This is a genomic window from Streptomyces griseofuscus (assembly GCF_014673495.1).
GTDB classification, from domain to species: Bacteria; Actinomycetota; Actinomycetes; order Streptomycetales; family Streptomycetaceae; genus Streptomyces; species Streptomyces murinus.
Window position 1 is genome coordinate 8,199,043 of record NZ_CP051006.1, and the last position, 115,343, is coordinate 8,314,385.

The following is a 115,343-nucleotide window of genomic DNA, read 5'->3' on the forward strand; positions in this document are numbered from 1 at the left end:
TGGGGGTTCGGTGACCGTGTACGGGCCCGCCCGCAGCTGCACGGGCCGCGGCAGGCATACTGTCGGCTGATCGCCTGACCGATGGATCGTTGCGCGGTCACCGACCCGGGACCGGCCGGGGAGCGAGAGATTCCGGAAACGCGAGGAATGGGGGGTTGTCGTGGGGCTGATGGACCGTATCCGCGGTGAGTTCATCGACATCATCGAGTGGACCGACGACGGCCGGGACACCATCGTGTGGCGCTTTCCGCGCTACGGCAACGAGATCAAGATGGGCGCGCGGCTCGTGGTGCGCGAGTCGCAGGTGGCCGTCTTCGTCAACGAGGGCCGGCTGGCCGATGTCTACCAGCCCGGCACGTACACCCTCTCGACCCAGAACATGCCGGTCCTGTCCACGCTGAAGGGCTGGAAGCACGGCTTCGAGTCGCCGTTCAAGGCCGAGGTCTACTTCGTCACCACCCGGCAGTTCACCGACTTCAAGTGGGGCACCCAGAACCCGGTGATCCTGCGCGACGCCGAGTTCGGCATGGTCCGGGTCCGCGCCTTCGGCACCTTCGCCGCGAAGGTGGTGGACGCCGCCGCGCTGCTGCGCGAACTGGCCGGCACCGACCCGCAGTTCCGTACCGAGGAGGTCGGCGAGCACCTGCGGCAGCTGATCGTCTCCAAGCTGGGCTCCGCGCTGGGCTCGGCCGGTGTACCGCTGCTGGACCTCGCCGCCCGGCAGGACGGCATCGGACGGCAACTCGCCGACGCGCTGACCCAGGAACTGACCTCCACCGGCATCGCCGTCCCCCGGTTCTACATCGAGAACATCAGCGTTCCGCCGGAGGTCGAGGCGGCGATCGACACCCGCTCCCGGATGGGCATCACCGGCAATCTGGACGACTACGCCAAGCTTCAGGCGGCCGACGCGATCCCGCTCGCCGCGGCCAACCCCGGCACCGGCGGCGACGCCCTCGGCCTGGGCGTGGGCATGGCGCTGGGCCAGCGCGTCGTACAGAGCATGTCCGGTACGACGACCCCCTCGGCCCCGGCGGCACAGGCACCGGCGCAGCCCGCCCCCGCCCCCGCAGCCGACGTCCCGCCGCCGCTGCCCACCGCGCCGCGCTGGTTCCTCGCGGTCGCAGGCCGGCAGCAGGGCCCGTACGACGAGAGCGCGCTGGCCGGGCAGGTCGCCGCGGGCAATCTGACCCGTGCCACGCTGGTCTGGCGCAGCGGGCAGGCCGCCTGGCAACCCGCGGACCAGGTTCCGGAGTTGGCGTCGCTGCTCGCCGACGTCCCGCCGCCGCTGCCCCCGCAGGGCTGACATCCGCCGTCCAGGACCTCCGGTAACAGGTCACAAGGAGAAGTGAGTTGACGGATCAGGACGTCGCCCCGGCGCCCGACCGGGCGTTCCAGTGCGAGGCGTGCGGCGGGGTGAGCGAGTACGCGCCCGGGACCTACGCGCTGCGCTGCCCGTACTGCAAGCACGAGCAGGACATCACGCCGATACCGCGGCAGGTCACCGAGCACCCCATCGAGGAACTGGCCGAGCTGCGGCGGGCGTCCGCGCCGAGCCGGGTGAAGGTGTACACCTGCCCCGGCTGCCACGCGGTGACCGAGAGCGACACCCTCAGCGACAAGTGCCAGTTCTGCGCCACCCCGCTGGTCGCGGACGCCGCCGGCACCGAACGCGTCGTACCCGAGGCGGTACTGCCCTTCGGAGTGAGCCGCGAGGAGGCCCGGGACGCGCTGGCGAAGTGGACGAAGTCCCGCTGGTTCGCTCCCAATGAGCTGAAGAAGGTCACCGAGGCGGAGACCTTCCGGGGCAGTTACCTGCCGCACTGGACGTACGACGCGCAGACCTTCACCGAGTACTCAGGTCAGCGCGGCGAGCACTACTGGGTGGAGGAGGAGGACTCCGACGGTAACACCCGGCAGGTGCGGCACACCCGCTGGCACCATGTGTCCGGAACCGTCGACCGGTTCTTCGACGATGTGCTGGTGCCCGGCAGCAGCCAGGTGCCGGAGAAGGAACTGGACAAGCTCACGCCCTGGCCACTGGAGGAGACGGTCCCCTACCAGGAGGAGTACCTTGCGGGCTTCCGTACCGTCCGCTTCGACGTCGAGCCGGAGACCGGCCTGGAGTCGGCGAAGGCCCGGATGGCGCCGGTGATCCGCGCCGACTGCAAGCGCGACATCGGCGGCGACGAGCAGCGGGTGCACTCGATGTCCACCGCCTACAGCGGCCTCACCTACAAGCTGGTGCTGCTGCCCGTCTGGTTCCTGACCTACCTCCACGCCGGCAAGGCATGGCCGGTCATGGTCAACGCCCGCACCGGCGAGGTCATCGGCGAACGGCCGTACAGCGCGGCGAAGATCACCCTGGCGTCGGTGGGCGGCGCGCTGCTGATCGCGTTGGTGGTGCTGCTCGTGGTGATGCTGCGCACATGAGGACGCGCGCGGGGACCTCCTCGCGGCCGGCCTGGTGTGATCTTGGATACCTGGGGGCCCGTCCGGTTGTGCGGGAGTGGGTGGCCGGTCATACGGTGGGCGGGCCGTGGTGTTCGGGAAGACCGGTGACAGCCCTTCGCGGGGCTCAGACCGGAGCGGCCCTCGCCACTGTGATCGGGGAGTATCCGTCCCAGTTGGGCACGGTCACTGTCCGCCGTCAGGCGGACGGGAAGGCCGGGACGGACACGCGCGCACCCGTAAGCCAGGAGACCGGCCACGGCACTTCACGAGCTGATCCACGAGGTGCTGGAGCGTGACCCCATGGCCCTGCCCGCAGAGTCGACCCGTTTTCGTTGGCGGCGCGAGGACACCGTCCGAACCGCAGGGCTGCTGGTGGTGATCGCCGCCCTGCATGTCGTGGCGTTCGGCATCCTGTTCCTGCTGGTCGTGCCCGGACACTACGAGGTCGGCTCCAAGGCGTTCGGCATGGGCCTCGGGGTCACCGCGTACACCCTGGGCATGCGGCACGCGTTCGACGCCGATCACATCGCCGCGATCGACAACACCACCCGCAAGCTGATGGCCGACGGCAAGCGGCCGGTGTCGGTCGGCTTCTGGTTCGCCCTCGGCCACTCCAGCGTGGTGGTCACCATGGCGGCCCTGGTCGCGGGCGGCACGCAGCTCGCCGGCACCCTGCTCGACGACGACTCCCGTACCCACCAGACCCTCGGCGTCGTCGGCACCACCGTCTCCGGGACCTTCCTCTACCTCATCGCGGCACTGAACCTCGTGGCCCTCGCGGGCATTCTGCGGGTCTTCCGGGCGATGCGAGCGGGTACGTACGACGAGGCGGCCCTGGAACAGCACCTGGACTCACGGGGGTTCATGAACCGCTTCCTCGGTCGCTTCACCAGGTCGATCACCCGGCCCGGGCAGATGTTCCCGCTGGGCTTCCTGTTCGGGCTCGGCTTCGACACCGCGACCGAGGTCACCCTGATGGTGATGGCGGGCAGCGGCGCAGCGGCCGGACTCCCGTGGTACGCGATCCTGTGCCTGCCGCTGCTGTTCGCGGCGGGGATGAGCCTGTTCGACACGCTCGACGGCACCTTCATGAACTTCGCCTACCAGTGGGCGTTCTCCAATCCGGTGCGCAAGGTGTTCTACAACCTCACCATCACCGGTCTGTCCATCGCGGTCGCCTTCCTGATCGGCACCATCGAACTGGTCGGGGTGCTGCACGAGAAGCTCGACCTCAGTGACGTGGTGACCGATTGGATCGCCGGGCTGGACCTGGACAACGTGGGGTACGTCATCGTCGGCCTGTTCGTGGTCGTGTGGGCGGCGGCGCTGGCGTACTGGCGGTTGGCCAGGGTCGAGCAGCGGTGGGCGGGCCGGCTCGGCGGGGACGGCTGACAACCCGGCCGCTTCGAGGGACCTGCGTGCCCGGCAGCCGGCGGCGGAACTCGTCGGCACCGACATCACCGTCGGCGGAATGACCTGCGCGGCCTGTGTCCGTCGGGTGGAGAAGAAGCTCGGCAAGCTGGCGGGCGTCACGGCCTCGGTCAACCTGGCCACGGGGCTCGCCCGGGTCAGCCACCCGGCCGGCGTCGCGCCCGAGAGCCTCGTCGCCGCGGTCGAACAGGCCGGGTACCAGGCCGCGTTGCCGGTGCGCGAGGACGACGAGAGATCCGCGGCGGACGGGGAAGCGGCCGAGTCCCGGCGCGAGCGGGAACGGCTCACGGTCACCGCGCTGCTGGCTGTACCCGTGCTGGTGCTCTCGATGGTGCCTGCCCTTCAGTTCCGCCACTGGCAGTGGCTGTGCTTCGTGCTGGCCGCGCCGGTGGCCGTGTGGAGCGCCTGGCCCTTCCATGTCAGGGCGCTGCGGGGCATGCGTCACTCCGCGGCCACGATGGACACCCTGGTCTCGCTGGGGACCGTCGCGTCGTTCACCTGGTCGGCGTACGCGCTGTTCCTCGGTGGGGCGGGCGGCCCCGGGATGCGGATGCCGTTCAGCCTGCTGCCCTCCGCGTCGGACGGCGGAGCGCACCTGTATCTGGAAGCGGCCGTGAGCGTCCCGCCGTTCGTGCTGACCGGGCGGTTCCTGGAGGGGCACTCAACACCCTTCGGCCAGCTGGCTAGTTGCGCCGTGCCGTGTCCGGCGGCTCGGGCTCGCTCGCATCCGCCGCCGCGCTCGGGCCCGAAGACGCCGCCGGTGCCCGGAGAGCCCGGCGGACGGCGTCGCGGAGCCAGCGGTGGGCTCCGTCGGTCGTGTGCCGGGGGTGCCAGGCCATGCCGATGGTCAGCGGCGGCAGCGTGAGGGGGATGTCGAGGAGGTGCAGTCCGAGGGCGTGGGCGTCGTCGGTGAGGGGCGAGGGGGCGGCGCCGGGGAGCGCGGCGGGCACGAGGCAGACGATGTCGCTGCGGGCGGCGAGGGTCATCGCGGCCAGGTGACCGGGAAGGACGACGCTGACCCGCCGGTGCAGGCCCTGCTCGGCCAGAGCGGTGTCGAGCGGTCCGGTGAACCGGCCCCGGCGGCTGACCACGACATGCTGGGCGGCCGCGAACCGGTCCGGGGTCAGCGGCCCCTCGGTGAGCGGATGGCCCGACCGGACGGCGGCCACCATACGGAGGCTGACCAGCTCCTCGACCTGGGTCTCGGGGTCCACATGGTCGATGGCCCCGATCTCCAGGTCGATCCGGCCGTCGCGCAGGGCGGGCCCCGCCTCCAGCTCCTCGGCCCGGATCCGGAACGAGACCCCCGGCGCCTCCCGTTGGGACAGCCGCAGCAGCCCCGGGGCCAGCGCCGCGCCGACCAGATCGGCGGCCTGAAGGGTGAAGGTGCAGTTGAGGCCGGCGGGGTCGACACTCGCGCCGGGACTGAGCAGCGCGCCGAGAGCGCGCACCACCGCGGCGGCCTCCTCGCGCAGGGCCTGGGCGCGCGGGGTGGGAACCATGGCCTGTCCGGCCCGCACCAGGAGGGGGTCCTGGAGGACGCGGCGCAGCCGGGCCAGGGTGCGGCTCATGGCGGCGGGCGAGGTGTGCAGACGTGCGGCGGCGCGCGTCACGCTGTGCTCGGCCAGCAGGGCGTCCAGCGCAATGGCGAGATTGGCGTCGATGACCGGATCAGGGCTGCTCACCAGCGTTATTCCATTTCAGTCAATGATTCCGTGCCGAAGTTCCCATTGTGGCAGCACCGGGCCGCTCAGCAGGATGAGGGACGTACCCAATCAGCACGACCCACGAGGTTTTTCATGATCGTCATTACGGCTCCCACCGGGAACATCGGCCGTCAGCTGCTCTCCCTGCTCCTGGAGTCCGCACCCGCCGCGGGCGAGGAACTGCGCGTGATCGTGCGTGATCCCGCCCGGCTTCCGGACGCGGCGCGCGGACGCGTCGACGTCGTCACCGGCTCGCATGCCGAAGCCGGGGTCCTCGACCGGGCCTTCGAGGGCGCGGACGCCGTCTTCTGGCTCGTCCCCCCGGACGCCTCGCTGGCCCCGCAGGACGCCTACACCGGTTTCACCCGCCCCGCCGCCGAGGCACTCACCGCCCATGGCGTCGGCCATGTCGTCGGTGTCTCCGCGCTCGGCCGTGGTACCCCGCTCGCCGACCGGGCAGGACTTGTCACCGCCTCGCTCGCCATGGACGACCTGATCGCCGGCACCGGCGTCGCCTACCGGGCCCTGGCCAACCCGTCCTTCTTCGAGAACCTCCTGGAGGAATGCGACTCGATCCGCGAGAAGGGCGTCTTCACCGACTCCGTCGACCCCGACCGCAAGGCCCCCCTCGTCGCCGTCGCCGACATCGCGGCGGCCGCCGCCGGCCTGCTCCTCGACCGCTCCTGGACCGGCACCGGCAGCGTCCCGGTCCTCGGGCCCGAGGACCTGTCGCCCAACGACCTGGCCCGCATCATGACCGAACAGCTCGGCCGCCCCGTCCGCTACGAACGTCAGCCGCTCGACGAGCTGTACACCACGCTCGTCGGCTACGGCCTCCACGAAGCGTTCGCGCAGGGCATCGTCGACATGAAGCGGGCCAAGGACGAGGGCCTCGACGCCGGTGTCGCCCGCACCCCGGACACCGCTTCCGCCACCGGCTTCGAGCAGTGGTGCGCCCAAACCCTCAAGCCCGCCGTCCTCTCCTGAAGCCCGACACCCACCCCCTCGCGGAGGCATCCCCATGCCCGTTGACACGACCGGCGATCCCGTTGACACGACCGGCGACACCGAACCGCCCGTCACGGCGTTCATGCTCGTCAAGACCACGCCCGAATGGCTCGCCCTGACCGTCCAGGAACGCGTGGACGCCTTCACCACCCAGGTCCTGCCGGCCATCGAGGCCCGAACCACCGGTGTCCGATCACGCTTCTACGACACCGAGTTCTACTCCGCCCGCGTCACCGACGTATGGGTGTGGGAGGCCAAGGACCACCACGCCTACCAGCTCCTTGTCGACGCCCTACGCGAAACCCCTTTCTGGGACCGCTACTTCGAGATCGTCGACCTCCTCGTCGGCACCGAGAACGGCTACGCGCGGACGTACGGCCTCGAACCCGTCGCCACCATCACCACCTGACCCCCTGTCGCAGTCCATCACGAGCATGCCGGGCCCCGGTCGGCAACTCGCGGGAACCCGAGCCCGCTTCGCCCCGACTACTGCATCGGAGCCCGCCCCACGGGCACACGCCTGACGCAAGGAGCCCGCATGTCGATGAACCGGCCGGCCGCCGCCGCCCTGGCCGCAGCACTCTGTCTGCTGACGGCCGGGTGCGGCTCGCCGTCCGCCGACAAGGCGACCGACACGAAGGCCGCGGCCTCGGCGACCGGATACCCGGTGACCCTCGACAACTGCGGTGTGAAGGAGACCTTCGCGAAGGCACCCAGCCGGGTCGTCGTGATGAACGGCGCCTCCGTCGCCGAGGTCTCCACCCTGCTCGCCCTCGGTCTCGGCGACAGGATCGTCGCCAACGAGCAGGGCTACGGCATGTCCGAGGTGCCGGGCCGGGCCGCGGCGATCAAGAAGCTGCCCACGGGGGCGTGAAGCTCAACGACGCCTACGACATCCCCCGGGAGGCCATGCTCGGACTGCGTCCGGACCTGGTGCTGTCCACGACGTCGTACGGCTTCGACCAGAAGAACGGCTTCGCCACCCGCGGGCAGTTGAAGGACGTCGGCGCCAACACCTATGTCTCGCCGCGTGGTTGCCACCAGGACACGTCCGGGATGACCATCGCCGACAGCTACCGGCTGTTGCGCGACATGGGCAAGGTCTTCGGCGTGAGCGACAGGGCCGAGAAGCTGATCGCCGCCTCCGAGAAGAACATCGCGGCCGTCACCGCCAAGGTGAAGGGGGAGAAGAAGCCGAAGGTCATGGTGCTCTTCTCCAACATGTCCATGGGCGGCAACGACTTCAGCTCGGTCGTCGCCAAGGGCATCAACAACGACATCCTGGCCAGAGCGGGCGGCTCCAACGCCTTCGAGAACGCCTCCAGGACCTCCTCCGCCGACCTGAGCAAGGAGAAGGTGGCCGCCACCGACGTCCGCCGGTCTTGGGGTGTCGGCGGCCTTCCTCGGTGCGGTGGCCGCCGGAGCCCTGGTCTTCGCGCTCGGCCGACGCCACGGACGGATGGCGCCGACCCGGTTGGTCCTGGCCGGTGTCGCCGTCGGCTACGTCTTCCTCTCCGCGACCAGCTTCGTGCAACTCCAGGCGACCCCGACCGAGTTGCGGACGGTGATGTTCTGGATGCTGGGCAGCGTCGCGGGCGCACAGTGGAACCAACTCCCCACGGTGGCGGCCGTCGTGCTCGCCACGACCACGCTGCTGTCCCTGTTCGGCCGCCGCCTCAATACGCTGCTGGCCGGCGACGAGTCGGCGACCGCGCTCGGCGTCGACGTCAACAGGCTGCGCGCCGTCCTCCTGGTCCTCAGCGCGCTGCTGACCGGCACGGTCATCGCGGTCGCCGGCAGCATCGGCTTCGTCGGGCTGATGATCCCGCACCTGGTACGGCTGACCACCGGCGCCGACCACCGTCGGCTGCTGCCCCTGACGGCCCTGCTGGGTGCCCTCTACCTGGTCCTCGTCGACTTGCTCTCCCGCACCCTGGACCGCCCCGACGAACTGCCCCTGGGCATCCTGACCGCACTCCTCGGCGCCCCCTTCTTCCTGTGGCTGCTGCGCCGCGACAAGGGCCTGGACTGAACCATGAAACTCATCGTCGACCGGCTCCACGTCACCCTCGACCGCAACCCGATCCTGCGCGGCGTGAGCCTCGAAGTCGGCCAGGGCGACGTCGTCGGACTCGTCGGCCCCAACGGCAGCGGCAAGTTCACCCTGTTGCGCACCGTCTACCGCGCACTGCGCCCGGCGGCCGGCGTCGTCCGGGTGGGCGACGACGACGTGTGGGAGCTGTCTCCGCGTGCGGCGGCCCGCCGTACCGCGGCCGTCCTCCAGGACACCGGCGGCAACACCACCGGCCTGACGGTCACCGAGATCGTAGCCCTCGGCCGCGCCCCCCACCACGGGCTGCTCGGCCGCGACGGCACCGAGGACCACGAGGCCGTGTCCGCCGCCATCGACCGCTGCGGCGTACGACCCTTCGCGGACCGGGACCTCGCCCCTCCTTGTCCGGCGGCGAGCGGCAACGCGTCCTGCTGGCCCGGGCGTTGGCCCAGAACCCCAAACTCCTCGTCCTGGACGAACTCACCAACCACCTGGACATCCGCGCCCGGTTCGAGCTGCTGGACCTGATCCGGGCCACCGGCGTCACCACGCTCGCCGTCCTGCACGACCTCGATCTCGCCGCCCGTCTCTGCGACCACCTCGTCGTCCTGCACGCCGGAACCGTGGCCGCGGCGGGACCGGTCCTCAAGGTGCTCACCACGGAGCTCCTCGCCGATGTCTTCGGCGTCCACGCGCACACCGAACGGCACGCCGACGGCGTCATCCGGATCACGTACGCGGCCCGGCCGCTCGCGCGCGACGGGGATCCCCAGGGGTACCCACGTCGGCGTGACGGCACCCCTGCCGCCCTGCCGCCGCCGGGCGCGCCCGCCCCGGACCAGGCGCGGTCCCCGAAGTGATCCGAGGACGAGGCGTGGGCGCGGCCGCCCCCGTGCTCCGGCTGCGACGGCCGGACAACCGGAGGAGGATGGATCCGCGCGGACTGTCAGGGCCCGGACCACCGGGAACCTGCCTTCAGCGCTGCCGAGCGAGGTGTGCCGACGGAAGGCCCCGGCGATGAGCGGCGAAGCGTGGGCCGGTGCGGCGGTGGCGGGCGTCACGGCCGCGTACGCGCTCTGCTCACGGCGGCTGGCATCGTCCCCCGTGTCGTCGGCGATGGTGTTCGTCGGCTGCGGGATCCTGCTCGGTCCGGTGGCGCTCGACATCGTCGACCTGAAGCACGGCTCCGAGCCGATCATCGCACTGCTCGAAGCGGCGCTCACCCTGGTGCTGTTCACCGACGCCATGACGGTCCGAAGACGGGACCTGCGGACCGACGGCTTTCTCCCGGCCCGGCTTCTCTGCGTCGGTCTGCCGCTGAGCATCGGAGCAGGGTGGCTGCTCGCGTGGCCCCTGCTGCCCGGGCTTACCCTGTGGGAACTCGCCCTGGTCGGCGCCGTCCTCGCGCCCACGGACGCGGCCCTCGGCAAGACCGCCATGTCCAGTCCACGAGTTCCCGCGCTGGTCCGGCACGGCCTCAATGTGGAGAGCGGTCTGAACGACGGCATGGTGCTGCCGTTCTTCGTGCTCTTCCTCGCCGTCATACCCGGCACGTCCGCCGCGCGAGAGGGCGCGTCGGGTGTCTTCTGGCGTGCGCTGGTACTCAGTTCGGTGCTGGGGTTCCTGGTCGGCGCCGTCGGCGGCCTGCTGTTGCGAGCGGCGCGGTCACGGGGATGGGTCTCGGGGGAGTGGGCGCAACTGTTCGTCCCGGCTGTCGCCACGGCCGCGTACGCACTGGCGCTCGTGGTGAACGGCAGCGGCTTCATCGGCGCCTGGATCGGCGGCTTCGCCTTCGGTTCCGCACTGCGCCGGATTCCGGCCACCCAAAGCCGGTTCCCGACCCTAGGACGCCGGTTCCCGACCGTCGAAGGCAGGCTCCCGGACACCGACCCCCAGGAGGGCCCCGACCCCTCGCCGGACGCCCCCGACCCCGCCGCCGGTTTCACCGAGCACCTCGGCGAACTCCTCGCCTCACTCAGCCTGCTGGTCTTCGGCGCCGTACTGCTCGGCCCGACACTGGAGCACCTGAGCTGGCGCGTCGTCGGCTACGCGGTTCTCAGCCTCACCGTGGTCCGTATGGTGCCCGTGGCCCTCGCGCTCGCCGGCAGCGGGCTGCGAGGTCCCACGGTCGCCTACATCGGATGGTTCGGGCCCCGTGGTCTGGCATCCGTCGTGCTCGGTCTGCTGCTCCTTGAGGAAGAGCACGTCCAGGGAGTCGAGTTGATGGCGAGGGTCGTGGCGGTCACCGTCGGCCTCAGCGTGCTGCTGCACGGTGTCACCGCCGTCGCCCTCGCCGACCGGTACGGCGCCTGGCACGACAAGGTCAGGACGACGGGGGCTGGAGCACCGCGTCGATGACGTAGATGGTGGCGTTCGCGGCCTTGATGTTGCCGCAGACGATGCTCGCCTTCCCGTTGACCTTGAAGTCGGTGCCCGAGCCCGACGTGGTCAGTTTGCCGCCTTCCACCGTGGTGAAGGAGCCGTGGGAGAGTTCGTCCGGCGTGATCTGCTTGTCCACTACGTGGTAGGTCAGCACCTTCTTCAGCTGCCCCTGGTTCTTGAGCAGCGAGGTGAGCTGCGACGCGGACACTTTCTGGAACGCCTGGTCACTGGGGGCGAAGACGGTGATGTGGGACTTACTGTCGAGAGTGCCGTTCAGCCGCGCCCTGACCGCGGCCGAGACCAGCTGGCTGAGCTGCGGATACGCGGCGGCGGCCTCGGTGACCTTGTCCTTGACCGTGTCGATCTTCTGGGAGACCGCGGGACACCCGGGACCGAACGTCCCCGACGGGCTGGGCGACGCCGCCCGTGCCTGGGCCTGCTGCGCCATACCTGCGAGCGCGAGCGGTACGGCGACCAGAGCCGCCGCGGTGGCCTTCGCTGTACGCATGCCGGTGAACCTCATGGCAACCCTCTTCCCGTGGAGGCGTGAACACTGCTGAGGCTGGGACCGCGGAAATCCTCGTTTCCGCGCGAATCCTCGATTCCGCGCACGGGGTGGGCGGCTGCCGCGCCCCGGCCCTCGGCCATTCCCCGGCTGCCCAGCGAGCGTATCCAGCGGATGCGGGTGAGCGCATCTCGAAGCCCGAGGCGACGAACACCCCGCCCTGGTCAACGCGTCGGCCTGCCTCGTTCCCGCCCGGCTGCGGCGCCCGGCGACGCGGAGCACAATGGTCGTCGGGGGAGGAGCGGCAAGGCGCTCGCGACCGGGTGCTTAACGCGAGCGGGTACTTCCATACGCGTGACCGGGCACTCATACGGTTGAGCGAAGTGGTGTCGACATGTCCGAACCATCGCAGAGCCAGAGCCCCGCCTGGCGGCGCATCCCCGAGGACGTCGCGGGCGCGGCCGTCACGGTGGCACGGGCCGCCGGACACGCGGCCCTCCACCCGAGGGCCACGATCGACCGCGCACGCCACCTGCCCGAGATCGTGCCCGCGCTCGGTCACGCGGTGAAACCGATCCTGACGGGCCGCATGGACGACTGGCGCGGCGAGTACGCGTACACCCTCGGCGAGCAGGCGTTCGTCTACGGGTTCCCGTACATCTACAACGCCCGGCTGAGGCACGACTGGGTGACGCGGCCACGGAACCCGGCCACGATCCCGTACGCGCCCGTCAACCACTTCTGGCATGCCGAGCGCCTGCTGGACGCGACGTACCGCGACGGCGGATGCCCCAACAACGACACCCTGTACTCGACGGCCTGGGTGTATCTGGGCGACGAGCCGGTCATCCTGTCCCATCCGGACATGGGCGAGCGGTACTTCACCTTCGAACTGGTGGGGATCACCTCCGACAACTTCGACTACGTCGGTCAGCGCACCACCGGTTCCGACGCGGGCGGCTTCGCCCTCGTCGGCCCGGGCTGGAAGGGCAAACTCCCCGCCGGAGTAAGGCACGTGAAGAAGGCGCCGAGCCCCTGGGTGCTCATCCTCGGCCGCACCCTGGTCGACGGCCCGGACGACGTGCCCCGCGTCCGGGCGCTCCAGGAGCAGTACCGGCTCACCCCGCTCAGCCTGTTCGGCAAGAAGGACGCGGAGGTCCCCGAGAGCCGCGACGTCCTGGTGCCCGTCCCTGTGGAGGAGGATCCGCTGGGGCCCTGGAAGACCCTCAATCTGATGCTGGCCGAGAATCCTCCGCCCTCCCGTCACCGGGTCCTGCTCCAGCAGTTCGCCCAGATCGGCATCGGCCCCGGCCTCGACGTCGAGGCCCAGCCGGAGGCCGTCAGACGCAGCCTGGCGCGGGCCGCCGCCGTCGGTGTGCCGCTGCTCAAGCAGCAGATCCTCAGCGGCGATTGGGCCGAACTCGTCCACGGCTGGCGCTATCCGCCGCCGGAGATGGGACGCTTCGGCGACGACTTCCTCAAACGTGCCGCCGATCAGTCGCTGATCGGCGTCGCCGCCAACGACCCCGCCGAAGCGGTCTACCTGCTCAATTTCGAGGACGCGAACGGCGACAAGCTGGAGTCCGGCGGCCGGTACGAACTGCGTTTCCCCGGCGACGCGTTGCCCCCGGTGGACGCCTTCTGGTCACTGACCGCCTACGGGGAGGACATGAACCTCGTCCCCAACCCGGCCGACCGCTACTCGGTGGGCGACCGCAGCGCCGGACTGCGGCGGGACGCGGACGGCGGACTGACCCTTCACCTCCAGCGCGAGCGGCCCGAGGAGGACAAGGAGGCCAACTGGCTGCCCACCGCGGCGGACGGCACCTGGTTCGTGGCCCTGCGCATGTACCGGCCCAGCCCGGCGGTGATCGACGCGACCTGGGAATGCCCTCCCCTGGCCCGCGTCGCCTGACATCCTCGCACCCGGGCCGCGACGATCACAGGAAGCGCCGGAGCGGGGTGACCGCGACCTCCTTGGCACGTTGCAGCGCCGCCCTGCGTCTCCAGCGGCCGAGGTCGATCTCCGTGCTGCGTTTCAGATCCGCGTCGTAGTCACGGTCGAGTGCCGCGGTGAACTCCTCGTCCAGGACGGCGAGCATGACCTCTTCGTCGTGGTCCATCGAGCGGCGGTTGAAATTGGTGGACCCGATGAGGGCGGCGACCGAGTCCACGGTGATGATCTTGGCGTGCATCATGGTCGGCTGGAACTGACGGATGCGCACACCGGCCCGCAGCAGACGCGCGTAATGATGCTGACCGGCGAGCTGGCAGGCGCGCTGATCGGTGTGCGGGCCGGGCAGCAGGATCTCGACCCGCACACCGCGACGGGCGGTCGCGCACAGCAGGTCGATGAAGTAGGTGTCAGGGGCGAAGTAGGCGGTGGCCAGTCGGAAGCGCTCCTGAGCGGAGGCGAGCATGACGCGGATGAGGGTCTGCATGTCCTGCCAGCCGATGCTCGCGGAGCCACGGACGACCTGCACCACCGCCGAGCCGGGCTGTGGCTGCTCCGTGAATCGGTCGCGGTCGTCGAAGAGTTCGTCATGGCACTCCGCCCAGTTCTGCGCGAACGCCGCAGCGATACCGTCCACGGCCGGGCCGCGCACCCGCACATGGGTGTCGCGCCACTCGGCTGCGTCACGGGCGTCGCCGCACCACTCCTCCGCGATCCCGACACCGCCGGTGAAGGCGGTCTCCTCGTCGACGACGAGGGCCTTGCGGTGACAGCGGTGGTTCTGCTTGAACGGCGACAGCCGCACGGGCCTGCGGAACCACGCCACCTGCACGCCCGCGGCGCTCATGAGGTCCAGCAGCCTCCGCTCTATCTTCTTGGCGCCGAACCCGTCGAGCAGCAGCCGTACCCGCACCCCCGCGCGGGCGCGCTCGGCCAGGGCGTAGGCGAAGTCGTGGGCGATCTGCCCCCGCCAGTACACGAACGTCATCATGTCGATGGTGTGCCGGGCCGCGCGGATCGCCCCGAGCATCGCGGGGAAGATCGCGTCACCGTTGCGCAGCGGCACGAGCTCGTTTCCTTCGGTGGCCGCCACGCCGATCAGCCGCTCCAGCCGGCGGCGCAGGCGCTGCTTGCGTGCCGCCGCGTCGAATGTGGTGCCGTGGGCAGGGGGTGCCGGTACACCGTCGAGTATCACGCCGAATCCCCCCAACGGGACAGAAAGCCGAAGTGCCGGGCTGCCTGACGAGCCCGACCGATCGGATTCCCGGCGAGTCCGGCCTTATGCCACCCCTGCGGACGGAGACCGGCCCTCACCCGGCCGGCCGGATCGCCGACGCGGCCGCGGGGTCCGGGGAGGGCGTCCCGTCCGCCCGCTCGGCCGCGCGGGCGATGTTGCGGGCCATGCCGCCGAAGATGACAGCGTGGAAGGGGGAGATGCCCCACCAGTAGATCTGACCGAGCAGACCGTGCGGGTGGAACAGAGCGCGCTGGCGGTAACGGGTGCGGCCGTTCCCGTCCCGGTCGACGCCCATCTCCAGCCACGCCAGTCCGGGCAGTCGCATCTCCGCGCGCAGCCGCAGCAGCCGGCCCGGCTCGATCTCCTCCACCCGCCAGAAGTCCACCGAGTCGCCCACGCGCAGCATGCGCGCGTCCCGGCGTCCGCGGCGCAGCCCCACACCGCCCACGAGCCGGTCTGCGACGCCTCGAACCGACCAGGCCAGGGGCGAGGAGTACCAGCCGTTCTCCCCGCCGACGCCCTCGATCACCCGCCACAGGTCCTCGGGCCGCGCGTCGGCCGGACATTCCCGCAGATCGGTGCAGAGGCTGCCGCCCGCCCAGTCGGGATCGGTGGGCAGTGGGTCGCTGGGGGCACCGGCCACCGAGGCGGAGGACCAGCGGGTGGTGACATCGGCGTCCCGTACGCGCTTGAGCGCCAGCCGTACCGCCTCGTCGAAGCCGACGGGGTGACCGGGAGGGTCGGGAACATGACGGGTGATGTCGTTCTCCCGGCACACCACCTCGTGGCGCAACGACTCCGTGAGCGGCCGGGCGATGGACGCGGGAACCGGGGTGACCAGGCCGACCCAGTGGCTGGACAGCCGAGGGGTGAGCACCGGCACCGGCAGGATCACGCGCCGGGGCAGCCCGGCCACCGCGGCGTAGCGCATCATCATGTCCCGGTACGTCAGCACGTCCGGGCCGCCGATGTCGAAGGCGCGGTTCACCGAGGCGGGCATCAGGGCGCTCTTCACCAGCAGGCGCAGCACGTCCCGGACCGCTATGGGCTGGATGCGGGTGCGCACCCAGCTCGGGGTGACCATCACCGGAAGCCGCTCGGTCAGATAGCGCAGCATCTCGAAGGACGCCGAGCCCGACCCGAGGATCACCGCCGCGCGCAGCACCGTCGTCGGCACCCCGCTCGCCATCAGGATGCGCCCGACCTCGGACCGGGAGCGCAGATGCGGGGACAGCTCGTGCTCGGGCACTCCGGCGGGAGTCAGGCCGCCGAGGTACACGATGCGGCGCACACCGGCGTCCGCGGCCTGCGCGCCGAAGACCCGGGCGCCCTCGCGATCGGTGTCCTCAAAACCCCTTCCGGTGCCCAGTGCGTGCACGAGGTAGTAGGCGACGGCGACCCCTCGCATCGCCACCCGGACCGACTCGGCGTCGGTGACGTCCCCGCCGGCCACTTCCACCTCCCCGGCCCAGGGGTGATCCCGCAGCTTTCCCGGCGAGCGGGCCAGGCAGCGCACCCGGTACCCGGCTGCCAGCAGTTCGGGCACGAGCCGGCCGCCGATGTAGCCGGTGGCTCCGGTCACCAGGCACAGGGGCTTCCGCTCCGTCGTCTCCATGACTTCTCCTCCCGACAAGAGGTCCGGCCGTCCGCATTGTTCGGCCGTGGCACCGGATGCGGATGCGGCCCAGCGGAGATCCGTGCCCGCCCCGGTACGATGCGCCGATGGACACGGAGACGAGCGGAGGGCACCGGGCGCGACCGCAGGGTGGGGCCGCCGACGGCGTGCCCCCTGCCGTCGGCGGCCCGCGCGCCGCGGCCGCGGGTGGCGCCGCCGAGGGCGCGTCCGCCGATGGCCTCCCGCCGTTCTCGGGCGACCTGGCGGCCTTCGCGGTACAGCTGCGTCGCATGCACGGTGAGGTCGGCCGGGTCATCCAGCAGTACGCCGCCCGGCAGAACCTGCATGTCACCGACGTCCAGGCGCTGGCCGCCATCCTCGACGCGCCCGAGCCGATGACACCCACCGGGCTGCGCGCCGTGCTGGGCCTGACCTCCGGTGCGGTCACCGCCTGCGTCGACCGGCTCGAACGCGCCGGTCAGGTCCGCCGGGTGCGCGAGGACACCGATCGCCGGGTGGTGCACCTCCATTACGCCGCCGCCGCCCGCGCCGCAGCCCGCACCCACTTCCGTCCCCTCGCCGACGCCTTGATCCGGTCCGGTGCGGACTTCGACGAGCACGAGCTGACGGTGGTCCTGCGGTTCCTTGCCGCCCTGAACGACGCCCTCGCCGAGGTCCCCGGGCTGGCCGCCGACCGCTGAGGCGGTTCGACGCGATCTCGGCGGCAGGTGCATCCGATCCATGGGCATCCGGGGAAGAGCCCTGTGACATTTCAATGAGATATTGCTTGACCATTGAGATTGTTCATTGTCGAGGTTCTTAGCCGTCCGTTCCGACTCCGAGGAGTCACATGACACCCGCGCACCGCCCGCCCCGCGGCCTCGTCCCCATCACACTGATCGCCGTATGGCTGGTGGTCGGGGCGTTGCTCGGGCCCTTCGCCGGTCGGCTCGGCGAGGTCGCCACCAACGACCAGGCCGCCTTCCTGCCGCGCAGCGCCGAGTCCACCCGAGTCCTGCGCGAGCAGTCCGCCTTCCAGCAGCGCGAGACCCTGCCGGTCATCGTGCTGTGGACCGCCGACGACGGGAAGGCCGTCAGCGGGCGGCAGCGGACGGCCACGGCGGTGATGGCCGGGCTCACCGGTGAACCCGGCATGGCCGGATCCCCTTCGCCCGCCCTGCCCTCGCGCGACCACGCCGCCCTCCAGGCCGTCGTGCCGCTGCGTCCCGAACTGGGCGACCGGCTCGCGCCCACGCTGGAACGGGTGCGGGCAGCGGCGGAGAAGGTGCCCGGCACCCAGGTACGGCTGGCAGGGCCGGCCGCGACCCAGACCGATCTGGCGGACGCCTTCTCCGGCATCGACGGGGTCTTGCTCGCGGTCGCCCTGGCCGCGGTGCTCCTCATCCTGCTGCTGGTCTACCGCTCCCTGCTGCTGCCGCTCGTGGTCATCGCCGGTGCGGTGTTCGCGCTGGGACTGGCCTGCGCCGTCGTCTACGCCCTGGCCGACCACGGCCTGGTCCGCGTCGACGGCCAGGTGCAGGGCATCCTCTCGATCCTCGTCATCGGTGCCGCGACGGACTACGCGCTCCTGGTCACCGCCCGCTGCCGGGAGGAACTCACCGTGGGCCGGGACCGGTACGAAGCCGCACGAGCCGCCGTACGCCGCTCGGCACCGGCCGTCCTTGCCAGCGCGGGCACCGTCGCCCTCGGGCTGATCGCCCTGCTGCTGAGCGACCTCACCAACAACCGGGCCCTCGGACCGGTCGGCGCCGTCGGCATCGCCTGCGCCGCCCTGAGCGCGCTCACCTTCCTGCCCGCCGCCTTGGCCCTCCTGGGTCGCCGCGCCTACTGGCCGGCCAGGCCCGGGAGCGCGGCCGGGACCAACGGTCTGTGGCAGCGCGTCGCCGGCCTGGTCGACCGGAGGCCGCGCCGGGTGTGGGCGCTCGCCCTGACCGGACTGCTCGTCTGCTCGGCGGGCGCCCTCACCCTGGACTCGCGGGGCGTGCCGCTGGACGAGACGTTCGTACGGCACGTACCGTCAGTCGCCGCGCAGCAGACCCTGGCCCGCCATTTCCCGGCCGGTGCGGGCACCCCTGTGGTGGTCATCGCCGACGCCGCCTCCGCCGACCGTGTGGAGCGCACCGTACGCGACACCGCGGGCGTCGCGGCGGTGACCGCGACCGGCGCCCAGGGCCGCCCGGCCGCCGATCCCCAGGCGGTGAACGGCAGGGTCAGGTTCGAAGCGACCGCGAAGGCGGCACCCGACACCCAGACCGCCCGTGACACCGTGGCCCGGATGCGCACGGCGCTGCACGCGCTGCCCGGCGCGCACGCACGGGTCGGCGGCTACACGGCGCAGCAGTACGACACCCTGCGCGCGGCCGAACGCGACCGCATGGTCATCGTCCCGGTGGTGCTCGCCGTCATCCTGATCATCCTCGTGCTGCTGCTGCGCTCCCTCGCCGTGCCGGTCCTGCTGGTGCTGACCGTCGCCCTCAACTTCACGGCGACCCTCGGGGTGGCGGCGCTGGTCTTCCGCGACCTGTTCGGCCTCAGTGGCACCGATCCGTCGGTGCCGCTGTACGGGTTCGTCTTCCTGGTCGCCCTGGGCGTCGACTACAACATCTTCCTGATGTCCCGGGTCCGCGAGGAGATGCTGCGGCACGGGACCCGCGAGGGCATCCGCCGCGGGCTCGTCACCACCGGCGGAGTCATCACCTCCGCAGGAGTGGTCCTCGCGGCCACCTTCGCCGCGCTCGGTGTGATCCCTCTGGCGTTCCTGGTTCAGATCGCCTTCATCGTCGCCTTCGGGGTGCTGCTGGACACCCTGGTGGTGCGCTCCCTGCTGGTGCCGGCGCTCGTGCGGGACGCGGGGGACCGGGTGTGGTGGCCCACCGGGCCCGGCCCCGCGGAGGCGGACGGCCGCACCGCGGCGGCGGGGCGGTCGGTCGCCCTGCCGGACCAGGACCGCGCCTGACGGACGCGGGGCGCCCGCGTCCGCACCGATCCGATGCAGATCCGATGCGAGTTGCCGTGACGCGGGCGCCGGACGGAGCGTGGCCCTGAGGCAGGATCCACCCGCACAAGGAGCTGGCCCCATGACCGCACCCGCTGTCACCGAAATCCCGCTCGCGCCCACGGCGGACCCGGAGCAGGACCTGGTCTCGCGCTTCCTGGCCGGGGACGAGGACGGCATGGAGGCGGTCTACCGCCGCTGGGCCCCCCTCGTCCTGTCGCTTGCGCGGCAGTCGCTGGGGGACGGCGCGGAGGCCGAGGACGTCACCCAGACGGTGTTCCTCGCCGCCTGGCGCGGCCGCCACGGATACCGTCCGGCCCGTGGGCCGCTGGCCGCCTGGCTCGTGGGCATCGCCCGGCGCAAGATCGCCGACGCGCTGACGGCCCGTACCCGGCGCTCGGACACCGCCGTCGCGGCGGCGCGCGAGTCGGCCCGCCCGCAGGACCGGTCGTCCGCACAGGACGCCGTCCTGATCCGCGTGGACGTCACCCGGGAGCTGCGCCGGCTGCCCGAGGTCCAGCGGCGGGTCCTGTGCCTGGCCTTCTACGGCGACCTGACACAGACGCAGATCGCCCATGTGACGGGATGGCCGCTGGGTACGGTCAAGAGTCACGCCCGGCGTGGGCTGCTGCGCCTGGCGGGGAACCTGGACGTCGAGGCCGGGGAGCGAGCCCGCTGACCGGCCGGTTCGTCGCGCCGCCTCCAGGAAGAAGGGAACCCCTGACCGCCGTGAACTCCTCCGTACCACCACCCGCGGCCGCGCCCGCCGTACCGGGCGACGCCGGCCTGACCACGGGCGTGCTGGCCCGCCGCCTCGGCGTGTCGCCCATGACCCTGCGTTCGTGGGACCGCCGCTACGGCATCGGACCGACCGCACGCACCGGGGGCGGCCACCGCCGCTGGACGGCGGCCGACGTGGCGACGGTCGAGGAGATGTGCCGTCTGACGGCGACCGGCGTCCCGCCCGCCGACGCGGCCCGCACCGTCCTCGGGACCGCCGCCCGCCCGCTCCTCGCGGCAGCGGACGCCGCTGCTCCGGCGCCCGCACCGCCCACCGGGCGATCCCGGGCCGCCGGCGCTCTGCCCCTCGGCGATGTGCGCCAGGAGTGCCGCGGCCTGGCGCGTGCCGCCGTACGGCTGGACGCTCCCGCGCTCGAGAAGCAGCTCACCGCCGCCGTCGAGCGCCACGGCGTGGTCGCGGCCTGGCATGAGGTGATGGTCCCCACCCTGCATGCCGTGGGACGCCGCTGGGCCTCTTCGGGCGACCGGTACGTGGAGGTGGAGCACCTGCTCTCCTGGCATGTCTCCACGGTGCTGCGCCGCTGCGCGCCGTCCGCCGCCGACCCGGTCTCCCCGGCGACCGGCTGCGTCCTGCTGGCCTGTGTACCCGGCGAGCAGCACACCCTGCCCCTGGAGGCGCTGCACGCGGCCCTCGGCCGTGCGGGGCTGCCGGCACGCATGCTGGGGGCGGCGGTGCCTGCCGAGGCGCTGGACGCGGCCGTGCGCCGACTGGGCCCCGTGGCGGTCGTGCTGTGGGCCCAGGAGAGCGCACGGGCGGCCCCCGCGCTGGCCCGGGACATCGCCGCGACGCGGTGGGGCATGAAGGGCACCCGGCGCGGCCCCGCGGTGCTGCTGGGCGGCCCCGGCTGGAGCCCGTCCCAGCCGGCCGGCGTCCTCAGACCGGCCGGACTGGCACAGGCGGTGGAGGCGCTGCGCACGCTGTGCACCGCAGGGTGAGCAGACGCTCACGTCCCCGGCGCTCACGTCTCCGCCGCCCTCAGGGCACCTCACCGGCCCGCCGCCGCTCCTGCCGCAGCACCTCGTCCAGGTCACCGAGCCGGTCCAGGCCCTGCACCGCACGCCGCACACGGGCGTTACCGGACAGCAGCCGCCGGTGCCGGTGCAGGAAGGCCCAGTACCCGGCGGCGTAGGGACAGGCGCGCGGGCCGGTGCGTTCGGTGGGCCGGTAGGCGCACCCGTCACACAGGTCGCTCATCCGGTGGATGTAGGCGCCGCCCGACGTGTACGGCTTGGTGGTCATCCTGCCGCCGTCCGCGTACTGGGACATGCCCACCACGTTCGGCACCATCACCCAGTCGTAGCCGTCGACGAAGCAGCGGTGGAACCAGTCGGTCACCGCGCCCGGGTCCCAGCCGCGCTGGAGCGCGTGACTGCCCAGCACCATCAGTCGGGGGATGTGGTGTGTCCACCCGGTGTCGCGCACCTGGGAGAGCACGGTGGCCAGACAGTGCGCGGTGACCGCGTCCGCGTCCAACTCGGCGAAATAGTCGGGCAGTTCCGCCGTATGTCCGAGCGCGTTCCGGCGCCGGTAGTCCTCGCCGAAGTGCCAGTACAGCTGCCAGACGTACTCCCGCCAGCCCGCGACCTGCCGCACGAAGCCCTCCGCGCTGTTCACCGGTACGGCGCCCTCCCGCCAGGCTCGCTCGGCCCGCTCCACGCACTCCGCCGGGTGCAGCAGCCCCAGGTTCAGCGAGGACGACAACAGGCTGTGGCTCATCACAGGATCAGCAGTCAGCATCGCGTCCTCGTACGGCCCGAAGGACGTCAACCGGTGTGCCACGAAACGCCGCAGGGCCGACAGCGCCTCCCGCCGGGTGGCGGGGAAGCGGCGGGGGCCGTCCCGGCCGACGAAGCGCACGTCGCTGTCGCGCTCCCACCGGTCGAGGTCCTCGCGCACCTCCGCGTCGATGCCGTCCTCACGCGGACGGTACGGAGCCGGTACCTCGAGTTCCCGGGCGCCGCCCGGCGGGGGCTCGCGGTTGTCGTGGTCGTGGTTGAAGCGGCCGCCCGCCGGGTGGTCGCCGTCCATCAGCAGGTCGTGCCCCTGGCGCACCCAGCGGTAGAAGTCCTCCTGGCGCAGCCGCCGTTCCCCGCGCTCCTCGGCCCAGCCGGCGAACTCCGCGTGTGCCACCAGGAAGCCCCGTGCGGGCAGCACCCGCACCCGCGGCAGCGACCGCACCAGCCGGAGCGCAGCGTACGAGGTCGGATGGCACACCGTGACCGGGGCGTCCCCCACCGCTAGGCGCAGGCCCTCGCGGTAGGTCTCGGCCCGTACGTACGTCACCCGCTCGCCCAGTTCCGCCGCGCGGTGCCGCATCGCGGAGAGCACCAGGTGCGCCTTGGCCCGGTGGAAGCGGCGCCGCCGGAAGACCGACCTGGCCTCGATGATCACCACGGGGGCCCCGCGACCAGGTCCGTCCGCGCCGTCCGGAGTGAGGAAGTGCGGGCCGAGCTGGTCGCCGAAGAGCCAGTGCGGGGCGGTCATCGAGCTGCCTTTCGCTTGGTGCGGTTGCGGTGCCGGCCGGGACCGGCGGGCGGCCTTGCGGCGGCCTCAGGAACGCCCTCGGGCCCGCTTGAAGCGCTCCAGGCCCTCAGCCAGGGAGACGACCGGTTCCGGATAGCCGGTCCGTGAGCGTTCCGGCTCCGGAAGCTTCCACGGCTCGTGCACGGCGGCTCCCTCGACATTCGCGAGTTCCGGCACCCACCGCCGCACATAGGCTCCGTCCGGGTCGTGGCGCTTGCCCTGGGCGAGGGGGTTGAGCACCCGGTTCGGCCGGGTGTCGGTGCCCGTGCCGGCCATCCACTGCCAGTTCAGCTGGTTGTTCGCCACGTCGCCGTCGACCAGCAGGTCCAGGAAGTGCCGGGCGCCCAGCCGCCAGTCGAGGTACAGCGTCTTGGTGAGGAAGCTCGCCGTCAGCAGGCGCCCCCGGTTGTGCATCCAGCCCTCCTGGCGCAGCTGCCGCATCGCCGCGTCCACCAGCGGATAGCCGGTGCGGCCCTGCCGCCACGCCGCGGCCTCCGCCGCCGCGTCCTTCCCGTCCCGCCACCGGTCGCGGTGCGTGCGGTAGTCGTGCGCGGCGGCGTCGGGGCGCGCGGCGAGCACCTGTCGATGGAAGTCGCGCCAGGCGATCTGCCGCACGTACGCCTCCGCGTCCGCGCCGCCGGTCGCGCGGGCCCGGCAGACCACCTCCACCGGTGACAGCGTGCCGAAATGCAGATGGGGGGAGAGCCGGGAGGTGGCGTCGCCCGCCAGGTCGTCGTGCCGTGACGCGTACGTGTGCACACCGGAGCGCAGCCACGCGGTGAACCGGCGCCGGCCCTCCGTCTCACCACCCGCGCACAGCTGCGGCGACACGCCGCTGACCTCGCCACGTTCCGGCAGCGGGGCGGACCCCACCTCCGCCGGCACGGTGATCGCGCGCGGTGCGTCCAGCACGCCCCGCAGGGACTGTTCGGACCAGCGCCGGAAGTACGGCGTGAACACCGCGAAGTGGTCGGAGGAGGCCGGCGTCACCGCGCCCGGGGCCACGGCGGTGCCCACCGTGTCGTGCACGTACAGGCGCCGCCCGTCGGCCTCCAGGGCCCGTCGCAACCGCCGCTCGCGCACGCACGCGAAGGCACTCGTGTCGCCCGCCATGTGGATCTCGTCGGCATCCGCCTCGGCGGCCACCCGGCACACCTCCGTGACCGTGTCGCCCTCGCGCAGCACCAGCCGGCCGCCCCGCTCGCGCAGTCCGGCGTCCAGGTCCCGCAGGCAGTCGGCGAGAAACGCGAGCCGGTTCGGCACGGCGAACCCCGCTCGGTCCACGGCCGGATCCCGGACGAAGAGCGGGACCACTTGGCCTCCGCCGTGCACGGCCGCGCGCAGCGGCGGGTGGTCCGACAGGCGCAGGTCGCAGGTGAACAGGACGATCGAGGTCTGCATGGGCTCGCTTCCACTTCCGCTGAGGTGAGTCTCGAACGGATTCGCCCCGGCGGCCGGTCACGGATGCGGCGAGCCGCCGGTGTTCGCCCGTTCTGGTGCAGACGCATCCGCGGCGGGCGCCGACGGGGAAGTGTGGAGGGGCAGTGGGCGCTGGTGGACGTGGCCGCTGTCAGGAGCGAGGGCGGTGCCGGTGCCCGGACGCGTGCCGGCGGTCGGCTCTTGAGGAGCGAGGAGAGGTGATGGCCGTGGTGGACGCAGCCGTGGCAGCGGACGTCGTCGTGGTGGGCGCCGGGGTCGCCGGGCTGGCCTGTGCCCGCGACCTGGCCGCCGCCGGGCTCGGCGTCAGCGTGCTGGAGGCGGACGACGCGGTGGGCGGCCGGATGCGGACGGACCGTGTGGACGGCTTCACGGTGGACCGCGGTTTCCAGGTCGTCAACCCCGCCTATCCGCAGCTGCGCCGCCGTCTGCCCGCGCGGTTCGTCGACCCGCGCCCCTTCCTGCCGGGCGTCCTGGTGCACACCGGTGACCGGCGGGTGCTGCTGGCCGACCCGCGCCGCTGCCCCGACGCGGTGGCCTCGCTGCTTTCCGGGCGGTTCGCCCGGCCGCGCGACCTGGCGGCACTGGCCGCGCTCGGCGCCCGCGACGCGCTCGCCCCGGCCCGGACGATCAAGCACGCACCCGAGTACACCACCCGCACCGCGCTGGCCGACGCGGGCTTCTCCGAACCGTTCGTGGAGGACTTCTTCCGGCCCTTCCTCGCCGGGGTCTTCCTGGAGGACACACTGGAGACGTCCAGCCGGGTGTTCCACCTCGTGTGGCGCAGCATGCTGCGCGGCGCCCTGTGCCTGCCGGCCTTCGGCGTGCAGTCCGTGCCCCGCGCCCTGGCCGCGGCCCTGCCGGAGGGCACCGTACGGCTCGGCGCACCCGTGTCCGGGCTCGCGGACGGTGCCGTACTCATGTCGGACGGCACGGAACTGCCGGCGCGCGCCGTCGTGGTGGCGACCGGCGCCGGTGCCGCCGCCCGCATGCTGCCCGGCCTCGACGTGCCCGCCCGGCGCACGGTCACCACGTACTACCACGTCGCCCCGCTCTCCCCCCTGCGGCAGCCCGTCCTGCTGGTCGACACCCGCCGCCGCGTGCTGAACACCTGCGTCCTCAGCGAGGTCGCGCCCGAATACGCGCCGCGCGGCAGTGCCCTCGTCGCCACCTCCGTGCTGGGCGACGACACCGAGCCCGGACGCTCGGCCGTGGCCGCGGCCCTGTCCGAGATGTACGGCACCGACACCACCGGCTGGGACCTGCTGGTCGCGCGCACCATCGAGGACGCGCTGCCCGCCATGCCGCCGCCCTGGCCGCTGACCCGAACGTGCCGTACCGGCAACGGGCGTTACGTCTGCGGGGATCACCGGGGAACGGGTTCCGTCCAGGGCGCCCTCGCCTCCGGCGCGCGGGCGGCCCGGGAGGTGCTGGAGGACCTCGGCGGAAAGTGAGCGCGACGCGGCTCCGCCGGACATGACCGTGCCGATCACCTTGTGCGGACGGGGAATTGGCGATACCCCTGACGCTGCGCCGCGCTTCCCACGCCCTTGCGCGCACGGAAACGGCCCTCGCGCCCGAGACAGACAGGAACTGACCGTGCCCCGTGAGTCCGCCGCCGAGCCCACCGAGCCGACCGTCTCCGCTGTACGCCCCGCCTCCGCGCTGCCCCCGGGCAGGCCGGCCGAGCAACTGCTGGCCGAACTGCGGGACTTGCGCGCGGCGGACGCGCCGACCCGGGGCGGCCGGACGTTCGCGTACGTCTACGACGCGGGGCTGCCCGACCTGGACGAGCTGACCGAGGCCGCGTACGGCGTGTTCGCCACGGTCAACGGCCTGGACCCGACGGTCTTCCCGAGCGTGGCCCGGCTGGAGAACGACGTGGTGGGCGCGGTCTCCGCGATCCTGGGAGTGCCCGGCGCACAGGGCAGCTTCACCAGCGGCGGCACCGAGTCGATCCTGCTCGCCGTCAAGGCCGCCCGGGGCCATGCCCGTTCCGCGCGCGGAGTGACCCGGCCGCAGCTGGTGCTGCCGTCGACGGCCCACGCGGCCTTCCACAAGGCGGCCCACTACCTGGGTCTTGAGCCGGTGGTGGTCCCGGTCGACCCGCTGACCTTCCGCGCCGACGCCCCGGCCGTCGCGAACGCGATCACCGAACGGACCGCCCTGGTGGTCGCGTCGGCACCGTCGTACGCGCACGGGGTGCTCGACCCCGTGGCCGAGATCGCCGCGGCCGCCGAGGCACGGGGCGTGCTGTGCCATGTCGACGCGTGCATAGGCGGGTGGTTCCTGCCGTTCCTCGCCCGCGTGGGCCTCCCGATCGAACCGTTCGGGCTCTCGGTCCCCGGCGTCACCTCGATCTCGGTGGACCTCCACAAGTACGGCTACGCCCACAAGGGCGCCTCGGTCGTCCTGTACCGGGACGCCGAACTGCGCCGCCACCAGTACTTCGCGTACGCGGGCTGGCCCGGCTATCCGGTGGTCAACCCCACCGTGCAGGGCACCAAGTCCGGTGGGCTGCTGGCACAGGCATGGGCGGTGCTGCACCACCTCGGCCACGACGGATACACCGCCCTGGCCCGCCGCGTGGCGCTGGCCGCCGACCAACTGCTCCCCGGTCTGCGGTCATTGGACGGCATCCGGGTGCTCGGCGACCCCGCGGGCAGCCTGATCGCGTTCACCGTGCACAGCTCGGCCGGCACACCCGATCTGGGGCTGGTGCTGCACCTGGCGGACGAGATGCGGGAGCGCGGCTGGTACCTCCAGCCGCAGCTCTCCTGCGACGGCCTCCCGCCGAACCTGCACCTGACACTGACCCCGGCGACCAGCGACCGGGTCGAACCACTGCTCGCGGACCTGGCCGAGGCACTGACGGCGGCGCGCGCGTGCGAGCCGGTCATCGTGGACCCGGCGCTTGTCGAACTGGGCGCCACGCTCGACCCCGACACCCTCACCCCCGAGGACGTGGCGGGTTTCCTGGCCTTCGCCGGGCTGGACGGCGCAGGGGGCCTGCCGACCCGGACGGCACCGGTACTGGCCCTGCTGGACGCGCTGCCGCCCCGGCTGAAGGAGCGGATGCTGACGGAGTTCGTGGGTTCGCTCTTCCGCATCTGATCCGCGGTACGGCGCCCCCACGCGTCATCCGCGCCGGGACCGGCCCTCGCCCCGCGCCTGGTGGAAGGCGTCCGACATCGCCTCCGCGGCACCGGACAGGACACCCTTGGCCATACCGCGCCCGCCGGATCCCTTGAGCTGCCCGGGGAGTTCGGTGAGACCGGCCGGCTTTCGCGGCCCCGATTCCAGGTCCAGGCGGTTGCACGCCTCGGCGAAGCGCAGATATGTGTCGACGCTGGCGACCACGACCCGAATGTCGATCTTGAGGATCTCGATACCGACGAGGGAGACCCGCACGAAAGCGTCGATCACCAGCCCACGGTCGAGAATCAGCTCCAGCACGTCGTAGAGGCCACTGGAACCGCCACCGCCACCGCCCTGCGTCGCCACGGTCATCACGACCAACCCCTTGTCCCTCAGTCCCGATCGATCCCGTCGACACCGCGCCCGGCAGCGACGGGGGCTGCCCGATCCGTGTGACCCGACCCCGGGCGGTCAAACGCGTGTACGAGTCGATCGGTACGGCGATGACGTCTGAAGCGGCGGAATCCAGCCGTTGTCCCGGACGGTGTCCTGCGTGGGCGCGAGCGGGCGGATGACGGCCGCGCGGGTCACCCCCGGTGGACCTCGGTGTCGCCGTTGACGGTGCGCAGAGCAAGCCGACGCGGGTGGCCGGCGGAGCCGGCGGCGGGAACGTCCACGGTGGAGCGGCCGTTGACGGTGCTCGCGTCGGTCGCGTACGGCGGCGCGCCCGCCGGAAGGGTCACGCGCACGGAGCCGTTCCTGGTCACACCGTCGAGCGCGTCGGGCGAGGTCGTGCACAGCAGGTCGACGTCACCGTTGACCGTCTCGGCTCCCACCTCGCGCGCCGCCAGGCCGGTGGCCCGGACGGAACCGTTACGGGTCACCAGGTGCTGGTGGGCCCCCTTGGTGCCCGAATCCTGCACGGTGACATCGCCGTTGACCGTGCTGAGGCGCAACTCGCCCCGCACATCGCTCACATCGATCCCGGCGTCGTGGGCCCGCACGGTGAGCGTGACACCGATGGGCACCTGGATCAGCGGCATCCCGCCGCAGTTGTCCCTGGCCCGGTCGTCGCCCTGGTCGCAGGGCAGGTCAAGGGTGTGCGTGCTGCCGTCCCCGTCCCAGCGGGCGAGCGTCGCGCCGTCCACCGACACGCTGCCGTCGTCCGTGCCGACGACCCGCACGCCGCCCTGCGTGGTGATGACGAGTCGGCTGCCGTCCGCGAGAGCGGCCTTGTGGAAGGTCCCTCCGCGTTCGCCCGGCACGGCACCCGGCACCGTCCGATCACCGCCGTGGCCGCAGGCCGCCAACGCGAGGAGCGACACCAGCGCACACCCGGCCCGGGCCGGGCGACCACGAGGACGGGACGTGCGCCCGGAGTTCGAACGGCTCGGCCTGCTCCACGAAGACGTCATGGGATGCGGGTGCCCGGGAGGAGCCGTTTTCGTGCACACCGATCACGGGGTCCGGCACGTGGTCCGGGAACCCTTCCCGCGCACCAGGAGTTCGACGGCGACCTTCATCCGGTCGCGGTAGAACTCCCGCGACGCGGCCTGATGCTTGAGGCCGATCGACGCGCTGATCATCGTCTGCGCGACCGAGGGGGCCGCGTCCCGCCCCGACTCCACGGCGATGGCGGCCGTGATCAGTTCCTCGAACCGTCGCGGCGCGGATTCCACGATCTCGCCGAGGAGTTCGGGGTTGTCCTCGATCACCGCCGTGACGTCCTGCGCCAGCGGTCCGACATAGCGGCCCGCCCAGTGGTCGAACGCTTCGAGCAGACGCTCTCGAAGCGGCCGGGCGGAGTCGGCCAGCACCTGTTCGACCGCTGCGATGTCCCGCTCCAGGGCCTGGGTCACCGCGGCACGGAACAGGGTCTCCTTCGAGGAGAAGAGAAAGTAGAGCCCGGGCCGGGAGATGCGCGCCGCCCGCGCCACTTCCTCCATCGAGGTCTTCCGGTAGCCGAATCGCGCGAACGTGGCCATCGCGGAATCCAGAACCAGGGCCCGGCGGTCGGTATCGGCGGCTGTCGACGGCGGGTGGCCGGCATCGGGACTGCTCATGGGACGAGCATATGAGCGAGAGGCGGACTATACAAGTCACGTCTAGTTTGTATAGTCACCGCCATGGCCGCTCACCCACTCATCTCCACGCCCTTCACCGCATCCACCACCGCGGAGGAGGTGCTGCGCGACGTCGACCTCGCCGGTGTCCGTGCGATCGTGACGGGAGCTTCTTCCGGGCTGGGGGTCGAGACGGCTCGGGCGTTGACCGCCGCCGGGGCGGAAGTGACACTCGCCGTCCGGAACACGACCGCGGGGGCGGCCGTCGCCGAGACGATCGCGAGGTCGACCGGGGGGATCCCGCCCCGGGTCGTCCGGCTCGACCTTGCCGACCGGAGCTCCGTCCCCCGATTCGTGGACGCGTGGCGCGGCCCGCTGCACCTCCTGATCAACAACGCCGGCCTGGTCACCGGCGGCCTCGAACGCACGCAGGAGGGCTGGGAGTTGCAGTTCGCGACCAACCACCTCGGTCATTTCGCCCTGGCCGCCGGCCTCCATGACGCCCTGGCCCTTGGGGCGGCCGACCGGGACGGAGCGCGGATCGTCTCGGTCAGCTCTACGGCGCACATGCGCTCCGGCATCGACTTCGACGACCTCCACTTCGAGCGCCGCGACTACGATCCGCAGATCGCCTACGCTCAGTCCAAGACGGCGAACTCGCTCTTCGCCGTCGAGGCGACCCGCCGCTGGGCGCCCGACGGCATCGTCGCCAACACGGTGAACCCCGGCGGCGTCGCGACAGGACTCCAGCGGAACTTCACACCGGAACAGCGTGAGTCGCTCGACGCGGCCGAGGCCGCCGGGGTCTTCACCTACAAGACGGTCGAGCAGGGGGCCGCCACCACCGTCGTCGCGGCCGTCGCCCCCGAGTTCGCCCACACCGGAGGCCACTACCTCGACGACGCGCAAGAGGCCTACACCGTGCCGGACGACGCCGACCTCGCCCAGCACCCGCACGGAGTCAAGCAATGGGCACTCGACCCCGCCACCGCCGAACGCCTCTGGGCCGTCTCGACCGACCTGCTCCGCGCCTGACACCGCGCTGCCGAAGCCGACCTTCACGGCAGGCGACCGCCACAGAGCCAGGAGGGGCCAGTGCCGTGGGGCCCCGAGCCGAGGTTCCGACGCGCCCCCACCGCTCGGCCGGCTGGGCGACTGGCCGTACTCCTCGATTCAGGTGCGATCGACCGCGAGATCGAGGCGTTGACGCGTCTCGTCCATGCGACCGAGGCGGAGTGCCCCGCCTACGCCTGGGAGAAATCCTTCCACCGCCACCGGTGTCGGCCGGGCTCACTCACCTGCTCGGACACGGAGGGGGGAAGTGTGCCCTCATGCAGGGATGCACCCTCTCGTCATGAGAGTTCACTTGCACGAGTGATGCGACCAACCTATATTCGTGAGAGTTGGTTCTCACGAAGGGCGCATCAATGACCTCCCCTGTTCCCACCAGCAACACCCGCACCGTCGACCTCCCCGGAGGTCTCTCTGTGACCATCGAAGAGCGCGGAAGCAGTGCCGAGGGCAGGGGTTTCCTGTTGCTGCACGGTGGTGCGGGCCCCCGGACGATGACCGGGCTGGCCGAGGCGCTGACCGAGCACGCGTACACCGTCGTTCCGACGCACCCGGGTTTCCAGGGGACGCCTCGTCCGGAGTGGGTCGACTCGCCGGCCGATCTGGCCGTCGCCTATCTGGACCTGCTCGACATCCTCGGGCTGAACGAGGTCATGGTGATCGGCAGTTCGATCGGCGGCTGGGTCGCCTCCGAGATGGCCCTGCGTGACACCAAGGGCCGCATAGGCAGTCTCACCCTGCTCAACGCGGTGGGCATCCACGCGGTGCAGAAGAAGAACGCGGTCATCGACGCCCGCACCCTGGCGCCGGCCGAGCTCGCTCAACTGTCGTTCGCCAACCCGGCCTTCCGCCCCGACTTCTCCTCCTTCACCGACGAGCAGCGGGCGCAGGGGGCCGCCAACCAGCGGACCCTGGCGGTCTACGGGGGCGAGGAGTTCTCGTACGACCCGAAGCTGCGCGGGCGCCTGCACCGCGTCGAGGTGCCGGTGCTGGTCGTCTGGGGCGAGCAGGACGGCATCGCCTCCACGGCCTATGGTCGCGGCTACGCCAAGTCCTTCCCCAACGGCCACTTCACGCCCATCTCCGACGCCGGGCACTTCCCGCACATCGAGCAGCTGGGGCGCACGCTCGGTGCCATCGGCGACTTCGCCAACAGTGTGGTGAACGCGCCGTCCGCGGCCTGAGGCCGACCTCGTTCGTGCGGGGATGCCCGGTCGGCGTCCCCGCGCGAACGACGGCTCAGTCGTACTCCGTGGCCGGTGTGGTCGCGTAACGGGCCATGACCCGTACCGTGGCCGGACCCGTCAGCTCCCCGTCCCGCGTCGTCGCGTCGCGCAGGTCCCGGAAGTACTGCACATACAGGTCGGGCGTGAAGGTGTTGACCATCACCAGTGGTTCGTCGCCCGGGTTGGCGAAGGTGTGCGGTACGCCCGGCGGGACCATCACCAGCGTTCCGGGGGGCGCCTCGTGCTCCTCGTGGCCCACGGTGAAGCGGGCCGTGCCGGAGACCACGTAGAAGCCCTCGTCGTGTTCGGCGTGGCGGTGCTGGGGCGGGCCGGCGCTGTGCGGGGCGAGGGTGATCTCCCCGATTCCGAGACGGTGCGCGGTCGTGCCGCCGTCCTCCAGGATGCGTACTCTCGCCGGTCCCAACTCGATCACCTCGCCGCCGTCAGGGGGGATGATCGCGACGCTGTTCATGGCCAGTCTCCTTCGTGAGAGTTACCTCGCATGAAAGTAGGCTGGTCGCATCGTATGATGCAAGCCTTGATCGCAGGAAAAGACGCCTCCCCGCCGCGGACCGAAAGGTGGATCCATGTCCCCGCAGACCTCGCCGGCTTCCGGTATGACCGGCCGCGCGAACCAGAAGCTGCGTACCCGGCGGGCGATCGTGCAGGCCGCGGCCGAACTGAGCCGCACCGGGCGCGAAGTGACGATGGCCGAGATCGCCGCGGCGGCCCTCGTGTCCGAGGCCACGGCCTACCGTTACTTCCCCGATCTGGTCAGCCTCCTCCAGGAGGCCATCGCCGGCCAGCTCCCCGGTCCGGGCGAGGCGCTCGCCGGTGTCGAGCACTCCACCGATCCGGTGGAACGCGTCGCCGCCGCGACCGAGTTCCTGCTGCGGCACGTACTGGCCCGGCAGGGCGTGGTCCGCGCCATGATCGCCGGGACCATCGCCCGCCCCGAACGGTCCGCCCGTCCCGGTCTGCGCTTCGGGCTGATCGACCACGCGCTGGCCCCGCAGGCCGAGGCGATCGATCCCGCCGCGCTGGAGCAACTGAAACGCGGCCTCACCGTGGTGGTCAGCGCCGAGGCGCTCTTCAACCTCACCGACCTGTACGGCCTGGACCCGGAGGACGCCGTCGCCAGTGTCGTGGCGACCGCGTCGTCTCTTACTCGCGCCGCCCTGGATCCGGTGACGAAGCCGTCTCGCTGACACCCTGTCGGGACGCCGCCCCGATGGCGCCGAGACGCGTCTCCCGCTCAAGGAGGGCCCGGAAGGTGCGCGGAGGCCGGCCCGTGAGGCGCTGGACCGTGTCGGTGGTGCGGTCCTCCGCGCCTTCGGCGATGGCGCGGTCCATGCCGGCCAGTATCGCGGCGAACTCCATCGGCAGGTGCGCCGCGAGCCGGTCGCGCATCTGCTCGTAGGGCAGGCGGCGGTGGGTCACCGGCCGCCCGGTGACCTCGGTGAGGGTGGTGGCGATGTCGTCATAGCTCAGTGCCTCGGGTCCGGTGAGGACGAGATCGGTGTCGGGGGCGTGCTCGTCGGTCAGGGCGCGGACCGCTACGGCCGCGATGTCCTCGGCGTCGATGAAGCCGACCCGGCCGGCTCCCGTGGCGGTCCAGATGGTGCCTTCGTCGCGGATGCTCTGGCTGTGCGCGTGCGCGCCGGTGAAGTTCTGCATGAACCATGAGGGCCGTAGAACCGCCCATTGGTCGAACAGGCCGGGCAGCGCCCGGTGCACCGATCCCACCGCCGGGCCGCCTTCGGGGATCGCCGAGGAGCTCAGCAGGACCGCGCGGCGCACACCCGCGGCGCGGGCCTGCCGGAGGAACGGCAGCATGATCGCCGCGGGGTCGGACTCTCCCAGCGGCGGGATGAGGTAGACGCGGTCGACTCCGTCGAGGGCGGCCGCGTGGGTGCCGGGGCCGTACCAGTCGAAGGCGACCGGCTCGGCGCCCGCGACCGGGGTGGCCCCACGGGTGGCGGCCTTGACGCGATGGCCCGCGGCCGTCAGCTGGGCGGCGGTCCGGCTGCCGGTGGTGCCGGTGGCGCCGATGACCAAGGTGGTGCCGGCGGTGGTCATCGGTTGCTCCCGGTGAAGTCGGTGCCGGACTGCTGGACGGCAAGGGGGTTCCAATAGTCGCGGTAGGAGGTGAACCGCCCGTCCCGAACGGTCACGACGGCGATGTACGTCATGTCGAACGGGGCGTCGGTCTCCACCATGCGGCCGACGCCACGCATCTCGACCACGATCGTCTCCGGCTCGATGGTCTGATGGATCCGCAGGTCGGGGAAGTCGTGCAGATCGATGTGGTCGGGATAGGGGCGCATATAGGCGGCGATGCCCTCCCTGCCGTCCAGGCGCCGGGGCCAGCCGTCGGGGGCGAAGGGGAACTCCATGAGGCCGTCCTCGGCCCACAACGCCACCCAGGCGGGAATGTCCTTGTCGAGCAGTAGTCGCAGGCTGTGGCGGTACAGCTCCGCCGGGGAAGTCGGTGCGGGCATGGGTGTCCTCCAGCTCGTAGAATCCGGACTGTGGGTCCGTTTTGACGATACGGACCACCGGTCCGCTTTGCAAACGAGGGAGCGGCGTGGATGCGGAGGAGTGGCATGGACGAAGGAGTGGCATGACGGGGAGTGGCACGACGGAGCGCAGGTCCCGCAAGGACGCCGCCCGTAACCGGGAGGCGGTGCTGGCGGCCGCTGACGACCTCTTCACTCGCTGCGGCAGTCCCGAGGACGTCACGATGGCCGATGTCGCGGCGGCGGCCGGCGTCGGCAAGGGCACGATCTTCCGGGCGTTCGGCGATCGCGCCGGGCTGCTTCGCGCGCTGTACGAGGTACGGCTCGAACCGATCAGGGAGGCGATCGAGGCAGGCCCGCCGCCGCTGGGGCCCACGGCCGCACCGCGGGATCGCGTACCCGCGCTGCTTGACGCCGTCCTGTGTTTCAAACTCGACAACCGGCGGCTCGCGCTGGCTCTGGAGGAGGGCGGGAGCGGCAGCCCGTACCGGGCGGAGCACTACGGGCGGTGGCACGGCCTGCTCCAAGCCGTACTGGAGCAGATCCCCGGCCTGCCCGACAGTGACTTCACCGCGCACGCCCTGCTCGCCGCGACGCGAGCCGACCTTGTGGAGCACCTGGCCGGAGAGGAGCGCGTACCGCGGGAGAAGATGCGGGCGCAACTGGCGGACTTCACCGCCCGATTGCTGGCCTGCGGCCCGCCACGTGGAGTGGCCGCAGAGGAGTGATGGAGGGGCGGGCGGGTCGGTGCGAGTCGAAGCGCGGTGGAAAGCTGCCCGCTCGTTTCAAGACCTTCTCGATCGGGCCGCGGAACACCGCGAGTCGATGACTTGGGGTCCGTTATGTCACTCGGCGGCGTCGGCGTGGTCCGGGGCTGATCGCCGGACGCGTTCCGAGGACTGGTCCGCGTTCGCGCCGCCGTCGCGCCGCCGGGTGCGGACCGCCCAGGCCGCTCCGCCGAGGGCGAAGCCGTAGACGGAGACCAGGCCGTGGCCGTTGTCCTGGATGAGCCACATCGCAAGGCCCAGTGCCGGGACGCCGATGGCCAGGGCGAGTTCCTTGGGGAGGCGGGTGCGGGTGAGGAAGGCCAGGGCGAGGGTGGCGCCCAGGAAATAGGTGGCGCCGGAGCTGCCAGCGAAGTTCCGGGGGTCGGTGCTGGGGCCGTCGCCGAAGCCGAGCAGGGTGTCGATCCGGCCGGGCAGCAGGATACCGGCGAGGAAGAAGCCGAGGGTCAGCGCACCGCCCCAGTACCACTGGGCGAGCGCGGCGACGACGGCCAGGGTGACGAGGTTCCACGCGGCGCCGAGAAGGCCGCCGTTCTGCATGAAAACCGACGTGAACTCGCGCCACCAGCCGGACTTGGCGGGGTCCGCGTCCAGCGCGTCCATGGCGCCGGACCAGACCAGCTGGAGCAGGACGCCGCCGACGGCGATCGCGGTCAGGGCGGCCGCCGCCCAGGGGATCGGCCGCCCGCGCAGGGTGTCCCGGCCGACCACCCCGAGACCGCAGTTGACCATCATGACCATCAGCGCGGCCGTGGTCACGTTGAAGACGATCGCCCCCATGTCTGCCACTTCCCCCCGTACTTCGACGTTTCAAACGCCGTTCGAAATCCTGACGACGCAAAACTAACACGGTTTTCGAACGGTGTTGGAAAGCGCTGTACGGTGCACCCATGAAGCTCACCAAGGAGCGCATCGTCGACGCGGGCATGGCCGTCTTCGCCGAGGTCGGGTACCAGAACCTGTCCATGCGCCAGGTCGCCGACCGCCTGGACGCCCACGCCGGCAGCCTCTACTACCACGTACGCGGCAAAGAGGAACTGCTCGCTCTGATGGCCGACCGGGTCTGCCGCCGCGCCTATGACGCGGGCACCGCAGCCCTGGCCGCCCTTCCGTCCGCCGCCGTCTGGCAGGACCGCGTCGAAGCCCAGGCCACCGCCCTGCGCGCGCAGATCAAGGAGCACCCCGGGGGCGCCCAACTCCTCGCCGAGAGCCCCGGCATGCTCAGCACCGGCGCGTTCTCCCTGATGGAACGCCTGCTGCGCACCCTGCTCGACGGCGGACTGCCCGCCGCCCACTGCGGGATCGCCGCCGACACCCTGCTCAGCCATGTCACCGGTTTCGTACTCCAGGAACAGAACCAGCCGACCGCCCCAGCGGCCGTCACCGCCGAGCGCTACGCCGACCTGTGCGAGCGATTCCCCCTGCTCATGGGCGACTTGATTCCTCGGCTGAGTGACGACGAGAAGTTCAGCCGAAGCATCCGCCTGCTCTGCACGGGCTTCGCCGCGCTCGGCTAGGACGCCTGTCCGGTTTCCGGGGCGGCAGGCGGGGTGCCGGCCGTGGCCGGGGGCAGTGCCTGTGCGGCCCAGATGGCCTTGCCGCGTCGGGGGTACGGCCCGGGGTGCCGCACGTACGAGGCCGCGCTGTTGCAGTCGGTGACCTCGCAGATCGGCGAGCGGTCCCGGACCAGCCGTACCTGAATGGTGCCCGGCGCGTACCGGATGGCGTTGGTGACCAGCTCACTGACGATCATCTCCGTCGTGAACACGAGGTCGCACAGCCCCCAGCCGGCGAGCTGCCGCTCAGTCAGGGTGCGGGCGGTGGCCACCGATCGCCGGATCGCTGGGGAAGGCCCAGGAGGCGACCTGGTCGTCGTGCAGGACACGGGTCCGGTCGGACGAGCAGCGACGACAGCGGCCGGCCCACCATCTCCTGGGACCGGTGGCCGAGGAGCCGCTCCGCCTCCGGGCTCCACTCCGTTCCGGAGGAGGCCGGCGTCGCCCGTTCGGCAGCTACGTTCAGCGTGGCAGACGAACGGGCCGCTCGCTCGGTCGAGGATCGCGCACGGGGCCGCCCCTGTGACCACATCAGGCCGACTATGCGTGACAGCTCCCGCGCGCACCGCAACCACCCATAGAGTCGCTCCAGTTGACGGGAAGGAAACGAGATGTCCCTTGACCTGACCGAGCTGACGCGTTTCGGCCGTGCGCTGGAGGAGGCGCATTCGCTGCTGGAGGCGGACCGGAAACGCCTGGAGCAGCGGTGCGATCGGGCATCGCGCGCGGATGGCACGGCCGGCGGTCCCACGCAGACGCTCTACGGCGTCACGCTCATGTCCGGGGCCATGTCCCAGGCGCTCACCCGGGTCGCCCTGGCCGCCGGGTACTCCGCCCTCGGCATGGACGAGCGGGCCGAGCACGAGCTCGTGACGGCGCGGATGTACCCGGTGGGCTTCCCGTCCGGTGCGGATCGCATGGCCCGTCCGCTCGGCGAGGCGACCGTGCAGGCCATGGAGTTGATCCGCGACCTCGGCTTCTTCGACGCGGAGATCTCCATCGCGGTCGATGTGGCCCTCGCCGCCCCGCAGGCGACGTATCCACCGGCCGACTGGGACGAGTACGAGCGGCAGCGGCGCTCCCAGGCCGAATGACCGGCCGCGGGCAGGCCGCCGGTCGGCTGCGGCTTGCGGTGCCGGTCAGGTGGCCGGCACGGGCGTGAACCGCACCGGCAGGCGCCGTGGTCCGCGGGCGAAGACGCCCTCCTCGACCGGTTCGAAGCCGCCCGCGAGGCGTATGTCGGGCATGACGTCCGGCAGTTGGCCGACAGGAGTCGGCCGACCCCGGTCTCGATCTCCGCCTCGGCCGACAGCGCACCCACGCGGAAGTGCCGGCCGAGCGCGAAGGCGACGTGATCGGCGGCGGAGAAGGCGGTCGCGATGACCGGCAGCATGTACGCGGCGAGCTCGGCCCGGGTCCGCTCGCCCGCAGCGGCCACCTCGGGGCCGCCCGGGAGGTCGGTCAAGGTGGTCGCGCGCCGAGTGGTGGCTCCGAGTGGCCGGAGGAGCGGTCGGGGCCCTCTTCCGTTTGCGGCGGCATGCCCGGCGGGGTTCAGTGATTACGGACCCTCGGAACAGCGCCCTCGTGGATCGCTGGCTCGCGCCGCCCAGGAGCGGCCATGTGATCACGTCCGGGCGTGGCACGACCCCGGGGTACTCATCCGAGGAGGATCCCATGTCGCACCATCACCACAAGTCCAATGAGCAGGTCGAAGGAAACCCGGACACCGGTCACGGCCGCGGTATGCCGCGCCGGCCCGACGAGGCGGAACTCGCCGAGCGCACCCGTGAGGACCGGCGGGACGTGAAGGAGGAGCAGGCGGAGATGGAGCGCGAGGAGGACTGACGGTCACCTCATACACGCTCGCCCCGATACTCACCCTCCAGGAGGTTCGTATGTCCTCGAAGCGACGCCGGAAGAAGAAGGCGCGCCGCAACCACGCCGCCAATCACGGCAAGCGGCCCCAGTCCTGAGCGACGGAGGCGCGTGCGCACCGGCCCTAGACCGCGCGCGGACCGCCCTCCGCCAGCAGGTACAGGTCCTGTGAGGTGCTGATCAGTTCCTGTTCCTCCTGCCGGGAGCCGACCATCGGCCGTGATCCGTTCAGTGGCATCTGGGCGGTCTCAGGGAGGAACCGCACCGTGATCAGCCCGATGGCGCCGGCGAGCATCAGGTAGTACGCGGGAGCCAGATTGTCGCCGGTGAGATTGACCAGCGCCTCGGTGACCAGCGGTGTCGTACCGCCGAACGCGGCCACCGCGACATTGAACCCGATGCCCATGGCGGCATAGCGCACCGCCGTCGGGAACAGGGCGGGCAGGGTGGCCGCGCTGGGCGCCGCGAAGCATGCCAGCAAGGTGGCGAGGATCAGCATCCCGAGCAGCGGCAGCCAGGTCCCCCCGCTCATGAGCAGCAGGAACGACGGGACCGCGAGGACGATCATGGCGGCCGCGCTCACCGCGTAGACCGGGCGCCGGCCGACGTGGTCGCTGAGCCGGCCGATGAACGTGATCAGCAGCACGATCCACAGCATGCCGATGAGGACCAGCAGGTCGGCGAAGGTGGACGAGTGGTGCAGGTCCTCGGTCAGATAGGTCGGCATGAACCCGGTCACCATGTAGTTGGTGACGTTGTACAGCAGCACGATGCCCATGCACAGCAGCAGCTCACGCCAGTGCCTGCCGATGATGTCCTTGAACTCGCCGCCCACCGAGGCCTGGGCGAGGCTCTTCTCGTGCTCGTCCAGCTGCTGCTGGAACGCCGGGGACTCCTCCAGCCTGAGCCGGATGTAGAGGCCGATCGCACCGAGCGGACCGGCGATCAGGAACGGCACACGCCATCCCCAGGAGAGCATCGCGGCGTCGCTCAGGGTCAGGTTCAGCACGGTGACCAGGGCGGAACCGAGCGCGTAGCCGACGAAGGTGCCGAAGTCGAGCCAGCTGGACAGGAAGCCCCGGCGGCGGTCCGGCGCGTACTCGGAGACGAAGGTGGAGGCCCCGCCGTACTCGCCCCCGGTCGAGAAGCCCTGCACCATCCGGGCGATCAGCAGCAGCACCGGAGCCGCGACGCCGATGGTCGTGAAGCCGGGGATCAGACCGATGGAGAAGGTCCCGGCCGCCATCATGATCATGGTGGTGGCCAGCACCTTCTGCCGTCCGACCCGGTCCCCGAGCGGCCCGAACACGAGCCCGCCGAGCGGTCGTACCACGAAGGCGGCGGCGAACGTCGCGAACGAGGAGATCAGCTGGGCGGTCGGTGACGCCGACGGGAAGAACACCTTGCCGATGATCGCGGCCAGATAGCTGTAGATGCCGAAGTCGAACCACTCCATGCAGTTGCCCAGCGCGGAGGCGCCGACCGCGCGCCGGAGCAGAGGGCCCTCGACGATCTGGATGTCGTCCTCGCGGAAGGCCCGTTTGTTACGGCGCAGCCGCCGGGTCAGCTCTTCCCGTACCTGTCGGGGCAGCTCCACGACGGACTTCGGCAGCCTGGTGTCTCCGGGCCGGCCGGTGGACCCGTCGGACCTCGCATCACTCACGCGGCAGTCAGCCCTTCGCCGTCGGCAGGATCACCCACCGTATCCTGTGCCCGCCGCACGCGGTGCGCGCGCTGGGGCGTCCGTCCGGGCGTACGGTCCCCTCGGGCGTACGAACGGACGGACCTTGTACGACTCGGACGGGTCAGACGGGTCAGACGGGTCAGACGGGTCAGACGGGTCAGACGGGTCAGACGGGTCGGACGGGTCGGACAGGTCATGCGGGGTCCGCGACGGGGGGTGCGGTGGGCTTCGGGATGCCGGGTGTGGGTGCGGGTGCGTACTGGGCGGCCTGGGCGTCGAACATGGCGGCGTACCGGCCCTGTGCGGCGATGAGTTCGTCGTGCGTGCCCTGTTCGACGAGGCGCCCCGCGTTGAGGACGTAGATCCGGTCGGCGTGCCGGACCCCGGACATGCGATGGGTGACCAGGACGACGGCCCGGTTCGGGGCGGCGAGTCGGCGGATGCGGTCGAAGGCTTCGATCTCGGCTTCGGGGTCGAGCGCGGAGGTGGGCTCGTCGACGATGAGGACACCGTCCGCCCGCGAGGTCGAGCTGCGCCAGCGCGTACGGGCCAGGCCCACCTTCTGCCACTCGCCGCCGGACAGTTCGATGGCGCCGCGGAACATCCGGGCCAGCAGGCTGCGCAGGCCGTGGGGGAGCTTGGCGATGACGGGGCCCGCGCCGGCGTAGTCGACCGACGGTCCAAGGCCCTCCGGTGTGACGGGGTGGGCCGGCCTGCCGAGCCGGATGTTCATCGCCGCGGTCACCGGCCAGCGCTGGAAGTCCTGGGTGAGCAGCGAGACGCGTTCGAAGACCTGTGAGCGGTCGAGCCCGGTGATGTCCGCCGGGCCCCAGCGCAGGGTGCCGCTCTGGGGCAGCAGCAGCCCTGAGAGGATCTTCATCAGCGTGCTCTTGCCGGAGCCGTTCTCGCCCACCACGGCGGTGACCGAGCCCATCGGCAGGGTCAGCGACACCTGGTCCAGGGCGGCCGTGCCACGGTCGGGGTAGCGGTAGCTGACCCGGTCCAGGACGACCTCCTCGACCTGCTCGGGCACCGGCTCGCCGCCCGAGGGGATGACGCGCCGCGCGGCCTGGGTCAGGAACCGGCCGTGGTCGCGGACGTAGAGCGATTCCTCGTGCAGCTGGTTGACGTTCATGACCAGCGCGCCCAGACTCGCCGATCCGGTGCGCACCGCGATCACGGCGGTGCCGGCGATGGCGAGGCTCATATGACCGGCCGTGATCAGCCAGAACATGGTCCCGTAGGTGGCGGCCACGGCCAGGCCCGACAGCGCGGAGGCGACCCATTCGGTCAGGGCCTTGCTGGAGGCGAGGCGTTCCTGCTCCGCCTCGGCGCTCTCGGCCATGCGCTGGTAGCGGCTGAGGAGGAAGGCGCCGACGGCGTGGAGGCGCACTTCCTGGGCGGCGGTGCGGTCGGTGAGCAGATTGCCGATGAGGCGGCCGGCTCGTACGTGCTCGATCCAGCTCATCACCGATACGTATCGCTCCTGGGCCACGCGCATGGCGCCCCACCCGCGCGGGGCGGCGATGAGGATCAGCATGGGCAGCAGAACCGGGTGCAGCACGGTGAGGACGCCGGCGGTGGTGACCAGGGAGATGAGTCCGTTCAGCGCGGCGACGCAGGCACCGATCATGCGGCGGGCGGCGCTGGGGCCGTGCTCGGCGACATCGACGAGCCGCCGGAAGTCGGGGTCGTCGATGGCCTCCAGCTCGACGCCGACGGCGGCGGCCAGGTACTGGGTGATGGCGATCCGCTCGACCTTCGGCTCCAGGCGGCCCGCGCGGGAGGTGGACCAGGCGGAGAGGGCGGAGTTGACGACGGCGACGGCGGCCGCGGCGAGCAGGCCGGGTAACAGCGCGTGCAGGCGCTGGGCGGCGGTGCCGCTTCCGGCGAGCAGGGCGTGCATGACGGCGTTGACGGCGAGCAGACTCACGGCGGCGGCGACGCCCTGGCCGATCTCGCTGACCGCCACGGCGAGCAGCGCGCGCCGGTCGGCCTGCCACGCCATGCGCAGCGTGGCGCCGACGAGCGCGGGCATCGAGCGCAGCGCGGACATCATGGTCAGGTCCAGCCCCGCGTGCTCGTGCTGGGACCAGCCCAGGTCATAGCGCAACGGCCCGCCGAACAGCTCCGACTCGGCGTCGGAGACCAGTGGCTCCGCCATCTTCACCGGTCCGAAGAACCTCTTCACAGGGCGCCTCCCGAGATGACCCAGTTCCGTGCCCGGTATGACGGGCGTGGGTGAGCATGCGGAAGATAGCGCCGTTGGGTGGTGGTGCGTCGGGATTTTTCCCGGGGTGTACTCGGAGCGGTGCTTCGAGGGTTCAGCCCTGCTTGGGCGCTGTGATGGGCACCAGGCGCAGGGTGAAGGAGTGACCGGCCGGGTCGGTGTAGCCGCGTTCCTCGTACGGCCCGGCCGGGTCCCTCGTCTCGATCGGGCGACCGCCGAGTCCTACCAGTCGGCGCTCGGCCGCGTCCAAGTCCTCGACCAGGAAGACCAGATGGGACTGGAGGGAGTTCTCCGGGCGGGGCCAGCTGGGGGATACGGCGTTCATATCACGGCGGAAGGCCAGCCGTATGCCGTCGGCGCCGCGGACCTCCACGAGGTTGGCCGAGGCGCCCGTCTGCTCGCCTTCCAGGAACTCCTTGTAGAACACGGCCAGTTTCTCGGGCTCGGCGCAGTCGAGGACCACGACGCCCGCCTTCACCAATGTCATGCTTCCTCCCAAGGGATGACCTCTTCTGCGGATATCCCCTGGCGCCGGTTTCAGTCGGCGGACGGTGCTGTGAGCCCCGGCACCGGCCGTGAGGGGAGGTCGCCGGTCCGGGCTCCGTCAGCTCGCTTCAGCCGAGTTGTGCCTCAGCTCGTACCTCGGCGCGTACCTCGGCTCCTGGCTCGGCTTATGGCTCAGCGAAATGCGGTGATGTTACGGGCGACCCAGTCGCCGAAGGGTCTCGGGGCGCGGCCCAGGACTCGTTCCACATCCGAACTGATCCGCAGTTCGGCGGAGTTCGGGGCGCCGATGATGTCCAGGGTGTCGTCGGCGAGCTCCGGCGGCACGAACCGGGTCATCGCGGCCTTGGCCTCCGCGCGGGTGAGTTCATGGAAGCGCACCGGCGAGCCGAGCGCGCTGGCGATGGCTTCGGTCTGCTGACGTGGCGTGATCACTTCGGGCCCGGTCAGCTCGAAGATCCCGCCGGTGTGTTGGTCCTCCAGCAGGCAGGCGGCCGCGACCTCGGCGATGTCCGCGGGGTCGATGACCGGCACCCCGATGTCGCCGAAGGGCGCGGCGACCACCCCTTGCGTACGAACGGACTCGGCCCAGGCGAAGGCGTTGGAGGCGAAGCCGCCCGGTCGCAGGACGGCCCAGTCGGGGCCGGACTTCCGCAACGCGTCCTCCAGCGCCCGCATCGCGATCCGCGTCGGGCCGAGCGGCCGGGTCGCCACGCCCTGCGAGGACAGCAGGACGACCCGGCGGACCCCGCTCGCCGCGGCCAGGTCGATGATGTCGGCCGGCCTGGCATCGGGGGAGTGCAGGTCGCCGGACAGCAGCAGGAACAGCGCCTTCGCCCCGTCCAGCACGGCGGCGAGGCCCTGCGGCCGGGCCAGGTCGGCCTGCACGTGCCGGACCCCGCTCGGCACCGCCGCCGCGTGCCGCGACACCGCCGTCACCTGCTCGCCCGCCTCGGCCAGGGCCTGCGTCAAAGTCCGGCCCACGTTTCCGGTGGCCCCGGTCACCACGATCATGCTCAGCTCCTCGTTCGTTGTGCGCTACGGGAGCTGACGCTAAGAGCCGGGCTTACTTTCCGTAAGGACATACCCAGAGGTAAGCTCCGGACATGGTGGAAGGCGCGCAGCTCAAGCAGGCCGAGGCGAGCAAGCGGTATGAGGTGTTTCACACCGACTGCCCTGCGCGCGACATGGTCGACCACGTCACCAGCAGGTGGGGTATCTGGGTGCTGATCTCCTTGCGGAGCAACGACCTTCGGTTCTTCGAACTGCGTGACAGCATCCAGGGCATCAGCGAGAAGATGCTCGCCCAGACCTTGCGGGCGCTCGTTGAGGACGGGCTGGTCCGGCGGGAGGTCGCGCCCACGACGCCGCCCCAAGTCACCTACGGACTCACCGAGTTCGGCCAGGACATCGGCGAGCCCCTGACAGACCTGTTCGACCGGATCACGAAGCGGCTGCCGGCGGATCAGCGCCCGCCGCGCAATGGCTGATCGCGGCGCAGTCGCCGGGTGAGCGTCACTCCGGCCACGGGTTGTTCCGGACGATCTCCACGAAGTCCTTGCGGCGGAACGAGGCGTCGAAGTGGGCCAGGACGTCGTCGTTCATGGTCCCGAAGGTGGTGTCCGGGCGGTCGGCCATGCCGTCGTAGAAGGCCTTCAGGATGCGTTTCTTGAAGTCGGGGCGCGGGTGCGCGGCCAGGACCTCGGCCCGCTGCCCCTCGGTGATCTCCGTGAGGCCGAGGCCGAGGACATCGGTCTCCACACCGAGGGTCACCACGGCGATCTCCGGCGACAGCTGGAGCGGCACCTCCGGGGTGGTGTGCAGCGCGATGGCGAGCCAGACCTCGCGGGCCTCCCGCTCGGAGCGGCCGTGGTCGAGCAGGAAGGCGCGGGCGGCCTCGGCGCCGTCGAGTTCGAAGCGCCGGTCCTTGGTGGCGTAGGACGCGGTCAGACCGAGGTCGTGGAAGAGGCCGCCCACATAGGCGAGTTCGGGGTCGACGTCGAGCCCGCGCGCGGCGGCCTTCAGCGATCCCCACAGGTAGACGCGCCGCGAGTGGTGGAAGATCGTCTCGTCGGCGGCGTCCCGGACGAGATCGGTGGCTTCGCGGACCAACTGGGTGTCGGGAACGGTGATCCCCGCGATCTTCTCCGACATGAGCGCTCCTCGGTCGAGTGTCGGGTGTCAGGTGCCAGGAGTGGAGTGGAACGCTTCCCAGTCTTCCTGCCGATCGAGGTACGGCCCACCGCGCAGGCTGCCGGGTACCCCACAGATCCGGACCTCGGCGGTCCGGGGCCGTCAGCGGGCCTCGGCCGCTGTGCCGCCCCGGGTGGTGGCGAACCGCGCCCGGTAGCCGCTCGGCGAGACCCCCAGCCGGGCCACGAAGGTACGGCGCATCGTCTCCGAGCTCCCGAACCCGGCGGCCCGCGCCGCCTCGGCCCCCCCGCGGCCCGAGCCGAGCAGCGCTTTCGCGTGCTCCAGGCGGATCTGCTCGACGAACTTCGCCGGGGTGGTCTCCAGCTCGGCGGTGAACATCCGCGCCAGGTGGCGTGGGCTGACGCCGATGTGGGCCGCCAGCGAGCCCGCGGTGTGCGGGAGCCCGGGCTGTGCCGCGACCAGGTCGACCACGGAGCGCAGGGCCGGTGTGCGGGGCGGCCGTACCTCAAGGGGCGCCGAGAACTGGGACTGGCCGCCGGGGCGCTGCATGAACACCACGAGGTTGCGGGCGACGTTCCGTGCCAGGTCGGCGCCGTGGTCCCGCTCCACCAGCGCGAGGGCCAGGTCGATGCCGGCCGATACTCCCGCCGAGGTGACGATGTCGCCGTCCTCCACGAACAGGGCATCGGGCCGTACCTGGACATCGGGGTGGGCGCGGGCGAGCAGCCGGGCGTGCTGCCAGTGGGTGGTGGCCCGGCGCCCGTCCAGCAGACCGGCGCCGGCCAGGGCGAACGATCCGGTGCAGATCGAGACCAGCCGCCGGGCGCGGGGGTGCAGCAGGCGGATCGCCTCGGTCAGCTCGGCGGGCACGGCCCGGATGACGAGCGCGTCGCCGCCCGGGACGACGACCGTGTCCACCTCCGCCATGTCGGCCGCCGCCCCGTCGACGGGCAGGCGCAGGCCCACGGAGGTGGCGGCCGCTGCGCCGGAGGGCGAGGCGTAGCTCAGCGCGTAGTCGGCGCCGAACAGGTTGGCCTCGGCGAACACCTCCGCCGGGCCCGCGACATCGAGCATCTTGATGCCGTCGTACACGAGGAAGAGGATGTGCCGCCCAGGTTCCCGTTCCATGACTGCTCGCCTTTCCGCGCACCGTGTCACCGCCCGCGGGCCGGCGCGGCCCGGCCGTGGCACTCGTAGCCTCCCATCGTCGTCGGCGGCCGCCGGGCCGCGCCATGCCCGAAGGGGCAGCTCCTCGGCGGCCGTCCGGTCAGTCGAGCAGCACGCCCGGATTGAGGATCCGGTGGGGGTCCAGGGCGTCCTTGGCTGCACGCATCGCCAGCGCGAACGCGTCCGGGCGCTGGCGGTCGTAGCCGGGGCGGTGGTCGCGGCCGACGGCGTGGTGGTGGGTGATGGTGGCGCGGTGGCGGTGCAGGACCTCGGTCGCGACGGCTTTGATGTCGTCCCAGATCTCGACCTCGTCGCCGGGGCGGCCCGCGACGGCCACGGTGAAGTAGGGGGCGGCGCCGTCCGGGTAGACGTGGGTGAGGCGGCAGTTGATGGTGGCCGGGTGCCCGGTGGCCTTCGCGGCGGCGGCCCCGACCTCGGTGCGGACGGCGTCGATCAGCGCGGGGATCGTGCCCCAGGTGGCGGCGGTCTCGAAGGTCTCGACGACGGCCCCCATGCGGGCCAGTCCGTCGCGCAGATAGGGCATCCGCAGGAACGCCGAGCGCCAGGCGCCCACCGCGGCGTCCGGCGGGGTGTCGCGGTCCGCCGGGGCGGCCTCGCCGCGACCGCCGTGGGCGCGGGCCAGGTCCACGGCGGCCGTGAGGCGGGCGTCGACGGGGGAGGTGGCGGACTCGAAGCCCAGGACCAGGACGGTGGAGCCGTCGTGGGAGGCACCGGACAGCAGGGCCTCGCCCGGGTCGAGCAGACGGCAGTTGGCCGGGGCGAGATCGGACTGGGCGATGGCCCGCACCGCGTCCAGCGCGCGGTGGAAGTCAGTGAAGGCCACGGACGCGGAGGCCTTGTGCCGGGGGCGTTCCCGCAGGCGCATCCATGCCTCCGTGATGACACCGAGCGTGCCCTCGGATCCGAGGAAGAACCGGTCCGGTGATGGTCCGGCGCCGGATGCGGGCAGTCGCCAGGAGGTGCCGGCCCCGGCGGGCGTGATCACCCGCAGGGACTGCACGAAGTCGTCGATGTGGGTGTGGACGGTGGCGTAGTGGCCGCCCGCCCGGGTGGCCAGCCAGCCGCCGAGGGTGGAGAACTCGAAGCTCTGCGGGAAGTGCCGCAGGGTCAGTCCGTTGGGCCGCAACTGGGCCTCGAGCGCGGGCCCGAGGGCCCCGGCCTGGATACGGGCCGAGCGGGCCGCGGTGTCGATCTCCAGGACGCGGCCCATCGAGGTCAGGTCGAGGGAGAGCACGGCGTGATGGGCCTCGCCGCGGTACTCCACCCCGCCGACCACCGAGGAGCCGCCGCCGAAGGGGATGACGGCCACGCCGTGCTCGCCGGCCCAGTCCAGCAGGTCGGCCACGTCCTGGTCGCGGGCCGGCCGGGCGACGAGATCCGGGATCCGGCCGGGCCGGCCGCGCAGGGCCCGGATGACATCGCGGTACGCCTTGCCCATGGCGTGCGCGGCGCGCGCCTGCGGATCGGCCGTGACCAGGTGGGCCAGGGACGCCGGGGGCGTCAAGGCGGGGCGGCCGATGGACAGGTCGGCGACCCGGGGGATGGGCAGCGGACGGGCGAGGGTGCCGGGCAACAGGGCCCCGGTCGCGATGCATTCGGCGTCGTCGGGGTGGGCGTCGGTATAGCCCCAGCCCCACCAGGAGCGGGTGCGGGAGGTGTGCGGGTCGGTCGCGGTGGCAGGCATGGGCGCGCTCCAACGGGCTCCGGGGGACGGGAATTTACCCAGCAGTAAATTACCCTAGGGTAAGATCTGGTCCCATGACAACGCTCTCCTCCAGGGCCGGTACCAAGGGCGTGCCGAGGGCCGCGCGCGAACGACAGGTCCTGGCCGCGGCCACCGAGGAGTTCGGCCGGCACGGGTACGAGGCCACCACCGTGGCCGCCGTCGCCACCCGGGTCGGCGTCACCAAGCCGCTCGTGCACCAGTACTTCGGCAGCAAGCAGGACCTCTACCTCGCCTGCCTCGACCCGGTCGGCGACCGGCTGCTGGGCGCGATCCGCGCCGCGATGGCCGACCATGACAGCGGCGCGCCGTCCACGCCGCTGCGTGTGCTGCGCGCCCTGTTCACGGCCCTCGACGGGCGGCGCGAGGCATGGTTCGTCCTCTATGATCCGTCGCTGCCGCCCGACAGCGAGGCCGCCCGCCGCGCGGCCCACTACCGCGACGCCATCGACGATCTCGCCGCGACCGGCACCGCCGAGCTTCTGCGCGCCGCCGGGACCGGCGACCCGCTCGACGCCGACGCCCTCAAGTACGCGTGGCGTGGCCTGTGCACCGCGCTGGTGCGCTGGTGGATCAACCACCCCGACCAGTCGGCCGAGGCCATGACCCGGCGCTGTGCCCGGCTCTTGGACGCGGCCCGCACCGCGTTCGCCGACGGGGGCGAACGCGCCTGAAGAACGAGCTGCTGAAGCGCCAGGGCATCGGGGCGGCCCTCGCGTCGGTCTCCGGCGCCGTCACCCTGGCCCCGGCCGGGCGACCGGACCATCGTGGACGAACTCCAGGACAGTGCGACCTCCGCGCACGGCACCGGGGTCACCTTCCTCCCCAGTGTCTTCGGCCGCCCGCATCCGGTGGCGGTCCACGCGCGCGGGTGGCAGCCGGTGGTGCGGTACCCCGTCGCCGAGCCGAGCCCGTCGGAGCCGGTCTCGCCGGAGACGGTCACGCTACGGCTGAAGGCGCTCGCGCATCCGGTACGGCTGCGGCTGCTGCGCACCCTGGCCCGCGGCGCGCACACCGCCGGTGAACTGGCCCATGCCCGGGGCCTCTCGGCAGCTGAGCGGTGGCCGAGGGGCTCGGTCCGTGACGGCTGTGGATAGGGTGGCCGGATGTATGCACAGGGGCGGGGGCTCAAGGTCACAGCGGTGTCGGCGATGGTCGTGCTGGCACTGACAGGGTTCTCCTCGGGCCATGCCCAGGGGAGCCGGGGCCGGCACGGTGATGACGGGGGCGGTTGCAGCAGTTCGCGCCAGGACCACGACAGTTCGTCGGGGTCGCCGGGAAATGGCGCGCCCCGGCCACGGCCCACCCATACGACCACCCATACATCCACCCCCACGGCATCCCCCTCCGCCACTCCCCGGCCCCTCAAGAACGGCACCGCGGCGCTCGTGCGATGCGCGAGCGCCGCGGAACCGTACGCGGTCGTCGAGGTCAGGAACCCGAACGGACGCGCCGCTGTCTTCTTCGTGAAGATGACCTTCAAGAACGGGCGCGGCCTCGTCGTCATAAGCGCGGGCGATCAGGTATCGGTACCCGCGAAGGGCAGGACGACCTACCGGGTCTCCACCATCAGCAGTGGGCGCGTCGAGGAGATCGCTCACTGCGAGGTCGACCCCATAGCCGTCGCCAACTGGTGACCGCCCGTCAGGGCCCTGCTCCGCAGCCTGTTCGGTCGGCCGCGCGCCCGGTCGGCTTCTTACAACTTTACGCAAGCCGCTTACGTATACCGCGCTATTCTTGCGCGCATGACGCGACGACTTGCGGAAGTGGCGAAGAAGGTCGGGGTCAGCGAGGCCACGGTCAGCCGGGTGCTCAACGGGAGGCCCGGGGTCTCCGATGCCACCCGGCAGGCGGTCCTGACGGCCCTCGACGTCCTGGGCTACGAGCGCCCCACCCAGCTGCGCGGTGAACGGGCCCGGCTCGTCGGCCTGGTGCTGCCGGAGTTGCAGAATCCCATCTTCCCCGCGTTCGCCGAGGTCATCGGCGGTGCGCTCGCCCAGCTCGGGCTCACCCCGGTGCTGTGCACCCAGACGAAGGGCGGCGTCTCGGAGGCGGACTACGTCGAACTGCTGCTCCAGCAGCAGGTGTCCGGCGTCGTCTTCGCCGGCGGCCTCTACGCCCAGGCCGACGCCCCGCACGACCACTACCGGCGGCTCGCCGAGCGCAACATCCCCGTCGTCCTGGTCAACGCGGCCATCGAACACCTCGGCTTTCCGGGCGTGTCCTGTGACGACGCGGTCGCCGTCGAACAGGCCTGGCGGCACCTCGCCTCACTCGGCCACGAGCGCATCGGGCTGGTCCTCGGCCCCGGCGACCACATGCCCTCCGCCCGCAAACTGGCCGCCGCGCACACCCTCACCGGCGGTCTGCCGGAGGAGCGGGTCGCGCGGGCCATCTTCTCCATCGAGGGCGGCCACGCCGCCGCCGCACGGCTGATCGACCGGGGCGTCACCGGCATCATCTGCGCCAGCGACCCCCTCGCCCTCGGCGCGATCAGGGCCGCCCGGCGCAAGGGCTACGACGTCCCGGGCCGGATCTCCGTCGTCGGCTACGACGACTCGGCGTTCATGAACTGCACCGAGCCCCCGCTGACCACCGTCCGCCAGCCCATCGAGGCCATGGGGCGCGCGGCCGTGGAACTGCTGAACGCGCAGATCGGGGGCACCGCCGTACCCGCCGAGGAGCTTCTGTTCGAACCCGAACTGGTGGTGCGCGGATCGACCGGACAGGCGCCGCACGACTGAGGCGCCGGTGCACATCCGGTACATCCGCGCGACTGTCAAATAATTACAGAAGTCGCGCGACATCTTGCGGACCCTTGTCGGCGGTGCTTGAGTGTGCCGCGCCCGCAGCTCCCGTTTGAGTGCCACCGAGGGGTCCATCGAATGACAAGTACCGGGTTCCGCCGCACCTTCGTCGCGATCGGCGTCTGTTCCTCCCTCGCCCTCGCCGCCACCGCCTGTGGTTCGGGCGGCGGCGGTTCGGCGAGCGGCAAGACGCGCATCACCGTCAACTGCGAGCCACCGAAGAGCTCCAGAACCGACCGGAAGTTCTTCGACGCGGACGTCGCCTCCTTCGAGCGGCAGAACCCGGACATCGACGTCGTCACCCACGACGCCTTCCCCTGCGAGGACCCCAAGACCTTCGACGCCAAGCTCGCGGGCGGCCAGATGGAGGACGTGTTCTACACGTACTTCACCGACGCCGGGCATGTCGTGGACATCAACCAGGCCGCCGACCTCACGCCGTACCTCAAGGAGTTGAAGAGCTACGGCACCCTCCAGAAGCAGCTGCGGGACATCTACACGGTGAACGGGAAGGTCTACGGCATACCCCGCACCGGATACAGCATGGGGCTGATCTACAACCGCGCCCTGTTCCAGCGGGCCGGTCTCGATCCCGACCAGCCGCCCACGACCTGGGACGAGGTCCGCGCCGACGCCAAGAAGATCGCCGCCCTCGGCGACGGCACCGTCGGGTACGCCGACTACAGCGCCCAGAACCAGGGCGGTTGGCACTTCACCGCCGAGATGTACTCGCAGGGCGGCGACGTCGTCAGCGCCGACGGCAAGAAGGCGGCCGTCGACACCCCCGCGGGCCACGCCGTCCTGGAGAACCTGCACGACATGCGGTGGAACGACAACTCCATGGGCAGCAAGCAACTCCTCGTCATCAACGACGCGCAGCAGATGATGGGCGCGGGCAAGCTCGGCATGTACCTCGCCGCCCCCGACAACATCCCGATCCTCGTCAAGGAGAAGGGCGCCAGCTACGACGACATCGCCATCGGTCCCATGCCCGGCGGACAGGGCACCCTGATCGGCGGCGACGGCTACATGTTCAACAAGCACGACTCGCCCGCCCAGATCCGCGCCGGACTCAAGTGGCTCGAACACATGTATCTGACCCCCGGCAAGGGCTTCCTCGGTGACTACGCCCGCGCGAAGCGGAACAACGCCCCCGTCGGGCTGCCCGAGCCGCGCCTGTTCACCGGCGCCGCCGACGCCGAGGACCAGAAGATCAAGAAGGCCAACGCCAATGTCCCGGTGCAGAACTACCGGAGCTTCCTCGACGGCAACGCCAAGCTCAAGATGAAGATCGAGCCGCCGGACGCGCAGCAGATCTACTCCGTCCTCGACGGCACCGTCTCCGCCGTCCTCACCAAGAAGGACGCCGACATCGACGGGCTCCTGAGGGACGCGTCCGGGAAGATCGACAGCATTCTGGCCCGGAGCTGACCGCCATGACGAAGACGGCCGAGCGGCAGCGGACGGCGACCGCCGTCCCCCCGGTTCCGGCGCCGGCCCCGGCAGGGGACCGGTTCCGGCGCCGCCTGATCGACCAGGTGCGCGCCTACGGCTTCCTCCTCGGCGGCCTGCTCTGCTTCGTCCTGTTCTCCTGGTACCCGGCGATCCGCGCCGTCGTGATCGCCTTCCAGAAGTACACCCCCGGCTCCCCGCCCCAGTGGGTCGGCACCGCCAACTTCACCCGCGTCTGGCACGACCCGGACTTCACCGCCGCCTGGCGCAACACCCTCTACTTCACGCTGCTCGCCCTGCTCATCGGCTTCGCCGTACCCTTTGTGCTGGCCCTCGTCCTCAATGAACTCCGGCACGCCAAGGCCTTCTTCAGAGTCGTGGTCTACCTGCCGGTGATGATCCCGCCGGTGGTCAGCGCGCTGCTGTGGAAGTGGTTCTACGACCCCGGGGCCGGACTCGCCAACGAGGCGCTGCGCTTCGTCCACCTGCCGACCTCGAACTGGTCCAACGGCACCGACACCGCGCTCGTCTCCCTGGTGATCGTGGCGACCTGGGCCAACATGGGCGGCACCGTCCTCGTCTATCTGGCCGCCCTCCAGTCCATCCCCGGCGAGCTGTACGAGGCCGCCGAACTCGACGGCGCGAACCTCCTCCAGCGCATCCGGCATGTCACGGTCCCGCAGACCCGCTTCGTGATCATGATGCTGATGCTCCTTCAGATCATCGCCACCATGCAGGTGTTCACCGAACCGTTCGTCATCACCGGCGGCGGCCCCGAGAGCGCCACCGTCACCGTGCTCTACCTCATCTACAAATACGCCTTCCTCTACAACGACTTCGGCGGCGCCTGCGCCCTCAGCGTCATGCTCCTGCTGCTGCTCGGCGCCTTCTCCGCCGGCTATCTGCGGCTCACCCGGAGCGAGGGGGACACCGCATGACCGCCACCCGCACCCTGATCTCCCCGGCCACCCTCGCCCGCCCGCGCGGCAGAGCGATCTACTGGACGGTGTTCACCGCCGTCGTCGTCCTCTTCGCGCTGGCCTTCCTCTTCCCGGTGTACTGGATGGTCACCGGCGCGATGAAGTCCCCCGACGAGGTGGCCCGGACCCCACCGACGCTCGTGCCCCAGCACTGGCACACCGGCGCCTACACCGACGCCTGGGACCTGATGCAACTCCCGCAGCACCTGTGGAACACCGTCGTCCAGGCGGCCGGTGCCTGGGCCCTCCAGCTGGTGTTCTGCACGGCCGCCGCCTACGCCCTGTCCAAGCTGCGGCCCGCCTTCGGCAAGGTCATCCTCGGCGGCATCCTCGCCACCCTCATGGTGCCGGCCCAGGCACTCGTCGTACCCAAGTACCTCACCGTCGCCGACCTGCCGCTGCTGCACACCAGCCTGCTCAACGACCCCCTTGCCATCTGGCTCCCGGCGGTCGCCAACGCCTTCAACCTCTATCTGCTCAAGCGGTTCTTCGACCAGTTGCCCCGCGATGTGCTGGAGGCCGCCGAGATCGACGGCGCCGGCAAACTGCGCACCCTGTGGTCCGTCGTGCTGCCCATGTCCCGGCCGGTCCTCGGCGTCGTGTCCATCTTCGCGCTGGTCGCCGTCTGGCAGGACTTCCTGTGGCCGCTGATGGTCTTCTCCGACACCGACAAGCAGCCGATCAGCGTGGCCCTGGTGCAGCTCTCGCAGAACATCCAGCTCACCGTGCTCCTCGCCGCGATGGTGATCGCCGGCATTCCCATGGTGGCGCTGTTCCTCGTCTTCCAGCGGCACATCATCGCCGGGATCAGCGCGGGCAGCACCAAGGGCTGACGCCGAGCGCACGGCCGCCGACCGCCCGTCTACAGAAAGGCAAAGCCCAGTGGGACAGCCCACCCATGCCTTCAGCGACCACGAGTGGTGGCGCTCCGCCGTCATCTACCAGGTCTACGTCCGCAGCTTCGCCGACGGCGACGGCGACGGCACCGGGGACCTCGCGGGCGTCCGCTCCCGGCTGCCCTACCTGGCCGAACTCGGCGTGGACGCACTGTGGTTCAACCCCTGGTACCGGTCACCGATGAAGGACGGCGGCTACGACGTGGCCGACTACCGTGCCATCGACCCGGCGTTCGGCACCCTCGCCGAGGCGGAGAAACTCATCGACGAGGCCCGCTCGTCGGGCATCCGCACCATCATCGACATCGTCCCCAACCACGTCTCCGACCAGCACCCCTGGTTCCGTGCCGCCCTCGCCGCCGGCCCCGGCAGCCCCGAGCGGGACCTGTTCCACTTCCGGCCGGGGCGCGGCGCCCACGGTGAACTCCCGCCGAACGACTGGCCGTCGCAGTTCGCCGGCAGCACCGAACCGGTGTGGACCCGGCTGCCCGACGGCGACTGGTACCTGCATCTGTTCACCCCCGAGCAGCCCGACCTCAACTGGGCCCACCCGGCGGTCCGCCAGGAGCACGAGGACATCCTGCGCTTCTGGTTCGACCGAGGGGTCGCCGGTGTCCGCATCGACTCCGCGGCCCTGCTCGCCAAGGACCCGGACCTCCCGGACCTCGCCACGCACCCACAGCCGCACCCGTTCGTGGACCGCGACGAACTGCACGACATCTACCGCTCCTGGCGGGCCGTCGCCGACTCCTACGGCGGTGTCTTCGTCGGCGAGGTCTGGCTCCCCGACGCCGAACGCTTCGCCCGCTATCTGCGCCCCGACGAACTCCACACCGCCTTCAACTTCTCCTTCCTGTCCTGCCCTTGGCACCCCGGACGGCTGCGCGCCGCCATCGACACCACCCTCGCCGAACACGCCCCGGTCGGCGCCCCCGCCACCTGGGTGCTGTGCAACCACGACGTCACCCGCACGGTCACCCGCTACGGCCGTGAGGACACCGCCTTCGACTTCGCCACGAAGGCCTTCGGCACCCCGAGCGATCCGGCGCTCGGCACCCGCAGGGCGCGGGCCGCGGCCCTGTTGTCCCTCGCGCTGCCCGGGGCGGTGTACCTGTACCAGGGGGAGGAACTGGGGCTGCCGGAGGCGGAGATCCCGGTCGAGCGCATCCAGGATCCGATGTACCACCGCTCGGGCGGCACCGACCCCGGCCGTGACGGCTGCCGGGTGCCGCTGCCGTGGGCCGCCGGACTGCCGTACGCGGGTTTCGGCTCCCGGGGCGAGCCGTGGCTGCCGCAGCCGGAGGACTGGCCGTCGTACGCGGCCGACCGCCAGGAGCGTGACCCCGGCTCCATGCTCACCCTCTACCGCAGGGCCATCGCCCTGCGGCCCCGCCTCGGCACCGGCCCCCTCACCTGGCTCCCCGCCCCCGACGGCGTCCTCGCCTTCTCCCGCGCGGGCGGCGCGATCTGCGCGGTGAACTTCTCCGCCACCTCCGCCGACCTGCCCGCGCACTCCGAACTCCTGCTCGGCAGCGGCCCCTTGGACGAATCTGGCCGACTGCCGCAGGACACCGCGGTCTGGCTGCACGCCTGAGCCGCGGCGCACCGCTGTCCCGCGCACCCCCACCACGAAGGGAACAGCTCATGCACACCAGCACCGTCAGTCAGGTCCGGCGCATGCCGGCCATAGGGGCGGTCGTGGCCCTCGCCGCCGGCATGCTCGTCGCCGTCGCGGCGCCCGCCGCGCACGCGGCCGCCGGGGCCACCCTGCCCTTCACCTCGGTCGAGGCCGAGTCGGCCGGCACCACCGGCACGAAGATCGGGCCGGACTACACCCAGGGCACGCTCGCCTCGGAGGCGTCAGGGCGGCAGGCCGTCCAGCTGACCTCCGGCCAGCGGGTGGAGTTCACCGTGCCGCGCGCGGCCAACGCCGTGAACGTCTCCTACAGCGTCCCGGACGGCCAGTCCGGCTCGCTCGACGTGTACGTCAACGGCACCAAGCTGGCCAGGACCCTCCCGGTGACGTCCAAGTACTCCTACGTCGACACCGGCTGGATCGCCGGCAGCAGGACGCATCACTTCTTCGACGACGCCCGGCTGCTGCTGGGGCAGAACCTCCAGGCCGGGGACAAGGTCGCGTTCGTGGCGACCGGCACTCAAGTCACCGTGGACGTGGCCGACTTCGAGCAGGTCGCCGCGGCCGCCGCGCAGCCGTCCGGTTCGGTGTCCGTCGTCTCCAAGGGCGCCGACCCCAGCGGCAACGGCGACTCCACACAGGCCTTCCGGGACGCCATCGCCGCCGCCCAGGGCGGCACCGTGTGGATCCCGCCGGGCGACTACAAGCTCACTTCCTCCCTCAACGGCGTACAGAACGTGACCCTTCAGGGGGCGGGCGGCTGGTACTCGGTCGTGCACACCTCCCGGTTCATCGACCAGTCCAGCTCCGCGGGGAACGTCCATATCAAGGACTTCGCGGTGATCGGCGAGGTCACCGAACGCGTCGACTCCAGCCCCGACAACTTCGTCAACGGCTCCCTCGGCCCGGGCTCGTCCGTCTCCGGCATGTGGATCCAGCACCTGAAGTGCGGACTGTGGCTGACCGGCACCAACGACAACCTGGTCGTGGAGAACAACCGCATCCTCGACACCACCGCCGACGGCATCAACCTCAACGGCACCGCCAAGGGGGTCCGGGTCAGCAACAACTTCCTGCGCAACCAGGGCGACGACTCCCTGGCGATGTGGTCGCTGTACGGCCCGGACACCGACTCCAGCTTCGAGAACAACACCATTTCCCAGCCCAACCTCGCCAACGGCATCGCCATCTACGGCGGTACCGACATCACGGTGCGCGGCAACCTGGTCTCCGACACCAACTCCCTGGGCAGTGGCATCGCCATCTCCAACCAGAAGTTCCTCGACCCGTTCTCGCCGCTGTCCGGCACCATCACGGTCGACGGCAACACGCTGGTGCGCGCCGGTGCGATGAACCCCAACTGGAGCCACCCGATGGGCGCGTTGCGCGTCGACTCGTACGACAGCGCCATCAACGCCACCGTGAACATCACCAATACGACGATCACCGACAGCCCGTACAGCGCCTTCGAGTTCGTCTCCGGCGGCGGGCAGGGCTATCCGGTGCGGAACGTCAATGTGACCGGCGCGACGGTGCGGAACACCGGCACGGTGGTCGTGCAGGGGGAGGCGCAGGGAGCGGCCACGTTCAAGAACGTCACCGCCACCGGCGTCGGCTCGGCCGGGGTGTACAACTGCCCGTACCCGGCGAACTCCGGTTCCTTCACGCTCACCGACGGCGGCGGCAACTCCGGCTGGTCCAGCACCTGGTCGGACTGCTCCACCTGGCCCCAGCCCGGCCAGGGCAACCCGGCGCCCGACCCCGGCCGCAACCTCGCCAAGGGCAGGCCGGCCACCGCGACCGGCTCCCAGGACGTCTACACGCCCGGCAAGGCGGTCGACGGTGACGCCAACTCGTACTGGGAGTCGGCCAACAACGCCTTCCCGCAGTCCCTGACGGTCGATCTCGGTTCCTCGTACGCGGTACGCCGGCTGGTGCTGAAGCTGCCGCCGTCCTCGGCGTGGGGCGCCCGCACCCAGACCGTCACCGTGCTCGGCAGCACCGACGGCTCCAGCTACTCCACCGTGGTCGGTGCCCAGGACTACCGCTTCGACCCGGCCACCGGCAACACCACCACGGTGTCCCTGCCGAGCGGCACGAACCTGCGCTACCTGCGGCTGTCGGTCAGCGCCAACACGGGTTGGCCGGCCGGGCAGTTCAGCGAGGTGGAGGCGTACCTGGCGTCCTGACGTCCCCGCTCCGGACGAGGCGGCTCCGCGAGAGCCGTCTGGGGGTGCCGGTGCCCGCGCGGAAAGGCGCGGGCACCGGCACCCCTCGCGTCCCCGACCCGACGGGCGCGTCGCGTCGGATGCCGTACGGCGCGCGCTCGATCTCGTTGGGGGAGCGCGAGTGGTAAGTGGGTTCGCCAAGTGCGCCCCCGACGCGCCAGGTTGGCTGAAATCGGGCGCTCCGGCCGGAACCTTTGCTTCCCCCGTCCGGAGACTGTCAAGTGGTGCGGCAAGGGTGAGCGGGATGCGGTGGCGGGTCGGATGGTTGTGGGGAGTGCCCCTGGCATATCGCGCTTGTCTCCCGAAGTGGCGTGCGAAGGACCCCTACTGTCGGATAATCACCCCAGATCAGGGCCGGGTTCGGCCATCGAGTCCGCGTGTGTCGCCCGGCGCCGCGCCGAGACCGCGCAGCGGCGCGCGCCGTTCGGGTCCGGGATCGGGCGGATATTTTTTGGCGCGGCCGGTTTGCGGATGAGGCGCCGGGGCACTCGCGGGGGCGACGATCCGGCCGCGCTGTCGTACGTGTGCACGGCCCGTCTGAGATTGCTCGGCGGTGACGCAAAAACACCGGCAGAGTACTCTCCGTTCAACTTCAGGGGGTTGCTTCCGTGTGACTCACCGTGAAGACTGTGGCCGGGATCCATCGAAACGAAGGTGTGACGGGGTACGCATCATGCCATTCATGGGGCGGCATGCTCCACGATTGCGTATCGTCACATCGCGTTCCGAGGAATCGGGGCCGACGGCCCCGTTGCCCGTATACGAACCGGGAGGGTCCCGCGCCATCATCGCGCGGGAGGTTTCGCCAAGGGGGATGGGCTATGTCGAGTTGGTGCGCCGTACGACCGGGCTCGCCGCGGGGCCGTGGCCGGCCGCGCGGCCGCCGCGTCCTGCGCCGTATGTGTTGACGGATTCCGGTCCGTCCCGGCAGCGGACCGACGGCATCTGACGATCCCCCCGCTCCATGGCACGTCATCAGCACGCCATACGGGCCACGCGCTGCTCCCGTCCGGACGGTCGCGCGGCGATGCCCGAGATCTTTCGCCGGCCGGCCCGCGCCGGTTCGCGCCATTCCCCGTGTGTGTGGCTCCTTTGTGCCCGCACGCGCAAGCAAGGAGACAAGGTGATCAGCAGGCAACCGACGGGCGGACGGCTCCTCCTGGAGGAGTTACCCGACCGCTGGCGAGGTCTACGCGAGGCCGGTCCGGTACGGCACGACGAGGCGCAGGGCGTCTGGCAGGTGCTCGACCACGAGCACGTCGCCGCCGTGCTCGCCGACCCGGCGACGTACTCCTCGGACCTCTCCGCCCTCAGCCCCACCCAGGCCGACTTCGAGACCTTCACCCAGGGCAACTTCGTCGGCATGGACCCCCCGGAGCACCGCAAGCTCCGCACCCTGGTCAGCCAGGCGTTCACCCCCCGGGTCGTACAGGGACTCGAACCCCGTATCGAGGCCGTCTGCGCCCGGCTGCTGGACGAGGTCGCCGACCAGGACCGGTTCGACCTGGTCGACACGCTGGCCTATCCGCTGCCGATCATCGTGATCGCCGAACTGCTCGGCATCCCCGCCGAGGAGCACCGGCTCTTCCAGGAGTGGGCGAGCGTCCTGTTCGGCGGCGACCAGCTCGGCGAGGCGCCGGACATGGCCGATCTGGAACGGGCGCTGGAAGCCATCGCCCCCACCGTGCGCGAGATGAACAGCTACATGCTGGACTACATACGCGCCCGCCGCGCCGCCCCCGGTGACGACCTGACCAGCAGACTCATCGCCGCCGAGGTGGACGGCGTGCGCCTGCGGGACCAGGAGATGGTCGGCTTCGTGGCGCTGCTGCTGGTCGCCGGGCACATCACCACCACCGCGCTGCTGGGCAACGCCGTCGTCACCTTCGACCGCTACCCCGAGACGGCCGCGGCGCTGCGCGCCGATCCGCTGCGCATCCCCACCGCCGTCGAGGAGGTGCTGCGCTGGCTGCCCCCCTTCCCCGAACTGGGCCGCCGGGTGACCAGGCCCGTCGTCCTCGGTGGTCACGAGATCCCCGCCGACACGCTGCTGATGGCACATCTGGGCGCCGCCAACCGGGACCCCGCCCGCTTCGACGCCCCCGATGTCTTCGACGTGACCCGCTCACCCAATCCCCATCTGACCTTCGGGCACGGCATCCACTTCTGCTTCGGCGCCCCGCTGGCCCGACTGGAAGCGCGGATCGCCCTGAACATGCTGCATGAACGATTCCGCACCCTGGTGATCCCGTCCCACGAGGACATCACCTATCAGAACCCCGCCGTACTCATCGGCGTCCGGCAGCTGCCCGTCGAGGTCGGCAGAGCATAGGCCCCGGCGCACGAAGCGCACCGGTCGGCCCCCGTACCGCTCACACCCGGGCCGGTCCGCAACACCCGCACATGAGACCCATACAACGGGAGTCCCCTTCTCATGCCGTACACCATCCCCGCCGCTCCGCCCGTTTCCCGGACACCCTCGCTGTTACGCCGGGAACTGCGGGACCGTCTCGACGCGCTCGCCCGCACCCACCGGGTGCCCGGCGCGCAACTGGTCCTCGACACCGGCACGGACGTCATATCCATACACACCGGCACGGCCGACGTCTCCGCCGGCACCCTCCTCACGGGGGAGACGGCCGTCCCCCTGGGCTCGCTCACCAAACCCTTCACCGCCGCCCTGGTCATGCTGCTGGCCGACGACGGTGACGTGGACCTGGACGAGCCCGCCGCCGAACATCTCCAGGAGCTGCGTTCCGTCCCCGAAGTGACGATCCGCCAGCTGCTCAGCCACACCGGCGGGCTGCCCACCGGGCCGGACTCCGACACCGCCGCGGCGACCACCGCCGCCCGCTACCTCGCGTCGGTGTGCACCGCCCATGACCTGCTCTTCCCGCCGGGCACCGACTTCTCCTACTCCAACGCCGGCTATGTCGCCGCCGGACGGCTGGTGGAGACCGTCACCGGTATGCCGTGGGCCGAGGCGGTCCGCTCGCTGCTGCTCGAACCGCTCGGTGTCGTACCGGCGTTCATCGGCGAGACCGCGCCCGCCCGGCCCGTGGCCGCGGGACACGCGGTCAACACCGCCACCGGACAGGCGCTCGCGGCCCGGCAGAACCTGGCACCGCTGGAGGCGCCGGCCGGTGCGCTGCTCGCGAGCGCCGCGGACCTGGCCGCTTTCGGCAACGCGCTGATCGGCCGCTCCGACCTGCTGCCGCCCGCCGTCGCCAAGGACATGCGCCGCGCCGAACCGGCTGCCCGGCCCGGCACCCTTGCCGACGGCTGGAGCCCCGGGCTCGCCCTGTACCAGCGGGGTGACCGCTCCTGGTACGGCCACGACGGCAACGCCCAGGGCACGTCCTGCCATCTGCGCATCGACCCGGAGAGCGGGGTGGTGGTCGCCTTCGCGGGCAATGCCGGGGGTGCGACCGCGCTGTGGCGCGACCTCACCGGGGAACTCGCCCGGCTGACCGGCATCCGGGTGCCCGCCGGCGGACACCCCGTGGACGGACGGCGCCGCGCCGCCCTGCCCGACTGCGTGGGCACGTACCGCAACGGCACCACGACCTACCGCGTCACGACCGGGCCGGACGGCGAGCCCGCGCTGTCCGTGGACGGTGACCTGGCGCTCCCGCTGGTCTGCTACGCCGACCTGTCGTGCGACCTGCGCGATCCGGCCACCGGGAGCCTGGAGCCCGGCGGCCGCTTCCACCGCGACCCGGACACCGGGAGCATCGACCGAATACAGATATCCGGCCGTACGGCGCGCCGCACCGACGACGGCTGAACAAGGGGGCAGGTCGGGCCGCGTGTCGGTCTCGGCGCCGGATCCCGGCCATGACACGGAGGGGTGCCGGCCCCGGGGCCGGCCCAGGTGCCGACGTCCGGTCCCGGTCCCGGTTCCGGTAGGAGTACGACGGATGTCCGGCAGAGGGCCCGTCGCACCCGTCCCATCCCCGCCCCGGAATCCGGTCCCGTCTCCGGTGCGGCGCCCGTAACCGGTACGCCCGTCGGCGCGTACCCGGCCCGGATCCCGCCGTACCGCCCGCCGCACCACCCGGCATGGCGGCGCGGCCGTCACCCGGTCGCCCGGAGGACGCCTGCCAGCGCGTGGAATCGGCACCGCGCCCTGTCACCCCACCGCCCGTCTCACCCCGGTACCGGTCACCCCGTCCGGTACCGGCAGCCCCGCTCGTCCCGCACCGCCGCACACACCCGGTGTGCCCCCCGTCCCAGCGCGCCGCCCCCGCGGCGGGCCCGGCTCGCCCTCCTGGCCCGTGCCGCATCGTCCCGCTCTCCAAAGGACTACACCCATGACGGACCCGCACGACAAGCCCGTATCGGCGCCCGCCCTGCCCCGCTCCGGCCCCACCGGCGTGGCGGAGAGCAGCACGACCGGGGCGCACCCGATGCTCGGCGCGCTGTTCGCCACCTGGGTGGCCCGCACCCCGGACGCACCGGCCCTCACGGACGGCCGGCGGACCTGGACCTACCGTCAACTGGCCGAGCGTGCCGACCGGTTGGCCGCACATCTGATACGCCGGGGCGCCGGGCCCGACCGGGTGGTCGCGCTGGTCCTGCCGCGCTCCATGGAACTCATCGCCGCCGAACTGGCCGTCTCCCGGGCCGGTGCCGCCTTCCTGCCCGTGGACCCCGGCTACCCCGCCGAGCGCCGGGCCCTGATGCTCGCCGACGCGGCACCCGCCGTCACCCTCGACGACGTGGGCCGGGTGGGCGAGGTGCTCGACGGCCGCGATGCTGCGGAGCCTGTGGGGGAGCGGGGTGAGGGGCCGGTCGCCGGGGTGCGCGCCGATGATTCCGCGTCCGGTGTCACCTTCGGCGTCCCTGGTCGGGTCGGCGTGTCGGCCGGCGTTCGCGATGGTGCGGGGCCTGTGGGGGAGCGGGGCGGGGAGGCGGTCGCCGGGGTGCGTGTCGATGATTCCGCGTCCGGTGTCGCCCTCGATGCCTCCGGTCGGGGCGGCGCGTCGCCCGACGTCCGCGATGGCGCGGGGTCCGCGGGGGAGCGCGACGGCGGGCCGGTCGACGGGGCGCGGGCCGGGGCCGACAGTGCGGCGTACGTCATCTACACCTCCGGTTCCACCGGCACCCCCAAGGGCGTGACGGTCACCCACCGCGGCATCGGCGGCTTCGTCACCGCGGCGGCCGAGCGGTACGCCGTGGGCCCCGGTGACCGGGTGCTCCAGTTCTCCTCGCCGAGCTTCGACGCCTCTGTCCTGGAGCTGTTCATCTCGGTGCTGTGCGGTGCCACCCTCGTCGTACCGCCGCACGGCCCCTGGCTGGGCGACGAACTCGCCGCCGTCCTGGACGAGCACCGCATCACCCACGCCCTCATCCCACCGGCCGCGCTCGCCACCCTGCCGGGGCCCGAGACCGGCACGGGACGCCATCTGCGCACGCTGATCGTGGGCGCCGAAGCCTGCCCGGCCGGGCTCGTCGACACCTGGGCACCCGGCCGCCGCATGATCAACTCCTATGGTCCGACCGAGACCACCATCGTCGCCACCTGGACCGGGCCCCTCACCGCCGGCCGGGGCACCCCGACGATCGGCGACGCCCTGCCGCACACCCGGACCTACGTGCTCGACCCGGCGATGCGGCCCGTGCCGCCCGGCACGGACGGCGAGTTGTTCGTGGGCGGTGACGCGGTGGCCCGCGGCTACCTCGGCCGTCCGGGCCTGACCGCCACCCGCTTCGTCCCCGATCCCTTCGGCCCGGCCGGTGCCCGTCTGTACCGCACCGGGGACCGGGCGCGCCGGATCTCCGACGGGGAACTGGAGTTCCTGGGCCGCCTCGACCGGCAGGTGAAGATCCGCGGCTTCCGGATCGAGCCCGGCGAGATCGAGGCCGCCCTGCGCCGGGCCGGTGCCGTCGGCGAGGCCGTGGTCGTCGTACGCGAGGACGAGCCGGGGCACCAGCGCCTGGTCGGGTATGTCACCCCGGCCGGACAGCGGCCCGCCGGCGCCCCCGACCCGGCCGCCTCCTTACCTCGCCCTTCCCACCTGGGCCCGGATGCCCCCCTGGACCCGGCCGCACTGCGGGCCGCGGTGGCCGCGCGGTTGCCCGCCCATATGGTGCCGGCCGCGGTCGTGGTGCTCGACCGGATGCCGCTCACCCCGCAGAACAAGATCGACCGACGGGCCCTGCCCGCGCCGGAGCGCACGGTCGCGGCCGGCCGCCTGGCGCCGCGCACCGGCGAGGAACGAGCGCTCGCGGCGATCTGGTCGGACGTCCTGGGCGTGGCCGAGATCGGTGTGACGGACGACTTCTTCGACCTCGGCGGCGAATCCATCCTCGCCGCCCGCACCCTGTCCCGGATCCGGGACGAACTGGGTGTCCGGCTGACCGTGCGCGATGTCTTCTCGGCGCGGACGATCGCCGCCCTCGCCCCGCTCCTCGCCGACCCGTCGGCCGCCGCGCCCACCGAGCCGATACCCCCGGCCCCGCACGAGGACGGGCTGCCGCTGTCCAGCGCGCAACGGCGGCTGTGGTACCTGGACGAACTCAGCGCGGGCGGCACCGAGTACAACACCGGTGTCTCCCTGCGGCTGCGCGGCGCCCTGGACCCGGACGCGCTGCGACGGTCCCTGCACCGCCTCGCCGCCCGGCACGCCGCCCTGCGCACCACCTTCGCCACGGCGGACGGACAGGCCCTCCAGCGGATCGCGGCGGAACCGGACCTGCCGCTGCGCACGGCCGACGTCCGCGACCTGCCCCCGGCGCGCCGCGCCGAAGCCGCCGAGGCCCTGCTCACGGAGGAACTGGGCCGCCCCCACGACCTGGCCGCCGGGCCGCTCACCCGGGCCCTGCTGGTACGGCTCGCCGACGAGGACCACCTGCTCCTGCTCGCCCAGCACCACATCGTCACCGACGGCTGGTCGGTGGGCATCCTGACCCGTGAACTCGCCGCCCTCTACCACGCCGAGACCACCGGCGAGCCGGACGGCCTGCCGCGACCGGGCGTGCAGTACCCGGACTTCGCGGTGTGGGAACGGCGGCAGCGGACCTCCGGCGCGGACACGGCCGATCTCGCCTACTGGAAGCGGCACCTGGCCGGACTCCAGCACCTGGAGCTGCCCGCCGACCGGCCCCGCCCGGCCGTGCGCACCACCGCCGGTGCCGCCCACCGGCACGCGCTGCCCGCCGAGTTGGTGACCCGGCTGCGGCAACTGGCCACGGGACGCGGCACCACGGTCTTCACCCTGTTCGCGGGCGCCGCCGCGCTGCTGTTCGCCCGCTACTCGGGCCAGCGGGACATCGCGTTCGGCACCGTGACCACCGGACGCGCCCGGCGCGACCTGGAGGACGTGGCGGGCTTCTTCGCCAACACGGTGGTGCTGCGCGGCGAGGTGGACGAAGGGGCGACCGTCGACCGGTTCGTGGAGAGCATGCGGACGACGGTGCTGGACGCCTTCGCCCACGACGGGGTGCCGTTCGACCGGGTCGTGGAGGAACTGGCCCCGCCCCGCGACCCCAGCCGCACCCCGCTGGTGCAGGTGCTCGTCGTGCAGCAGACCGCCCTGCCCGTCCCGCCGCGCGCCGGTGAACTGAGCCTCGCGGAGCACCCGTTGCCCCGCCCGGCCGCGCGCTTCGACCTGGTTCTGGAGTTCACGCCGCACGCGGACGGCGGCTGCGTGCTGACCGCCGAGTTCAACACGGACCTGTTCGAGGCGGCGACCGCGGCCCGCCTGACCGCCCATCTGCACCGCCTGCTGGAAGGCATGGCCGACGGCCCGGGCCGCCCGCTGGCCGAGCTGCCCATGCTCTCGGCCGAGGAGCAGCGCACGCTGGTGGACACCTGGAACCCGCCCGCCCGCCGCGCCGCGAGCACCGGACACGGCACGCTGCCCGAGCTGTTCCACGCACAGGCGGCCCGCACCCCGGACCGTACCGCCGTCGTCCACGGCACCGCCCGGCTCGACTACGGCGAGGTCGCCCGGCGCGCCAACCGGCTGGCCCGGCTGCTCATCGAGCGGGGCGCGGGACCCGAGACCCTGGTCGCGCTCTGCCTGCCGCGTTCCGCCGATCTCGTGCCCGTGCTGTGGGCCGTGCTCACCTCGGGTGCCGCCTATCTCCCCGTCGACCCCGGCTATCCGGTCGAGCGGATCCGGCTGATGCTCGGCGACGCCCGGCCCACCCTGGTCCTCTCCACCCGCGAGACCGCCGCCGCCCTCCCCGACGACTGCGCGCCGCTGCTGCTGGACGAGTGCGACGAAGCGGTGTGGGCCGACGCTGCGGCGCGGGCCGACGACGCGGCGCGGGCCGGTACGGAACTCGACGACGCGGCACGCCCGGACAGAGATCTCACCGACGCCGACCGGATCCGGCCGCTGCTGCCGGACCATCCCGCGTACGTCATCTACACCTCGGGTTCCACCGGCCGCCCCAAGGGCGTGGTGGTGACCCACCGCAGCGTCGCCGCCCTGGCCGCGTGGGCGGGCGAGCGGTTCGGATCCGCCGGGCTCGGCCATGTGATCGCCTCCACCTCCCTCAACTTCGACGTCTCGGTCTTCGAGCTGCTGTGCCCCCTGACGGCCGGCGGCACCGTCGAGATGGTCGCCGATCTGCCGGCCCTCGCCGACGGCTCGGGGCCCCGGCACGCCGGGCTGCTCAGCGGGGTGCCCTCGGTCGTCTCCCGTCTGGTCGCGGGCGGTACGGCGCCGCTGACCGCGGACACCGTCGTCCTGGCCGGCGAGGCCCTGCCCGCGCAGACCGCGCACGATCTGCGGGCCGCCATGCCCGCGGCCCGTATCGCCAACATCTACGGCCCCACCGAGGCCACCGTGTACGCCACCGCCTGGTTCGCCGGTGACCGGCTGCCCGACCAGTCCCCGCCCATCGGCGAACCGGTCGCGCTCACCCGGGCCTACGTCCTGGACGGCCGGCTGCGGCCCCAGCCGGTCGGCGTCACCGGTGAGCTGTACCTCGGCGGCGCCGGTCTGGCCCGCGGCTACCTGCGCCGTCCCGCGCTGACCGCGGCCCGGTTCGTCGCCGACCCGTTCGGCGCGCCCGGCGAGCGCATGTACCGCACCGGCGACCTGGTGCGCCGCGCCGCCGACGGCCGCCTGGAGTACGTGGGCCGGATCGACCAGCAGGTCAAGGTGCGCGGCTTCCGTATCGAACTGGGCGAGGTGGAGGAGGCGTTGCGCGGCTGCGCAGGCGTGGCCCACGCCGCCGCCACCGCCGTCACCGGCGAGGGCGAGGACCACCGGCGCCTGGTCGGCTATGTCGTCCCGGCCGCCGGTCAGGCGGTGGAACCGGAGGCCGTACGGCGGGAACTCGGCCGCAGCCTGCCCGACTACATGGTCCCGGCGACCGTCGTCGTCCTGGCGAGCCTGCCGCTCAGCCCGAACGGCAAGGTCGACCGCGGCCGGCTCCCCGACCCGGGCCCCGCCGTGCGCGCCGTACGGCATGTCGCGCCCCGCACCCCCACCGAGCGCACGCTGGCCGCGATCTGGGCGGAGGTGCTGCGTACGGAACGCATCGGCGTCGACGACAACTTCTTCGAACTCGGCGGCGACTCGATCCTCAGCATCCAGGTCGTGGCCCGCGCCCGGCAGGACGGCCTCGCGCTGACCTCGCGGGACGTCTACCAGCACCAGACGGTCGCCGCCCTGGCCCGCTGCGCCGACGCCGCGGGACGGCTCCACGAGACCGCCCCGGCACCGGAGGAGGCCACCGGCACGGCCCCGCTGACGCCCATCCAGCACTGGCTGTTCGGCGCCGATGTGCGGAACGCCGGACACTTCTCCCAGGCGCTCTCCGTCCAGGTGCCCGACGACCTGGACGCGGCCGCGCTGGAGGACGCGCTGAACGACCTCGCCGGGCACCACGACGCCCTGCGCTCCCGGTTCGCCGACACCGGCGGGCACGGGCGCGAGGCCGTCTGGTTCATCGACGAGCGGATGCCCCGGATCCGGCTGGCCCGGCACACCGGACCGGGCACGGACACCCCGCACTTCGGGCCCTTCGACCTCGCCCGGGGGCCACTGCTGCGCGCCGTGCTGCACGAGCGCGGACCCGGCCGGCCCGCCGTACTGCACCTCGCGGTCCACCACCTGGTGGTCGACGGCGTGTCCTGGCGGGTGCTGCTGGAGGACCTCGACCGCGCCTACCGGGCCCGCCGCACCGGCGCCGACGGCGCGACGGCCCTGCCCGCCAAGTCCTCGCCGCTGCGCCAATGGGCCCGACGGCTGGCCGCCCACGCGGCGGACGGCGGCTTCGAGGACGAGCGGGAGTACTGGGCCCGGGCGGTCCCGGACACCGAACCGGTGGTGGCGGCCGGCCCGGAGCACGGCGCCAACACCTACGCCTCGCAGCGCGCGTTCACCCTGCGGCTGGCCCCCGAGGACACCTCGGTCCTGCTGCACACCCTGCCCGACACCTACCGCACCCAGATCAACGACGTCCTGCTCAGCGCCCTCGGCCGCGCCCTGTGCGCCTGGAGCGGCCGGGACCGGGTGGTGGTCGACGTCGAAGGGCACGGCCGCGAGGAACTCTTCCCCGAGCTGGACATCAGCCGCACGGTCGGCTGGTTCACCACCCGCTACCCCGTCGCCCTCGCCGTCCCCGGTGAGGACGACTGGGACGCCGTACTGAAGCGCGTCAAGGAGCAGTTGCGCGCGATACCCCGGCACGGCCTGGGCCATGACGCGCTGCGCCACCTGACCGGACCCGGCGGCGATCCCGGCACCCCGGACGCCCAGATCAGCTTCAACTACCTGGGCCGGATGGGGGCTTCGGCCGCGCCCGACGGACTCTACCGGGGCACCGTCCGGCCGCTGGAACTGGACGCCGACCCGGCCGCCGAGCGCCCGCACGCCCTGGAGGTCGTCGGCCAACTGGTCGACGAGCAGCTTGAGTTCACCTGGTTCTACTCGGACCGGCTGCACGCCGAGGACACGGTCGGGGAGCTGGCCGGACGCTTCGCCGACGCGCTCGCGGACCTGGCCCGGTTCGCCGCCCGGCCGGGCGCCGCCGGGCGCACCCCGTCCGACTTCCCGCTGGCCAGGCTCGACCAGCACGCCGTGGACCGCCTCACCGGCACGGACCCGGCGGCCGTCGCGGACATCCTGCCGCTCACCCCGACCCAGGCGGGCATGCTCTTCCACGGCCTGTCCCAGGACGACCGCGGCGTCTATTTCCAGCAGCTCACCTTCGTCCTGGACGGCGTGCCCGAGCCGGGGGCCCTCGCCGCCGCCTGGCAACGGGTGACCGACCAGGCCGAGGTGCTGCGCGGCCGGGTCGTCTGGCAGGACGTGCCCGAGCCGCTGCTCGTGGTCCGGCGGCACGCGGCCGTACCGGTCACCCACCTGGACTGGCGGGACCTGACGGAGGGGGAGCGGCGCACCCGGCTGGACGACGTCCTGGACCGCGACCGCGCCGAGGGCATCGACCTCGGGCGCGCCCCGCTCCAGCGCCTCCTCCTCGCCCGGGTGTCCGACACCGCGGTGCGCGTGGTGTGGTCCTTCCACCATCTGCTCCTCGACGGCTGGAGCCTCTTCCAGGTCCTCTCGGACGTCTTCACCCTGCACGGCGGCACCGGCCCTGACGCCCTCCCGGACCGCCCGCCGTACCGGGACTACGTCGGCTGGCTGCGCGCCCGTGACACCGCGGAGGCCGAACGGCACTGGCGGCACCGGCTGGCCGGGCTGACCGAGGCCACCCCGCTGCCGTACGACCGCGAACCGCGCGAGAGCCACCGCGCCGAGTCCACCCACGCCGTACGGGCCACCTTGCCCGCGGCGGCGAGCCGGGCGCTGGAGGAGCTGGCGCGGACCTCCGGGCTGACCCTCAACACCCTGGTGCAGGGCGCCTGGGCGCTGCTGCTGGCCCGCCAGTCGGGGCGGGACGAGGTGGTGTTCGGCACCACCGTCTCCGGCCGCCCGCCCGAGCTGCCCGGCGCCGACGCCATGACCGGCCTGTTCATCACCACCCTGCCGACCCGGGCCGCCGTCCCCGAGCACGGGACCCTCCTCGACTGGCTGCGCGCCCTCCAGCACGAGCAGAGCGAGGACCGGCGGTTCGACCACCTGCCGCTCACCCGGCTGCGCGCCCTCACCGAACTGCCTGAACGCGTCGCCCTGTTCGACAGCATCGTCGTCTTCGAGAACTACCCGGTGGACGACGACCTCGCCGCCGCCCACGGACTGCGCCTGAGCGGCCTGGAGGGCATCGAGACCACCAACTACCCGCTGAGCCTGACCGCTTACCCCGGGCAGGAGCTGACCCTGCGCCTCGGGTACGACCCCGACCTGTTCGACGCGGGGACCGCCGAGCGGCTGGCCGAATACCTCACCGTGCTGCTCACGGGGATGCCCGACGGCACCCGGCGCCCACCCGCCCGGCTCCCGCTGCTCGCCCCGGACCGCCGCGAGCAGGTGCTGCGCGCCTGGAACGACACCGCCACCGGCCGGCCTCCCGCCACCGTCGCCGGCCTCTTCGTCGCGCAGGTGCGCCGCACCCCCGACGCCATGGCCCTGGAAGCCGGCGACGAACACCTCACCTACGCCGAACTCGACGCCCGTGCCGCCCGGTTGGCGGCCCGGCTCACCGGCCTCGGGGTACGGCCGGAACGCCCGGTCGGCGTGCTGATGGACCGCTCCACGGCCCTGGTCGTCGCCCAGCTTGCCCTCGTGCGCACCGGCGGGGTGTACGTGCCGCTGGACGGCAGGGCGCCCGCCGAACGGCTGCGCCGGATGCTGGCCGAGGCCGGCGCCGATCTGCTGCTCACCGACGCCGCCTGGGCACAGACGGCCCAGGAGGTGCTGCCGGGCGACGGCGTGCTGCGCGCCGACGACACGCCCGGCGTGGACACCCCCGTACCCACCCGCTCCCTGCCGCCCGTCCACCCCGACAACGCGCAGTACCTGATGTTCACCTCGGGCTCCACCGGCACCCCCAAGGGCGTCGCGGTGCGCCAGCGGGATGTCGCCGCGCTCGCCCTGGACCGCGCTTTCGCCGGGCACGACCGGGTCCTCGTGCACTCGCCGCACGCCTTCGACGCCGCCACCTACGAGGTGTGGGTGCCGCTGCTGCGCGGCGGCACCGCCGTGCTCGCCCCGCCCGTCGACCTGGACGCCGCCCAGGTCCGCAGGGCCGTCACGGAACAGCGGGTCAGCTGCCTGTGGCTGACCGCGGGACTGTTCCGGCTCCTCGCCCAGGAGGACCCCGGCTGCCTGCGCGGCGCGCGCGAGGTGTGGACGGGCGGCGAGGCGGTGCCGGGCGCGGTGGTGCGCCGGGTGCTGGACGCCTGCCCCGGCCTGACCGTCATGGACGGCTACGGCCCCACCGAGACGACCACTTTCGCCACCCGCCGCGCTTTCCGCGCCGGTGACCCGCTGCCCGCCGTGCTCCCCATCGGCCGCCCGCTGGACGACACCCGTGTGTACGTCCTGGACGCCGCCCTCCAGCCGCAGCCGCCCGGCATCCCCGGTGAGCTGTACCTCGCGGGCGCCGGACTGGCCCGGGGCTACGCGGGCCGGCCCGGCGCGACCGCCGCCCGCTACCTCGCCGACCCGTTCGGGCCGCCCGGGGAACGGATGTACCGCACCGGGGACATCGTGCGCTGGAGCGCCGAAGGCGAGCTGCACTTCGTCGGCCGCGCGGACGACCAGATCAAGATCCGCGGCTTCCGCGTCGAACCCGCCGAGATCGAGGCCCGGCTCACCGCCCACCCCGCCGTCGCCGAGGCCGTCGTCTCCCTCTACCAGGACGCCGGACGCAAACGCCTGGCCGCCCACCTCGTCCCGGCCCCGGGCGCCGAGGTCCCGGCCGCAGCCGAGCTGCGCGCGCACCTCGCGGACGGTCTGCCCGACTACATGCTGCCCGCCGCGTTCGTCACCGTGTCCGAGCTGCCGCTGACGGTCAACGGCAAGGTCGACCGGCGCAGGCTGCCCGCACCCGACTGGGGGGCCGGAGCCGAGTCGGCCCACCGCGCCCCGAGCACCGAAACCGAACGGCTGCTCGCCGGGATCTGGGCGGAGCTGCTGGGGGTCGAACGGGTCGGCGTCGACGACAACTTCTTCATGCTGGGCGGCGACTCGATCCTCAGCATCCAGGTCGTCTCCCGCGCCCGGGCCGCCGGGCTCACGCTCACCCCGCGCGACCTCTTCCGGCACCCCACGGTGGCCGAACTGGCCGCCGCGGACGGCTCCACCGCGCCCGCCGTCACCGGCACCGCACCGGTCAGCGGGGCCGCGGACCTCACCCCGATCCAGCACTGGTTCCTCGACCCGCGGCCGGAGCACGCCGACTTCTTCGACCAGTCCGTCCTCATCGAGGCGGCCGGACCGGTGGACGAGGACGCGCTGCGCCACGCCCTCACCGCCCTGTGGACCCGGCACGACGCCCTGCGCGCCCGGTTCACCGCCGACGCCGACGGCACCTGGCGGCAGGACGTCCCCGCCGCCGACGCCCCGGCGCCCGACCTGCTCCAGGTCCACGACCCGCGGGCCGAGGAGTTCGTCACGGCGGCGGCCCACGCGGGACTCCGGCTGGCGACGGGACCGCTGTTCACCGCCCGCCTGTTCACCGCGGACGGCATCCGGCCCGCCCGGCTGCTGCTGGTCGCCCACCATCTGGTGGTCGACGGCGTCTCCTGGCGCATCCTGCTGGAGGACCTGGAGACCGCCTACCGGCAGGCCCTGACCGCGGAGCCCGTACGACTGCCCGCCCGCACCACCTCCGCGCACGCATGGGTCCGCAGGCTGCGCGAGCACGCCGGCACCTTCGCCGCCCGGCTCGACCACTGGGAGCGGGCCGCCCGGCACTGCGCCGACCCGCTGCCCGTGGACGGCACCGGCGGCAACACCATGGCCGACGTCCGCGAGGTCACCGTCCGGCTGGACCGCGACCGCACCGACGCCCTGCTGCGCCGCGTCCCCGGTGCCTACCGCACCCGCGTCGACGACGTCCTGCTCACCGCGCTGGGCCGGGTCCTCACCGACTGGACCGGGCACGACACCGTCGCCGTCGGCCTGGAGGGCCACGGCCGCGAGGACCAGCTGTTCGAGGACATCGACCTGTCCCGCACCGTCGGCTGGTTCACCTCGCTCTATCCGGTCGCCCTCACCGTCCCGGGCGGCGACTGGGGCACCGCCCTGAAGACCGTCAAGGAGCAGCTGCGGGCCGTACCCGACCGGGGTCTCGGCTACGGCGTGCTGCGCCACCTCGTCCGCGACGCCCGGCTCACCGGCGCGCCCGAACCCGCCATCAGCTTCAACTACCTGGGCCGCTTCGACTGGTCCGGGGCCGGCGGCACCCTCGTCGGGGCGGTGCCCGGCGGCCTGGGCGGCGCCGAGGCCCCCGGCACCGAACGCCCGCACCTGCTGGACGTGGTGGCCAGGGTCGAGGACGACCGGCTGGAGATCACCTGGTACTACAGCGCCGGACGGCACCACGAGGACACCGTCACCGCGCTCGCCGAGGGCGTGCTGCGGGCACTGGGCGACATCGTCGCGCACTGCGCCCGCCCCGAGGCGGGCGGCCGCACCCCCTCGGACTTCCCGCTGGCCCGCCTGGACCAGAGCGCCGTCGACCGCGTCGCCGGCACCGGCCGGGACGTCGCGGACATCTACCCGCTCACCCCGATGCAGGCCGGGATGCTCTTCCACAGCCTGCTCGACCCGGCCGGCCGCACCTATGTCAACCAGGTGCAGCTGGTGCTGAACGGGGTCACCGACCCGCACGCGCTCGCCGGGGCGTGGCAGCACACCGCGGACGCCAACCCGGTGCTGCGCACCCACCTGGTGTGGCAGGAGACCCCGCAGCCGCTCCAGGTCGTCCGGCACCGCGCCGTCGTACCCGTCACCCACCACGACTGGTCCGGCCGGGCCGCCGACGACTGCGCGGACGACCTGGAACGACTGCTCGCCGCGGACCGGGAACAGGGCATCGACCTGGGCAGCGCGCCGCTGATGCGGCTGACCCTGATCCGGCTCGCGCCCGACCGGGTCCGCCTGGTGTGGACGTTCCACCACGTCCTGCTCGACGGCTGGAGCGCCGCCCAGGTCTTCGACGAGGTCTGCGAGCGATACGCCGCGCTCACCTCCGGGCGCCGCCCGCGACCGACCGAACGCAGGCCGTTCGCCGAGTACTTGCGCTGGCTCGCCGGACAGGACACCGACCGCGTCGAACGGCACTGGCGGGCCGCCCTATCCGGCTTCCAGGCCCCCACCGAACTGCCCCGGGACCGGCGTCCCGCCGAGGCCCACCGCGCCTCCTCCTGCGGCACCGTGCGGACGACCCTCGCCCCGGACGTCTCGGCACGGCTGCGCGAGACCGCCCAGCGCTCCGGACTCACCCTGAACACCATCATCCAGGGCGCCTGGGCACTGCTGCTGTCCCGCTACGGCGGCGGCACCGACGTGGTGTTCGGCACCACCGTCTCCGGGCGGCCCGCCGAACTGCCCGGCGTCACCTCGATGGTGGGCCTGTTCATCAACACCCTGCCCACCCGGGCCCGCGTCGACGGGGAGCGCCCGCTGCTGGACTGGCTGCGCGAACTCCAGGCCGCCCAGTCCGAGGCCCGCCGCCATGACTTCGTCTCGCTCGCCCAGTTGCAGTCCTGGAGCGAAGTGCCCGGCGGCACCAGCCTGTTCGACTCCATCGTGGTCTTCGAGAACTACCCGTTCGACGAGCACGCGCTGGCCCGGTACGGCCTGTCCATGGAGCAGGAACGGGACCTGGAACCGACCAACTACGCGCTCAGCGTCGTCGTCGCGCCCGGCGACACCCTGGCCGTGAACCTGGACTACGACCCGGACGCCTTCGACGCCACGACGGTACGAGCGCTCGGCGAGAGCCTGCGCACCCTGCTGACCGGCATGGCCGACGACCCCGGCCGCACCCTCGCCGAACTGCCCCTGCTCGGCGCGGCCGACGCGCGGGCGCTGGTGGACCGCCTGAGCGGACCCGTGGCCGAACCGCCGCACGGCACCCTGCCGGAGGCGTTCCGACGGCAGGCCGAGCGCACCCCGGACGCCGTCGCCGTCCGTCACGCCGACCAGTGCCTCACCTACGCCGAACTCGACGCCCGCGCCAACCGGTTGGCCCGGCGGCTGATCGCCGCGGGCGCCGGACCCGAGCGTTTCGTCGCCCTGTGCCTGCCTCGCACCGCCGACCTGATCGTGGCGCTCCTCGCGGTGCTCAAGAGCGGCGCAGGATACCTGCCGGTCGACCCCCAGTACCCGGCCGAGCGCGTCGCGTTCCTCTTCGAGGACGTACGGCCCGATGCCGTGATCACGGCCGCCGCGACCGCCGGACGGCTGCCCGAGGGGCCGTGCACCCGCATCCTGCTCGACGAGGAACCGGACCCCCGGCTGCCGGCCACCCCGATCGGCGACGCCGAACGCCGTACCGCACTGCTGCCCGGCCACCCCGCCTATGTGATCCACACCTCCGGCTCGACCGGCCGCCCCAAGGGCGTCGTCGTCAGCCATGCCTCCGTCCTCGCCCTGACCGACTGGGCGGCGGCCGAGTTCACCGGCCGGGGCCTGGCCCATGTGATCGCTTCCACCTCGCTCAACTTCGACGTGTCGGTCTTCGAGATCTTCTCCCCGCTGCTCTCCGGCGGCTGCGTCGAGATCGTCCGCGACCTGCTGGCCCTCGCCGAACGCCCCGGGCCCTGGCGGGCCGGACTGCTCAGCGCGGTGCCCTCCGCCCTGGACCGGCTGCTCGCCGAGGACGCCGTACGGGTCACCGCCGACACCGTGGTCCTCGCGGGGGAGGGGCTGCCCGCACGGACCGTGCGCCGGGTCCGCGACGCCGTCCCCGGCAGCGAGGTGCGCAACATCTACGGGCCCACCGAGGCCACCGTCTACGCCACCGCCTTCACCTGTGACCCGGCCGACCCCGACCGCGACCCGCCGATCGGCCGGCCGCTCGGCGGCGCCCGCGCCTATGTGCTGGACGAGCGGATGCGCCCGGTGCCCGTCGGCGCGCCCGGCGAGCTCTTCCTCGCCGGAACCGGCGTGGCCCGCGGCTATCTGCGCCGCCCCGGCCTGACCGCGGCCCGCTTCCTGCCCGACCCGTTCGGGCCCGTCGGCAGCCGCATGTACCGCACCGGCGACCGGGTCCGCTGGACGGCCGACGGTCAGCTGGTCTACCTCGGGCGCGGCGACGACCAGGTGAAGGTGCGCGGCTTCCGCATCGAACTCGGCGAGGTGGAGGCCGCGTTGGCCCGCCACCCGGCCGTGGCGGGAGCGGCGGCCCGGGTGGTGGAGCAGGACGGGCACCGCCGGCTCATCGGCTACGCGGTGCCCCGCGCGGCCGCTCTGCCGGACCCCGCCGAACTGCGCGCCTTCCTCGCGGGCAGCCTCCCCGACCACCTGGTCCCCGCCCTCGTCCTGCCGCTGGAGCGGCTGCCGCTCGGCGCCACCGGCAAGCTCGACCGGCGCGCCCTGCCCGCCCCCGAGCAGGCCGCACCGGCCGCCGGCACGGGAGCGGGCCGGCCGCCGCACACCGAGGCGGAGCACACCCTCGCGGCCATCTGGTCCGAGGTGCTGGGCGTGCCCGAAGTGGGCGCGGACGACAACTACTTCATGCTCGGCGGCGACTCCATCCTGGGCATCCAGATCGTCTCGGCGGCCCGCCGGGCCGGTCTCGCCCTGAACCCCCGGCACCTGTTCACCCACCAGACCCTCGCCGAACTCGCCGCCGCGGCCGAGAAGTTGCCCGACCGCGCCGCGTCCGCCGGAGCCGAACAGGGCCCGGTGACCGGCGAGAGCCCGCTCACCCCTGTACAGCACTGGCTGCTCGACACGCTCACCGGCGATCCCGCGCACTTCAGCCAGACGGTCTCCTTCGAACTGGCCGAGGACCCCGACGAGTCGGCGCTGCGGGCCGCCCTGGCCGCCGTACTGGAGCACCACGACGCGCTGCGGCACCGCTTCGAGACGGCCGGGGACGGCCGGTGGCGGCAGTACGGCACCGCGCCCGGCGACACCGCACCGCACCTGGAGGTGCACCGGGACGCGGAGCCGCGCGAGGTGGCCGCCGCCCTCGGTGCCGGGTTCGACCTGGCCCACGGGCCGCTGCTGCGCGCGGCGCTGTGCCGCGCGGGCGGCGCCGGACGGCCGGTGCTGCTGCTCGCCGCCCACCACCTCGTCGTGGACGCCGTGTCCTGGCGGCTGATCCTGGAGGACCTGGAGAGCGCCTACCGCGCCCTGCGGGACGGGGCACGGCCCGAACTCGGCGCCAAGAGCACCTCGTTCCAGACCTGGGCCAGGCGGCTCGCCGAGCACACCGAGGCGGGCGGCTTCGACGCCGAACTCGCCCACTGGCGGGGCGTCGACACCGGGACCGCCCTGCCGGCCGACCACACCGGCGGCGCCAACACCGTCGCCGACGAGGAGAGCCTGACCGCCGGACTCGACGCCGAGGAGACCCGCCGCCTGCTCCAGGACGTGCCGGACGTGTACCGCACCCGCGTCAACGACGTCCTGCTCACCGCACTGGGCCGGGTCCTGGCCCGCTGGACGGGCCGGGACCGGGTGGCGGTCACCCTGGAGGGCCACGGCCGCGAGGAACTCCTCGCCGACACGGACCTCGCCCGCACCACCGGCTGGTTCACCACCGTGTACCCGGTCGCCCTGGACGTCCCACGGGACGCGGACACCGGCACCGTGCTGAAGTCCGTCAAGGAGAACCTGCGGGCCGTCCCGAACGGCGGCCTCGGCTACGGCGCGCTGCGCCATCTGCACCCCACGGCGGGCGCCGCACTGCCCGGACTGCCGCAGGTCTGCTTCAACTACCTCGGCCGGCAGGACCGGACCCCCGCACCCGGCGGCCTGCTGGGCGCACCCCACGGCGACGGGCTCACCGGCGGCATGGACCGCGCCGCGGACCGCCCCTATCTGCTGGACGTCCTCGGCCGGGTCACCGGCGACCGGCTGGAGTTCACCTGGTCGTACTCCCGCGAGGCGCACCGGCCGGAGACCGTCGCCCGGCTGGCGGCCGAACTGGCCGACGAACTCCGCGCGATCGTCCGGCACTGTGCCGAACCCGGCGCCGGCGGCCGCACCCCGTCCGACTTCCCGCTCGCGCCACTGGACCAGACCGCTCTCGACCGGCTCGTCGGCACCGGGACGGACGTCGGGGACGTGTACCCGCTCACACCCACCCAGACCGGCATGGTGATGCACGGCCTGGACGAGGCCGAACACGGCCTGTACGTCGAGCAGATCACCTTCGTGGCGGACGGCGCCCGCGACCCGGGCACGCTGGCGGCCGCCTGGCGGCACGTCGTCGACCGCACCCCCGTGCTGCGCACCTCCGTCGCCCTGCACGGCGTGCCCGTACCGCTCCAGATCGTCCACCGGGACGTGGTGCTGCCCGTCACCGAACACGACTGGAGCACGCTGCCCGCGGACCGGCGGGAGGCGGAGCTGGAGCGGCTGCTCGCCGAGGAACGGGCCCGGGGCCTCGACCTGGAGCGTGCCCCGCTGCTGCGGCTCGCCCTGGTCCGGCTCGGACCGGACGCGGTACGGGTCGTCTGGACCTTCCACCACGTCCTGCTGGACGGCTGGAGCGTCTTCCACGTCCTGGCCGACGTCCTCGCCGCCCATGAGGCCCTGACCCGGGGCGAGCGGCCCCGGCTGCCCGAGCGCCGCCCGTTCGCGGACTACGCCGCCTGGCTGGCCGCCCGGGGCACCGGCCCCGCCGAGGACCACTGGCGCGGCGTCCTTGCCGGACTGCGCACACCGACCCCGCTGCCGTACGACCGCAGGCCCGCCCCCGGCACCACGGCACGCTCGGGAACCTGGCTGTCGCAGCGGCTCGGCACCGAGGAGACCCGCACGCTCCAGGAGTTCGCCCGCAGGCACCGGCTCACCCTGAACACCCTGGTGCAGGGCGCCTGGGCGCTGCTGCTGGCCCGGTGGAGCGGCGAGCCGGAGGTGTGCTTCGGCACCACCGTCTCCGGACGGCCCGCCGACCTGCCCGGCGCCGACACCATCACCGGACTGTTCATCACCACGCTGCCCGCCCGGATCGCCGTCGACGGCGGCGCGCCCGCGGCCGGCTGGCTGCGCGCGGTGCAGGAGGCGCGGGCGGAGGACCGGCGCCACGACCACCTGCCCCTCAACGCGCTGCGCGCCCTCACCGAACTGCCCTCCGGCACCGGCCTGTTCGACAGCCTGGTCGTGTTCGAGAACTACCCGGTCGGCGACGCGACCGCGGGCGCCCACGGGCTCGCCCTGCGCGACCTGGACGCCCGGGAGGCCACCAACTACCCGCTCACCGTGGTGGTCTCGCCCGGCGACCGGCTCGCCGTCGAACTCGGCTACGACCCGAGGTGCTTCGACGCCGACACCGCCGACTCCCTCGCCGCCCAGCTGCTGCACACCCTGCACACCCTGGCCGGTACGGACGGCACGGCCCGCCTCGACGACCTCGACGTGCTGCCGCCCGCACAGCGTGAGCGGCTGCTGCGCGGGCCCTCCCGCCCGGCCTCGGGCGAGGTGGCCGCCGTTGCCCTGCCCGCCCTCGTGGAGGCCGCCGTCGACCGCCGGCCGGACGCACCCGCGCTCACCGCGCCCGGCTCCCTGCTCACCTTCGCCGAGGTGGAGGCGCGGGCCAACAGGCTGGCCCACCGGCTCATCGCCCGGGGTGCCGGACCCGGCGACATCGTCGCGCTGCTGCTGCCCCGCTCCGTGGACATGGTCCTGGCCCAGCTGGCGGTGACCAAGGCGGGCGCCGCGTTCCTGCCCGTGGACCCCGCCTACCCGGAGGAGCGGATCGCGCTGATGCTGCGCGACGCGGCCCCCGCCCTGACCCTCGACGCCAAGGAGATCGCAGGGCTGCTCGCCGCACCGCCGGACGAGGTTCCCGGACACCGGCCCGGCGACGCCGACCGCAGGCGCCCGCTGGACCTGGACGACCCGGCCTACGTCATCTACACCTCCGGCTCCACCGGCACCCCGAAGGGCGTCGTCGTCACCCACCGCGGGCTCGCCGCGTTCTCCGCCGCCGAGGCCGCCCACTACCAAGTGGCCGAGGGCGACCGGGTGCTGGCCTTCGCCACGCCCAGCTTCGACGCCTCCGTGCTGGAGCTGTGCATGGCCCTGCCGCACGGCGCCCGCCTCGTCGTCCCCCGGCCGGGACCGCTGCTCGGCGCCGAACTGGCCGATCTCCTGCGGGCCGAGCGCATCACCCACACCCTGCTGCCCCCGGCCGCGCTCGCCACCCTGCCCGCCGGCACCCCCGGCACCCTGCCGGACCTGAAGACGCTGATCGTCGGCGCCGAGGCGTGCGGGGCCGACCTCGTGGCCCGCTGGGCGCCGCACCACCGCATGGTCAACTCCTACGGCCCCACCGAGGCCACCGTCGTCGCCACCTGGTCGGCGCCGCTGACGGCGGACGGCGGCGCACCGCCCATCGGCCGCCCGCTGCCCGCCACCGGCGCCTACGTCCTGGACGCCCGGCTGCGGCCGGTCCCCGCCGGTGTCCCCGGTGAACTCTGGCTGTCCGGACCGGTGTTGGCCCGCGGCTACCTCGGCCGCCCGGGACTGACCGCCGCCCGGTTCCGCGCCGACCCGTTCGGGCCGCCCGGCACCCGCATGTACCGCACCGGCGACCTGGTGCGCCGCGACAGCGGGGGCGAACTGCACTACCTGGGGCGCACCGACCACCAGCTCAAGCTGCGCGGCCACCGCATCGAGGCGGGCGAGGTCGAGGCGACCCTCGTACGCCATCCGGACGTGCTGGACGCGGTGGTGACCGTACGCGAGGACGAACCCGGACTGCCGCGCCTGGTCGCGCACCTGCTCACCGCCCCCGGCGCGGAACCCCCCGCCCCGGCCGAACTGCGGTCCCTGGCCGCCCGGTTCCTGCCGGGCCACATGGTCCCGTCGGCGTTCGTCGCGCTCGACCGCTTCCCGCTCACCGAGAACGGCAAGACCGACCGGGCGGCCCTGCCCGCACCGGCACCGGCCGAGGAGCGGGACCGGCCCGAGTACGTGGCACCGCGCACCCCCACCGAGGAGGCACTGGCGGACATCTGGGAGGAGACCCTGGGGACGTCCGTCGGCGCCGAGGACGACTACTTCCTGCTCGGCGGCGACTCCATGCGCGCCCTGCTCATCGCCTCCCGCGCCAACGACGCGTTCGCCATCACGCTGACCCCCCGCGATGTCCTGGTCTCCCGCACCGTCGCCGCCCTGGCGCTCCTGGTGGAGGAGCAGATCCTGAGCGAATTCGAGGACGCCGCGTACGGCGACGCCGACGACGACCACGGCACCGGCCCCGACGACGAAGACGCCGCGCTCGGCGGCAACGACCACGAACGGTGAGGAACCGACGACCATGACGTCTTCGACCCCTTCGAACCCCTCCGGCCCCGCCCGCCCCTCCCGGCGGGACCGCGCCGAGGCACTGCCCGAGCAGATGCGCGAGGCGCTGCGCCGCCGGCTCGCCGGACGGGCCGGCGGCACCGCCCCGGCCGCCCGGCAGGGCATCCCGCGCGCCGACCGGGACCGCCCGCTGCCGCTGTCCTTCGCCCAGCAGCGCCTGTGGTTCCTGGACCGGCTACGGCCCGGCGACCCCCGCTACAACAGCGCGGTCGCGGTCCGCTTCACCGGCCCGCTGGACCAAGAGGCGCTGAGTGGTGCCCTGGCCGCCGTCGTGGCCCGGCACGAGGCCCTGCGCACCACCTTCGAGGAGACCGACGGCCGCCCGGCGCAGCGCGTCGACCCGGCGGGCCCGGTGCCGCTGCCGGTCCGCGACACCACCGACCTGGACGCGGACCTGAGAGCGGAGTACGGCCGCCCCTTCGACCTGCGGCACGGCCCGCTGCTGCGCGCCCTGCTGCTGCGCGAGTCCGCCGTCTCGCACGTCCTGCTGCTGACGGCCCATCACATCGTCACCGACGGCTGGTCCATGGGCGTCGTCCTGGACGAGCTGTGCACCGCCTACGACGCCCTCGCCCGAGGCGCCGCGCCACAACTGCCGCCGGTGGCCACGCAGTACCCGGACTTCGCGGTGTGGCAACGTGAACAGCTCTCCGGCACCCGGCTCGACCGCCAACTCGCGCACTGGAAGGAGCGGTTGACCGGCGCGGTGGCACCGGAGCTGCCCCTGGACCGGCCGCGCCGCGGCGAGGAAGCGGGCGCCGGGGCCGTCCACGGCTTCACCGTCCCCGCGGCCCTCACCACCCGGCTGCGCACCCTCGCGCGGGAGCAGCACAGCACCCTGCACACCGCCCTGGTCGCGGCGACCCAGGCCCTGCTGGCCCGCTGGTCGGGACAGGACGACATCACCGTCGGCTCCCTGACCCCCGGCCGCTCCCGCACCGAGCTGGAACGCACCGTCGGCTTCTTCGTGAACACCGTCGTGCTGCGTACCGCGGTGGACCGGTCCGGCTCCTTCCGCGAGCTGCTGGCGCGGACCGCCGACACCGTCAACGACGCCTTCGCGCACGGCGACACGCCGTTCGAACGGGTCGTGGAGGCGGTCGGCGCACCCCGCGAGGCCGGCCGCAACCCGCTGTTCGACGTCCTCGTCCTGCTGCACCCCGACCCGCCCGCCGCGACCGCCCCGCACGGCCTCGCCACCAGCCAGGTCGAGGTGCCCCGGCGGGCGGCCACCTTCGACCTGAGCGTGGAGTTCGTACCGGACGGCGAGCGCCTGACCGGGCTGCTGGAGTACCGCACCGACCTGTTCGACGCGGCCACGGCCGAACGGCTCGCGGGACAGCTGCTGCGCCTGCTGGAGGGCGCCGCCGACGCCCCGGACCGCCCGCTGGGCACCCTGCCACTCCTGTCCGAGGCGGAGACACGCCAGGTCCTCGCCTTCGGGAACCCCGGCACCCACCACCCCGCGCCCGACGCCCTCCACACGGAGCTGTTCGAGCGCCGTGCCGCCCGCACCCCGGACGCCCTCGCCCTCGTCGCGGGCGGCGAACGGCTCGACTACGGCACCCTCAACGCCCGCGCCAACCGGCTCGCCCACCACCTCATCGCGTGCGGCGCGGGCCCGGAACGGCTGGTCGCGCTGCGGCTGCCGCGCACCGCCGACATGATCACCGCGATCCTCGCCGTCTGGAAGTCCGGCGCCGGCTACCTCCCGCTCGACACCGCCCTGCCCGAAGAGCGCGTCCGGTACCTGCTGGACGACGCCCGCCCGGCCCTGGTGCTGGACGAGGACGCCCTGCGCGCCGTACCCGCGACCGCCCCGGACACCGACCCGACCGACGCCGACCGGCGCGCCCCGCTGGACGCGGAGCACACCGCCTACGTCATCCACACCTCCGGCTCCACCGGCCGCCCCAAGGGCGTCGCAGTGTCGCACCGTTCGGCGGCACACCTGCTCGCCGCGCACCGGGCGGGCTTCGTCGCCGAGGCGGGCGGCGGCCCGCTGCGCATCGCGCTCACCGCCTCGTTCTCCTTCGACACCTCCCTGGAGGGCGTGCTGCTGATGGCCGACGGCCACCCGCTGCACCTGGTCGACGAGGTGACCCGGATGGACCCGGCCGCCCTGGTCGAGTACGTCGTCGAGCACCGCGTCGACTTCCTCGACCTCACCCCCTCCTATCTGCGCCAGCTGCTGCCCGCCGGGCTGCTCACCGACCCCCGGCACCACCCCCGGGTCCTCATGCTCGGCGGTGAGGCGGTCGGACCCGCGCTCTGGCGGGAGCTGGCCGCCCATCCGGACGTGACCGCGCACAACTTCTACGGCCCCACCGAGTGCACCGTGGACGCGCTGTCCTGCCGTATCGACGGCGGGGACCGCCCGCTGGTGGGCCGACCGCTGCTCGGCGTGCGCGCCTATGTCCTGGACGACCGGCTCCAGCCGGTGCCTCCCGGGGTCGGCGGCGAGCTGTACCTCGCGGGCGGCCAGCTGGCCCGCGGCTACACCGGCCGCCCCGGCCTGACCGCCACCCGGTTCCTGCCCGACCCCTACGGGCCCGCCGGGACCCGCATGTACCGCACCGGCGACCTGGCCCGCTGGACCGCCGACGGCCGCCTCGACTACCTCGGACGCGCCGACGACCAGGTCAAGGTGCGCGGCCACCGCATCGAGCCCGGCGAGATCGAGGCCGCGCTGCTCGCGCTGGACGGCATCACCGCCGCCGCGGTCGTCGCCGTACCCGACGCGCACGGCCACACCCGTCTCGCGGCCTACGTCGTGCCCGCGTCCGGCGCTCCCCGGCCCGTCCCCGCCGAGCTGCGGCCGGCCCTGCGCCGGGTGCTGCCCGACGCCTGGGTGCCGTCCTCCTTCACCGCCCTGGACGCGCTGCCGCTGACCACCAGCGGGAAGCTGGACCGCCGCGCCCTGCCCGCCCCGGAAACCCCGGACACAGAACGTGAGTTCGTCGCTCCCCGCACCCCCGGGGAGGAGACCCTGGCGGCCGTCTGGGCCGAGGTGCTCGGGGTGGCCCGGGTCGGCGTCACGGACAACTTCTTCGAGCTGGGCGGCGACTCCATCCTGAGCATCCAGGCCGTCTCCCGGGCCCGCGCCGCCGGGCTGCGGATCGGCTCGCAGGACGTCTTCCGGCATCAGACGGTCGCCGACCTGGCCGCCGCCGCGAGCCTGCGCACGGCCGCCGTGCCGGCGCCCCGCCGTCCGAAGCGGGAGGGTCCGGCCCCGCTCACCCCGGTCCAGGAGTGGTTCTTCGCCACGCACGGCCCGCTGCGGCACTTCAGCATGTCGATGCTGCTCGACCTGCCGCACGACCTCGACGAACCGGCACTGGAACAGGCGCTGACCGCCCTGGTGGCCAGGCACCCCGCCCTGCGCACCCGCTTCGTCCGCTCCGGTGACACCTGGCTCCAGCACCCCGGCGCCGCACCGGACGGCCCGCCGCTGACCCGTCACGCCCCCGGGACCCCGCCCGCCGAGGCCGCCGAGGCGGCCCGCGCGGCCCTCGACCCGGCCACCGGGACACTGCTGCGCGCGGCCCTGCTCCCCGGCGGCCTGCGCCCGCGACTCTTCCTCACCGCCCACCATCTGGCGGTCGACAGCGTCTCCTGGCGGGTGCTGCTCACCGGCCTGGCGGAGGCCTACCGGCAGGCGGCGGCGGGGGAGCGGCCCCGGCCCGAGCCCGAGCACACCGCGTTCGCCGACTGGGCGCGCGAACTGACCGACCTGGTACGGGCCGGCGACCTGGACGACGACCTGCCCTACTGGACGCGGGAGGCGGCTCAGCCCCGCACCCCGCTCCCCGTCGACCTGCCCGGCACCCCGCTCGCCGGATCCGTGCGCACCGTCCGCACCCGGGTGGACCGCGCCACCACCGAGGCGCTGCTGCGGCGCGTGCCGACGGTGTACCGCACCCAGGTCAACGACGTACTGCTGAGCGCGCTCGGCCGGGTGCTCGCCGACTGGACGGGCACCGACCGGGTGACCGTCGCGCTGGAGGGTCACGGCCGGGAGGAGGACCTGGCCGAGGGCACCGACCTGTCCCGCACGGTGGGCTGGTTCACCACCCAGTACCCGGTCACCCTCACCCCGGCCGCACCGGGCGACTGGGGGAGCACCCTCAAGGCCGTCAAGGAGCGGCTGCGGGCGGTACCCCGGCGCGGCCTGAGCTACCAGGCGCTGGCCCACCTCGGCTCGCCAAGCCCGCAGGCCCGTGCCCTCGGCGAACTCCCGCTGCCCCAGGTGTGCTTCACCTACCACGGTCAGTGGGAGGCGCCCGGCGGCGGCGACTTCGCACCCGTCGCCGACGTACCCGGCCGGGACACCGACCCCGCCGAGCCGCTCGATCACCTCCTCGATGTGTCCGCCCTGGTCGCCGACGGCGAGCTGGAGATCACCTGGCACTACAGCGACCAGGTGCACCGGGCCGACACCGTACGGCGGTTGGCCGACGGCATGGTGCGGGCGCTCGGCGCGATCACCGAGCACTGCGCGCGACCCGGCGCGGGCGGCCGTACCCCCTCCGACTTCCCGCTGGCCCGCCTCGACCAGGCCGCGGTGGACCGCATCGCCGGCGACGGCCGGGACATCGAGGACCTGCTGCCGCTCACCCCGCTCCAGGAAGGCATGCTCTTCCACCGGCTGGTCGGCGGACCCGACGACGTGTACATCGACCAGGCCGCGCTGCTCCTGGAGGGCGTCACCGACCCCGGTGCGCTCGCCCTGGCCTGGCAGCACGTCACCGACCGCACCCCCGCCCTGCGCACCTCCGTGGTGTGGGAGGGCGTGCCGGTCCCGCTCCAGGTCGTGCACCGCCAGGTCACCGTGCCCGTCGAGCACATGGACTGGCGGGAACTGGACCCGGCGGAGCGGGACACGCGCTGGGACCTGCTGCGCGCCGACGACCTCGCGCGCGGACTGGACCTCACCGCCGCCCCGCTGATGCGGCTCACCCTCGTCCGGCTGCCCGGGGACCGGCTGCATCTGCTGTGGACCTCCCACCACCTCATCCTGGACGGCTGGAGCCTGGCCCAGGTCCTCACCGAGGTGTTCGCCGAGTACACGGCGCTGACCACCGGCGGCACGCCCCGGCCCCCGGCCCGCCGGCCGTTCGGCGACTATGTGCGCTGGCTGGCCGGGCAGGACGGCGCGGCGGGCCGTGCGCACTGGCAGGACGTCCTCGCCGGGTTCGCCACGCCCACCCCGCTGCCCGCCGACCGGGCCCGGCGCCCGGGGCACGAGACCCGCTCCGCCGGCCTGCACACGGCCGCCCTGTCCGACGAGGTCTCCGCGCGGCTGGCCCGCACCGCCCGCGCGGCCGGGCTCACCCTCGGTACCGTGGTACAGGGCGCCTGGGCGCTGCTGCTCTCCCGCTACGGCGCCGAGCCGGACGTGCTGTTCGGCACCACCGTCTCCGGGCGTCCCGACGACCTGCCCGGCGTCGAGTCGATGGTCGGCATGTTCATCAACACCCTGCCCACCCGGGTCCGCGTGGACGGCCGCCGTACCGCCACCGCCTGGCTGCGGGAACTCCAGGAAGCACAGGCCGACGCACGGCGGTTCGCGGCGGTGTCCCTCGCCGAGCTGACCGCGCTGAGCGACGTGCCGTCCGGGAGCCCGCTGTTCGACAGCATGGTGGCCTTCGAGAACTACCCCTTCGACGAGGCCCGTTCGACCGGCACCGGGATACGCCTCGCGGACGTCTCCGCCCGTGACGCCACCAACTACGCCCTCGTACTGCGTGCTTACCAGGGCGACCGGTTCGGCTTCGACCTCGCCTACGACCCCCAGCTGTTCGAACCCGCGACCGTACGGGACCTCGCCGACCGGCTGTGCCTGCTGCTCACCGAGCTGGCCGACGACCCGGAGCGGCCAGTGCGCGATCTCGCGTGGATCACCGCCGAGGAACGGCGGCGCCTCCCGGTCGAGTGGAACGGCACCGAGGAGGGCCGGCCCGCCGACACCCTGGACGGCCTCTTCACCGCCCAGGCCGCCCGCACCCCCGGCGCCGAGGCCGTCAGCTGCGGCGCCGACCGGCTCGACTACGCCACCCTCGACGCCCGCTCCGGACGGCTCGCCCACCGGCTCGCCGAACTCGGCGCCGGACCCGAGACGTTCGTGGCCCTGGCGCTGCCCCGCTCCACCGACCTCGTCGTGGCCGTCCTCGCCGTGCTGAAGACCGGCGCCGCGTATCTGCCCATCGACCCCCGGCTGCCCGCCGAGCGGATACGGCACCTGCTCGCCGACGCCGCCCCGGTGGCCCTGGTCACCACCAGCGGGGCCGACGCCGACCCGGCCGTACCCCTGCTGCTTCTGGACGACCCCGACGTCCGCGCCGACCTGGCCCGTCGCCCGGCCGCGGGACCGGCCCGCCGCGCGCTGCCCGAGAGCCCCGCCTACGCCATCTACACCTCCGGCTCCACCGGCCTGCCCAAGGGCGTGGTCGTCCCGCACGCCAACGTGGTCCGGCTGTTCAGCCGCACCCGGCACTGGTTCCGCTTCGGCGCCGACGACGTGTGGACGCTGTTCCACTCCTACGCCTTCGACTTCTCGGTGTGGGAGCTGTGGGGCCCGCTGCTGCACGGCGGCCGGCTGGTGATCGTCCCCGAGGACACCGCGCGCTCCCCGGAGGACTTCCTGCGGCTGCTCGCCGACGAACGGGTCACCGTCCTCAACCAGACCCCCTCCGCGTTCCACCCGCTGGTCCGGGCGGACGCCGAACTCCCTGACGTCAGCGCCAGGTTGGCCCTGCGTACGGTGATCTTCGGCGGTGAGGCGCTGGACGTGGACCGGCTCGCCGACTGGTATCTGCGCCACCCGGACACCGCGCCGCGCCTGGTGAACATGTACGGCATCACCGAGACCACCGTGCATGTCACCTACGCCCCGCTGGACCGCTTCACGGCCCGCACCGGTGCCGCGAGCCCCATCGGCACCGGCATCCCGGACCTGCGGGTCCATGTGCTCGACGAACTGCTGCGGCCCGTGCCTCCCGGCGCCGTCGGTGAGCTGTTCGTCGCCGGTGAGGGCCTGGCGCGCGGCTACCTGAACCGGCCCGGTCTCACCGCGACCCGGTTCCTCGCCGATCCGTTCGGACGGCCCGGCACCCGCATGTACCGCACCGGGGACCGGGCCCGCCGCCGGGCCGACGGCTCCCTGGAGTACCTGGGCCGCGCCGACCAGCAGGTGAAGATCCGCGGCTACCGCATCGAACCCGGCGAGATCGAGGCCGCCCTGCACACCCACCCGGGCGTCGGCGCCGCCGCCGTCGGTGTGTACGAGGACGCCACCGGGACCCGCCGCCTGGTCGCCCACGTGGTCGGCACCGGCTCCGGCGAGCGCACCGCGCCGCCCCCGCCCGCCGCCGAACTGCGGGCCCATCTGGAGGGGTCGCTGCCCGCGCACATGGTGCCCGCGGCCTATGTGCCGATGGCCGCGCTGCCGCTCACCGTGAACGGCAAGCTCGACCGGCGCGCCCTGCCCGCGCCCGGCCCCGACGGCTTCGCCGCGGACCGCGAACGGACCCCCCTGCGCACCCACGCCGAACGGCTGGTCGCCGCCGCCTGGACGGACGTCCTGGACACCGACGAGGTCGGCGCCGACGACGACTTCTTCGCGCTCGGCGGCGACTCCATCCTCGCCGTGCGGGTCACCTCCCGGCTGCGCGCCGCCTTCGGCACCGACGTCTCGCCCCGGCTGCTGTTCACCCACCCCACGCTGTCCGCCCTCGCGACCGCGCTCGGCGAACCGGGACCCGTGCACACCGCCGACCTCATCCCGGCCCTCCCCGCGGACACCCCGGCACCCCTGTCGTACGCGCAGCAACGCCTGTGGTTCCTCGACCGGTTCGAGCCCGGCAGCACCGAGTACACCACCCTGTCCGCACTGCGGCTGCGCGGCCCGCTCGACACCGGCGCCCTCGGCGCCGCCCTGGACGGCCTGGTCGCCCGGCACGAGACCCTGCGCACCACGTTCGCCGAACACGACGGGCAGGCACGGCAGATCGTCCACCCGGCGTGGCCCGTCGACCTGCCGGTGACCGAACTCCCGGACCCCACGGCCCTGGACGGCTTCCTGGAGCGGACGGCCGCCACCCCCTTCGATCTGACCACCGGACCGCTGCTGCGCGCCCACCTGGCCCGGCTGGCCGCCGACGACCACGACCACGTCCTCGTGCTTGCCGTGCACCACATCGTCACCGACGGCTGGTCCATGGGCGTGCTCGGCCGGGACCTGAGCGAGCTGTACGCGGCGGCCCTCGCGGACCGTCGCCCCGAACTGCCCGCGCTGCCCGTCCGCTACGCCGACCACGCCGCCTGGCAGCGGGCCCGCGCCGACCGGGCCGAGACCGAACTCGCCCACTGGCGCGCCGCCTTGGACGGCGTCACCCCGCTGGAACCGCCCACCGACCGGCCGCGCCCCGCGGTCCGCACCCGAGACGGCGACCTGGTGACCTTCACCCTGCCGGCCGCCCTGACCGAGCGGCTGCGCGAACGCGGCAGGGAGGCCGACGCCACCCTCTACATGACGCTGGTGACGGCCTGCCAGATTCTGCTGGCGCGCTGGGCCGGACAGGAGGACATCACCGTCGGCACCGTGACCGCGGGACGTGACCGGCCCGAACTGCACGACGTGGTCGGCATGTTCGTCAACACCCTGGTGCTGCGCTCCCGGGTCCGTCCCGAACTGCCCTTCCGCGAGCTGCTGTCCGAGGTCCGCGGGACCGTCCTGGACGCGTTCGCCCACCAGGAGGTGCCCTTCGAGCGGGTGGTGGACGCCGTCCAGCCCGAGCGGGACACCAGCCGCACCCCGCTGTTCCAGGTCATGGTCGCCCTGCACAACCTCGACGCCGAGCCGCCCCGGCTGCCCGGTCTGACCGCCGAGCCGGTCACCCCGCCGGTCCGCAACGCCACCTTCGACCTGGCCTTCGACTTCGTCGAGACCGACGGCGGCCTGACCGGCCATCTGGAGTACAACACCGGGCTCTTCGACCGCGACACCGTCCAGCGCCTGGCCGGACGACTGCGCGTCCTGCTGGAGGCCGCGACCGAGTCCCCGGAGCGTGCCGTCGGCGCGCTGCCGCTGATGACCGACGCCGAGCAGCGGCAGGTGCTCCGCCACGGCGAGGGCGCCCGGCTGCCCGCGCCGGACACCACCTTCCCCGCCCTCTTCGAGGCCCGCGCCGCCCGCACCCCGCGGCACACCGCCCTGGTCGCCCGCGACTCCACGCTCGACTTCGCCACGCTCAACGAGCGCGCCAACCGGCTCGCCCACCACCTCATCGCCCGGGGCGCCGGCCCCGAGGACGTCGTCGCCGTACGCCTCCCGCGCACCTCCCAGCAGGTGATCGCACTGCTCGCGGTCGCCAAGGCGGGCGCCTCCCTGCTCAGCCTCGACCCCGAAATCCCCCGGGAACGGGCGGACTTCCTGCTCTCCGACGCCCGCCCGCACACCCTGCTCGCCGACCTCGCCGAGGTGCCCTGGGACCGGCTGCCCGCGCACGACCCGACGGACGCCGACCGCGTCCGGCCGCTGCTTCCCGGGCACACCGCCTACATCGTCTACACCTCCGGCTCCACCGGCCGGCCCAAGGGCGTCGCCGTCGAACACCGGCAGCTGGTCAACCTGTGCCACGACCACGAGAGGGGCCTGCTCGCCCCGCACACCGCCGACGGCCGACGGCTGCGGGCCGCGCTCAGCGCCTCCTTCTCCTTCGACACCTCCTGGGAAGGGCCGCTGCTGCTCGCCCTCGGTCACGAGATGCATCTGATCGACGAGGACGTACGACTGGACCCCGAGGCGTTCTGCGCCCAGGTCGCCGACCGCCGGCTCGACCTGGTGAACGTCACCCCCTCCTTCCTGCGGGAGCTGACCTCCGCCGGGCTGCTGGCCCCCGGCCGCCACCACCCGGGCCTGCTGCTCGTCGGCGGCGAGGCCGTCACCCCGGCCGACTGGCGTGAACTCGCGCGGGTGGAGCGTGCGTCGGGGATCGCCGTGTACAACATGTACGGCCCCACCGAGTGCACCGTCGACGCCGTCTACGGCCGCGTCGCCGACCGCCCCGACCGGCCCGTCATCGGCCGCCCCGGCGGCAACCTGCGTGCCTACGTCCTCGACGGCGGCCTGCGCCCGGTGCCGCCCGGGGTACCCGGCGAGCTGTATCTGTCCGGCGCCCAGGTGGCCCGCGGCTACCTGAACCGGCCCGGCCTCACCGCGGCCCGCTTCGTCGCTGACCCGTTCGGGGCGCCGGGCGAGCGGATGTACCGCACCGGGGACCGGGCCCGCTGGGACCGCGACGGGCTGCTGGAGTTCCTCGGCCGGGTCGACGAGCAGGTCAAGATCCGCGGGTTCCGCATCGAGCCCGGCGAGGTGGAGGCCGCCCTCCTCGACCACCCGGACGTCACCGACGCCGCCGTCACCGCACGCGAACACGCCGGACGCCTGATGCTCGTCGGCTATGTGGTGCCGGCCGGCGACCGCGTCCCGTCCGCCGACGATCTGCGCCTCGCGCTGCGCCGCACCCTGCCCGACCACATGGTGCCCACCGCGTTCGTCCCGCTGGCCCGCATCCCGCGCACCACCAGCGGCAAGACCGACCGGCGCGCCCTGCCCGCCCCGCCCGCACAGCCCGAGGGCACCACCCCCTACATCGCCCCCCGGCCCGGCACCGAAGAACGCCTGGCCGCGATCTGGGCGCAGGTGCTCGGCGTCGAACGGGTCGGTGCCCGCGACAACTTCTTCGCGCTCGGCGGCGACTCCATCCTGAGCATCCAGATCGTCGCCCGCGCCCGGCAGGCCGGACTCGCCCTCACCACCAAGGACGTCTTCCGCCACCAGACCGTCGCCGAACTCGCCCTGCGCACCCAGGAGTCGGCACCCCGAGCCGCCGTCGCCGAACACATCGGCGAGGCACCGCTCACCCCGATCCAGCACTGGTACCTGGACGGCCGCGACCTGGGCCACCCGCTCCGCTTCACCATGACCCAGCGCCTCGAACTCGCCGCAGGTACCGGCGAGTCGAGCGTGCGCGAGGCCGTCGAAGCCCTCGTGCGGCACCACGCGGCCCTGCGTACCCGGGTCCTGCGCACCGCCGACGGCTGGCGCCAGGAAGCCCTGCCGCAAGCACCCGACGGCGTCTTCAGCCGCCACGACATGACCGGGACGGCCGACGCCGAGCTGGAGGCCGAGGTCCAACGGCGCACCGACGAGGCGCAGTGCGCACTCGACCCCACCGAAGGCCGCGTCGTGCGCGCACTGTTCTTCGACCGGGGCCCGGCACAGCCGCCCCAACTCGTCATCACCGCACACCACCTGGTGATCGACGGCGTCTCCTGGCGCATCCTGCTCACCGACCTGGAGACCGCCCACCGCGCGGCGGCCGCCGGCCGACCCGTCGAACTCCCCGCCACGGGCACCTCCTTCGGCCACTGGGCCACCCGGCTCCAGGAGCACACCCGCTCCGGCGCCCTGGACGCCGACCTGCCGTACTGGAGGCGCACCACCGACGCCCCGGCCGCACTGCCCGCGGGCCGCCCAGGACCCAACACCCACGGCACCGCCGCGACCGTCACTGTCACCCTGGACGCCGCGACCACCGACGCCCTGCTGCGCAAGGTCCCGGAGACCTACCGCACCCAGGTCAACGACGTCCTGCTGAGCGCCCTCGGCCGCACCCTGGCCCGCTGGTGCGGGCGCGACACCGTACTGCTCGGCGTGGAGGGCCACGGCCGGGAGGACCTGTTCGAGGACGCCGACCTGTCGCGGACCGTCGGCTGGTTCACCGCCGAGTACCCGCTCGCCCTCACCGCCGACCCGGACGCCGGATGGCACGAGATCCTCCGCTCGGTCAAGGAGCAGCTGCGCGCGGTGCCGCTGCACGGCCTGAGCCACGGCGCGCTGCGCCACCTCGTCCCCGGCAGCCCGCTGACCGGCGCCCCGGCCCCGCAGATCGGCTTCAACTACCACGGCCAGTGGGACGCCGGCGGCACCGGGAGCGACGGCCTGGTCCGCGGCTCCCTGCCCCCGGCAGGCCGGGACACCGACCCGGACGAACCCCGCCCCTACGTGCTGGACATCACCGGAGTCGTCCAGGACGGGCGCCTGGAACTCGGCTGGACCTACCCGGCGGCCGTCCACGACGAGGACACCGTCCGCCGCCTCGCCGAGGAGACCCTCGCCGCGCTGCGCGACATCGTGGCCCACTGCGCCCTGCCCACGGCCGGCGGCCGCACGCCCTGCGACTTCCCGCTCGCCGGGCTCGCCCAGGACCAGCTGGACCGCCTTGTCGGCACCGGCCGCGACATCGAGGACGTCCTGCCGCTCACCCCGCTCCAGTCCGGCATGCTCTTCCACGGCCTCGTGGACACCGAGCACGCCTACTTCGACCGCACGGCCGTACGACTGGCCGGGGTCGCCGACCCGGGTGTCTTCGCCGCCGCCTGGCAGCAGATCACGGACCGCACCCCGGCCCTGCGCGGCTCCGTGCACTGGCACGGCCTGCCGCACCCGGTGCAGGTGGTCCACCGGTACGTGGAACTGCCCGTCACGCGGCTCGACTGGCGCACTCTGACACCCGCACAGCGCGCTGAGGCCACCGAGCGACTGCTCGCCGAGGACCGGGCGGCCGGGATGGACCTCACCACCGCACCGCTCACCCGGCTCACCCTCGCGGCGCTGCCCGGCGACGAGGTGCTGCTGGTGTGGTCCACCCATCACATCGTCCTCGACGGCTGGAGCACCGGACAGCTGCTCACCGAGGTGTGCGAACGCTACGCCGCCCTGACCGGCGGCCCGGACCCGGCGCCCCCGGCACGCCGGCCGTTCGCGGACTTCCTGCACTGGCTCGCCGCCCAGGACGAGACGGCGGCCGAAGGGCACTGGTCCGAGGCGCTGGACGGCTTCACCGCCCGCACTCCGCTGCCGTACGACCGCACACCCGCCGAGGCCCACCGCGCCCGGTCGGCCGCCGCCGTCCACCACGAGCTGGACGCGGACGTCTCGCGCAGGCTGCGGGAGAGCGCCGCACGCGCCGGACTCACCGTCAACACCGTCCTGGAGGGCGCCTGGGCCCTGCTGCTGGCCCGCTCCAGCGGCCAGGACGACGTGGTGTTCGGCACCACCGTCTCCGGCCGCCCGGCCGAACTGCCCGGCGTCGAAGGCATGATCGGCATGTTCATCAACACCGTGCCGACCCGCGTCCGCATTCCCGCGGGGCCGGTCCTGCCATGGCTGCGCGGCCTCCAGGACCGGCAGAGCGACGCCCGCCGCTTCGACTTCCTCGCGCTGCCCCGCATCCAGGCCATGAGCCAAGTCCCGCCAGGCGAGCCCCTGTTCGACAGCATGGTGGTCTTCGAGAACTACCCGGTGGACGAGTCGGCCACGGCCCGTACCGGTGTCCGGGTCGAGGAGGTGCGCGCCGACGACGCCACCACCTTCCCCTGGTGCCTGCGCGCCCACCTCGCCGGACGGCTCGGCTTCGACCTCGCCTACGACCCCGCCCTGTTCGACGCCGCCACCGCCGAGCGCGCCGCGGACCGCCTGGCCGCGCTGCTGACCGTCCTCGCCGACGGCTTCGACACCGACCTGGACGGGCTCGACCTGCTCGTCCCTGCGGACCGCGCACTGCTCGCCGCCTGGAACACCACCGCCCGGCGGGCCGCCCCGCGCAGCCCCGTCGACCTGTTCGCCGAACAGGCCCACCGCACCCCCGACGCGATCGCGGTCCACGACGGACACCGGCAGCTGACCTTCCGGGAGCTGCACCACTGGGCCACCGCACTGGCCGGACGGCTGCTGTCCGACGGGCTCGCGGCCGAGGACCGGGTGGCACTTCTCCTCGACCGCTCCGCCGAACTCGTCGTCGCCCAGCTCGCGGTGCTCATGGCCGGCGGCGCCTACCTGCCCGTCGACACCCGGGCCCCCGAGGAACGCCGACGCACCCTGCTCGACGGGGCCGGCGCGGCGGTCCGGCTCACCGCCGCCGACGTGACCGCCGCCCGGACCGGCACCCCCGCACCCCAGCTCCCGGCCGCCGACCCCGACCGGCTGGCCTACGTGATGTTCACCTCCGGCTCCACCGGCCTGCCCAAGGCGGTCGCGGTACGGCACCGGGACGTCGCCGCGCTGGCCACCGACAGCCGGTTCGCCGACGGCGTGTGCGACCGGGTGCTGCTGCACTCGCCGGTGGCCTTCGACGCCGCCACCTTCGAGGTGTGGGCACCGCTCCTCAACGGCGGCCGGGTGATCGTGGCGCCGGACGGGAGCGTGGACGCCGCCCTGCTGCGCCGGCTCGCCGACGGCGGCGGACTGACCGCGCTGTGGCTCACCGCCGGACTGTTCCGGCTGCTCGCCCAGGACGCCCCCGACTGCTTCCGCGGTCTGCGGCAGGTGTGGACCGGCGGTGACGTGGTGCCCGCCCCGGCCGTGCGCCGGGTCCTCACCGCCTGCCCCGGCCTGACCGTCGTGGACGGCTACGGCCCTACCGAGACCACGACCTTCGCGACGTCCTTCGCGCTCACCGACCCGCGGACGGTGCCCGACACCCTGCCCATCGGCCACCCGCTCGACGACATGCGCGTGCACGTCCTCGACGCCCGGCTGCGGCCCGTACCACCGGGCTGCGCGGGCGAGCTGTACCTCGCCGGGGAAGGCGTGGCCCGCGGCTACCTGGGCCGCCCCGGCGACACCGCCACCCGCTTCCTCGCCGATCCGTTCGGGGCGCCGGGCGAGCGGATGTACCGCACCGGCGACCTGGCCCGCAGGCGGCCGGACGGCACCGTCGAGTTCCTCGGCCGCGCCGACGACCAGGTCAAGATCCGCGGCTTCCGGGTGGAGCCCGGCGAGGCCGAGACCGCGCTCGCCGACCACCCGGACATCACCGACATCACCGTGCTCGCCCGCGAGGACCGCCCGGGCGCCAAGCGGCTCGTGGCGTACGTGGTCGGACCGGCCGCCGACGACATCGAGGAACTGCGGGCCTTCGCCGCCCGCACTTTGCCCGACTACCTCGTCCCCGCCGCCTTCGTCCCGCTCGCCGCCCTGCCGCTGAGCCGCAACGGCAAGGTCGACCGGGCCGCCCTGCCCGCCCCCGACACCCAGCCGGGGCACACGCGGGTGGCGCCCCGCACCGAGGCCGAGCGCCGCACGGCGGACGTCTTCGGCGAGGTGCTGGGCAGCGAACCGCCCGGCGCCGAGGACGACTTCTTCCAGCTGGGCGGCGACTCGATCCTCAGCATCCGGCTCGCCTCCCGCCTCGCGGAGGTCTTCGACACCGAGGTCACGCCCCGCGCGGTGTTCACCCACCCCACCCCGGCCGCCCTGGCCCGGCTGCTCGGCGACCGGCAGGGCTTTGGCCGCCCGGCCATCGTCCCGGTCGCCCGGGACGCCGTCGCACCGATGTCCCACGCCCAGCAACGCCTGTGGTTCCTGCACGAGTTCGAACCCGCGGCCGCCGAGTACGTCACCGCGCTCGCCCTGCGGCTACACGGCACCACGGACACCGGCGCGCTCCGCGCGGCCCTCGCCGACGTGGTCGCCCGGCACGAGTCGCTGCGCACCACCTTCGACAGCGTCGACGGGCACGGCATCCAGCGCGTGCACCCGCCGCGGGAGGTCACGCTGCCGGTGCACGACCTGACCGGGCTCGCCCCGGCCGACCAGGAAGCCGGGCTGCGCCGACTGCTCGCCGCCGACCGCGCCCGGCCGTTCGACCTGCGCGAAGGACCGCTGCTGCGCCCCGGCCTGGTCCGGTTCGCCGACGACGACCATGTGCTCACCCTCGCCCTGCACCACATCGTCACCGACGGCTGGTCCACCTCCGTCCTGCTCGGCGACCTCGCCCACTTCTACCGGGCCCGACTCGGCGTCACACAGGCGCCGTTGCCGCCGCTGCCGGTGCAGTACGCCGACTACGCCCACTGGCAGCGCACCACCGCGGACACCGGCACGGACGAGCACCTCGCGTACTGGAAGGAGCACCTGGCCGACACCGCCCCCCTGGACCTGCCCACCGACCGGCCCCGGCCGCCGGTGCGCACCAGCGCCGGTGCCACGGCCCGGCTGGTGGTGCCCGCCCGGACCGTACGCGGACTGACCCGGCTCGCCCGCGACCACGGGACCACCCTGTTCACCACGCTCGTCGCCGCCGCCCAGGCCTATCTGGCCCGGCTTTCCGGTGCCGAGGACATCGCCGTCGGCACCGTCACCTCGGGCCGCGACCGGCCCGAGACCCAGGCCCTCGTCGGCTTCTTCGTGAACACCCTGGTGCTGCGCTCCCAGGCCGAGGCAGGGGCGCCCTTCTCCGGGTTCCTCACCGCCGTACGGGGGACCGTCCTGGACGCCTTCGCCCACCAGGACGTGCCCTTCGAACGGGTCGTCGACGAGGTCCAGCCGGTCCGGGACACCAGCCGCAGCCCGCTCTTCCAGGTCATGGTCGTCCTCCAGAACACCCCGGCCGCCGGCCTCGACCTGCCGGGACTGGAGGTCACCGACGTCGAACCCGACTCGGACCAGGCCGCGTTCGACCTCACCCTGGAGTTCGCCGAGACGGGCTCCGGGGAGCTGCACGGCCTGCTGACCTACAACACCGACCTGTTCGACCCGGCCACGGCCGAGCGGATGGCCGGTCAGCTCGGCACCCTGCTGCACGCCGTCGCCACCGACCCGGACCGCCCGCTGGGCGCCCTGCCGCTGTCCTCCGACGGCGAGCTGAAGACACTGCTCGACCAGGGCCGGGGCGACTTCCCGCCGGTGCCCGAGCGCACCCTGCCGGACCTGTTCGAACAGCAGGCGGCCCGCACCCCGGACGCGGTCGCGCTGCTGGACGGCGACCGCGAACTGAGCTACGCCGAGGTGGACCGGGCGGCCAACCGGCTGGCCCACCGGCTGATCCGGGACGGCGTCGGACCGGAGCACGTGGTGGCGCTTGCGCTGCCCCGCTCGGCGGCGACCGTCGTGGCCCAGCTCGCCGTCGCCAAGGCAGGCGGCGCCTTCCTGCCCGTGGACCCGAACTACCCCGCACAGCGCAGGGAGTTCATGATCCGGGACGCGGGCGCCCACCTGGTCCTCGACGACCCCGCCGAGGTGTGGGCGGCCGGCGGGCCGGAGTCGGCGCCCACGGACGCCGACCGCGCCCGCCCGCTGACCCCCGCCCACCCCGCCTACGTCATCTACACCTCCGGCTCCACCGGCACCCCCAAGGGCGTCGTCGTCACCCACCGGGGCCTGGCCGCCTTCGCCGCCGCGGCCGCCGAACGGTACGACGCCGGCCCCGGCGACCGGGTGCTCCAGTTCGCCTCGCCCAGCTTCGACGCCTCCGTGCTGGAGCTGTGCGTGTCCCTGCTCAGCGGGGCCGCGCTGGTGACCGGCGAGGAAGGACCGCTGGTCGGGGAACGGCTGGCCGAGGTGCTCGCCGTACGGCGCGTCAGCCATACGCTGATCCCCCCGGCCGCGCTCGCCACCGTACCGCCGGAGACCGCCGCGGCCCTGCCGCATCTGCGCACCCTCATCGTCGGCGCGGAAGCCTGCCCCGCCGACCTCGTCGCCGCCTGGGCCCCCGGCCGCCGCATGATCAACTCGTACGGGCCCACCGAGGCCACCGTCGTCGCCACCTGGACCGGACCGCTCGCCCCCGGCACCGGCGCGCCGCCCATCGGCCGCCCCGCGGGCAGCACCCGCGTCCAGGTGCTCGACGCCGCCCTGCGCCCCGTACCACCCGGTGTGACCGGCGAGTTGTACATCGCGGGCCCCGGCCTCGCCCGCGGCTACCTGGGGCGGCCCGGACTCACCGCCCAGCGGTTCGTGGCCGACCCGTTCGGCGGCCCGGGAGAGCGGATGTACCGCACCGGGGACCTGGTCCGCTGGAGCGCCGACGGCCGGCTCAGGTTCGCCGGACGCGCCGACGACCAGGTCAAGCTGCGCGGCTTCCGCATCGAGCCCGGCGAGATCGAGAGCGCGCTGCGCACCAGCGCCCTGGTACGGGACGCGGTGGTGGTCGTACGCCCGGGGGAGGCGCCCGGCGCGCCGGACCGGCTCGTCGCCTACGTCGTACCGGCACCGCCGTCAACCCCCGAGCATTCCGACGACAGCCGGGTCCCTGGCGCCGCGCTGCCCGTCAGCGAGCTGCGGCTGCACCTCGCCGGGCTGCTGCCGCCGCACATGGTGCCGTCGGTGTTCGTCCCGCTCGACCGGCTGCCGCTCACCCCGAACGGCAAGACCGACCGGCACGCCCTGCCCGCCCCCGGCCCCGCGCTGGCCGCCGACGGACCGCGCACCGCGCCCCGTACCGACACCGAACGCCGGGTGGCCCGCATCTGGGCCGACGTCCTCGGCATCGAGGAGGTCGGCGCCGACGACAACTTCTTCGCGCTCGGCGGCGACTCCATCCTCAGCATGCAGGTCGTCTCCCGGCTGCGCCGCGACGGACTGCACGTCGCCACCCGCGATCTGTTCACGCACCAGACCGTCGCCGAACTCGCCGCCGTGGTCCGCACCGCGCCCCGGCCGAGCGACGACGGCCCGGTCACCGGCGAAGTCCCGCTCACCCCGATCCAGGAGTGGTTTCTCACCAAGCCCCGCGCGGCCCACCACCACTTCAACCAGTCGGCGCTCCTCGAACTCGACGGCGCCCCCGACCCCGAGGCGCTGCGCGCCGCGCTCGACGCCCTGCTCGACCACCATGACGCCCTGCGCATGCGATTCACCCGCGACGAACACGGCTGGCGGCAGTTCAACCCGCCGCCCGCCCCCGGGCAGGACATCCTCGTCCGGCACGACCTGAGCGGACTGTCCGCCGAGGACGCGGACGCGGCCATGACGAGGGCCGCCGACGAACTGCACGCCGGATTCGACCTGGCGCACGGCCCGCAGCTGCGCGCCGCCCTGTTCACCGGCGACCCGGACCGGCCCGTGTTCCTGCTGCTGGTCGCCCACCACCTCGTCGTGGACGCCGTCTCCTGGCGCGTCCTGCGCGACGACCTGGAGACCGCCTACCGGCAGGCCCGCGCGGGCGACCCCGTCACCCTGGGGGAGCGCGGCACCAGCTTCCGGGACTGGTCCACCCGGCTGTCCGCGTACGTCGCCGAGGGCGGCCTCGACCACGAACTGCCCCACTGGGAGCAGGCCGTACGCTCCGAACCCGCCCCCGCCGGGCCCGCGCCCGCGGCCGACGCGGGCCCCGCCGCCACGGTGAGCGTGGAACTCGGCGAGGAGGACACCACCGCCCTGCTCCGCTCCGCGCCCACCGCCTACCGCACCCGCGTCAACGATGTGCTGCTCGCCGCGCTCGCCCTCGCACTGGCTCGCTGGACCGGACACGACCGCGTCCGCCTCGATCTGGAGGGGCACGGCCGCGAGGACCTGCTCGACGGGGTCGACCTGTCCCGCACCGTCGGCTGGTTCACCACCGTCTACCCGGTCGCCCTCCAGGTGTCCGACCCCGGCGACCTCGGCCCCGACCGCGACTGGCGGTCCCTGGTGAAGTCGGTACGGCGTCAGCTGCGGGCCGTACCGGGCAACGGGATCGGCTTCGGCGCGCTGCGCACCTTCGGGACGCCCGAGGTCCGCGAACGCCTCGGCGAACACGCCCACAGCCAGGTGGTGTTCAACTACCTAGGCCAGTGGGACGCCCGCCCCGAGACCGGCGACGGCGGCCTGGTCCGCGCCGAACACGGCTCGTTCGGGCAGGACCACGACCCCCGGGACCCCGGCTCGCACCCGGTGGAAGTGGTGGGCGCCGTCCAGCACGGCCGGCTCGCCTTCACCTGGCACCACCGGCCCGGCTTCCACGACACGGAGACCGTGCGCCGAGTCGCGGAGGACTTCGCCGAGGCCCTGCGCCAACTCGCCCGGCACGCCAGGGGAGGCCGATGACGGCGTTTCCCCGCGAGGCACCGCCCCGGCGCACCGCCCGGCGCGGTCCTCGCGCACCCCGCGCCCCCACCCGCACACCGCTTCCAGCCCTCCCACCCGAACCGAACCCCGAGGAGAACGACATGGACGAGAACACCCGCTACCAGGTGCTGCGCAACGACGAGGAGCAGTACTCCCTGTGGCCCGTCGACATCGAGGTGCCCGCCGGCTGGCAGCCCGTCGGCAAGGAGGGCACCGAGGCCGAGTGCTCCGCCTATGTCGACGAGGTGTGGACCGACATGCGGCCCAAGAGCCTGCGCGAGCGCATGGAGAACGCGGGCGCCTGACCTGTCGTACCCGCAACCGTCCGCCGGGCCGCCCGTGTGTCGGCCCGGCGGCGCGCCGCACCCCACACTCCCCCCACGCACAAAACCGCCGCACCGGCGCCCCACCGCCCTCGGCCTCACCCCACCACTCCCGAGGAGCCCGTCATGACCCCCGAACTGCGCACCGAACGCCTGGAGTTCCTCCCCTACCGGCCAGAACACGAGGACGTCTTCGTCGAGTTGCTGCGCGACGAGGAGGTGTGCCGCTGGATGGGCCAGGACCTCGTGCCCGAACCGCAGATCCGCGAGGTGTTCCGCGCGATCCTCACCGACATCTACCCCCAGGGACGGTTCGACGTCTGGGGCCTGTGGCTGGCGGGCCGCTACATCGGCCACGCCGAGGTGAAGCCGACCGGCAACGTCGAGGGCCATGAACTCGTCACCGCCCTCGCCCCCGGTTACTGGGGCCGGGGACTGGGCGGCGAGGCGGTCCGCGGCCTGCTCCGGCACGCCGCCGAGAACCTCGGGCTCACCGAGGCGTACGGCATGGTCGGCGCCGAGAACACCGCCAGCCTGGCCATGTGCCGCCGCCTGGGCTTCCGCTATCTGCGCGATGTCGTCGGCGACGACGGCTCCGTGACGAAGCTGCTGGTCATCCCCACGGCGCAGGGCGGGTCGGAAGGGGCTTCGCGTACGGCCGTCGAGGCCACCGCGCAGACCCCGGCGCCCGGAGCCGGCACGACGGACGGCTCACCGCCCGCCGGAGCGCGGGGTGCCGAGGGCCTGACGGGAGCGCCGGGTGCGACGGACAGGGTGGGGGCGGCGAGTGGCGAGTACCTGGCCGGGGTTGTGGGCGGCGAGGGGCCGGCCGGTGCGCGGGGCGCGACGGGCACGGCCGGTGCGCGGGGTGTGACGGGCACGGTGGGGGCGGTGAGTGGCGAGGATCTGGCCGGGGTTGTGGGTGGTGAGGTCTCGGCTGGGGCGACGGGTGGCGAGGGCTTGGCTGGGGTTGTGGGTGGCGTAGGCCCGGCCGGGGCGCGGGGTGCGACGGGCACGGCCGGGGCGGCGGGTGGCGAGGGTCTGGCTGGGGTTGTGGGTGGCGCGGGGCCGGCCGGGGCGCGGGGTGCGACGGGCACGGTGGGGGCGGTGAGTGGCGGGAACCTGGCCGGGGTTGTGGGCGGCGAGGGCCCGGCCGGGGCGAAGATCGGCGAGGGCTTGGCTGGGGTTGCGGGTGGCGAGGGGCCGGCTGGGGCGGCGACCGGCGAGGGACTGACTGGGGCGGCGAGTGCCGGGGAGGCGGGATGAGTCGGCCGCCGCTCGCCGATGAGGCCGCCGGGGTCGCGGACACCGGCCCGCGGCCGGGGCTGTGGCGCAACCGCGACTTCAACCTGCTGTGGGCCGGACAGTCCCTGTCCGATCTGGGCGGCGCCATGGTCGACCTGGCCCTCCCCCTACTGGTGTTGCAGCAGACCGGGTCCCCGACACGGGCCGGGGTCGTCGGCACCGCCGGGCTCGTCACCACCCTGGTGTGCCGACTGCCGGCCGGTGTCCTCGCGGACCGGTTCGACCGGCGTCGGCTGATGATCGTCTGCGACACGCTGCGGATCGCCGTGTACGCCCTGCTCGGCTGGGCGGTCCTGACGGGCGCCGCCCGCCTGCCGGTGATCCTCGCGGTGGTGATCGCCGGCTCCGCCGCCACCGCCGTCTTCAGCACCGCCGAACACGCCTCGGTACGCAGCCTGGTCCGCCCGGACCAGCTCGCCTCCGCCGTCGCCCGCAACGAGGCGCGGACCTACGGCGTGTCGCTGGCCGGGCCACCGCTGGGCGGCCTGCTGTTCGGGCTCGGCCGTTTCCTGCCCTTCCTGGGCAACGCGCTGAGCTTCCTGGTCTCCCTGGCGGCCGTCTGCTGGATCAGGCGGCCGCTCCAGGAGCCCCGCAAGGAGGTGGCGGCGCCCATCGGCGCGTCCACCGCGGAGGGGCTGCGCTTCCTGCTGGGACATCCGTTCCTGCGGGCCCTGCTGGCGATCGCCGCTCCGCTGAACATGGCCTTCACCGGCATGATCTTCGCGATGACCCTCGCCCTGCGCCGGGCGGGCGTGGCACCGGTCCTGGTGGGTCTCGCCGGTGCGATCTTCGCGCTCGGCGGCCTCCTCGGGGCCTTCGCCGCCCCGGCACTCCAGCGGCGTCTGCGGCTGCCCGTCCTGATCACCCTGCTGTGCTGGGTGACCGCCGCGCTGATGGCCGTCAGCACACTGCTGTCCGGCTCCGTCCTTGCCGCGGTGCCGCTGGCCGCCGCCGTCTTCCTCGGCCCCACCGCGAACGCCACCCTCTTCGGCCGCCAGGCCGCCGTCACCCCCGACCGCTTACAGGGCCGCGTGGTCAGCGGCGTCCTGCTCGCCGCCGGCTCGGCCGCCGCCCTCGCCCCCGTCCTGGCCGGCGCGCTGCTGGCCCACTGGAGTCCGGGGCCGGCCATGCTGGTCTTCCCGGCCCTGGTCGTGGTCGCGGCGGTGACGGCCACCGTCAGCAAGGGCATCCGGACGATGTCGGCCTAGGCCCCGTCGACGCCGTTGCCCGAGGTCCCGCGCCTGGAGGAGAATCCGGCCGCGGTGACTTCGGGCGCCCGGCGGTCATCGGCCGGTCGGGTCGAGGGCCGCTGTCACGAGCCGGTGCGCGTAGGCGGCGCCGAGTCCGTCCGGGCGGAAGAGGATGCGGTACATCAGCGGGGCGACGACGTGGTCGATGACCGTCTCGACGTCGGGGACCTTCTCCCCGCGTTGGGACGCGCGGGTGAGGATGACGTCGATCTGTTCCGCGGCGTAGGCGGAGCACTGGCCTGCGTTGCCGCCGTCCGGGTCGCCGAGGAGAGCGTCACGGATGTAGGCGCGGCCGGCGGGGGAGGACATCTCGTCGAGGAACTGCTCGGCCCAGGCCGTGAGATCGGCGGCCAGGGCGCCGTGATCCCCGGGCGCGGTCTCGGGCCGCAGCCGTTCGACCGCCACGTCCGACAGCAGCTCCTGGAGATCGCCCCAGCGTCGGTAGACCGTCGAGGGCGTCACGCCCGCACGCTGGGCGATCATCGGTACCGTCAGGGCGTCGCGGCCCACCTCCGAGGCGAGTTCACGCACGGCCGTATGCACCGATGCCTGGACCCGGGCGCTGCGTCCCCCGGGGCGAACCATCTGCCTGCTCATGACACCTACTTTAAAGCGAAATAGTTGCTTCAGTGAGCCGCCCGCACCCGCGCGAGGTCCCGGGCCGGCTGGGTCTGCTCGTAGGCGTGGCCGGCCCGCAGGAGCACGCTCTCCTGGAGCGGTCGCCCGAGCAACTGCATACCGATCGGCAGCCCCGCGGCATCCTGGCCGACCGGTACGGACAGGGAAGGGATCCCGGTGATGTTGGCCGGGGACGACAGACGTACGTAGGCGTCGGAGACACCCTCGACGGTGCCGTCGGCCCAGGTGATGGTCTCCTGACCGGCCCTGACCGCGGTCGCCGGGACGGTGGGGGCGGCGATGAGGTCGACCTCCCGCAACATGCGGGCCCACTCCTGCCGCATGAGGGTGCGGGAACGCTGAGCGCGCAGATAGTCCCCGGCGGTCATCAGCTCGCCGGCTTCGAGCAGGATCCGGACATCGGCCTGGTAGAGCTCGGGGACCGTACGCAGGGTGGCCTCGTGGTAGGCGGTGGCCTCGGGCACCATCAGACCCCAGTGGGTGGCCTGGATGTAGCGGGTCATGGGGATCTCGACCTCGACGAGGCGTGCGCCGAGGGCCTGGAGCTGGTCGACGGCGCGCCGGACAGCGGCTTCGACCTCGGGGTCGACGTGGTCGAAGTAGTAGTTGCGCGGCACACCGACCCGCAGCCCCGTCAGATCCGTGCCCGCGTCCGGCCGGTAGTCCGTGGCGGGTGTGGGCAGCGAGGCGGGGTCGCGCGGGTCGTGCTCGGCCAGGGCGGTCAGGACCAGGGACGCGTCCTCGACGGTGCGGGTGATCGGGCCGACGTGGTCCAGCGACCAGGACAGGGACGTGACGCCGTGCCGCGGGAGGAGGCCGTACGTCGGCTTGAGTCCGACCACCCCGTTGAGCGCGGAGGGCACCCTGATGGAGCCGCCGGTGTCGGTGCCCAGGGCGAAGGTCGCCATGCCGGCGGCGACGGCGACCGCGGATCCGCCGCTGGAGCCGCCGGCGACCCGGCCGGTGTCCCAGGCGTTGTTGGTCTGCGGGGTGGTCAGGCCGTAGGCGAACTCGTGCGTCTGCGTCTTGCCCAGCAGGACCGCACCGGCCGCCGCCAGGCGCGCGGCGACCGTGCTGTCGCCCTGCGCGCGGTGATCGGCACGGACCCGGGAGCCGGCGCTTGTCGCCGTACCCGCGACATCGATCAGATCTTTGACGCCCATGGGGATGCCGTGCAGCGGGCCGAGACGGCGGCCGGCCACGATGTCGCGTTCCGCTTCACGGGCGGCCTCGCGGGCGCGCCCGGCGGTGACGGTGACGTAGGCCTGAAGCCGCGGCTCCAAGTGCGCGATGCGCTCCAGGACCGAGTCGGCCAGCTCGACGGGGGACAGCTGCCGGGTCCGGATCGCTTCGGCGGCCGCGGTCAGAGACAGTTCATACGGTCGCATCGTGTGCCTCCTGTCCCGCTCGGTAGGCGGCGGCGGGCACGGTCTCACCGAAGTCCAGCTCGCGCAGGAGCGAGACCACGGAGTGGATGTGGTCGGCGGTGGCCGCGACCGCGGCATGGCGGTCGGCGGGCAGCGGGAGCCCGGCACGGGCGGCCCAGCGGGCCGCCTCGGGCGGGGTGAGTGCTGTGTCGGGCATGGGTGTTCCGTTTCCGGGGTCCTCGGACTGAAGCGGCCCAGAGCGCCCCTCAGCGCTAAAAGCTAACCAATTGCGTTAGCTCACCGTAGGGGCTACCTTGCCTTAAAGCAAACGCATAGCTTTTAGCTCCCGACTCGCCGTGCCCGAGTCGTCCCCGAAGGACAGAAGGATCATGAGTACTCAGCCGACCCCCACCCCGACGCCCGCCCCCTCCTGGACCCTGGGTGACGTCACCGTCCACCGCGTTGACGAGGTCCTTCTGCCGCCCGCGACCGGAACCTGGCTGCTGCCCGACGCCACCCCGGACCTCGTCGCCGCGCAGGACTGGCTGCGCCCCCACTTCGCCGACGACGAGGGCATCCTGCGCCTGGACAGCCACAGCTTCGCGTTCACCCTCGGTGGCCTGCGCGTCCTGGTCGACACCGGCATCGGCAACGGCAAGGAACGGGCCAACCCCGCCTGGCACGACCTGGACACCGACTACCTGCGCGATCTCACCGCCGCCGGATTCCCCCCGGACTCGGTCGACCTGGTGGTCCTCACCCACCTGCACGCCGACCACGTCGGCTGGAACACACGTAAGTCGGACGGCCGTTGGGTCCCGACATTCCCGAACGCCCGTTATCTGACCTCACGCACCGAGCGGGAGTTCTGGACCGGGTACGACATGGAGGAGGCACGCGCGCAGATGTTCCGGGACTCCGTGATCCCCGTCGAGGAGGCAGGGCTGCTCGACCTCGTCGACGTCCCCGCCGGGGGCGCCGACATCCTCCCGGGCCTGCGCCTGCTGCCCACCCCTGGACACACCCCGGGACACGTGGCCGTCGAGCTGACCAGCCAAGGCCGGACGGCCCTGATCACCGGTGACTGCATCCACCACCCGGTCCAGTTCGCCCACCCCGCCATCGGCGCCTGCGTCGACATCGACCCGCGCCGGTCCGAGGCCTCGCGGCGGGCCCTGCTCGCCTCCCTCGCCGGCTCGGACACCCTCCTCCTGGGCACCCACTTCGCGCCGCCCACGGCCGGTCATGTGGTCCGCCACCAGGACGGATATCGGCTCTCGCCCGTCCATGCCGGGCGCGGGGCGAGGAGTTGACCGAGCTTTGGGACGAGCCGCGTAGCCGTCGGTGGCGAGGAGGGCGGCGGCCGAGTCCTCGGGTTCCGCTCGCTCGCCCTCGATTCCCCCGCGCCGGACCTGCTGTTGGCGCGTCTCGCACCGGCGGGCGGGCAGTCCGCGGTGGCCGGTCAGTAGGGGCGGTGCCCGGTGAGTTCCTGCCAGCGGTCGTGAGCGGCGGCGAGTTCCTTGCGCGCCGCGGGGATGCGGGGGTCACTGCCCTGCCGGGCGGTGACCTGTTCGAGGCGCAGCCGGGCACTCTCTTGCGCGGAAGTGTCGTTCATGGCCTGGCGCAGGTCGGCCTTCGCCTGCCGGAGCTGGGCGGGCCGATCCCGTTGGAACGACTTGGCGGTGGCGATGGCGTTGTGGATGTCGACGACGAACTTGCGGACATGCTCCTCCGCGATGCCGGCCGTGGCATAGGTCACCAGATGCTGGCGTCCGTCCGGACCGATCAGGTAGAGGTGGCCGGCCGTCCTCGTGTGGTCGGAGCGGACGGCGATCTCGTGCAGGGGCAGATCTCCGCTGAAGTCGTCGGTCGAGACCGCGAGAACGTGTTCGTAGAGGGACAGAGCGCCGAGTTCGGCGCGGTAGCCCCCGCGGCCGGGGTCGCTCAGCCGCGCGAGGTGCTCCTCGGCGTCACGCACCCGGCGCCGGTGGGCGGTGGCGGCGGCGTCGACAGCACCGCGCGCACCGGCCAGCTCCTTGCGCGCGGTACGCTCCAGGCCGCTCACGGCACTGCGCGCACGGTCGAGATCACGGCGCGCGGCGCCGTACTCCGAGGCGAAGGCGAACTTCCAGCCGCCCGGATACCGGTAGAGCTGTCTGCCGACCGCGGCCACGGCGACCAGAGCGAGCAGAAGTATCCAGCCCCAAGCATGCATGATGCCCTCCCCCGTACGGCAGCCGGCGCCCCACGCCGTGACCGATGCCTCGGTGCTGTCCGCGTCGACGACTACCGGCAACGGGCACGGGCCGTCAAATCCATTACGACCCGGTCCGGTTACGGCAGAGCGCGAGCCGGGGACGGGCGCCGTCGGTGCGGGGGAGGGAAAAGCTGCCACCGAGCGGAACCGCCGGGAACGCGACCGTGTGCGCTCCGGCGACGCGCCGTCAGCCCGGTGCCGCCGACGGGCGAGTCATCCGTCGACGGCTCGGCCAAGTGGTCCCCGGCCATGTGGTCATACGACCCTGATCGCCGACGTCGGACACCGCGCGGCCGCCTCCTGCGCCGCCTCCCGCTGGTCGGCCGGGGGAGTGGCGTCGAGGAGGATCACCGTGCCGTCGTCGTCGTTCTGGTCGAAGACCGCCGGGGCGGCGAGGACGCAGGCTCCCGCGCCGCAGCAGAGGTCCATCTCGATCTCGATCCGGGTCACCGGGCCGCCCCTCACCAGCGCACCGGCAGTTCGAGGACGCCGTACGTCACCATCATCTCCCGGGTGCCGATCTCCTGGGGCGGCACGGCAAGTTCCAGGCGGGGGAAGCGGCGCAGCAACGACTCGTAGCCGATGGCGAGTTCGAGCCGGGCCAGGTGGTGCCCCATGCACTGGTGGGGGCCGTTGCCGAAGGCCATGTGCCGGGACGGGCCGCGGCGGATGTCGAAGGTGTCGGGGTCCTCGAAGCCCAGCGGGTCACGGTTGGCCGCGGGCAGCGACACCGTGACGACCTGGCCCGCGCGGATCGACCGCCCCTCGAACTCGAAGTCCTCGGCGGCCACGCGGATCGGCCCGATCTGCACCACGCTGAGGTAGCGCAGCAGTTCCTCGACCGCGTCGTCCATCAGCGACCAGTCGGCGCGCAGCGCGGCCAGCTGCTCGGAGTGGCGCAGCAGGGCGTAGGTGCCCAGCGCCAGCATGTTGGTGGTGGTCTCCAGACCGGCGATGAGCAGGACGATCGTGATCCCGAGCAGCTCCTCGTCGGTCAGGTCCGTCTCCACGGTGAGCCTGCCCAGGATGTCCGGGCCCGCGTCCTTGCGCGCGGCCGCGATCAGGGCGTGGAGCATGCCGCCGAGGATCGCCATCGACTGCTGCATCTCCTCCCCGGTGGTGGAGAGGCTGAAGAGCACGTCCACATGGCGCCCGAACTCCGCGCGGTCCGCCTCCGGCAGGCCGAGCAGTTCCGAGGTGACCAGTGTGGGCAGGGGCTTGGCGAAGGCCTGGACGAGATCGACGGGGCCGCTCGCGCTCGCCATCTCGTCCAGCAGACGGTCCGTCAACTCCTGTATGCGTGGCCGGAGTTCCCGTACCCGCCGGATGGTGAAGTGCTTGCTCAGCAGCCGGCGGTAGCGGGTGTGCTCGGGCGGGTCCATATTGACGAACATCCCCGCGGGCAGCGCGTCGGTGCTCAGCTCCGAACCGGGCACCTTCACCGGCGAGCGCTTCCCGGCGGGCAGCGAACTGAACCGAGTGTCCGCCAGCACGGACCGCGCGGTCTCCAGACCGGTGACCAGTTGCCCGATGTGCCCGTCGGGGTAGCGCAGCGGGGTGATCGGGCATTCGGCGCGTGCTCGCGCGAAGGGAGCGGGCGGGTCGAAAGGACAACCCGCGGGGCGCGCCGTGGGAAAAGGCTGGGCCGAGGGATTCTCGGCAGCTTGCGAATGCACCATGAAAATCCTCGGACCTCGTCATCGGAGGAGAACTGGGGAAGGCTGTATGACGTGCAGTTGTCTCATGACCGCCCCTAGGGTTCTCCTTAGAAAATTCCGGCCGCCGGGATTCCACCCTTGGGGATTCCCCTAAAACTGATCCGCCACAGCGGCGGGGCGCTGCCGCGGGACCGAAACTGGGGCCACACCGCAACCCGTTGCCGCCTCGGTCGCACCGATCGCCTGTGCCGCGGCCGCCATGGTGCGGTGCCTTTTCGTTCTCTGTGTGGGCGGGTGGAGTGCAAATGGTCGAGTCCGAGCGCAACGGGACGGGGAATCGGGCCGGTTCGGCTTCGGCGGACTCGGCCGGTGACATAGCCGTCATCGGTCTGGCGTGCCGGCTGCCGGGCGCCGCGGACCCGGGTGCCTTCTGGCGGCTGCTCAGCGAGGGCACGGACGCGATCACCGACGTACCCCCGGACCGGTGGGACGGGGCCGCGGTGGCCGACGCCGACCCGTCCGAGCCCGGGCGGACCGACATCCGCCGGGGCGGGTTCCTCGACCGTGTCGGCCACTTCGACGCCGGGTTCTTCGGGCTCTCCCCCAAGGAGGCCGCCGCGATGGACCCGCAGCAGCGGCTGGTCCTGGAGCTGGCCTGGGAGGCGCTGGAGGACGCGCACGTACGTCCCGGGACACTGCGCTCCACCCGCACCGGGGTGTTCGTCGGCGCCATCTGGGACGACTACGCGACCCTGCACCACCGCTCCGGGCTCACGGCCATCTCGCCGCACACCGTCACCGGTCTGCATCGCAGCATCATCGCCAACCGGGTCTCGTACTTCCTCGGACTGCACGGCCCCAGCCTGACCGTGGACTCCGGCCAGTCCTCGTCCCTGGTCTCGGTCCACCTGGCCTGCGAGAGCCTGCGCAAGGGCGAGTCGACGGTGGCCCTCGCCGGTGGCGTCAGTCTCAATCTCGTGCCCGAAAGCACCCTGGGCGCCGCCAAGTTCGGGGGACTGTCACCCGACGGCCGCTGCTTCACCTTCGACGCCCGCGCCAACGGCTACGTCCGCGGCGAGGGCGGCGGCATCGTCGTCCTCAAACCCCTCGCCCGGGCCGTCGCGGACGACGACCCCGTCTACTGCGTGATCCGCGGCAGCGCCGTCAACAACGACGGCGGCGGCGAGGGACTGACCGTGCCCCTGCGTTCCGGGCAGGAACAGGTGCTCAGGCTCGCCTGCGAGCGCGCCGGTGTCGACCCCGCGCACATCGGCTACGTCGAGTTGCACGGCACCGGCACCAAGGTCGGCGACCCCGTCGAGGCGGCCGCGCTCGGCGCGGTGCTGGGCACGGGACGCGCGCCCGGCGACCCGCTGCGGGTGGGCTCGGCCAAGACCAACGTCGGCCACCTGGAGGGCGCCGCCGGCATCACCGGCCTGCTCAAGGCGGCCCTCGCCCTGCACCACCGCGAACTGCCCGCCAGCCTCAACTTCGAGACACCGAACCCGGCGATCCCGCTGGACCGGCTGAACCTGCGCGTGCAGACCGAGCACAGCGCCTGGGCCGCCGAGGACGGCCGCCCGCTGTTCGCCGGGGTCAGCTCGTTCGGCATGGGCGGCACCAACTGCCACATCGTGCTGGCGGAACACCGGGAGACGGCGGCCCCGGACGCGCAGAACGGCACGGGAGCGGCCTCGGGAGACGCGGACACGGGAGAGTCAAGGGCGGGGGAGCCGGGTACGGGTACGGCCGCGACCTGCTGGCCGCTGTCCGCCAGGACCGCGTCGGCGCTGCGCGGCCAGGCCGCCGCCCTGCTGGCCCACACCGAGGCGCACCCCGCACTCGCCCTGCCCGATGTCGGCCGGTCGCTGGCCACCGGCCGTACCGCCTTCGAACACCGGGCCGTCGTCGTCGGTGAGAACCGCGAGGACTTCCTGCGTGCCCTGCGCGCGCTGTCCACGGACGGCGTCGACACGGCCCTGACCACGGGCCGTACGGCACCCCGCGGCGAACTCGCCTTCCTCTTCTCGGGCCAGGGCAGCCAGCGTGCCGGCATGGGCCGCGAACTGGCGGAGACCGTACCGGCGTTCGCCACCGCGCTGGACGACGTGTGCGCCCACCTCGACCCCCTGCTGCCGAGGCCCCTGCGCGAGATCGTGTTCGCCGCCGAAGGCACCGGGGACGCGGCGGAACTCGACCGCACCCTCTACACCCAGACCTCGCTGTTCGCCCTCGAAGTCGCCCTGTTCCGGACGCTGGAGAGCTGGGGCGTCACCCCCGACGTGCTCATGGGCCACTCCATCGGCGAACTCGCCGCCGCGCACGTGGCCGGTGTCCTCTCGCTCGCCGACGCCTGCACCCTCGTGGCCGCCCGCGGCCGTCTGATGCAGGCGCTGCCCGCCGGTGGCGCCATGATCGCTGTCCAGGCCACCGAGGACGAGGTCCGCGACCGTATCGGCGCGCACACCGACCGCGTCAGCATCGCCGCGCTGAACGGCCCCGACTCCGTCGTCGTCTCCGGCGACGAGGACCTCGCCACCGGGATCGCCGACGCCTTCGCCGCCCTCGGCCGCAAGACCAGCCGACTGCGGGTCAGCCACGCCTTCCACTCCCCGCACATGGAACCCATGCTGGCGGAGTTCCGCGAGGTGGCCGAGAGCCTGACCTTCCACGCCCCGCGCATCCCGATCGTGTCCAACGTGACGGGCCGACTCGCCGCGAAGCTCCCGGCGTACGAGGGGTGCGACGCCGCGTACTGGGTCCGCCATGTACGCGAGGCGGTCCGCTTCGCCGACGGTGTCGCCCGCCTCGACGAGCAGGGTGTACGCACCTACCTCGAACTCGGCCCCGGTGGCGTCCTCACCTCCATGGCCCGCGCGGGGGCCGACGGCGACTCCCTGTTCGTCCCCGCCCTGCGCGCCCGCCGCCCCGAGACCCCCGCCCTGCTCACGGCCGTCGCCGCACTGCACGTCCACGGCCTGGAACCGGACTGGGACGCCCTGTTCGGCGGCGGACGAGGCACACACCGCAAGGTCACGCTCCCCACCTACGCGTTCGAACGGCAGCGGTACTGGCTGGACGGCGCCACCACCGCCCTCGCCGCCCCGCCCACCACAGGCCAGGCCCCGGCAGACCCGCAGCCCGACACCGTTGCCGAAACCGAGACCGCGCCGCTCGGCGCCCTCGGCCGACGGCTCGCCGAACTGCCGGAGTCCGCACGCAAAGAGGCCGCGCTCGACCTGGTCCGCGCCCATGTCGCCGCCGTTCTCGGCCACGCCGAGGCCCGCCAGGTCGAGAGCGAGTGGACCTTCAAGGACCTCGGCTTCGACTCGCTCAGCTCGGTGGAACTGCGCGATCAGCTCGGCGCCGCCACCGGCCTGCGCCTGCCCAGCGGACTGCTGTTCGACCACCCCACCCCGGCCGCACTCGCCCGCCACCTCGCCACCCGCTCCCTGGGCGCCGAGGACACCAGGGGCCGTACGCCCACGACGGCCGCCGACCCCGACGAGCCCATCGCCATCGTGGCCATGAGCTGCCGACTGCCCGGCGGCATCAGCTCCCCCGAGGACCTGTGGCGGCTGCTCGCCTCCGGGGGCGACGCCGTCTCCGGGTTCCCTACGGACCGCGGCTGGGACGTCGAGGCGCTCTGGGACCCGGAGCCCGGCACCCCCGGCAAGTCCTCGACACGGTACGGCGGCTTCCTGCGCGGGGCGGCGGACTTCGACGCCGCCTTCTTCGGCATCAGCCCGCGCGAGGCCGCCGCGATCGACCCCCAGCAGCGGCTGGTCCTGGAGACCGCCTGGGAGGCCATCGAACGGGCCGGAGTCGACCCGGCCACCCTGCGCGGCAGCCGGGCGGGGGTGTTCATCGGCGCGACGGCACAGGACTACGGCCCCCGGCTGCACGAGCCCGTCGACGAAGCCGGCGGCTACCTGCTGACCGGCACGACCACGAGTGTCGCCTCGGGGCGCGTGGCCTACTCCTTCGGCCTCGAAGGCCCCGCCGTCACCGTGGACACGGCCTGCTCCTCGTCCCTGGTCGCCCTGCACCTGGCCGTCCAGTCACTGCGCGGCGGCGAGTGCACGATGGCACTGGCCGGCGGCGTCACGGTGATGTCCACACCCGGCATGTTCGTGGAGTTCAGCCGCCAGGGCGGCCTGTCCGCGGACGGCCGGTGCAAGGCGTTCGCGGCCGCCGCGGACGGCACGGGCTGGGCCGAGGGCGTCGGCATGCTCCTGGTGGAGCGGCTCTCCGACGCCCGCCGCAACGGCCACCAGGTGCTCGCCGTCATCCGGGGCAGCGCCGTCAACCAGGACGGCGCGTCCAACGGACTCACGGCACCCAACGGTCCCTCCCAGCAGCGCGTCATCCGCCAGGCCCTGGCGGCCGCCGGACTCACGCCCGCCGACGTCGACGCCGTGGAGGCACACGGTACGGGGACGAGGCTCGGCGACCCGATCGAGGCGGAATCCCTCATCGCCACCTACGGCCGAGGGCGTTCGCAGGACCGGCCGTTGTGGCTCGGCTCGCTCAAGTCGAACATCGGTCACACGCAGGCCGCCGCCGGTGTCGCCGGTGTGATCAAGATGGTCATGGCGATGCGCCACGGCCTCCTGCCGCGCACGCTGCACGTGGACGAGCCGACCCCGCACGTGGACTGGTCGGCGAGCGATGTACGCCTGCTGACCGAGGCGGTGGAGTGGCCCGCGGGCGGCCCGCCGCGCCGGGCGGCGGTGTCCTCCTTCGGCATCAGCGGCACCAACGCGCACCTCATCGTCGAGCAGGCCCCCGGCACGCCCGAGGAACCCCCGGCTCCGGGCTCGGGCGCGGTCGTACCGTGGCTGCTGTCGGCGAAGGACGACACGGCGCTCCGGGAGCAGGCGGCCCGGCTGCTGTCCTACCTGGACGGCGAAGGCGCGGGCGTCCGCACGGAGGACGTGGCGTTCTCCCTGGCGACGTCCCGCGCGGCGCTGGAGCGCCGTGCGTCGGTCGTGGGGGCGGAACTCGGGGAACTCCGTAACGGGTTGGAGACGATCGTCTCCGGCGCCGCTCCGGTGGGCGGTGCCGTCGGCGGCAAGGTCGCGTTCCTGTTCTCGGGGCAGGGCTCCCAGCGGTTGGGGATGGGCCGCGAGCTGTACGCGTCCTACCCGGTGTTCGCCGCGGCGTACGACGAGGTCTGTGCGCTCCTCGGCATCGAGGTCGACGTCGAGGCGGAGACACTGCATCAGACGGGCGTGACCCAGCCTGCTCTGTTCGCGGTTGAGGTGGCGTTGTTCCGGTTGTTGGAGTCGTGGGGTGTGCGGCCGGATTACGTGGCCGGGCATTCGGTTGGGGAGATCGCGGCCGCGCATGTGGCGGGTGTGCTGTCGCTTGAGGATGCGGCGCGGTTGGTGTCGGCGCGCGCCGCGTTGATGCAGGTGTTGCCGGGTGGCGGTGCGATGGT

The 115,343-nt window shown here is 73.0% G+C and carries 68 protein-coding genes, 5 pseudogenes and 1 riboswitch (2 of these 74 only partly in view); of the genes and pseudogenes, 45 read left to right on the top strand and 28 right to left on the bottom strand.

Annotated features, from left to right (window positions below):
- The 5 genes and pseudogenes from HEP81_RS37200 to HEP81_RS37220 form a co-directional block, all read left to right on the top strand.
- On the top strand, positions 1-14 hold the 3' portion of the coding sequence (locus HEP81_RS37200; RefSeq protein WP_037656843.1) for a DUF6282 family protein. 1,054 nt of this gene lie to the left of the window's left edge; only the last 14 of its 1,068 coding nucleotides appear in the window; its start codon lies beyond the left edge, outside the window; its stop codon occupies positions 12-14.
- 155 nt (positions 15-169) lie between these two features.
- A complete protein-coding gene (locus tag HEP81_RS37205; RefSeq protein WP_243279724.1) occupies positions 170-1,306 on the top strand; it encodes an SPFH domain-containing protein in 1,137 nt (378 codons plus the stop codon).
- Between the two features lie 47 nt (positions 1,307-1,353).
- Complete coding sequence (locus HEP81_RS37210; RefSeq protein ID WP_037656840.1) at positions 1,354-2,433, top strand: TFIIB-type zinc ribbon-containing protein; 1,080 nt, start codon at positions 1,354-1,356, stop codon at positions 2,431-2,433.
- 90 nt (positions 2,434-2,523) lie between these two features.
- Positions 2,524-2,726, top strand: a riboswitch (cobalamin riboswitch).
- A 28-nt stretch (positions 2,727-2,754) separates the two neighbouring features.
- On the top strand, positions 2,755-3,846 hold the full coding sequence (gene nicT, locus HEP81_RS37215) for a Nickel transporter NicT (protein WP_037656888.1): 1,092 nt from the start codon (positions 2,755-2,757) through the stop codon (positions 3,844-3,846).
- A gap of 22 nt (positions 3,847-3,868) precedes the next feature.
- A pseudogene (locus HEP81_RS37220) lies at positions 3,869-4,549 on the top strand (cation transporter); the annotation flags it as partial.
- A gap of 19 nt (positions 4,550-4,568) precedes the next feature.
- Here HEP81_RS37220 and HEP81_RS37225 read toward each other — a convergent pair.
- Complete coding sequence (locus tag HEP81_RS37225) at positions 4,569-5,579, bottom strand: LysR family transcriptional regulator (protein ID WP_051850225.1); 1,011 nt, start codon at positions 5,577-5,579, stop codon at positions 4,569-4,571.
- 105 nt (positions 5,580-5,684) lie between these two features.
- Between HEP81_RS37225 and HEP81_RS37230 the strand changes: the two genes are divergently transcribed.
- The 6 genes and pseudogenes from HEP81_RS37230 to HEP81_RS37255 all read left to right on the top strand — a co-directional run bounded on the left by HEP81_RS37230 (position 5,685) and on the right by HEP81_RS37255 (position 11,010).
- A complete protein-coding gene (locus tag HEP81_RS37230; protein WP_037656837.1) occupies positions 5,685-6,578 on the top strand; it encodes an NAD(P)H-binding protein in 894 nt (297 codons plus the stop codon).
- A gap of 34 nt (positions 6,579-6,612) precedes the next feature.
- Positions 6,613-7,008, top strand: a complete 396-nt coding sequence (locus tag HEP81_RS37235) for a darcynin family protein (RefSeq protein WP_037656836.1) — start codon at positions 6,613-6,615, stop codon at positions 7,006-7,008.
- Positions 7,009-7,137: 129 nt separating this feature from the next.
- Positions 7,138-7,973 (top strand): annotated as a pseudogene (locus HEP81_RS37240) (ABC transporter substrate-binding protein); the annotation flags it as partial.
- 37 nt (positions 7,974-8,010) lie between these two features.
- Positions 8,011-8,631 carry a FecCD family ABC transporter permease gene (locus HEP81_RS37245; protein ID WP_455754013.1) on the top strand — a complete coding sequence of 207 codons (621 nt, stop codon included), beginning with the start codon at positions 8,011-8,013 and terminating at the stop codon, positions 8,629-8,631.
- A gap of 3 nt (positions 8,632-8,634) precedes the next feature.
- Positions 8,635-9,512 (top strand): annotated as a pseudogene (locus HEP81_RS37250) (ABC transporter ATP-binding protein).
- 157 nt (positions 9,513-9,669) lie between these two features.
- Entirely contained in the window at positions 9,670-11,010 is a 1,341-nt protein-coding gene (locus HEP81_RS37255) for a cation:proton antiporter (RefSeq protein WP_051850224.1), read from the top strand.
- Here HEP81_RS37255 and HEP81_RS37260 read toward each other — a convergent pair.
- On the bottom strand, positions 10,976-11,542 hold the full coding sequence (locus HEP81_RS37260; protein ID WP_243279725.1) for a fasciclin domain-containing protein: 567 nt from the start codon (positions 11,540-11,542) through the stop codon (positions 10,976-10,978). The genes HEP81_RS37255 and HEP81_RS37260 overlap by 35 nt on opposite strands.
- A gap of 391 nt (positions 11,543-11,933) precedes the next feature.
- On the opposite strand from HEP81_RS37260, the gene HEP81_RS37265 reads away from it, so the two are divergent.
- Positions 11,934-13,454: a DUF1254 domain-containing protein gene (locus HEP81_RS37265; protein WP_051850223.1), complete on the top strand. Its 1,521-nt coding sequence runs from the start codon at positions 11,934-11,936 to the stop codon at positions 13,452-13,454.
- A 25-nt stretch (positions 13,455-13,479) separates the two neighbouring features.
- On the opposite strand, the gene HEP81_RS37270 is transcribed toward HEP81_RS37265, so the two are convergent.
- A complete protein-coding gene (locus tag HEP81_RS37270) occupies positions 13,480-14,688 on the bottom strand; it encodes a phospholipase D-like domain-containing protein (protein ID WP_037656832.1) in 1,209 nt (402 codons plus the stop codon).
- A gap of 115 nt (positions 14,689-14,803) precedes the next feature.
- Positions 14,804-16,345 (bottom strand): SDR family oxidoreductase, encoded by a 1,542-nt coding sequence (locus tag HEP81_RS37275; RefSeq protein ID WP_037656831.1) that lies wholly within the window; start codon positions 16,343-16,345, stop codon positions 14,804-14,806.
- Positions 16,346-16,452: 107 nt separating this feature from the next.
- Here HEP81_RS37275 and HEP81_RS37280 point away from each other — a divergent pair, with 107 nt between their 5' ends.
- The 4 genes from HEP81_RS37280 (at position 16,453) to HEP81_RS37295 (ending at position 21,098) form a co-directional block, all read left to right on the top strand.
- A complete protein-coding gene (locus HEP81_RS37280; protein WP_078967416.1) occupies positions 16,453-17,046 on the top strand; it encodes a MarR family winged helix-turn-helix transcriptional regulator in 594 nt (197 codons plus the stop codon).
- Positions 17,047-17,195: 149 nt separating this feature from the next.
- The gene (locus HEP81_RS37285; RefSeq protein WP_037656829.1) at positions 17,196-19,322 is read left to right on the top strand and encodes an MMPL family transporter; all 2,127 of its coding nucleotides are present in this window, start codon (positions 17,196-17,198) and stop codon (positions 19,320-19,322) included.
- 121 nt (positions 19,323-19,443) lie between these two features.
- On the top strand, positions 19,444-20,040 hold the full coding sequence (locus tag HEP81_RS37290; RefSeq protein WP_051850222.1) for an RNA polymerase sigma factor: 597 nt from the start codon (positions 19,444-19,446) through the stop codon (positions 20,038-20,040).
- A 50-nt stretch (positions 20,041-20,090) separates the two neighbouring features.
- Positions 20,091-21,098: a MerR family transcriptional regulator gene (locus HEP81_RS37295; RefSeq protein WP_051850221.1), complete on the top strand. Its 1,008-nt coding sequence runs from the start codon at positions 20,091-20,093 to the stop codon at positions 21,096-21,098.
- A gap of 40 nt (positions 21,099-21,138) precedes the next feature.
- Here the strand turns inward: HEP81_RS37295 and HEP81_RS37300 are convergent, their stop codons facing one another.
- Together HEP81_RS37300 and HEP81_RS37305 are read right to left on the bottom strand one after the other, a co-directional pair.
- The gene (locus tag HEP81_RS37300; protein WP_037656827.1) at positions 21,139-22,647 is read right to left on the bottom strand and encodes a cryptochrome/photolyase family protein; all 1,509 of its coding nucleotides are present in this window, start codon (positions 22,645-22,647) and stop codon (positions 21,139-21,141) included.
- A gap of 66 nt (positions 22,648-22,713) precedes the next feature.
- Complete coding sequence (locus HEP81_RS37305; RefSeq protein ID WP_037656826.1) at positions 22,714-24,087, bottom strand: cryptochrome/photolyase family protein; 1,374 nt, start codon at positions 24,085-24,087, stop codon at positions 22,714-22,716.
- Between the two features lie 239 nt (positions 24,088-24,326).
- On the opposite strand from HEP81_RS37305, the gene HEP81_RS37310 reads away from it, so the two are divergent.
- Together HEP81_RS37310 and HEP81_RS37315 are read left to right on the top strand one after the other, a co-directional pair.
- Positions 24,327-25,577, top strand: a complete 1,251-nt coding sequence (locus HEP81_RS37310) for an NAD(P)/FAD-dependent oxidoreductase (RefSeq protein ID WP_037656825.1) — start codon at positions 24,327-24,329, stop codon at positions 25,575-25,577.
- A gap of 211 nt (positions 25,578-25,788) precedes the next feature.
- The gene (locus tag HEP81_RS37315; RefSeq protein WP_037656875.1) at positions 25,789-27,237 is read left to right on the top strand and encodes a pyridoxal phosphate-dependent decarboxylase family protein; all 1,449 of its coding nucleotides are present in this window, start codon (positions 25,789-25,791) and stop codon (positions 27,235-27,237) included.
- A gap of 24 nt (positions 27,238-27,261) precedes the next feature.
- On the opposite strand, the gene gvpJ is transcribed toward HEP81_RS37315, so the two are convergent.
- From gvpJ to HEP81_RS37330, 3 genes are all read right to left on the bottom strand, one after another.
- A complete protein-coding gene (gvpJ, locus tag HEP81_RS37320; RefSeq protein ID WP_037656873.1) occupies positions 27,262-27,633 on the bottom strand; it encodes a gas vesicle protein GvpJ in 372 nt (123 codons plus the stop codon).
- Positions 27,634-27,848: 215 nt separating this feature from the next.
- Positions 27,849-28,586 carry a DUF4097 family beta strand repeat-containing protein gene (locus HEP81_RS37325; protein ID WP_243279727.1) on the bottom strand — a complete coding sequence of 246 codons (738 nt, stop codon included), beginning with the start codon at positions 28,584-28,586 and terminating at the stop codon, positions 27,849-27,851.
- Positions 28,587-28,718: 132 nt separating this feature from the next.
- Positions 28,719-29,324, bottom strand: coding sequence for a TetR/AcrR family transcriptional regulator (locus tag HEP81_RS37330; RefSeq protein WP_051850220.1), 606 nt, complete (start codon positions 29,322-29,324; stop codon positions 28,719-28,721).
- Positions 29,325-29,387: 63 nt separating this feature from the next.
- On the opposite strand from HEP81_RS37330, the gene HEP81_RS37335 reads away from it, so the two are divergent.
- Positions 29,388-30,359 carry an SDR family NAD(P)-dependent oxidoreductase gene (locus tag HEP81_RS37335; RefSeq protein WP_037656821.1) on the top strand — a complete coding sequence of 324 codons (972 nt, stop codon included), beginning with the start codon at positions 29,388-29,390 and terminating at the stop codon, positions 30,357-30,359.
- Positions 30,360-30,811: 452 nt separating this feature from the next.
- A complete protein-coding gene (locus HEP81_RS37340) occupies positions 30,812-31,579 on the top strand; it encodes an alpha/beta fold hydrolase (protein ID WP_037656869.1) in 768 nt (255 codons plus the stop codon).
- A 55-nt stretch (positions 31,580-31,634) separates the two neighbouring features.
- On the opposite strand, the gene HEP81_RS37345 is transcribed toward HEP81_RS37340, so the two are convergent.
- Positions 31,635-32,093 (bottom strand): cupin domain-containing protein, encoded by a 459-nt coding sequence (locus tag HEP81_RS37345; RefSeq protein ID WP_037656818.1) that lies wholly within the window; start codon positions 32,091-32,093, stop codon positions 31,635-31,637.
- A gap of 115 nt (positions 32,094-32,208) precedes the next feature.
- On the opposite strand from HEP81_RS37345, the gene HEP81_RS37350 reads away from it, so the two are divergent.
- Positions 32,209-32,829 carry a TetR/AcrR family transcriptional regulator gene (locus HEP81_RS37350; protein ID WP_051850218.1) on the top strand — a complete coding sequence of 207 codons (621 nt, stop codon included), beginning with the start codon at positions 32,209-32,211 and terminating at the stop codon, positions 32,827-32,829.
- On the opposite strand, the gene HEP81_RS37355 is transcribed toward HEP81_RS37350, so the two are convergent.
- On the bottom strand, positions 32,786-33,700 hold the full coding sequence (locus HEP81_RS37355; protein ID WP_190276070.1) for an NmrA family NAD(P)-binding protein: 915 nt from the start codon (positions 33,698-33,700) through the stop codon (positions 32,786-32,788). The two genes, HEP81_RS37350 and HEP81_RS37355, sit on opposite strands and share 44 nt — an antisense overlap.
- Positions 33,697-34,122 carry a nuclear transport factor 2 family protein gene (locus tag HEP81_RS37360; protein ID WP_037656816.1) on the bottom strand — a complete coding sequence of 142 codons (426 nt, stop codon included), beginning with the start codon at positions 34,120-34,122 and terminating at the stop codon, positions 33,697-33,699. The genes HEP81_RS37355 and HEP81_RS37360 overlap by 4 nt, the downstream gene beginning before the upstream one ends.
- A 122-nt stretch (positions 34,123-34,244) precedes the next feature.
- On the opposite strand from HEP81_RS37360, the gene HEP81_RS37365 reads away from it, so the two are divergent.
- Complete coding sequence (locus HEP81_RS37365) at positions 34,245-34,868, top strand: TetR/AcrR family transcriptional regulator (protein WP_037656814.1); 624 nt, start codon at positions 34,245-34,247, stop codon at positions 34,866-34,868.
- Positions 34,869-34,985: 117 nt separating this feature from the next.
- Here HEP81_RS37365 and HEP81_RS37370 read toward each other — a convergent pair whose 3' ends face one another.
- Positions 34,986-35,705: a hypothetical protein gene (locus HEP81_RS37370; protein WP_051850217.1), complete on the bottom strand. Its 720-nt coding sequence runs from the start codon at positions 35,703-35,705 to the stop codon at positions 34,986-34,988.
- 110 nt (positions 35,706-35,815) lie between these two features.
- On the opposite strand from HEP81_RS37370, the gene HEP81_RS37375 reads away from it, so the two are divergent.
- Positions 35,816-36,442: a TetR/AcrR family transcriptional regulator gene (locus HEP81_RS37375; protein WP_037656812.1), complete on the top strand. Its 627-nt coding sequence runs from the start codon at positions 35,816-35,818 to the stop codon at positions 36,440-36,442.
- Here the strand turns inward: HEP81_RS37375 and HEP81_RS37380 are convergent.
- Entirely contained in the window at positions 36,439-36,753 is a 315-nt protein-coding gene (locus tag HEP81_RS37380; protein WP_037656811.1) for an ATP-binding protein, read from the bottom strand. The two genes, HEP81_RS37375 and HEP81_RS37380, sit on opposite strands and share 4 nt — an antisense overlap.
- A 339-nt stretch (positions 36,754-37,092) precedes the next feature.
- On the opposite strand from HEP81_RS37380, the gene HEP81_RS37385 reads away from it, so the two are divergent.
- Positions 37,093-37,575, top strand: coding sequence for a hypothetical protein (locus HEP81_RS37385; protein ID WP_037656810.1), 483 nt, complete (start codon positions 37,093-37,095; stop codon positions 37,573-37,575).
- A gap of 45 nt (positions 37,576-37,620) precedes the next feature.
- Here HEP81_RS37385 and HEP81_RS37390 read toward each other — a convergent pair.
- Positions 37,621-37,856: pseudogene (locus tag HEP81_RS37390) on the bottom strand (cytochrome P450); the annotation flags it as partial.
- A 299-nt stretch (positions 37,857-38,155) separates the two neighbouring features.
- Between HEP81_RS37390 and HEP81_RS37395 the strand changes: the two are divergent.
- Positions 38,156-38,326, top strand: a complete 171-nt coding sequence (locus HEP81_RS37395; RefSeq protein WP_164932471.1) for a hypothetical protein — start codon at positions 38,156-38,158, stop codon at positions 38,324-38,326.
- A gap of 50 nt (positions 38,327-38,376) precedes the next feature.
- The gene (locus HEP81_RS42860; protein WP_466384113.1) at positions 38,377-38,454 is read left to right on the top strand and encodes a 50S ribosomal protein bL37; all 78 of its coding nucleotides are present in this window, start codon (positions 38,377-38,379) and stop codon (positions 38,452-38,454) included.
- A gap of 26 nt (positions 38,455-38,480) precedes the next feature.
- On the opposite strand, the gene HEP81_RS37400 is transcribed toward HEP81_RS42860, so the two are convergent.
- From HEP81_RS37400 to HEP81_RS37415, 4 genes are all read right to left on the bottom strand, one after another.
- Entirely contained in the window at positions 38,481-40,019 is a 1,539-nt protein-coding gene (locus HEP81_RS37400; RefSeq protein WP_037656808.1) for an MFS transporter, read from the bottom strand.
- Between the two features lie 214 nt (positions 40,020-40,233).
- Positions 40,234-42,231, bottom strand: coding sequence for an ATP-binding cassette domain-containing protein (locus HEP81_RS37405; protein ID WP_037656806.1), 1,998 nt, complete (start codon positions 42,229-42,231; stop codon positions 40,234-40,236).
- Positions 42,232-42,364: 133 nt separating this feature from the next.
- Positions 42,365-42,757 carry a VOC family protein gene (locus tag HEP81_RS37410; RefSeq protein ID WP_037656804.1) on the bottom strand — a complete coding sequence of 131 codons (393 nt, stop codon included), beginning with the start codon at positions 42,755-42,757 and terminating at the stop codon, positions 42,365-42,367.
- Positions 42,758-42,948: 191 nt separating this feature from the next.
- Entirely contained in the window at positions 42,949-43,788 is an 840-nt protein-coding gene (locus HEP81_RS37415; RefSeq protein WP_037656803.1) for an SDR family oxidoreductase, read from the bottom strand.
- 92 nt (positions 43,789-43,880) lie between these two features.
- On the opposite strand from HEP81_RS37415, the gene HEP81_RS37420 reads away from it, so the two are divergent.
- Complete coding sequence (locus HEP81_RS37420) at positions 43,881-44,264, top strand: winged helix-turn-helix transcriptional regulator (protein WP_037656801.1); 384 nt, start codon at positions 43,881-43,883, stop codon at positions 44,262-44,264.
- A 25-nt stretch (positions 44,265-44,289) separates the two neighbouring features.
- Here the strand turns inward: HEP81_RS37420 and HEP81_RS37425 are convergent, their stop codons facing one another.
- The 3 genes from HEP81_RS37425 to HEP81_RS37435 all read right to left on the bottom strand — a co-directional run bounded on the left by HEP81_RS37425 (position 44,290) and on the right by HEP81_RS37435 (position 47,800).
- Positions 44,290-44,928 (bottom strand): HD domain-containing protein, encoded by a 639-nt coding sequence (locus HEP81_RS37425; protein WP_037656799.1) that lies wholly within the window; start codon positions 44,926-44,928, stop codon positions 44,290-44,292.
- Positions 44,929-45,069: 141 nt separating this feature from the next.
- Positions 45,070-46,056: a GlxA family transcriptional regulator gene (locus HEP81_RS37430; RefSeq protein ID WP_037656797.1), complete on the bottom strand. Its 987-nt coding sequence runs from the start codon at positions 46,054-46,056 to the stop codon at positions 45,070-45,072.
- Positions 46,057-46,195: 139 nt separating this feature from the next.
- Positions 46,196-47,800, bottom strand: a complete 1,605-nt coding sequence (locus HEP81_RS37435; RefSeq protein WP_037656795.1) for an FAD-binding oxidoreductase — start codon at positions 47,798-47,800, stop codon at positions 46,196-46,198.
- Positions 47,801-47,874: 74 nt separating this feature from the next.
- On the opposite strand from HEP81_RS37435, the gene HEP81_RS37440 reads away from it, so the two are divergent.
- From HEP81_RS37440 to HEP81_RS37515, 16 genes and pseudogenes are all read left to right on the top strand, one after another.
- Positions 47,875-48,513, top strand: coding sequence for a TetR/AcrR family transcriptional regulator (locus HEP81_RS37440; RefSeq protein WP_037656793.1), 639 nt, complete (start codon positions 47,875-47,877; stop codon positions 48,511-48,513).
- Positions 48,504-48,897 (top strand): annotated as a pseudogene (locus HEP81_RS37445) (DUF5937 family protein); the annotation flags it as partial. The gene HEP81_RS37440 and the pseudogene HEP81_RS37445, both read left to right, overlap by 10 nt.
- Positions 48,898-49,227: 330 nt before the next feature.
- Positions 49,228-49,476: a hypothetical protein gene (locus HEP81_RS41900; protein ID WP_051850216.1), complete on the top strand. Its 249-nt coding sequence runs from the start codon at positions 49,228-49,230 to the stop codon at positions 49,474-49,476.
- A 108-nt stretch (positions 49,477-49,584) separates the two neighbouring features.
- Complete coding sequence (locus tag HEP81_RS37455) at positions 49,585-50,583, top strand: LacI family DNA-binding transcriptional regulator (protein ID WP_172624450.1); 999 nt, start codon at positions 49,585-49,587, stop codon at positions 50,581-50,583.
- A 141-nt stretch (positions 50,584-50,724) separates the two neighbouring features.
- On the top strand, positions 50,725-52,077 hold the full coding sequence (locus HEP81_RS37460) for an ABC transporter substrate-binding protein (RefSeq protein WP_037656785.1): 1,353 nt from the start codon (positions 50,725-50,727) through the stop codon (positions 52,075-52,077).
- Positions 52,078-52,082: 5 nt separating this feature from the next.
- Complete coding sequence (locus HEP81_RS37465; protein ID WP_037656783.1) at positions 52,083-53,036, top strand: carbohydrate ABC transporter permease; 954 nt, start codon at positions 52,083-52,085, stop codon at positions 53,034-53,036.
- Positions 53,033-53,911, top strand: coding sequence for a carbohydrate ABC transporter permease (locus HEP81_RS37470; protein WP_037656781.1), 879 nt, complete (start codon positions 53,033-53,035; stop codon positions 53,909-53,911). The genes HEP81_RS37465 and HEP81_RS37470 overlap by 4 nt, the downstream gene beginning before the upstream one ends.
- Positions 53,912-53,960: 49 nt before the next feature.
- On the top strand, positions 53,961-55,568 hold the full coding sequence (locus HEP81_RS37475; RefSeq protein ID WP_037656779.1) for a glycoside hydrolase family 13 protein: 1,608 nt from the start codon (positions 53,961-53,963) through the stop codon (positions 55,566-55,568).
- 50 nt (positions 55,569-55,618) lie between these two features.
- The gene (locus HEP81_RS37480) at positions 55,619-57,799 is read left to right on the top strand and encodes a discoidin domain-containing protein (RefSeq protein ID WP_037656777.1); all 2,181 of its coding nucleotides are present in this window, start codon (positions 55,619-55,621) and stop codon (positions 57,797-57,799) included.
- A gap of 1,162 nt (positions 57,800-58,961) precedes the next feature.
- Positions 58,962-60,170, top strand: coding sequence for a cytochrome P450 (locus HEP81_RS37485; protein ID WP_037656775.1), 1,209 nt, complete (start codon positions 58,962-58,964; stop codon positions 60,168-60,170).
- 102 nt (positions 60,171-60,272) lie between these two features.
- Positions 60,273-61,625, top strand: coding sequence for a serine hydrolase domain-containing protein (locus HEP81_RS37490; RefSeq protein WP_037656772.1), 1,353 nt, complete (start codon positions 60,273-60,275; stop codon positions 61,623-61,625).
- A 526-nt stretch (positions 61,626-62,151) separates the two neighbouring features.
- The gene (locus tag HEP81_RS37495; RefSeq protein ID WP_078967411.1) at positions 62,152-81,147 is read left to right on the top strand and encodes a non-ribosomal peptide synthetase; all 18,996 of its coding nucleotides are present in this window, start codon (positions 62,152-62,154) and stop codon (positions 81,145-81,147) included.
- Between the two features lie 13 nt (positions 81,148-81,160).
- Positions 81,161-101,080, top strand: a complete 19,920-nt coding sequence (locus tag HEP81_RS37500) for a non-ribosomal peptide synthase/polyketide synthase (protein ID WP_037656771.1) — start codon at positions 81,161-81,163, stop codon at positions 101,078-101,080.
- Positions 101,081-101,202: 122 nt separating this feature from the next.
- Complete coding sequence (locus tag HEP81_RS37505) at positions 101,203-101,406, top strand: MbtH family protein (protein WP_014676677.1); 204 nt, start codon at positions 101,203-101,205, stop codon at positions 101,404-101,406.
- A 144-nt stretch (positions 101,407-101,550) separates the two neighbouring features.
- On the top strand, positions 101,551-102,690 hold the full coding sequence (locus HEP81_RS41905; protein WP_243279729.1) for a GNAT family N-acetyltransferase: 1,140 nt from the start codon (positions 101,551-101,553) through the stop codon (positions 102,688-102,690).
- Positions 102,687-103,937: an MFS transporter gene (locus HEP81_RS37515; RefSeq protein ID WP_078967410.1), complete on the top strand. Its 1,251-nt coding sequence runs from the start codon at positions 102,687-102,689 to the stop codon at positions 103,935-103,937. Before HEP81_RS41905 ends, HEP81_RS37515 begins: the two co-directional genes overlap by 4 nt.
- A 75-nt stretch (positions 103,938-104,012) precedes the next feature.
- On the opposite strand, the gene HEP81_RS37520 is transcribed toward HEP81_RS37515, so the two are convergent.
- From HEP81_RS37520 to HEP81_RS37530, 3 genes are read right to left on the bottom strand one after another with little or no spacing between them, the layout of a single operon-like run.
- Positions 104,013-104,576: a TetR/AcrR family transcriptional regulator gene (locus tag HEP81_RS37520; protein WP_190276071.1), complete on the bottom strand. Its 564-nt coding sequence runs from the start codon at positions 104,574-104,576 to the stop codon at positions 104,013-104,015.
- A gap of 29 nt (positions 104,577-104,605) precedes the next feature.
- Positions 104,606-106,006 (bottom strand): amidase, encoded by a 1,401-nt coding sequence (locus HEP81_RS37525; protein ID WP_037656767.1) that lies wholly within the window; start codon positions 106,004-106,006, stop codon positions 104,606-104,608.
- Positions 105,993-106,202 carry a hypothetical protein gene (locus HEP81_RS37530; protein WP_037656765.1) on the bottom strand — a complete coding sequence of 70 codons (210 nt, stop codon included), beginning with the start codon at positions 106,200-106,202 and terminating at the stop codon, positions 105,993-105,995. Before HEP81_RS37530 ends, HEP81_RS37525 begins: the two co-directional genes overlap by 14 nt.
- Before the next feature lie 172 nt (positions 106,203-106,374).
- Between HEP81_RS37530 and HEP81_RS37535 the strand changes: the two genes are divergently transcribed.
- Complete coding sequence (locus tag HEP81_RS37535) at positions 106,375-107,298, top strand: MBL fold metallo-hydrolase (RefSeq protein WP_037656763.1); 924 nt, start codon at positions 106,375-106,377, stop codon at positions 107,296-107,298.
- Positions 107,299-107,447: 149 nt separating this feature from the next.
- Here HEP81_RS37535 and HEP81_RS37540 read toward each other — a convergent pair whose 3' ends face one another.
- The 3 genes from HEP81_RS37540 to HEP81_RS37550 form a co-directional block, all read right to left on the bottom strand.
- Complete coding sequence (locus HEP81_RS37540) at positions 107,448-108,200, bottom strand: hypothetical protein (protein WP_154823973.1); 753 nt, start codon at positions 108,198-108,200, stop codon at positions 107,448-107,450.
- A 297-nt stretch (positions 108,201-108,497) separates the two neighbouring features.
- The gene (locus HEP81_RS37545) at positions 108,498-108,692 is read right to left on the bottom strand and encodes a ferredoxin (protein ID WP_256641318.1); all 195 of its coding nucleotides are present in this window, start codon (positions 108,690-108,692) and stop codon (positions 108,498-108,500) included.
- 11 nt (positions 108,693-108,703) lie between these two features.
- Positions 108,704-109,921, bottom strand: a complete 1,218-nt coding sequence (locus HEP81_RS37550; protein WP_037656760.1) for a cytochrome P450 — start codon at positions 109,919-109,921, stop codon at positions 108,704-108,706.
- Between the two features lie 284 nt (positions 109,922-110,205).
- On the opposite strand from HEP81_RS37550, the gene HEP81_RS37555 reads away from it, so the two are divergent.
- Positions 110,206-115,343: the start of a type I polyketide synthase gene (locus HEP81_RS37555; protein ID WP_190276072.1), read on the top strand. 18,277 nt of this gene lie beyond the right edge of the window; 5,138 of the gene's 23,415 nt are visible here — the first part of the coding sequence; the start codon lies at positions 110,206-110,208; its stop codon lies off the right edge, out of view.

Excerpts from the sequence above, each read along its gene's own strand:
- HEP81_RS37205 (WP_243279724.1), top strand. The coding sequence starts at position 170 with ATGGACCGTATCCGCGGTGAGTTCATCGACATCATCGAGTGGACCGAC.
- nicT (WP_037656888.1), top strand. The coding sequence starts at position 2,755 with ATGGCCCTGCCCGCAGAGTCGACCCGTTTTCGTTGGCGGCGCGAGGAC.
- HEP81_RS37230 (WP_037656837.1), top strand. The coding sequence starts at position 5,685 with ATGATCGTCATTACGGCTCCCACCGGGAACATCGGCCGTCAGCTGCTC.
- HEP81_RS37235 (WP_037656836.1), top strand. The coding sequence starts at position 6,613 with ATGCCCGTTGACACGACCGGCGATCCCGTTGACACGACCGGCGACACC.
- HEP81_RS37255 (WP_051850224.1), top strand. The coding sequence starts at position 9,670 with ATGAGCGGCGAAGCGTGGGCCGGTGCGGCGGTGGCGGGCGTCACGGCC.
- HEP81_RS37260 (WP_243279725.1), bottom strand. The coding sequence starts at position 11,542 with ATGCGTACAGCGAAGGCCACCGCGGCGGCTCTGGTCGCCGTACCGCTC.
- HEP81_RS37265 (WP_051850223.1), top strand. The coding sequence starts at position 11,934 with ATGTCCGAACCATCGCAGAGCCAGAGCCCCGCCTGGCGGCGCATCCCC.
- HEP81_RS37275 (WP_037656831.1), bottom strand. The coding sequence starts at position 16,345 with ATGGAGACGACGGAGCGGAAGCCCCTGTGCCTGGTGACCGGAGCCACC.
- HEP81_RS37280 (WP_078967416.1), top strand. The coding sequence starts at position 16,453 with ATGGACACGGAGACGAGCGGAGGGCACCGGGCGCGACCGCAGGGTGGG.
- HEP81_RS37285 (WP_037656829.1), top strand. The coding sequence starts at position 17,196 with ATGACACCCGCGCACCGCCCGCCCCGCGGCCTCGTCCCCATCACACTG.
- HEP81_RS37290 (WP_051850222.1), top strand. The coding sequence starts at position 19,444 with ATGACCGCACCCGCTGTCACCGAAATCCCGCTCGCGCCCACGGCGGAC.
- HEP81_RS37300 (WP_037656827.1), bottom strand. The coding sequence starts at position 22,647 with ATGACCGCCCCGCACTGGCTCTTCGGCGACCAGCTCGGCCCGCACTTC.
- HEP81_RS37305 (WP_037656826.1), bottom strand. The coding sequence starts at position 24,087 with ATGCAGACCTCGATCGTCCTGTTCACCTGCGACCTGCGCCTGTCGGAC.
- HEP81_RS37310 (WP_037656825.1), top strand. The coding sequence starts at position 24,327 with ATGGCCGTGGTGGACGCAGCCGTGGCAGCGGACGTCGTCGTGGTGGGC.
- gvpJ (WP_037656873.1), bottom strand. The coding sequence starts at position 27,633 with ATGACCGTGGCGACGCAGGGCGGTGGCGGTGGCGGTTCCAGTGGCCTC.
- HEP81_RS37330 (WP_051850220.1), bottom strand. The coding sequence starts at position 29,324 with ATGAGCAGTCCCGATGCCGGCCACCCGCCGTCGACAGCCGCCGATACC.
- HEP81_RS37335 (WP_037656821.1), top strand. The coding sequence starts at position 29,388 with ATGGCCGCTCACCCACTCATCTCCACGCCCTTCACCGCATCCACCACC.
- HEP81_RS37345 (WP_037656818.1), bottom strand. The coding sequence starts at position 32,093 with ATGAACAGCGTCGCGATCATCCCCCCTGACGGCGGCGAGGTGATCGAG.
- HEP81_RS37350 (WP_051850218.1), top strand. The coding sequence starts at position 32,209 with ATGTCCCCGCAGACCTCGCCGGCTTCCGGTATGACCGGCCGCGCGAAC.
- HEP81_RS37355 (WP_190276070.1), bottom strand. The coding sequence starts at position 33,700 with ATGACCACCGCCGGCACCACCTTGGTCATCGGCGCCACCGGCACCACC.
- HEP81_RS37360 (WP_037656816.1), bottom strand. The coding sequence starts at position 34,122 with ATGCCCGCACCGACTTCCCCGGCGGAGCTGTACCGCCACAGCCTGCGA.
- HEP81_RS37365 (WP_037656814.1), top strand. The coding sequence starts at position 34,245 with ATGACGGGGAGTGGCACGACGGAGCGCAGGTCCCGCAAGGACGCCGCC.
- HEP81_RS37370 (WP_051850217.1), bottom strand. The coding sequence starts at position 35,705 with ATGGGGGCGATCGTCTTCAACGTGACCACGGCCGCGCTGATGGTCATG.
- HEP81_RS37375 (WP_037656812.1), top strand. The coding sequence starts at position 35,816 with ATGAAGCTCACCAAGGAGCGCATCGTCGACGCGGGCATGGCCGTCTTC.
- HEP81_RS37385 (WP_037656810.1), top strand. The coding sequence starts at position 37,093 with ATGTCCCTTGACCTGACCGAGCTGACGCGTTTCGGCCGTGCGCTGGAG.
- HEP81_RS37395 (WP_164932471.1), top strand. The coding sequence starts at position 38,156 with ATGTCGCACCATCACCACAAGTCCAATGAGCAGGTCGAAGGAAACCCG.
- HEP81_RS42860 (WP_466384113.1), top strand. The coding sequence starts at position 38,377 with ATGTCCTCGAAGCGACGCCGGAAGAAGAAGGCGCGCCGCAACCACGCC.
- HEP81_RS37410 (WP_037656804.1), bottom strand. The coding sequence starts at position 42,757 with ATGACATTGGTGAAGGCGGGCGTCGTGGTCCTCGACTGCGCCGAGCCC.
- HEP81_RS37415 (WP_037656803.1), bottom strand. The coding sequence starts at position 43,788 with ATGATCGTGGTGACCGGGGCCACCGGAAACGTGGGCCGGACTTTGACG.
- HEP81_RS37420 (WP_037656801.1), top strand. The coding sequence starts at position 43,881 with ATGGTGGAAGGCGCGCAGCTCAAGCAGGCCGAGGCGAGCAAGCGGTAT.
- HEP81_RS37425 (WP_037656799.1), bottom strand. The coding sequence starts at position 44,928 with ATGTCGGAGAAGATCGCGGGGATCACCGTTCCCGACACCCAGTTGGTC.
- HEP81_RS37430 (WP_037656797.1), bottom strand. The coding sequence starts at position 46,056 with ATGGAACGGGAACCTGGGCGGCACATCCTCTTCCTCGTGTACGACGGC.
- HEP81_RS37435 (WP_037656795.1), bottom strand. The coding sequence starts at position 47,800 with ATGCCTGCCACCGCGACCGACCCGCACACCTCCCGCACCCGCTCCTGG.
- HEP81_RS37440 (WP_037656793.1), top strand. The coding sequence starts at position 47,875 with ATGACAACGCTCTCCTCCAGGGCCGGTACCAAGGGCGTGCCGAGGGCC.
- HEP81_RS37455 (WP_172624450.1), top strand. The coding sequence starts at position 49,585 with ATGACGCGACGACTTGCGGAAGTGGCGAAGAAGGTCGGGGTCAGCGAG.
- HEP81_RS37460 (WP_037656785.1), top strand. The coding sequence starts at position 50,725 with ATGACAAGTACCGGGTTCCGCCGCACCTTCGTCGCGATCGGCGTCTGT.
- HEP81_RS37465 (WP_037656783.1), top strand. The coding sequence starts at position 52,083 with ATGACGAAGACGGCCGAGCGGCAGCGGACGGCGACCGCCGTCCCCCCG.
- HEP81_RS37470 (WP_037656781.1), top strand. The coding sequence starts at position 53,033 with ATGACCGCCACCCGCACCCTGATCTCCCCGGCCACCCTCGCCCGCCCG.
- HEP81_RS37480 (WP_037656777.1), top strand. The coding sequence starts at position 55,619 with ATGCACACCAGCACCGTCAGTCAGGTCCGGCGCATGCCGGCCATAGGG.
- HEP81_RS37490 (WP_037656772.1), top strand. The coding sequence starts at position 60,273 with ATGCCGTACACCATCCCCGCCGCTCCGCCCGTTTCCCGGACACCCTCG.
- HEP81_RS37495 (WP_078967411.1), top strand. The coding sequence starts at position 62,152 with ATGACGGACCCGCACGACAAGCCCGTATCGGCGCCCGCCCTGCCCCGC.
- HEP81_RS37500 (WP_037656771.1), top strand. The coding sequence starts at position 81,161 with ATGACGTCTTCGACCCCTTCGAACCCCTCCGGCCCCGCCCGCCCCTCC.
- HEP81_RS37505 (WP_014676677.1), top strand. The coding sequence starts at position 101,203 with ATGGACGAGAACACCCGCTACCAGGTGCTGCGCAACGACGAGGAGCAG.
- HEP81_RS41905 (WP_243279729.1), top strand. The coding sequence starts at position 101,551 with ATGACCCCCGAACTGCGCACCGAACGCCTGGAGTTCCTCCCCTACCGG.
- HEP81_RS37515 (WP_078967410.1), top strand. The coding sequence starts at position 102,687 with ATGAGTCGGCCGCCGCTCGCCGATGAGGCCGCCGGGGTCGCGGACACC.
- HEP81_RS37520 (WP_190276071.1), bottom strand. The coding sequence starts at position 104,576 with ATGAGCAGGCAGATGGTTCGCCCCGGGGGACGCAGCGCCCGGGTCCAG.
- HEP81_RS37525 (WP_037656767.1), bottom strand. The coding sequence starts at position 106,006 with ATGCGACCGTATGAACTGTCTCTGACCGCGGCCGCCGAAGCGATCCGG.
- HEP81_RS37530 (WP_037656765.1), bottom strand. The coding sequence starts at position 106,202 with ATGCCCGACACAGCACTCACCCCGCCCGAGGCGGCCCGCTGGGCCGCC.
- HEP81_RS37535 (WP_037656763.1), top strand. The coding sequence starts at position 106,375 with ATGAGTACTCAGCCGACCCCCACCCCGACGCCCGCCCCCTCCTGGACC.
- HEP81_RS37540 (WP_154823973.1), bottom strand. The coding sequence starts at position 108,200 with ATGCATGCTTGGGGCTGGATACTTCTGCTCGCTCTGGTCGCCGTGGCC.
- HEP81_RS37550 (WP_037656760.1), bottom strand. The coding sequence starts at position 109,921 with ATGGTGCATTCGCAAGCTGCCGAGAATCCCTCGGCCCAGCCTTTTCCC.